The following is a 102,339-nucleotide window of genomic DNA, read 5'->3' on the forward strand; positions in this document are numbered from 1 at the left end:
GGAATACACCGGCTCGGAATACACCGGCTCGGAATACACCGGCTCGGAATACACCGGCTCGGAATACACCGGCTCGGAATACACCGGTTCGGGCCGGGAGGTCGACAACGCCGGCTGACCGGAGTCACCGTCGGACTTCGCCTTCCACACGTTCTTGCCGAGCCGGCCGACGAGGAACCCGACCGCGACAGCACCGGCGACGAACGCCAGCGGACGCCGCCGCGCGAAGTCGGTCACCTCCGACACCAGACCTTCCGGTCCGCGGTCGGCGAGGTAGTCGGCTACCCGATGGCCGCGCCGGCCGAGGTCGCTCACCATGGCCTTGCCCGGCGAGTCACCGTCCCCGCCCATGTCGGCGAACTCGTCGGCGAGGCCGCGAAGCCGGTCGACGGCCTGGTTGTGCTGGCTGCGGACCCGGTCGGTGGCCTGATCGCGGGCCTGCGACGCGAGCCTGCGGACCTGGCTTCCGGCCTCGTTCACGACGGATCCGGCCTCGCGCTTCGCGGTGCCGGCTACGGTGCGCGCCCCGTCCGTGACGGTCTCCTTCGCCGTTCCGGCGGCGACCGCGACCTTCGAACCCGTATCGGTCGCCTCGTGCGTGCCACTGTCGTAGGTGGGCGCGCGGGCGTACGTGTCCTGATCATGCATGGGGTATTCGCTCCCTGTTGTCGCACCCTCGCGGAGGCGAGGGGTTCGACAGCGGTAGCTACCCGGCCGCCGATGGGCTAAGCGGATCGTGGACGCCAATCTCAGGTCGCGTCGCGTCCGACGGTCCACGGAGTACCTCCGATCCACCAGCGCGTCACATCCTGGCAGTCCGATCGGAACCTCTCACGGGAACTGTGTCGCCGTCATGCCGAGGCACTGACACGGCTGGCGTCTCTCATTCTTGGTGACGACGACGCGGCGGACGAGGTGGTCAGCGACACCATCGCCGCCGTGTGCCGGTTCGGCGGTCGGCCCGAGCGTCGCGACGTCACAAGGGTGCATCTCGCGAGGTCTGCGTATCACCGTTGTCTGGGACTGCTGGCCACGTACGAACGGTTCGCGTTCGACTCCGGTCGCGGGGCTCCGCTCCCTCGCGGTCTGCGGATGTCGACGATGACCGACAGCCAGCGGGCGGTGGTGGCTCTCGTCCTGTTCGGCGATCACGACCTGACGCAGGCGGGTCACCGGTCCGGTAAGGGGTCGACGGGAAGGTGCTTGGTGACGCGGAGGCGAACATGTCCGGGGGCGGCCGGAAGGAACGCCACGGTGTCGGCGAGTGTCGCCATGAGCGGCAAGCCGCGGCCACCGATGCGCAGCGGATCGTCGGGTTGGCGGGTGATCTTCACGCCGACGGTGTCGCCCCGATTGCCGATCTCCAGGACGCACTGACGGTCTTCGACGATGACGCTGATGTCGACCTCGCTGTCGGGCGCGGAGTGCACGACGGCGTTGGTGCACGCCTCGGTCATTATCACGGCGAGTTCTTCGCAGCACTCGGCGGTGGTTCCGGCCACCGACAACAGGATGCCGATCACGGCACGTGAGCAGGTGACGGTGGACGTGTGGCGTGGCAACGACAGGGTCATACTCAGGTTCACCGTCCCTCCTCACCAGGGTCGACGTCCACGAGACGGAGAAACGGCCGCGACTGACCCGCGACCGCTTCCTCCGACCACGTCCTGTCGGCGATCGGGACTATGACTTGAAGATGTCCTTGATCTTTTCGCCGGCCTTCTTGATGCTCGCGCCGGCCTGGTCCTTCTTGCCTTCGGTTTCAAGCTGTTCGTCGTCGGTCGCCTTGCCGACGCCCTCTTTCACCTTGCCGGTGGTGTCCTGCGTGGCGTTCTCGACCTTGTCGTCCAAGCCCATGGCGGAACCTCCATGTCGTTGAGCCTGGACGCCTCCTACCCGTATGCGGTGTCCACAACCTCTTTTGTGGGATCCGGCATTCACCGCGGCCGGCTCAGCCGGCGGTGATCAGGCCGACGATCGTGTCGAACGCCTCGGACAGGTCCGTCGGGCGTACGACAGCCTCCGGCAGGGCGACAGCGGTCCATCCCGGACCGGCGGCGACCAGCGCCCGGCAGGGCCGATCGATCAGCAACGGCAGCAGGTGCGCCGGGTCGGCGGTGGCGGATGTCTGCGACCACACGACGGCGACGACGGGACGGACCCGGCGAACGGCGCTGTGCAACGCTCCCGGCGGCATCCCCGCTCCGAGGGAACAACTGGACAGGCCGAACTCCGCGACAGCGGCGGCGAGCGCCTGCAGGGCGAGTGTGTGCTGTTCGTCGTCGGCGCAGGCGAGGAGGACCCGGACCGGCACACCCGGTTCCGGCCGCGGGACGGCGGCGAACGCCTCGGACACGGCACGGCTCAGCATCCGTTCGACCGCGATCTGCTGCCCGGTGTCGGGCGGAAGCTGCTCCAGCGCCCGCAGCACGGGACTGGCCACCCGGTCCCAGGTCGCGATCACGCCCATGCCCCGGATCGACCCGGTCAGGGCACCCACCATGGCGGCCGAATCGAGCGTCGTCGCGGCGCGCGCGAGAATACGGGCGGCCGGTGCGGCCGACGCGTCGAGCCGCAGCTCGTCGACCTCGGCGACCCACGTCGACGCATCAGGAGCGGACATGGAGGGACCCCCGGCACGAGTGACGATCGACCGATGTCGCCGGGGGCTGGGGCAACAGCGGCCATCGTACCGTCGATCTACCGGTCTGTCCGCTGCTGGCATGCGAGGAACGCGTCGACGGCCGCCGCGAGTTCGGGGCCGGCGGTGGTGACCGCGTTGTGGGCGGCGCCCTCGATGACGAGGGTGCGGGCACCCGGAACGAGTGCGGCCGCCCGGTCGAGCCAGGATCCGGGCGCGATCCGATCGTGCGCGCCGCGGATCAGCAACGTCGGTACCCGGAGGCGGGGCAGTTTGGTGTCGATGCGGTCGCTGACCGCGTATCGGAGCGTGGCGACGATGCGTCGGATTCCGGCGTCGCGGATGTCGGCGTGGAGGATCGGTGCCTGGCGCCAGTCCTCGGCGGGCAGGATGCGGACCAGCCGTCGCAACTGGCCGGCGATGCTCGCGGCGCGCGGGTGGCCAGGGTCTCCGCGTGCCCGGCGACGTCGAGGACGGTGGCGGGCTTGTCCGACAGGCCGAACCCGAGCAGGTCCGGTACGTGAACACCACGCCGGTGGAGGCATCGGGCGGTCGGCATGAGGTAGCGGTGCGACACCGCGAGACCGTGCAGGAGGACGCACGGCATCGCGCCGGGTGCGGTGACCGGCCGTTCGCGGATGTGTAGCCGGTCGGCCCGGATCCGGTGCCAGCGACTGACAAACCGTCGGCGTCGGCGGGCGCCGCGAGAGCGGAACACCGTTCGGAACCGCTGAGCCGTCCGGGCCGGGACGGAGGTGGGGTCAGCCCGCTCACCACGGGCCGTCGGGAAGCGCGATCGCGGGATTGCCGGTGTCGTCGGTTCGGCCGGGTTGCCGATCTATCGCCTGCCAATGGCCCGGTCGCCTACGGGTGCCGCTGCCGACGGGCTGGCGGCTGACCCTCACGTACTCGTCCTGGCCGGTTATCGCGAGGATCACGAGAACAATCCGGGATGGGCGGTGGAGCACCAGGTCCGCCTCCGGATGAGCGCGATGAAGCTCAGCGAGGAAGTTGGCGAGGGTCGACGACGCGAAGGTGACGGCCGTCAGGTCGATCACGATGGAGCGCGTCGGCCGGCCGTTCAGCCGCTCGGCGGCCTTCGTCAACGCCGGCACCGCCGCCGAGTCGATGTCGCCGACCAGTCGGATCCAGGCCGAGGGGGAGTCCGGTCGCGCCACTGTGCTGACGATCGCCCGGGGTCGAGACAGGAAGGCCACGACGTCACCTCTGAAGACGTTTCAGGTGCGGCTGCCGTGGTCTGGGGCGAACGTCCAAATCGGACTGCCCCCGTCATCCTACGCGCCCCCGCCGGTGAAAACCGGCTTCGGGGGGTTGCTCTTCCGGTCAGGCCAGATCGGGCAGGCTCCCCGGGTCGGTGACGACCAGACGGGCGACATCGCCGAGCCGGCGGTTGGTGCGGCGGGCGTAGCCGCGGATCAGGTCGAAGGCCACGTCGACTGTGATGTTATGCGCCTGTGCGATGGCGCCCTTGGCCTGTTCGATGATGATCCGGCTGTTCAGAGCACCCTGAAGCTGCTCGGTCAGGACCTCGCCGCGGCTGATCGCCCGTTCCTGCAGGAGGCCGATCGCGGCGACGTCGGCCAGTGCCTGCACGATCTGCGTGTCGGTCTCGTCGAGCCCGCCGACGTCGTGGCCGAAGATGTTCATCGCGCCGATCACCTCGTCACGCAGCCGGAGCGGGAAGGCGTGCACGGACCGGAACCCGGCGGCGGTGGCATGGGGGGCGAACCTGGGCCAGCGGCCGCCGGCAGACCGCAGGTCGATGTTGACCACGGGCCGGGCGGTGTTGAACGCGTCGAGGCACGGGCCGTCGTGGCTCTGCACCTGGAACAGTTCCAGCAGTTTGGTGTTCTCGTCCGACGCCGCCATGAACTGCAGCCGGCCGTGCTGATCGGCCAGCAGCAGACCGACGGCGGAGGCGTCGACGAGTCCGGCGGCTCGGTTGGCCAGCATCTGCATGAACTCGATCACGTCGAACTCGGCAACGAGAGTATCGGCCACCTCGACAAAGACCTGTGCGAGACGCTCAGCGGATACGGTCATGACTGCCTCCCGGCGTTGCCGTGCCTACTCATGTGGGATCCCGGTCGAAGTGCAGCCGGCGGGCGACGATGTCTACGGCCACGTCGCTGAGGCGACGGTCCTGCGCGTAGGCGTATGCCCTGATGCGCGTCAACGCCTCGGCCAGACCGACCCCGAGCTGGACCATGACCATGCCCTGCGCCTGGAACAGGTCGATCCGGTTGTCGAGCGCGTCGTCCAGGCCGTCCGCGTCATCGGTGGCACGTTCCTGACCGTCCAGCAGGGTCGTCACGGCCCGGTCGGCGAAGGTGAACGCCTCACCCAGTTCGGTCCGCGACAGCGACCCGGAGCGGACGCGGAAAACGTCGAGTGCGCCGAGGCGGACGGCGCCGATCTGCAAAGGAAACGCGAAGACGGCCCGGACCCCGGCGTCGTGGATCGCGGGCGCGTAGATCGGCCACCGGCACATCGCGTCGGCCGCCAGGTCCGGCACCAGCACCGGCCGGCAGGAGGCGAACGCGTCGACACACGGGCCTTCGCCGTAGGTGAACTGCAACTCCTCGATCCGCTCCGTGGCCGGATCCGACGCCGTCGCCATGCCGTAGGTCCCGTCGGTCGCCATCACACTCAACCCGACCCCGGACGCCGACAGAACCCGTGCCGCGGTGCCGCAGATGGCCCGGAGCTGCCCCGTCACGTCCTCGACGGCCGGTCGCCCGGCCGGAAGCGGGTCATCCACGGGAGTGTCCAAACCTCGGTCAGCGGAATCGCGGGTACCAGAAGATTCCGCCACCGGGGGCCGGGGTGGCGTGCGTGAGGATACCCGGACGGTGCCGATCCGAACCAGGCCCCGTCGCACGTCCGCGCCGGAGGCGACCTTCGTTTAGCCGGTCCGCGAACGGGAAGAGGCGACGGTGACCATCGATCGTGGTACCGGCGACGATACGGCGCCCCTGATCCGTCCACCGCGACTGCGAACGGACGAGGAGCGCTCCGCTTCGCGTCTCGAACTGTTCTTCGACCTCGCCTACGTCCTGGTGGTGGCGGAACTGGCGCTCGCCTTCACCAAGGACCTCACCCTGCACGGCGGGCTGGTCTTCGCCGGGTTGGTGACCATCATCTGGTGGTCATGGGTGACCACGACCCTGTACGCCAACCGGTTCGACACCAACGACGTCATCTACCGGCTCGCCAACCTCGGTGGCACCGCCGCGGTCATGGTCATGGCCGCCAGTGCCCAGGAGGCCACCGGCGCCACGTCGACCACGTTCACGCTGGGCTACCTCACCACCCGCGTCCTTCTGGTCCTGCTGTACGCCCGGGCGTACAGCCACGTCCCGGAGGCCCGCGCCACGATCGGCATCTACATGGTCGGTGCCGGCGCCGCCGCCACCCTGTGGGCCGCCTCCCTCACCGTGCACGGCAACGCCCGCTACCTGCTGTGGGCGGCGGGAATCATCGTCGAGGCCACCGCTCCGATCCTGGCCACCCGGTACGGCGGAGGGGTTCCACTGCACCTCGACCACCTGCCGGAGCGGTTCGGGCTGTTCGTGATCCTCGTCATCGGAGAGTCGATCGCCTCCATCGTCCTCGGCGTCCACGACACCCACTGGACGACCCCGTCGGTGCTCGTCGCGGCCGTCGGCTTCGTCACCGTCGCCGCGCTGTGGTGGATCTACTTCGACCTGGGCGGCGCGGCCGGCAAGAAACAGTTGGTCGACGACGGGGACGACCAGGAGAGCGGAATCGCCGACGCCTACGTGTACGGCCACCTTCCGCTGGTCGGAGGCCTCGCCGCCGTCGCGGTCGGCGTCGAACAGTTCATCGTGCACCCCGGATCGGACCTGGCCCCCGCCGGGCGGTGGGCCCTGCACGGCGGCGCCGCCGTGTTCCTCACCGGTATCGCGATCGTCATGGCCGGCACGTCGGGCCGGTGGCGGGCGGCATGGCCGTGGCCCACTGTCGCGATCCCCGTCGTGGCACTGCCCGGTCTGATCAGCGCCCTGCCGGCCATCGCCGCGCTCGGAGCGGTCGCCGCCGTTCTGACCGCCACCGTCGTCGCGGGAATTCTGCAACAACGCCGTGGGGCGTTGCAGACCGCCGAGACCTGATGGGTGCGCCCTGCCGAACCACCCCGCGGATGCGGGTACGATGCGGGTGCCACCCGACAGGGTGGATGGTGCCCTGGACCTCGGCGACCATATCTGGTCCGTTGCCGCCAGGGGTGCACCGTGTATCAGGTCCGTTCCGGCCCGCTCGCAGTCACCATCGACGCACCGCCCGGCGCCGGGTCGGCGCGGGTGAGCCTGGTGGGCGACGTCGTCATGGGTGTCGAGCCCGCGTTGGCCGACGCGGTCGCCCGGCTGTCCCGGTCGCGGCCCGACGTCGTGGTTCTCGATCTCACCGCGGTCACGTTCGTGTGCTCGACGTTCGCCAATTTCGTTGCCGACGTGCGCACCGCGGTCCCCGATGCGTCGTTGGTGCTCCATCATCCGAGCCGGCTGGCTCGCCTCGTGCTCGAGATCACCGGCCTGGACCCGATCCCGACCGGGGGCGACGATGCCGGCCCCGCCCACGTCCGGATTCCGCGACCGTCGTGACCACGACGATCAGGCCGGGTGGTCGCCGGTGCCGCCGGTTGTGGGGGCGGCCGCCTGCTGGTGGCCGCCGGGCCGGACCGCGGCCGTGCTGTCGTGGATGCTGTCGCGCGCGGCGCCGGCAACGGCCTCGGACGTGATACCGAACTCGCGGTAGAGCCGCAGGTGGTCCGCGGAGGCCCCGAAGTGTTCCAGGCTGACGATCCGACCCGCGTCGCCGACCACGTCGCGCCAGGACTGCCCGATGCCGGCTTCGACGCTGACCCTGGCGCGGACCTCCGGGGGGAGAACCTCGTCGCGGTAGGCCGACGGCTGCGCGGCGAACCATTCCCGGCAGGGCATCGACACCACCCGGACGGCCATGCCGTCGGCGGTGAGCAGGTCGCGGGCGTCGAGCGCGATCTGGACCTCGGAACCGGTAGCGATCAGGATGACGTCCGGAGTTCGGTCGGTGTCGGCTTCGGCGACGATGTAGCCGCCGCGTGCCGCACCGTCGGCCGACGCGTACGCGTCGGGGCCGCGGTCGAGGATCGGTAGGTTCTGCCGGGTCAGCACGAGGCCGGCCGGGCGGTCGGTGTGTTCCAGGATCGTGCGCCAGCACACGGTGGTCTCGTTGGCGTCGCCGGGGCGGACCACGTCGAGGCCGGGGATCGCGCGCAGGGCGGCGAGGTGTTCCACCGGCTGGTGGGTGGGTCCGTCCTCGCCCAGGCCGATCGAGTCGTGGGTCCAGACGTAGGTGGCCGGCAGCTGCATGAGGGCGGCGAGCCGGACGGCGGGGCGCATGTAGTCGCTGAACACGAGGAACGTTCCGCCGTACGGGCGGGTCAGGCTCTGCAGCGCGATGCCGTTGAGGATCGCGCCCATGGCGTGCTCGCGGATGCCGAAGTGCAGGGTGCGTCCGTACGGGCCGCCCGTCCACTGCCGGGTCTGCCGGTCGGCCGGGACGAACGAGGGTTCGCCGGTCATGGTGGTGTTGTTGCTCTCGGCGAGGTCGGCCGAGCCGCCCCACAGTTCCGGCAGCACCGGTGCCAGCGCGGTCAGGATCTCTCCGGACGCCTTGCGGGTGGCCATGCCCTTCGGGTCGGCGGGGAAGACGGGCAGCGCGTCGGTCCAGCCGTCGGGGAGCCGGCGGGCCTGGAGCCGGTCGAGCAGGGCGGCGCGATCGGGGTTCGCGGTGCGCCAGGCGTCGTAGCCGGGTTGCCAATGCTCGTGGACGTCGCGGCCGCGATCCCGGGTCCGGCGGGTCCGTTCCAGCACGGCGTCCTCGACGGTGAAGCTGTGCCGCGGGTCGAAGCCGAGCAGCCGTTTGGTGGCGGCGATCTCGTCGTCGCCGAGTGCCGATCCGTGTGCCTTGCCGGTGTTCCGGGCCGTGGGGGCCGGCCAGCCGATGACGGTGCGCAGCACGATGATCGACGGTCGGGTCGTCTCCGCCTTCGCCGCGTCGGTGGCGGCCAGGAGCGCGTCGACGTCCTCGACGTAGGCACCGGACGCGGTCCAGTCGACGGTCTGCATGTGCCAGCCGTAGGCGGCGTACCGGGCGGCGACATCCTCGCTGAAGGAGATGTCGGTGTCGTCCTCGATGGAGATGTGGTTGGAGTCGTAGAACAGCACCAGGTTGCCGAGTTCCTGGTGACCGGCCAGGGAACTGGCCTCGGCGGTGACGCCTTCCATCAGGTCCCCGTCGGAGGCCAGCACGTACACGTGGTGGTCGAACGGGCTCTCGCCGGGTGCGGCGTCCGGGTCCAGCAGTCCCCGCTCGCGCCGGGCGGCCAGCGCCATTCCGACGGCGCTGGCCAGCCCCTGCCCGAGCGGCCCGGTGGTGATCTCCACCCCGCGGGTGTGCCGGAACTCCGGATGCCCCGGCGTGGCCGATCCCCAGGTGCGCAACGCCTTCAGGTCGTCGAGTTCCAGCCCGTAGCCGGCGAGGTACAGCTGGATGTACAAGGTGAGGCTGGAGTGACCGCAGGAGAGCACGAACCGGTCGCGGCCGAGCCACTGGTCGTCGTTCGGGTCGTGCCGCATCACCCGGTGGAACAACAGGTATGCCAGCGGTGCGAGGCTCATCGCGGTGCCCGGATGGCCGTTGCCGACCTTCTGCACGGCGTCGGCGGCGAGCAGCCGCACGGTGTCCACCGCCCGCACGTCGACGGAGTCCCAGCCGGCGCGTTCGGCGACCGGCCACCCCAGCGAGGAGTCGCGGCCGATCACGGTCTGTTCGCTCATTGCGCTGTGACTCCTACCTTGTGATCTGTGTGGTCCGGTCCGACCGGTCCGGTCGGGGCGTCGTCGGGCGGTGGCTCCTGCGGGTCGGCCCGTTCGGTCGCCAGCTCCTCGGCGCGCTCGGCGGTCCGGTCGTCGGGGTCGGTCGGCTCGGTGCCCGGCGGGGTGTGGTCGGGGGTGGGTTCGCCGGTCGGATGCGCGGCGAGGTAACGGATCGCGGTGTTCACGACGGCGAGCAGCGGGACGGCGACGAGGCCGCCGACGATGCCGGCGGTGACGACACCGGTGGCGATGGCGAGGATGACCGCCAGGGGATGCAGGGCGACCGCGCGGCCCATGATGAGCGGCTGCAGGACGTGGCCTTCCAACTGCTGCACGGCGATGACGACGGCCAGGAGAATCAGCGCCTTCACCGGTCCCACGGTGACCAGCGCCACCAGAACGGCGACGGCACCGGACACGGTGGCGCCGACGACCGGAATGAACGCGCCGAGGAAGACGAGGGCGGCCAACGGAAGCGCCAGCGGGACGCCGAGCACCGCAAGCCCGATGCCGATGCCGACCGCGTCGACGAACGCCACGAGAACGGTGGCACGGACATAGGACACGAGGGTGTGCCACGAGTAGTGCCCGGCCCGGGCGACCGGTACCTGCGCGGGGCCGGGCAGGAGCCGGCACAGGAACCGCCAGATCTGATCGCCGTCGCGGAGGAAGAAGAACAGGGTGAACAGGACGACGAAGAACCCGGCCAGTACCTCGCCGAGGGTGGCGGCGGTGCTCACCGCGCCGGAGGTCAACGCGCCCTGGTTGTCGGTGACCGACCTCTGCAACCGTTCGAGGCCGTCATCGAGTTGTTGCTGGGACAGGTGCAGCGGGCCCTGTGCGAGCCACGTCTGCACCTCGCCGACGCCGTCGCTCACCTGGGTGGACAGGTCGTCGAACTGGGAGACGAACGTCTGCACGATCAGTCCGAGACCGCCACCGACCACCAGCAGCCCACCGATGAGAACCGTCCCGGCGGCCAGGGACCGGTTGACCCCGCGCCGACGCAGCCATGCGGCGGCCGGTTCGAACAACGCGGCCAGCAGCAGCGCCACCACCACCGGAATGACCACGACGCGCAACACGCCGAGCAGCCGGAGCAGCAGGTAGCCGGCGGCGATGAACAGGATGATCCGCCACGCCCAGGCGCCACCGATCCGGATACCGCGCGGGAGACCGTCGTCCACAGTGGACGGTTGCTCGACGGCGATCACCGGAGGCGGGGTGAACGGCGGCGGCGAACCGCCCCGGCGGGCCAGTGCGACCCGCGCCTGCGTCATCCAGCTCATGGCGAACTCAGCGACCGACGAACCGGGCGACCCTCCTGTACGGGGACGCGTTTGGCGGCGATCCGGGCCGCGGTGGGCCACCGCACGTCGTGCACCCAGCCGGCCTTCTCGAAGAGCCGGATGAGACGGGCACCGGGGTCGAGCTGGCCGCGGAGAACCCCGTGCCGGGCGATGGTCGGATCGGCGTGGTGCGAGTTGTGCCAGCTTTCGCCGAAGGACAGGATGGCCAGTGGCCAGAAGTTCGTCGCCCTGTCCTTGCTGGCGAACGGCCGTTCGCCGACGACATGGCAGATCGAGTTCACCGACCAGGTCACGTGATGCAGCAACGCCATGCGCACCAGGCCGGCCCAGAAGAACGCGGTCAGCGCGCCGGTCCAGGAGCCGGTGACCAGCCCGCCGATGGCCGCCGGCACCAGCAGCGAGGCGACGATCAGGGGAACGAAGAGCCGGTCGACGACGCGGATGTCGCGGTCGGCGAGCAGGTCCGGCGCGAAGCGGGACTTGTTGGTGATCTCGCGGTTGAGCAGCCATCCGCAGTGCGCGTACAGGAGGCCCTTGGCCAGGGCGAGCACGCCGGTGCCGTAGCGCCAGGGTGAGTGCGGGTCGCCTTCGCGGTCGGTGAACGCGTGATGGCGACGGTGATCGGCCACCCACTTCGTCGGTGCGCCTTCCACCGCCAGGCATCCCGCGACGGCCAGCGCGATCCGCAGCGGGCGGCGGGCCTTGAACGAGCCGTGGGTGAGATGGCGGTGGAATCCCACGGTCACACCCGCGATGGCGATCAGGTATCCGGCACCGGCCATCACGATGTCCAATGTGGACACTCCCCAGCCCCATGCCAGGGGTATCGCGGCGAGGAGCGCCACGAACGGAGCGACCACGAAGATCCACAGAACGACCAGCTGTGCGGGCGACTGGGTCGCCTCGACCAACGGGTTCGGGCCGGTCGGTGCGGGTGCCGCCCGTTCGCTGACGGGCGTCGACATCACTGCATGCACGAAAGGGGACTCCTTGACAACGAGGTCGCGGAGTCCGGGCGACCGGGTGGTCGTCCGACTTTCGCATCCGTCGGACAGCCGACGAATACCCCGCTCCCGGCCGGGCAAACGGAGTCAGTCGGCGAACAGCAGGGCGATGACCAGTTGCGGGAAGAGTATGACCAGCACCAGAACGATCCACTCGACCCTGCCGGCGCGCCGATGCGCGCCGGCCTTCACCCGGTTCCAGCGTGCGGCGGTGCCGCGGCGCGGTGCCGCAAGCCCGGCAGCGGGGGCCAACGCGGTCACGGTTGTCGTCTCCCGTTCCGGTCGGCGCCGCCGTCGTTGTCCCACCTGGGGTGCTCGTCGGAGTTCTCCACCGCGGCCGGTGCGGTGAGGATGGCCTGCGCTCTGTCGCGGTTCGCCGGGTCGGCCGCCCGCGCCATCGCCGTCTCGGCGGTGCCGGCCGCGGTCGACGGCGGAACCACGAGCAGGTCGATCTGGTCGCCGTCGTAGGTGGTGGCGATCAGCGTGGCCGGGTCGACGCTGGCGTACCACCCCGCCCGAACCACACCGCCGCCGACCGCGAGCCGACGGAAGCGGCTGTCCCAGGTGACGCTGTTGAGCATGAGTTGGCGGATCGTCCCGTAGCGGGTCGACAGGGCCAGGACGAGTTCGGGGAGTTCGGCGTGGGGATCCCAGGACCGGGGCCACCAGCCGCCGTCCAGGACGGCCCGCCCGGCCCGCACGGGGGCGAGGACGAGCCGCGGTCCGGACGTCGCGGTCGTCGCGGGTTGCGTCGCGGTGGGTTGCGTCACGGTGGACATGGCTGCTACCTGCCCGCCGGATCGTCCGGTAGCGACATGGGTGCGGTCAGCGGACCGGCCGCGACCGGACGCCGCCGGCCGAGGATCCGTAGCTGGACGATGCGGGCCGTTCCGGGAAGTGCCACCAGCAGCACGCCGAAGACGGCGGCGAGGAGCAACGCCACACCCAGGGGGAGGTTTCCGTCGGCGCCGAGGAACGACACGTGGACCCGCTGACCGTTCTGCAGCACGAAGATCAGGAGCAGCAGGAGGACGAAGGCGAAGACCACGGCTGCGACCCAGAGGCCACCCGCCCGCGAACGCGGCACCGTCGGCCGGTCCGGCTCGACGAGGTGGTCGTGTCTGGTGTGCCCGTTGGTCGGCGGCGAGGATCGTGGATGTTTCTGTGCTGCGGTCATCGTGACCGCCGCCTTCCGGGTAGCGGAGCGTTCGCCGGCGACGAACCGTGGCCACCGGGGGCTCGGGCGACATCACCACCGTACGCCGGTTTACCACCGGCAGCGACGTCGCTGCCGGGGTGTCTCGCTTGCGCGCAGGGGGAATCGGTGCTGCACTGTGTTTAGCACTCGCCACGTGTGAGTGCCAACCGAATGGGATGGAGCCCCCGGAGGGGGGACCGTAGCAGCGGTCATCGCAGGTCGGCCCGACCACAGTGCTGCACCTGGGCACGACGATCGTCAGGATCGCGCAGATGGCCAAGTTGATCGTTTTCGGGGAAGAGGCCCGTCGTGGCCTCGAGCGGGGCCTGAACGCCCTTGCCGACACGGTGAAAGTGACCCTCGGCCCGAAGGGCCGCAACGTCGTTCTGGGCACCGGGTGGGGCACGCCCACGATCACCAACGACGGGGTGAGCATCGCAAGCGAGATCACGCTCGACGACCCGTACGAGCGGCTCGGCGCCGAACTCGTGAAGGAAGTCGCGAAGAAGACCGACGAGGTCGCCGGCGACGGCACGACGACAGCGACCGTGCTGGCGCAGGCGCTGGTCCACGAAGGGCTGCGCAACGTCGCCGCCGGCGCGAACCCGATCGAGCTCAAGCGCGGCATCGAAATGGCCGTCGCCGCGGTCGTCGAGGAGCTGGGTCACCAGGCCCGCGAGGTCGAGACCAGGGAGCAGATCGCGGCCACGGCATCCATCTCCGCCGCCGATCCGGCCGTCGGCGAGCTGATCGCCGAGGCGATGGACAAGGTCGGCAAGGACGGCGTCATCACCGTCGAGGAGAGCAGTACCTTCGGCCTCGAACTCGAGTTCACCGAGGGCATGCGCTTCGACAAGGGCTTCATCTCGCCCTACTTCGTCACCGACGCCGAACGCATGGAGACCGTCCTCGACGACCCGTACCTGCTCCTCGTCGGCAACCGGATCTCCAATCCGGAGGACCTGCTGTCGATCCTGGACAAGGTCATGCGGGTCGGTGGCTCGCTGGTGATCATCGCCGACGACGTCGAAGGCCAGGCGCTGGCGACCCTGGTCGTCAACAAGGTCCGTGGCACCTTCACGTCGGTGGCGATCAAGGCACCCGGCTTCGGCGACCGGCGGGTCGCGATGCTCGCCGACCTCGCCGTGCTCACCGGCGGCCAGGTCGTCAGCGAGACGCTCGGCACCACCGTGGACGGTGTGGAGCTGGAAGCGCTGGGCCGGGCCCGCCGGGTCGTCGTCACCCGTGACCAGACCACCGTCGTCGACGGCCGCGGCGACGCCGGCGAGATCGCCGGCCGGCTGGCGCAGATCCGCGCGGAGATCGACAACTCCGACTCCGACTACGACCGCGAGAAGCTGCGGGAGCGGCTGGCCGCGATGGCCGGCGGCATCGCCCTCATCTCGGTCGGTGCGGCCACCGAGGTCGAGCTCAAGGAGCGCAAGCACCGGATCGAGGACGCCGTCCGCAACGCCCGGGCAGCCGTCGAGGAGGGCCTGCTGCCGGGTGGCGGGGTGGCCCTGGCCAACGCCGCCGACACCGCGTTCGACAAGCTCGACCTGACCGGCGACGAGGCCACCGGTGCGGCCATCGTGCGCAGGGCGCTCACCGCTCCGCTGCGACAGATCGCGGTGAACGCGGGCCTCGAAGGCGGGGTCGTCGTCGAGGAGGTCAAGTCGCGTCCGGCGGGTCACGGCCTCGACGCCGCCACCGGGACGTACGGCGACATGATCGCGGCGGGCATCGTCGAACCGGCCAAGGTGACGCGGTCCGCATTGCAGAACGCCGCGTCGGTCGCCGCGCTGTTCCTCACCACCGAGGTACTCGTCGCGGACAAGAACTGAAGAGGGGCAGCATGACCACAGCAACGTGCGTCAAGAAAGCCGTGGTCGTGGCGACGCTGCGATCACGGGACCTGCACGGCCGGGCAGACTGGGTGGACAAGGAGTTCGCCCAGCTCATCGACACGACGAACAACGCCGGCCTGCTGCAGACCCTCGGCATCGACCTCGACACCCTGGCGGACGATGCCTGGGCCGGCCCGGCCGCGACGGATCCGGAGATCGACTGAACGACCGTGCGCCTCAGCGAGGCGTGATCATCGCGACGCCGTCAGGATCGGTGAAGATGGTCCGGGCAACCTCGCTGAGCCGGCGGTTGTTGCGGCGCGCGTAGTCACGCAGCAGGGTGAACGCCTCGTCGACGCTGACGTCGTTGGCCTGCGCGATGGCGCCCTTGGCCTGCTCGATCGCGATGCGGCTGTTGAGGGCGCCCTGCAGCTGTTCGGACAGGACCTCGCCGCGGCGGATGGTGCGTTCCTGCAGCAGCGCGATCGTGGCCACGTCGGCCAGTGCCTGCACCACCGGAACGTCGGTGGTGTCCAGGGCGCTGCTGCTGTCGGTGCCGAACACGTTCAACGCCCCGATGACCTCGTTGCGCAGCCGCAGCGGGAACGCGTGGACCGACCGGAACCCCGCCGCGGTGGCACGGGGGGCGAACTGCGGCCATCGGGCGGTCGCGGTGCTCAGGTCGGCGTTGACCACCGGCGCGGCGGTGCGGAACGCGTCGAGGCACGGACCCTCGCTGCTCTGCACCTGGAAAAGCTCCAACAGCCTCGTGTTCTCGTCGGAGGCGGCCATGAACTCCAGCCGGCCGCGCTGGTCGGCCAGCAGCAGGCCCGCGGCGGTGGCACCGACCAGGTCGACGGTGCGCACCGTGAGGGTGTGAAGGAAGTCGATGAGGTCGAACTCATCGACGAGAGTGTCGGACACCTCGACGAAGGTCTTCGCGAGCCGATCAGCGGATACAGTGGTCATGGCTGCCTCCCGGCCTTTCTCGCCGTCATCATGTCACTTCCGGTGGTGGTGGCGCGCCGGGCTCGTCGCGGTCGAGCCGCAGGCGGCGGCCGACGATGTCGCGGGCGACGTCGCGCAGCGGCCGGTTCTCGGCGAACGCGTGGGCGCGTATGCGGGCCAGGGCCTCGGCCAACGGGACGCGGAGTTGGACGGTGACCATGCCCTGGGCCTGGAACAGCTCGGCCCGGCCCTCGACGGCCTCCGCCACCCCGGCCGCGGCGGCGCCGGGTCGCGCGACGGCCTGACCGTCGAGCAGCACGGACACCGCGACGTCGGCGAACGTGAGCGCCTGACCCAACTCGTCCGCGGTCAACGGCCCGTGCCGGATCCGGAAGACATCGAGCACACCGAGGCGGGCGGCGCCGACCTGCAGGGGAAACGCGAAGACCGCGCGGACGCCGAGTTCGTGCATGCCGGGGGTGTAGGCCGGCCACCGGTGCACGACGCTGTCCATGATGTCGGGAACCAGCACGGGGCGGCGGGCCTCGAACGCGTCGATGCACGGCCCTTCCCCGAACACGAACTGCAACTCCTCCAAGCGTTCGGCGGCCGCGTCCGAGGCCGCCGTCACACCGCGGACACCGTCTTCGGCCATCACGCTCAGGCCCGCCCCGGAAGCGGACAGCGCCCCGACGGCCGCCCGGCACAGCCGACGCAACTCGGCCACCACACCGTCGCCGGCCTCGGCGCCGGCCTCGTCGCCGGGCTCCGCGCCGGACGGCTGCGCCGCCATCAGCGCCCGAACCCGGGCAACCGGATCGTCATGGTGATCACTGGCGTGCACGGCTGCACCTCCCACATGGGTGCCGCCTGGTCCAGGGCACGCATCGGGCCGCTTCAGGACCCGTCCGCTCACCGTACCCCTGCCGGCACGTCACCCTGGCGGCATGTCGCGGCCGACTCGCGCCACGCGGCTCCGACCGGGACGCCGTGTGACCCGTTCGTGGCCGCCGTCACGGCCGCCGACACCGATGCCCGCGTCGGGGTGCGCGGCGGAACCCTGGCGTACACCGACGTGGGCCGCGGTGAGCCCCTGCTTCTCGTGCACGGGACTATTCGCTCGGCGCGCACGCTGCCGCCCTGCGCGATCTACTCGTCCTCATCGGCAGCGGCGGCCTCGGCCGGGAACTCACGCCGGTGCTGCGCGCCGCGACCGTGCCCGGTGCCCGGACCGTCGTCGGTGCCCTGGCCGGTTGCCGGAGGGCCTCACCCGTCGGATCCTGCCGTTGGTCGCCGTGGTGCCGGGTCGCAGACCGTCAGCGCGACGCGGCAGCTGGGACTGCTGGGGACGCTGCCCGTGCTGATCGGCTGCTACCCGCCGTTCACCGGTTCCTGAACGCCAGCACACCGTTCCGGTACTCCGAGACCCGGTGGCGGAACCTCCTGACGACACCCACCCGGGCGCTGTCACCCGGTGTCGGCGGGAACGTGCAGGACGAGGATGGCGGTGTCGTCGCTGACGCGGCGTCCGCTGTAGTCCAGGACCGTGTTCTCGATGGTGGCGGCGATGTCGTCCGCATTGGTGGCGGGGGTGTCGGCGAGCAGGTCGCGTAGCCGTTGGCTGCCGAACAGTTCGCGGTCGTCGGCCTGGCGGGCTTCGGTGACGCCGTCGGTGGTGAGGACGAGGTAGTCGCCGGGACGGAGGAAGCCGCGCTCGTCGACGAGGCCGGCGTCGGGCAGGCAGCCGAGGATGAGCCCCGGCCGGCCGAGCGTCTCCACGCTGCCGTCGGCGCGGCGGACGAGGGCGGGGTCGTGGCCGCCGCAGCAGACCCGCACGGCGAGACCGTCGGAACGGGGCCGCACCGTGACGTAGACGGCGGTGAGGAACTGGGCGTCGTCGGTGAACCACTCCAGCAGAGCGGTGTTGAGCGCGCCGAGATTGGCACTGGGAACGGCCGAACGGGCGGCGGCGGCGCGCAGGGTGTACCGGGCCAGGGCGGTGGTCTTGGCCGCCTGTGGGCCCTTCCCCGCAACGTCGCCGACGACCACGCCCCAACTCTCCCGCGGGGAGTGGAAGACGTCGTAGAAGTCGCCGAGCACGTCGGCGCCGCGGCCGCCGCGCAGGTAGCGGGCGGCGATCTGGGCGCCGGGGATGGTGGGCAGGTGCGGCGGCAGCAGGCTCTCCTGCAGGGTCCGGGACAGCAGGGCCGCCTCCTCGGCGGCCTCCAGCGCCTGCAGCGTGGCCACATGCGCGTCGGAGGAGGCCTGTTCGGCACGGGCGGTGGCGGCCCTGGCCTCGTCGGCGGCGATCCGCAGCGCGATCTCCCCGGCCGCGGCGTGCGACAGCGTGTCGAGGATCTCGATGTCGTGCGGGGTCCAGCTCCTCGGCACGGTGTCGACGGCGCAGAAGGTGCCCAGGACCAGGCCTTCCGGGGAACGGATCGGGAATCCGGCCCACGCGGCCACGCCCATCGACCCGATCGTCGGGTTCGTGGCGGTTCGCGGGTCGGCGCGGGCGTCGGTGACGATCAGCTCCGCGTCGGCGCCGATGACGTACTGGCAGAACGACTCCTCGACCGTGTTCTGCCGCCCGGCCGGGCCGTCGGGGTCGATCCCGACGTAGCTCTTCCAGAACGAGCGCCTGTCGTCGACGACGGTGACGAACACGAACGGCGCTCCGAGGAGGCTGGCGGCGAGCCGGGTGAGCCGGTCGAAGGGCTCCTCCGGGCCGGTGTCGAGCAGCCCGGTGCGGCGCACCGCGTCCAACCGGGCCGGATCGGAAATCCGATCCGGATCCCACCGGTGCGCCGGCGGTGCAGGTTGCCGCGCCGCGCGGACCGCCGGGAGCGTGACCTTCGGATCGCCCATCATGCACGCACCGTTCCTGGTGCTGTCAGACGGCGGTCCAGCAACGTCCATACCCCGTTCGGTCGGGCCCGGGCCGCGACCGACGGTTCGGGGCGGCGTCGTTCACCAGGCCATTGTGACCGCATCGGCCGGTCGGGGCCAGCGACGGGGACGATAGGAGTAGTGTTGCCCGTGCCGCTCCGACATTCTGGCGTATTCCGCTTCAGCGTGAGGCCGGCACCGATGGGCCCGGATGATGCCGGCGCGCTTGTTGAGCCGCCTGGCACGGCCCTCAATCAGTGAGACTCAATTCAGTGAGGACTGTATGACGACGTCGATCAATCACGATCTTGTGAGCCCTTTTCTTTCCCCGCGGAGCGCGGAAGTGGCCGTGGAGGAGCCGGCCATCCCCTTCGACGACAGTGCGGAAGGCATGCGACGACTGCGCGATCCGTTCGCCGTGGTCCAGAACTCGTCCGGCAGCGCCTCGACGTGCGACGCGGCCCATTCGAAGTAGCCCGCGACGAACAGCAGCTGGATCGCGGACGGGTTGCCGCCGTCGGCCATCTGACGGATCGCCGCGGCCTGACTCCGGGCGCGTTCGACGATCACCGTGCCGAACTCCTGCCGATCCGCGTCGTATCCGTAGGCGTCGAGCAGGAGATGAAGGCGACGGGACCGGCCGTCGAAGTCGTGGAATCCCAGCCGCTCGACCTCGGCGGGTGGGCAGAACGGAACCCACCACAGCGCCGAGAGCGCCAGGTCGAACTCCGGCGACGACGGGCCGGCGGTGTCCCAGTCGCAGAAGCCGACCAGCCGGTCACCGTCCATCACCGCGTTGTACGGCGCCGCATCCTGGTGGCCGACGATCAGCCCCGGTCGCGTCACACCGCCGATGAACCACTGCTCGTCCGGCGGCGCCGGGAAGCCGGCCGTCGCATCATGAAGCCGACGCAGCCACCGACCAACCTGAACCAGTGTCGACTCCGTGAACACCCAATCGGGCCACGGCAGCCGGTTGCCCACCGTGTCGCCGGGCAGGTAGCTGAGCATTTCGCGGCCCTGGTCGTCGAAGCCGAGCGCCCGCGGAGCGCCGTCGAACCCGGCGCCCTCCAGATGCCGCAGCAGGGCGTGCACCGTCGACGTCCAGGCGGACGCCGGCTTGTGTACGACATCGCCGATCAGGACGGCGCCGGTGGTGTAGCCGCCCGAAAGCGTCACCTCGCTCATCCGTCGTGTGTACCCGGCCCCGGCCGGAACCGACACCGAGTTTCCGGCGTTGGCGTCAGTCGGGTCCCGCGGTGACGGTGCGGCCGTTGAGGTGGTCGAACCCGTCCTTGATCAAGGTGCGGAGCACGCCTGTGTCGATGTCGGAGAGCCGCTTGATGTACAGGCACGACTTGCCGGTGGTGTGCGGACCCAGCCGGGCCATCAGCTCCGCGTGCCGGTCGTAGTCATCGGAGATGTAGAGCGTCAACGCCTGCTTGCGGGGGGACAGGGCCACGGCCGGCCAGTCGGCCTCCTGGCCCGAGGCGTACCGGTAGCGGTACTCGCCGAAGCCGACGATGCTCGTGCCCCACATCGCCGGCTCCAGACCGGTCACCTCTCGCATCAACTCGCAGACCTCTTCGGCATCCGCTCCGCGCTGCGGGTCGGACACCGTGCCGAGAAACTCGGCCACGCTCGCGTCGGTGCGGGTCGTCTTCGGCTTGGTCGCCATGGCGGTCAGATTACCGGGCGGCGGGGATCGGCGGCCGTTCCGCGAGGTTCGATCTCGCGATCGCGCGCGACCGGATCTCGCGCCCGTGTCGTGTCGCCCCGCACCGGGCGGCGCCACGGCGACGGGAGGAGCACGGCATGCGGGTCACTTCGGCGGACGGCACGACGATCGAGTACACGGTGCGCGGCGACGGGTCACCCGTCGTCCTCGTCGGTGGCGGCCTCGACGACGGGCGGGAGAACGAGCCGCTGGCAACGTTTCTCGCCGACGCCTTCACCGTCTACAACTACGCCCGCCGGGGACGCGCCGGCAGCGGCGACACCGCGCCCTACGCCGTCGACCGCGAGATCGACGATCTCGCCGGCGCCGGCGCCGGCGACGACGACGTAGCGTCCGCCCGCGGATCGCCGGCATGGCCCGGACTGCTCACCCTCGCGCCCACCCTCGCCCACGACGCGGCGCTCTACGGCCCGCCCCCGGCGGACCGGCTCGCCGCGGTCCGGCAACCGACCCTGGTCATCACCGGCGAGACCACCGGATTCTTCGCGGACGCGGCGGCCGCGGTCGCCGACCTTCTGCCCGACGCGACCGTGCGGACCTTCGACGGTGCCGGACACGTACCGCCGCCGGACCTGATCGGCCCGGCGCTCCGCGACTTCCTGGGTCCTGCCGTTCTCAGGCCACCCGGGCCCATGCGCCGACCAGGGTCGGGAACTTGAAGATCACGTCGTGGTCCACGCAGTCCCGGGCGATGCGGTCCTCGAGCGTCTCGATGTCGACCTCGTCCGGTGTCGCCACGCCGGTCCGGTCGAGCACGGGCAGCAGGGTCCGGATGATTCCCGCCGCCATCCGGGGTCCGTCGCGGTCGTCGGCTTCGCAGTACTTCTGCAGGCCGAGCATCGTGGCGCCGTCGAGACCCGCGGCGCAGCACCGTTGTCAGGCGGGCGCCGAGGCTGGCGTCGAGGCCGCAGCGGCGGAACGATTCGGTGACCCAGGAGGTGACCTGCTCGCTGAACGCGGTCGGTGGCAGCGTTCCGGCGGCGGCCATCTCGTACTCCATGAACGCGACGATCCCGCCCTGGCGTACGTGGCCGGCGAACCGGCGCAGCACGTCGTCGGGGTGGGGCAGGTAGAGCAGGACCAGCCGGCCGACCACCGCGTCGAACTCCCCGTCGACGGCGACCGTGTGCAGGTCGTCGTGCACGAATGACACGTTGGTCAGGCCGCGTTGCGTGGCTCGGTGGGCGGCGAAGGCCAACGCCCGGTCCGACTGGTCGATCCCGACGACCGAGCCGGTCGGGCCGACCAGGTCGGCGACCTGGAAGGCGACGTCACCGGCGCCGGTGCCGAGGTCGAGCACCCGCATGCCCGCCGCGATGCCCGCGACCTGCAGGACGGTCCTCGTTGCGGGTGCGAGCATCCGGGCCTGGTGCTCCAGCCGCGCCAGCTCGGCCGGGTCGTGTCCGAGCAGATATGTCGTGTCTGTGGTCATGCCCGCAGGATGGGCCGCGCGGCGGTTCAGTTTCCACGCCAGTCGCTGGTCAATCGCTGGTCAATTCTGGTCAATTCTCATGGGTTCAGTCATGGGTAGTTTTCTTCCGGGACCGACCTTGATCCGGTAGGTTTCCTCCATCCGAGATGATCGATGGATAGGACGGAGTCCCTCATGGACCTACCCGCCAGGCACGCCGGCCGGTCGAGGCGTTGGCTGCTCGCGCGCGCCGCGGTCGTCGCGGTGCCGGTGTTCGCCGTCAACACGGTGTTCGGCACAAGCGCTTCGGCGCTGGCGCTGCCAGTCGTCGACATGGAACTGGTCCTGCTGGCCGCCCAGGTCGACCCGCCCAAGCCTGACACCGGCCTCACTCCCGGCGCGGCCGCACACGTGCTGGAGGTGGAACGCGCCCTGAACGCCAAGGGCCTGCTCTCGGCCGGCGCGGTCGACGGACACTTCGGGACCTCGACCGTCAGTGCCTACGCCGCGTGGCAGCGGTCGCTCGGATACTCGGGCATCGACGCGAACGGTCTTCCGGGCGTCACGTCGTTGACCAGACTCGGAGACGGCAGATTCACGGTCACCAGAACCGTCTCCACCGGCTCGCGGACGAACACCTACGGCGGCGCCCGGGTCAACACCCGCACGCGCGACATGCTCGCGGCCGCCGATGCCATGCTGTCGTGGAGCCTGACGCTCTCGCAGGGTTCGTACACCTCGACCAACCCCAGTTCGGCCGGCACGCACGACGGCGGTGGCGTGGTCGACATCTCGGTGACGAGTCTGACCACGACACAGCGCTGGGAGACGGTGCGGGCACTGCGCACGGTCGGGTTCGCGGCCTGGTTGCGCAATCCGTCCCAGGGGGACTGGCCCTACCACATCCACGCGGCCGCCGTCTCCGACCCCGACCTGGCCTCGGCCGCCGCCAACCAGATCCACGACTACTACTTCGGCCGGAACGGGCTCGCCAACCACGCCGCCGACGACACTCCGACGGCCTACCGGACGGCGTTCACGTGGTGGGAGAAGTACGGCAGAGGCTAGGGGACGTCGGTCGGCCAGTTCCAGTTGGTGATGGTGGTGTGCATCAGCCGGGCGGCCGTTGACAGGTGGCTGTCGGTGCCCCGGTAGAGGGTGACGGTGCGGGAGCAGTCGGGATCGTCGACGTCGATCCAGGTGATGGGGGCGCGGGTGGTGCTGCGCCGGGCGAGGCCGGGCACGAGGCCGATGCCGAGCCCGGCGCTGATCAGGTCGGCGATGGCGCTGTGTTCGTCGCTTTCGCAGACGATCTTCGGGGTGAGGTCCCGTGCGGCGAACAGCCGGTCGAGCAGTCTGCGGAGCCAGTGTCCCGTGCGGGCGGTGACGAACGGTTGGTCGGCGAGTTCGTCGATGCTCACCGACGTCCGGCCGGCCAGTGGATGGTCGAGTGGCACGCCGACGCCCACCGCCTCGCGGAACAGTTGCGTGGCTTCCAGGCCGTCGGCGTGGATCGGTTGCGAGGCGAGGCACAGGTCGACCTCTTGGGCGCGCAGGCGGCGGGCCATGTCGTCGGCGGGTGACCAGTGCAGTTCGACCTCGGCGGCGGGGTGGGCTCGCTTGAAGACGGCCAGCGGGCCGGTGAGGGTGAGGAAGGTTTCCGAGGCCAGTCTCACGGTGCCCAATCCGTGGCTGGTGGCGTCGGTGACGGCGCGACGGCCGGCATCGAGTTCGCCGAGAGCGCGTTCGACGTGATGCCGGAAGAGCTTGCCCGTGTCGTTGAGCCGGAGGCGGCCGCTGCGGTCGAACAGCGGGACGCCCAGTTCGCTCTCCAGCCGGGCGATGGTCCGGCTCAGCGACGGCTGGGCGATGCGCAGTTCCTCGGCTGCCCGGCTGAGGTGTTCCAGACGGGCCACCACCAGGAACTGCTTGAGCGAGTTCAGGTCCATCATGCCCCCCGGCACATAACCTCATAGCAATACTGATCTTAGACAAGATAGCTTCGTCGTCATAACTTCGAGGGCATGCAGACGCAGCACGACGTAGACGAAGCCGAGATCCGCCAGCAGATCGACACGATCGTCGACGGGCTCCGGACCAGGGACCTCGACGCACTGAAGCAGCCGTACTCGACGGGCGTCGTGTCGTTCGACGTCGAGCCTCCGCTGCAGCACGTCGGCATCGACGCGAAGCTCAGGAACTGGGCGAACGTGTTCGCCGTCTTCGACGATGTCAGCTACGAGGTCCGCGATCTGACGCTGACCGTCGGCGGTGAGGTGGCCTTCGGGCATGCCTTCGCCCGTCTCAGCGGCACGTCGAAGGACGGCACGGCGATCCCCGGCATGTGGGTCCGGGTCACGTATTGCCTCCGGAAGATCGACGGCAGGTGGCTGATCACGCACGACCAGGTCTCCGTGCCGCTCGACGTCCGCACCGGCAAAGGGGTCGTCGACCTCCAGCCCTGACGGTCGCAGGATCCGAAACCAACTGAGGAGGACGCGTGCGGACGATCATCAGCGTGCACCTGGTCGCGATCGCCGGCCAGCCCGTGTTCGCCGGCGTCTATCTGAGCGGGAACTTCGACGGCCTGCGCTGGCACGCGGTCGGTGCCGACGTCGTCACCTCGCTCGGCTATCTGCAGGTGATCGCGGCGGCACTGGTCTGGATCCGACTGCGGCACAGCGGGCTGTTCCTCGCCTCGCTCGCCGTGGTGGCGGCGGAGACGGTCCAGTACCTCGCCGGAATGGACGGCGCGCTGTGGCTGCACCTTCCGTTGGGAGTGCTGACGATCGTCGGGCTCACCGTGCAGTTCATCGTCGTGTGGCGTCGGCCGCTGCGGCCGGTCCCGGTCTCGCGTCCGGAGGTCGGCGATGCGTGAACACCGTGGCATGACCCGGCGCCGGGCGCTGGGCATCGGCGGGGCGCTCGGACTGATCGCCACCACCGGGCTGTCGGCGGCGGCCGCGCTTTCCCGGCACCCGTCGGCAACCGGCGCCCACCTGCGCAGCACCGTCGCGTTGCCACCGGCGTTCACGGCTCCGTTGCCGGCTCCGTCCGTACTGGGACCGGTCAGCACCTCGGACGGCGCCGACCGCTACGAGATCACCCAGCGCGAGGCGACCCTGGAGGTGCTACCCGGGATCAGCACGCCGATGTGGACGTACGGGGGCACGTTTCCGGGTCCCACGATCGAGTCGCGCCGCGGCCGCCCGGTGATCGTGACCCATCACAACGAGCTGCCGGTGCCGACCGTGGTGCATCTCCACGGCGGACGCACACCCCCCGCGCACGACGGGTACCCGACCGATCTCGTGCTCCCCGCCGCGTGGTCCGGCCACGGGCAACACGCCCGGAGCCACGGCATGGCCGATGCCCGGGCGGTGGTGACGGACACGCGGCGCGCGTACGAGTTCCCGCTTGACCAGCGCGCGACGATGCTGTGGTACCACGACCACCGGATGGACTTCACCGCACCGGCGATCTGGTGCGGCCTGGCCGGGCTGCACGTCGTGCGCGACGACGTGGAGGACGCCCTGGACCTGCCCCGGGGCGACCACGAGGTGCCGATGATGATCGCCGACCGCGCCTTCGACGCCGACGGGCGACTGGCGTACCCGGCGCTCGATCCGACCCTGACCGGCGAACCCGGCGTCACCGGGGCGTACCTGGCCGGCGTCCTCGGTGACGTGATCCTCGTCAACGGTGCGCCATGGCCGGTACACGAGGTCGACACCGGCGTCTACCGGCTGCGCGTCCTCAACGGCTCCAACGCCCGGCACTACGAACTCGAAGCCGTCGCCGAGAACGGCCGCCCGCTTCCGCTGATCCAGATCGGCGCCGACCAGGGGCTGCTCGCGGCCCCGGTGCGACACGAACGTCTCCCGGTCGCACCCGCCGAACGATACGACGTGCTGATCGACTTCGGCGGCGTGCCGGTCGGTTCGCGGGTTCGGCTCGCCAACCGCCTCGGCACCGGCCGCACCGCCGACGTCATGCAGTTCCACGTCGTGCGCCGCGGCGCGCGCGCCCGGATCCCGGACACGCTCGCCGACGACCTACCGGAATGGAGCAGATCGCGGGCAACCGTGACCCGGGACCTCGCGTTCCGGGCCGGCCGCATGAACGGACGCCACGGCTGGCTCATCGACGGCCGGCCCTTCGATCCGGGCCGCACCGACATCACCACACGCCTGGGCGACATCGAGATCTGGCGGCTCGTCGCCGACGTCCACCACCCGATCCATCTGCACCTCGTCGGGTTCCGCGTCCTTTCCCGCGGCGGCGCCGCCCCCCTCCCGCACGACGCGGGTCTCAAGGACACCATCTCGCTGCGCCCGGGTGAGTCTGCGGAAATCATCACCCGCTTCGACGGCTACCGGGGCCGGTACCTGTTCCACTGCCACAACGCCGAACACGAGGACATGGGCATGATGGCCAACCTCGAGATCGTCTGACGAGCGCCCGACGCCGAACCGAACACCTCATCCAGCGACCAGAAAAGGCTCAACGACACCATGACCATCTCACTCCCGCAGACACCGTTCGCCGAAGCGGCACCCGTGCAGCGCCTGGAGCGGGCGGCCGCCGCGCTGACCGCACACGGGTTCACCGTCGAGATTCTCGATGACGCCGCCGCGGCGCGTGCCCGCGTCAAGGAGCTGATCCCTGAAGGCGCCACCGTGTTCACCGGCGCCAGCGAAACCCTCCGCCTGTCCGGCATCGACGAGGACATCAACAGCAGCGGGCGGTACGAGTCCGTCAAGGCACGCACCAGAACCATGGACCGTGCCACCCAACTGCCCGAGATCTGGCGGCTGCTCGCCTGCCCCGACGTCATCGTCGGCAGCGTCGCCGCGGTCACCGAGACCGGATCCCTCGTCGCCGCCTCGGCCAGCGGAAGCCAACTGGCCGGCTACTCCGGCGCCGCCGCCCGCGCGATCTGGATCGTCGGGGCGCAGAAGGTCGTACCCGACCTGGACACCGCGCTGCGCCGCGTCGAAGACCACTGCCTGCCCCTGGAACACGAACGCGCCATGAACGCCTACGGGCAGCCCGGCGCCCTCAACCGCCTGCTCGTCCTCAACGCGGAACCCCACCCCGGGCGCGGCACCGTCCTGCTGCTCCGCGAAACCATCGGATTCTGAACCCACCGGCGCGCTATGCGGCGGCGGGCACCGGTTCCGGCGCGGGGGCCGGAGCCGGTGCGGCGTCGGCCGAACCGGACGCCGGCAGGTGCCGCAGCGTCACGATGGACACCACCGCGAGGGCGGCGAAGAGCACCGCCACGACCGCCAGCACCGTGTGCATGCCGCCGGTGAACGCCGCCTGCGCCGAGTCCAGTAGTTGCGTGCCGGCCGGACCCGGCACGCGGCCGGCGACCGTCAGGGCGCCGTGGACGCTGTCGCCGGCGGTCGTGGCCAGGTCGGCGGGCACACCGGCCGGCACCGCCACCCGGTCCCGGAACGCGGCGGTGGCGATCGAACCGAACACCGCCACGCCCAGCGCCAGCCCGAGTTCGCCGCTGGTCGACGTCAGCGACCCCGCCGAGCCGGCCTTCTCCGGCGGCGCCGAGCCCATGATGATGGTGTTCGTCATGACGCCGATCGGGCTGCTGCCGACGTACAGCACGAACAGCGCGGCCACCAGCCAGCCGACCCCGGCGGCCGGCCCGATCCGGGTGATCGCGACCGCGCCGACGGCGGCCAGGACGAGCCCGGCGGAGAAGATGTACGCCGGGCGGACCGTGCGGGCCAACGCCGGCCCGACGTTGCCGGCCACGATCATCGCCAGCGACGGCGGCAGCATCCACAGCCCGACGGCCAGCGGGCTCAAGCCCTTGACCACCTGGAGGTACTGGGTGACCAGCAGACCGACGCCGGCCATCGAGAACGCGAGCACGAACGCCAGCGACAGTCCGCCGCGGACCTCGCGGTTGGCGAACAGGCGCAGATCGAGCAGCGGGTTGTCCAGCCGGCGCTGCCGGGTCACGAACAGCGCCGCGAACACCAGTCCCGCGACCACCGCGGCGACCGCCGGCAGGTCCGGGCCGCCGCGGGCGATCTCCTTCAGGCCGTAGACGAACGGCAGGATGGCGGCGAGCGACAGCACGACGCTGAGCGGGTCGAGGCGACCGCCGCCACCGCCGGGCGACTCCGGCAGCAGGAACGGGCCGGCGACCAGCAGCAGACCCATCACCGGGACGCCGATCAGCAGCGCCGCGCCCCACCAGAAGGCGCCGAGCAGCAGGCCGCCGATCGACGGCCCGACGACGACACCCACCATGATCGACGTTCCCCAGATGCCGTACGCGGTACCGAGTTGGCGTGGATCGGTGAACAGGTTGCGGATCAACGCGAGCACCGACGGCATGACCGTCGCACCGGCCACGCCGAGGACCGCGCGGGCACCGATCAGCACCGCGACCGAGTCCGCGCACGCGCCGACAACCGACGCCACCACGAACACCGCCGCACCGGCCAGCAGCACCTTCCGGTACCCGATCCGGTCACCGAGACTGCCCATCGTGACCAGGAACCCGGCGATCATGAACCCGTAGACGTCCATGATCCAGAGCTGCGCCGATCCGCCCGCGTTCAGGTCGGCGCTCAGCCGCGGCAGGGCGAGGAACAGCACGTTGAGGTCCACCACCGCCAGCATCGTGGGAAGGCAGAGGACGGCGAGCGCCAGCCAGGTGCGCGGGCGCGCCCCGACCTGTGGGTCAACGGTCGACATGGGTGGTCTCCTCACGCTGTGGCGACGCCGTGTGCGCCCGCCTACGAACGCGTCGAACGGGCACCCGCCTGATCGACACCACCCGCGGAATTTCCGACCAACGGCAGGGGGACCCGGCGAAACATTGACGAAACGCGATGGTCATGCCTACAGTTCCGGACACCGAGAGAGCGCTCTCACGAGTGCGGTCGGGGGTCGACTTCACTGGAGGCGTGATGGGATCTGTCGTCCGACGTGCGAAATCAGGCGGCGTTCCCGGTCGCCGACCGTCGCGGGCCTTCGTCCTGACGGTCGCCGCGGCTGTCGCGGCCGGACTCGGAGCGGTGGTCTTCGGCGGCGCCACCGGCGCGGCTCCCGTCGGCGCGGGCAGCTACACCGAGACCCTGCCGGCCGGTGCGAGCCTGCCGGTCGGCTGCGGAGACCTGTCCACGAACCCCCGCCAGTTCATGACCGCCAACGCGCCGGCCGGCCCGGTGCCGACCAACGACTGGTGGTCGTCGCTGGTCTTCAAGAAGTTCGACTGCGCCTTCAGCGAGAACCTGCACGCGCACCCGACGAGCTACGACACCACCGCGGGCGGGCTGGGCTTCTCCTACAACACCACGCCGCAGATCAGTGGTTCGGCGACCGGCGTGGGCGAGTACCACTACATCTACCAGGAGGACTTCACCGCCGGCGTGGCCGGGCTGAACGCGCCCCGGACGCTGGTCGACGGCTGGACCGACTGGACCGTCACGCCGTACTGGAGCGACGGCACCCGCACCATGAAGGCGACCATCGGTCACGGCCTGCCGTTCGCGTACTTCCAGATCACCGGCGGCAACGCCCAGATCACGACGAAGAGCACCCCGACCGTCTGGTCCAACAGCGGGGCGCGGATCGGCTATTCGGTGGCGGGCCGGGACTACGTCGCGTACGCGCCGACCGGGGCCACCTGGTCGGTCAGCGGCACCGTCATCACCTCCACCCTGGCCGGGCGGGGATACTTCTCCATCGCCGTGCTGCCCACCACGCCGGCCACCAGCGTCGCGGACAAGACGGCGCTGGCCACGAGCTACGGCACGTACGCGCACAACCACGTCACCGGCACCCGCGTGTCGTACGCGTACAACCAGAACACCAGCCGGGTCGCCACCACGTACGCGTACACCACCACCGCGCGCGAGGGGTCCGGCACCGGGACCGTGATCGGCCTCTACCCGCACCAGTGGCGGGCATTGACCGGTGCGACGCCCATCGCGCCGACCTACGTCACCGCCCGGGGGACGATGAAGAATCTCGTCGGCGTGTCGTCGTTCGTCACCTCCGCGGCCTTCACCGGGGTGCTGCCCGAGGTGCCCGCGGTGGCCGACAGCACCGGAGCCGACCTGGCGACCCTCAACGGCTACCTCGACCAGGTCAGGAACAACCCGGTCAACGTGCTGGGCAACGACACCTACTGGACCGGCAAGGCGCTCGGCGTCGGCGCGCGGATCGCGGAGATCGCCGACCAGCTCGGCCGCACCGACGTCCGCGACACCGCCCTGGCCGCCATCCGGGCCAAGCTGACCGACTGGTTCACCGCGTCGCAGGGCAAGACGCAGCGGCTGTTCTACTACGACCGGAACTGGGGCACGCTGATCGGCTACCCCGCGTCGTACGGGTCCGACGCCGAGCTCAACGACCACCACTTCCACTACGGCTACTTCATCGCCGCCGCCGCGACGCTGGCCAAGTTCGATCCGTCCTGGGCGGCGAATTCCGCCTACGGCGGCCTGGTGGACCTGCTGATCCGCGACGCCAACAACTACGACCGCGGCGACAACCGGTTCCCGTACCTCCGGGACTTCGACATCTACGCCGGGCACGACTGGGCGGCCGGGCACGGCGCGTTCTTCGCCGGAAACAACCAGGAGTCCTCGTCGGAGGGGATGAACTTCGCCAACGCCCTGATCCAGTGGGGACAGGCGACCGGCAACACCGCGATCCGTGACGCCGGCATCTTCATCTGGACGACGCAGTCGGCCGCCATCAACGAGTACTGGTTCGACACCCGTAACGAGAACTTCCCGTCGGCGTTCGGCCACGGCACCGTCGGCATGGTCTGGGGTGACGGCGGCGCGTACGCCACCTGGTTCTCCGCCGCTCCGGAGCAGATCCAGGGCATCAACATGCTGCCGGTCACCGGCGGGCACTTCTACCTGGGCAACGACCCGGCCTACGTCCGGAGCAACTACGCCGAGCTGGTCCGCAACGCCGGGCGCGAACCCGCGCTGTGGCAGGACATCGCCTGGCAATACCTGGCGCTCGGCGACGGCGACGCGGCGCTGGCCAAGTTCCGGGCCAACAGCGGCTACACCCCCGAGGAGGGCGAGACCAAGGCGCACACGTTCCACTGGATCCGCAACCTCGCCGCCCTCGGCACGGTCGATCTCACCGTCACCGCCAACCACCCGCTGTACCGGGTGTTCATCAAGAACGGCGCCAGGACGTACGTCGCGTCCAACATCACCAACGCGGCGCTCACGGTGACGTTCTCGGACGGCAAGGTGCTGGCGGTGCCGGCCGGCCGGACGGTCGCCAGCGGCGCGGTCAACTGGTCCGGTGGCAACGCGACCGGCGGCGGGATCAACCCGAGTCCGTCCGGCAGTTCGTCGCCGTCGTCTCCGTCGCCGTCGGCTTCCCAGTCGTCCTCTGCTCCGCCGACCGGCGGGGGAGCGGTCCGGTACCTGCAGACCGGCGGCGTCCTGGCCGGTGCCGCGGGGAGCGCCGGTACCGCGACGGTGGTCAAGGCGTCCGGCGTCAACGACAACCAGCCGCACTCGCCGACCACCTTCACCGCGACCGGGTTGAACCTGACGTACCGGTCGGGCGTCGCGACCGCCTTCGGCATCTCCGTCGACGCGGGCACCTCGGTCGGCAACGCCACCCAGGTCCGCGTCTCGTACGACCTGACCGGCGACGGCAGCTTCGACCGGGTCGAGACGTTCCGCTACTTCGCCACCGACCCGGTCACCGGGTGGGAGCGGTACACCGACGGCGTCGGCCAGATCACCACGACGGGGTCGTTCGGCAACCTGGCGAACGGCACGGTCAAGGTGGAAATCTGGAGCGCCATCGGGTCCGCGGCGAGCACGGTGTCGCTGGGCGCACTGTCCACGGTGACCCTGCCGTATCAATGAGCTGACGACCCGTTGCTACCCGGGGCGGGTCGTTCGTTCATCATGCGGGTCCGGCCGAATCGGCAGAACGACGGCGTCTGCGGTCCCCCGAACCGGTGCAGTGAGCCGCAGCGAGGGATTCCGCCCGGCCACCGTGTGACGATCGGCGGGCCGCGGAAACCATTTCCAGCAGAGCACATCGGCAGCTGGACTCTCCACCGCGCAATCGGAGGAGATGACGGTGGTACCGGTGGCGACCGAGGCACCCGTCGTCGGGGCTCGCGTCGCGGTGACGGCGATGTTCACGGTTGCCGGAGTGCAGTGCGGCATCTTCACGGCGCGGTTCCCCGCGCTGGTCGACCGTTTCGGCGTCGCTCCGGTCCACCTCAGTGTCGTGTTGTTCGTCTGGGCGTTGTGCGCGGCGTCCGCGACGCTGGCCGTCCGCCGCGTCATTCCCCGATTCGGCAGTGCCGCGGTGCTGAGGTTCGCCGCGCCGACGTGCGCCCTGACCCTGGCCGTCGTTGCCGTGGCACCCGACTTCGGGGCACTGCTCGCCGCGATAGCGGTCTTCGGCGCGGCGTTCGGGATTCTCGAGGTGTCCGTGAACAGCCAGGGCGCCGTCCTGGAACGGGTCCACCGCCGGCCGCTGTTGGGTGGCATGCACGCCGCGTGGAGCATCGGTGCTGTCGCCGGTGGGGCGCTGGCGGCCGGGTTCGGTCATCTCGGCATCGGTTACGGCTGGAGCGTCGGCCCGGTGGCGCTGTGCACGTTACCCGCCACCGTGCTGCTCGGCCGTGGTCTGCTCCGGCTCGACCCGGTCGAGCGGGCCGCGGGCCCGACCGGTCGGCGTCGGCGGCCCACCGCGGCGGTCTGCCTGCTGTCCGTCGCCGCGTTCAGCGCCTTCGTGGTCGAGAGCAGCATCGCCGATTGGAGCGGACTGCTCCTGCGACACGACCTCGGTACGTCCCATGCGGTCGCCGCGCTCGGCTATCCGCTGTTCCAGCTCGGCCTGCTCAGCGGTCGGCTGCTCACCGACCGGGTCCGCGCGGCGTGCGGATCCCGGCGCGTCCTCGCCGGCGGCGGCCTTGCCACGGCCGTCACGTTCGCCGTCGCCGCGTCCGTGTCCAGCCCGACCCTCGCGCTGCTCGCCCTGTACGCGGTCGGCGTCGCGACGGGACCGGTGCTGCCGACCGCGTTCGCCGCCGCCGGCACCCTCGACCGGCGAGCCGACGGGCCGGCGATCGCCCTGATCGGCGCGGTCGGCTACACGGGTCTGCTCATGGGTCCGGTGGCGGTCGGCGCGATTGCGACCGTCAGCACCCTCCGCAGTGGTCTCTGCGCGGTGATCGTGGTGTTCGGTGCGGTGATCGTCGCGGTCGCCCACGGCGCACGCTAAAGGAATTACTCGAAAGAGTGACCAATCCGGACCAACCCGCGCTCCGAATGTTCTGCGACGTCTCCGGTGAGCCAACTGCCGGTGACCATGAACAGAGGAGCAGGACATGTCCCGTCGCACGATCGCCGCGCTCATCGCGGTCGGCGCGCTCGCGCTGTCGGCCTGTGGCAACGGCGATGACGGCAACACCAGCAGCAACAACGGCGCCGGTGAACCCACCGGTGCCATGCCGACCTCGGCGACGCCGGCCGCCGGGATGATGGCCGGGCAGTTCGGCGCCGGCTGTGCGGCCGTGCCGACCGATCCGTCGAACCCGGGAAGCTTCGACGCGATGGCGAAGGTGCCGGTGGCGACCGCGGCCTCCGGGAACCCGTTGCTCAGCGTGCTGGTGGGCGCCGTGAAGAAGGCGAACCTGGTCGACTCGCTGAACAGCGCGCAGGGCGTGACGGTGTTCGCGCCCACCAACGACGCGTTCGCGAAGATCCCGAAGGCCGATCTGGACAAGGTGGTCGCCGACAACGCCACGCTCACCAAGATCCTGACGTACCACGTGGTGCCGGGCAAGCTGTCGCCCGAGCAGCTCGCCGGACCGCACAAGACGCTGCAGGGCGGAACCGTCACGGTGGCCGGCAGCGGAACCGACTTCACCGTCGGCATGTCCGCGAAGGTGGTGTGCGGCAACGTGTCCACCGCCAACGCCACGGTGTACATCATCGACACCGTCCTGATGCCGTCCTGATGACCGTTGTCGAGCCCCGGCCGGTCGTGCACCGGCCGGGGCGGTTGGGCCGGTTCGCGACCGCGGCCGGCCGCGCCGCCGCGATCGGGCTGCCCACCGCCGGCGTGGCGCTGGGGGTGGCCCATGTCGTCGCGGCCGCGCTCGGCCGGCCGCAGACCGCCCCGGTACTCGCCGTCGGGTCGACGGTCATCGACGCGACGCCCCGCCCGCTCAAGGACTTCGCGATCCGCGAGTTCGGCACCCACGACAAGGTGGTGCTGCTGTCCGGCGTCTACCTGCTGCTGGTGCTGTTCGCGGTCGGGCTGGGCGCGGTGGCCGGGCGGCGGCGTGCCGTCGGCTACGCCGGTCTCGCGGTGTTCGTGGGCATCGGGGTCGTGGCCGTGGTCACCCGGCCGGCGTCGACCGGAATCGATGCCCTGCCCACCCTCGTGGGCGGGGTCGTGGCGGCGGTCGCGCTGATCGTCCAGTTGCGGTTTTCGCAAACAACGACCGCAGCGGACGCCGCGCGGCCGCGTCTGCTCAACCGCCGGCAGTTTCTGGTGACGACCGGAGCGGCCGCCGCCGTTGCCGCGTCCGCCGGAGCCGGTGGCGTTGCCCTCGGTCGGACGAACACCCCCGGCTCCCGTTCGCGCGCCGCGGTACGGCTGCCGGCGCCGGCGGATCCGGCGCCGGCACTGCCCGCCGGCGTCCTGACAACCATGCCCGGCGGGTCGGCGTTCGTGACCGCCAACCGCGACTTCTACCGGGTGGACACCGCGCTGACGGTGCCGCAGATCGACGCCAACGCCTGGCGGCTGACCGTGCACGGTGCGGTGGACCGGCCGGCCACGTTCACGTTCGACGACCTGCTGCGCCGACCGATGCGCGAGCGGGACATCACGTTGAACTGTGTGTCCAATGAGGTCGGTGGGCCGTACGTGGGCACGGCGCGCTGGCTCGGCGTCCCGTTGGCGCCGTTGCTGCGCGAGGCCGGCATGCGTGCCGGCGCCGACCAGTTGGTGAGCCGTTCGACCGACGGCATGACCATCGGGACACCACTCGACGCGGTCCTCGACGGCCGCGACGCGATGCTGGTGGTCGGCATGAACGGCGAACCGTTGCCGCTGGAACACGGCTTTCCGGTGCGGTTGCTGGTGCCGGGCCTCTACGGCTACGTCGGCGCCTGCAAGTGGCTCACCGACCTGGAGGTGACGACCTTCGACGCGTTCGACGCGTACTGGGTGCGTCGCGGCTGGGCCGCCCGCGCGCCCGTGAAGACGGCCTCGCGCATCGACACGCCCCGACCGTTGACGACGATCGCGCCCGGACAGGTCCGGATCGCCGGTGTCGCGTGGGCGCAACGCCGGGGGATCAGCGCGGTCGACGTCTCTGTCGACAATGGACAGTGGCAACCGGCGCAGTTGGCCGACGGCCCGTCCCCGGACACGTGGCGGCAATGGGTCCTCCGCTGGGACGCGACGCCGGGGCTGCACACGATCCGGGTCAGGGCAACCGACGGACGCGGCGACACCCAGCCCGAGGCGCGCGCCGGGACCTTCCCCGACGGCGCCACCGGCTGGCACACGATCTCGGTCACCGTGTCCGGCTGATCCGACACCGGTGCGGGAGAATCACAGCAGACCGAGTGCGGCGCCGATGATCCGGCCGATGGTCGGCGCCTGGCCGTCGGCTTTCGCGTCGGTGGCGTTCACCGAGTACACGATCCGTGAACCGCCGTCCCGGGTGGCCGCGATCGCCGCGTTGTATCCGTAGCGGGCACCCGACTTGCCCCAGACGGTACGGCCGTTCGGCAGGATGACCAGCCGGGTCAGTCCGGCGCTGTAGGTCGCCGGGTCGCCCGATTCGAAGTCCAGCACGTCCGGGACCGTGAACATGTCGTCCAGTTGTGCGGCCGGCAGCAGTCGTCCCTGGAACACGGCCTGCGTGAACACGTCCAGGTCCCGCAGGCTGGACACCATGTCGCCGGCGGCCGGGGTGGACGACTGGTTCCAGGCGGTGACGTCGACGAGCCGTCCATCGACAACCTGGTAGCCGTGCGCGTGCGGGCCGTGGATGTGCGGGTCGTTGCCCGGCACCCACGTGTCGCGCAGCCCGAGCGGGTGCACGATCCGCCGATGGATCTCCACGCCGTACGGGTGGCCGGTCACCCGCCGGATCAGGATGGCCGCGACGATGTAGCCCATGTTCGTGTAGTGCTGGGCATCGCCGGGGACGAACTCGCGGTCGTTGGTGAGCGCGAGCCGGACGAGCTGCTCCGGGGTGTACCGGTCGAAGCGGTGCGCGATCTGCCACTCCACGCCGTCGGGCCAGCTGGGGCTGGGAAGGCCGGTGCGGTGGTCGAGCAGATGGCGGACGGTGACTTTCCGGTAGGGCGCCGGCAGTAGCCCCGGCAGGTAGCGGCTCAGCGGCGCGTCGAGGTCCAGGCGTCCCTGCGCCGCGAGTTGGAGTACCACGGTTGCGGTGAATGCCTTGGTCACGCTCCCGATGCGGAACCGTGCGTCGGCTGGAACCTCGGCACCGGAACGGACGTCGGCGACGCCGGAGCATCCGGTCCACGATCGGGTGGGCTGCGCCAACCGGACCTGAGCCGCGGTCGCGGTGGGCAACCCGTTCGGCCCGCGATCCGGCAGCCCGGCGATGGCGTCCCGCAGCGGCGCGAACCATTCGCCTGATGCGGGCGCGGCCGCGACCGACGACGGCCGGACCACGCCGGCCGCCAGCGCCGCGCCGCCGACGACCGCAAGACTCAGGACACTGCGTCGACCCACGATTGTCATGGCCCGAGCCTCGCATCCGGTCGATGCCCGGACATCGGGTCGAACCCCGAATCGAACCCCTAATCGAGCCGGCCCGGGTCAATGCGAGCCGGCGCGCACCAGGCCGCACTCGTAGGCGAAGACGACCGCCTGGACGCGGTCACGCAGGCCCAGTTTGGCCAGGATCCGGCTGACGTAGGTCTTGACGGTGCCGTCGGAGAGGTACAGCCGGCCGGCGATCTCCAGGTTGGACAGTCCCCGGGCGACGAGGCCGAGCACCTCGCGCTCGCGTCCGGTGAGCGTGTCGAGCGCGGCGGTACCGTCCACTGTGGACCCGGAGTCGGCGTAGCGCTCCAGCAGCCGGCGGGTGACGCTCGGCGCCACCACCGCGTCACCGCGCGCCACCACCCGGATGGCCGACAGCAGGTCCGGCGCGAGGGTGTCCTTGAGGAGGAAACCGCTGGCTCCGGCCCGCACGGCGGCGAAGACGTACTCGTCGAGGTCGAACGTCGTCAGGATCAGCACCCGGGTGTGCCGGGCGGTGCCGTCCGAACAGATGCGTCGGGTCGCGTCGACGCCGTCGAGCTTCGGCATGCGCACGTCCATGAGGACGACGTCGGGGCGCAGGTCGAGGGCGATCTCCGCCGCCTGCGCACCGTCGCCGGCCTCCCCGACGACCCGCATGTCGTCGGAGTTCTCCAGGATCATCCGGAAGCCGGTGCGGACCAGGGCCTGGTCGTCGGCCAGCAGCACGTCGATCATGGCCGGTGACCTCGCAGCGGCAGGACCGCCCGGATCGCGAACCCGCTGGACGGTTGCTTTCCGGCCTCGAACGACCCGCCGAGGAGCCGGATCCGCTCCCGCATGCCGCGCAGCCCGTTGCCGCCGCCCTGGGCGCCGTTGAGCCGGATGGGGCCGGTTCCGTCGTCGGTGACCTCGATCCGGACGTTCGTTGCGGTGTAGCCGAGGACGACCTCTGCCCGGGCGTCGGAACCGGCATGCTTCATGGTGTTGGTCAGCGCCTCCTGAACGATCCGGTACACGGACAGGTCCACAGTGGACGGTAACGGTACCGGCTCGCCGACGATGTGCAGCCGCACCGGGGTTCCCGTCTCGCGAACCTGGTCGAGCAGCGCGGGCAGGGCGGCCAGCCCGGGTTGCGGGCGCCACGCGTCGTCGACCTCGTCCACCGTGGCCAGCACCCGGCGCATGTCGGTGAGGGAGTCCCGGCCGGTCTTGACGATGGCCGCCAACGCGGTGCGGGTGTCGGCGGGCCGCTTGTCCAGCGCGGCGGCGGCGCCCTGCGCCTGGATCACCATCACCGACAGGCCGTGCGCCACGACGTCGTGCAGCTCGCGGCTGAGCCGGCTGCGCTCGGCCGCCACCGCCAGCGCGGCCTGCTGGTCGCGCTGGCGCTCCAGGTCGGCGGCCCGGGCGTGCAGTTCGTCGAGGTGGGCCCGCCGGCTGCGGGCGGCCGATCCGATCGCCCACGACGCGATCAGCGTCACCATCAGCGCGGGCAGGTCGTCCCAGGCGATGCCCGAGATGCGCTTCACCTCCGGGCCGGGCTGCGCCGGACGGGGTGGGGGCGCGTCGGGGACCCGGGGGCGGTCCTGATGCTGCGACACCTCCGTCGGCGCGTCGATCCGGCTCACGGCGAACGTGCTGGAACCCGCGGCGACCGCGAGCATGGCGACGAGCGCCGCGGTGGAGACCGTCCACGGATGACGTATCGCCACGGTCGCGAGCAGGATCGGCGCGCTCAGGTCGACGACCGTCAGCGGTACCTGCAGCGCCAGGTGGACGACGACGGCGCCGGTACACAGCACGAGCATCGACAGCGGCCAGCGTCGGCGCATCGCGATGCCGGCGGCGGCGACCAGCGTCGCGGCCCACCACAGCGCCGGCCGGGCGTCCGTCGCGGTGCCGTCGGACGAACCGATCGGGGCGTTCACCAGCACGCAGAGCAGCAGCACCGCGGCCGCGAGCGCCGCGTCCTGGACGTCGGTACGGCGAGCCAGAACGCGGCCGGGACCAGCCTGGTGGTGTTCACTCATGTCGATGGCAGCGTACGGAACCATCGCCACGCGCGAATCCATCGCAAGTCACATCTTCCGTACCTCTCGAGGCAGACGCGGGTAACGCCGGCCCGCCCCCACGGTGATCCCCATGAATGCATCCGAGATCCGACGAATCGGTCGGCGCGCCGCCGTGACGGTGGTCGCGACCGGTCTCGCGGGTAGCCTGCTGGCCGTCGCCGCGCCGTCGGCGTCCGCCGGCCAGACCGTGCCGCTGGTCGCCTGGCGGAGCTGTCCCGCCTACTCCGAACAGACCCTGGAGCTGCTGGCGCCCCCGGACAAGCAGCCACAACTCAGAGAACTGCTGGGGCGGCTGGAGTGCGGCACCGTCAGCGTTCCGCTCGACTACCGCCACCCGCACGGCCGGCAGATCACCGTCGCCCTCACCCGGCTGAAGGCGCGTGACCAGGCGCACCGGCTGGGCAGTATGGCCCTGAATCCGGGTGGGCCCGGTGGCAGCGGCTACCTGATGCCGGTGGACGTCCTGGTCCGCGGCGACGCGACGGCCGGGCTGAACGAGCGGTACGACCTGATCGGCTTCGACCCGCGCGGCGTCGGCTACAGCACCAAGGTGAACTGCACGCCGGGCGACCAACCCGACCAGCCCCCGCCCGGACCGGTGACCGAGGACTACGCCCGCCGGATCTACGACGCGCAGGTCGCGGCCCTCGCCGCGTGCGGGCGGTCCGATCCGGCGTTCCTGGGCCAGCTCACCACCGCCAACGTCGCCCGGGACCTCGACCGGATCAGGGCCGGGCTCGGCGAGTCACGGCTCAACTTCCTCGGCATCTCCTGGGGCACCTGGCTCGGCGTCGTCTACCGCACCCTGTTCCCGCACCAGGTCGGCCGCATGTTCCTGGACAGCGTCGCCATTCCACGGTTCTCCATTCCAGCCTTCCAGCAGGGACGCATCGAAGCGGCCGAACGCAACGCCGGTCGCCTGACGGCCTGGCTGGCCGAGCACGACGACACCTACGGGCTGGGCGGCACCGCCGCCGACGTACGCGCCGCGATCATCGCGCTCCGCGCCGACTACGACGCGAACCCACGCCGGTTCACCGACCTGCCGATGCCCCTCGACGGGAGTCTCATCGCGACGGCCGCGGCGCAGAACGCGCCGGTGTGGCCGCTCGTCGGCCGGATACTGGCGGAGTTGCGGGACGCGACCGGCCCGACCGCGCCGCCGACGGTCAAGGAGGTTCTGGGCGGACCCGACGAGCCACCGTCGACGCCACCGGCGGACGCGCCCGAGCGGTCGAACCGGACCATGAACAAGGCCGCGTTCTGCAACGAGGACCCGAGCCGGTCCGACTTCGCCACCGCCTGGGCCGCGTACCAGCAGAACCTCGCGCGGAACCCGATGACGGGACGGACCCTCGACTTCTCCGCCGGATGCGCCGGCTGGCCACTGCCCGTGCAGGCGTTCCGGATCAGGCCCGGCGGCGGCTCGCTGGTGTTGTCCGGACACCCGTGGGAGACGCCGTCACCGTACGAGTGGACGCTGCAGACGCGGGCCATCGTGGGCGGCACGCTGTACACAGTGGACGATGACGTGCACGGCTCCGCGCTGATGGAATGCACCGCCGACGTCATCGGCTTCTTCGACACCGGTCGCATCGACGGTGGCTGCCCCGGTGTGCCCGTGCCAGCCAGCGTGCCAACCGGACCGGCCGCCACGGCACAGTTCAGCCGTATCTGAAAGGGAAACCGCCGGGGGTCGGGCTCGCCCGGCCCCCGGTTCGGTACTGCCCCCGTGCTGTATTCGTGCTGTCTCCGGTGCTGTATCCGCGCTGGCGGCACGCAACCGGGACGACAGTATGGTCCTGAATGCTGTCCGCGCTGCACACCCGTGGCGATCGCGGACCCGGAGGACCACATGGGCAAACTGCACCCTGCACGGATCGTTCTGGTCGTGGCTCTGGTGCTGGCGCCGCTCGCGCCCCCGTGGACGCCGGTACCGGATCGGGCGAAGGCCCTCCCCGCGATCGCCGAGGCCGCCGACAGCGGCACCGCGCTGGTGGCCGCGCGCCGGCAGGGTACGAACGTCACCGTCACCGGGATGACCGACGAAACCCGGCTGGTGCAGGCGATGCCGGACGGCAACCTGTCGGCCGAACTGACGATGCGACCGGTCCGCGCGAAGCGTGGTGACCGGTGGGTGCCGGTCGACACGACGCTGGTCCGCCGCGCCGACGGTTCCGTCGCACCACGGTCGGCGACGGTGGACGTCGCGTTCTCCGGTGGTGGCGACCGCCAGCCGTTGGTGGCGGTCGGGGTGCCGACGGGGGCGTTCGCGCTGACGTGGCCGGGGTCGTTGCCCGCGCCGCGGCTGTCGGGTTCGGCGGCGACGTACCCGGACGTGCTTCCCGGCGTCGATCTGGTGCTGCGGGCCGAGCCCGACGGCTACGTCAAGCAGTTCGTGGTCAAGGACGCGGCGGCCGCGAAGCAGCAGGCGTTGGCCGGTATCAGTCTCGGGCTGCGGACCGAGGGGATCGCGGTACAGGTCAATTCCGACGGCACGACCGAGATGCGCGACCGCGGCGGCAGGGTCGTGCTCACCGGGCCGCCGTCGACGATGTGGGACCGGGCCGACCCGGTCACCCACGCCGCGGGGGAGGGCTCGCGGCAGGCCCGCGTCGGGGTCCGGGTGGAGCGGGACACGGTGACGCTGGTGCCGGATCAGGCGCTGCTGCGGGACCCGGCGACCCGGTTCCCGGTGGTGGTGGATCCGAGCGCGCACACCCCGTACCGCCATGCCTGGGCGAAGGTGTTCTCCGGATACCCCAACGACACGTACTGGAACGGCGGACAGGACGGCAACCTGGGCAAGGTCGGCCAGTGCCCGCGCGACTTCCCCGACTCGGACTGCAGAGGCATCGCCGCGGCCCGCACGTACTACATGTTCGACACCAGTTTTCTCGTCAATCGCAACGTGATCAAGGCCGACTTCCTCATCACGGCCACCAACGGCACCATGTGCGACGACCGCTCGCAGACGCTGTTCCTCGTGCACAGCGACATCAACGGCGCAATGACCTGGAACAACCAGCCGGGAAGCACGGCACTCTCACACGCACCCGTCAGCGGGTGCGGCAACCGCGGTGCGGGCTGGCCCACCAACGGGAACATCAACCACGGCGGCATGACCAGCTACATGCTGGGCGGAGACGAGGGCACCTCCTACGAGTCGCAGAAGGCGTGGCGTCGCTACGACTCCAACTCCGCCCGCGTGTACATCGAGTTCAACGCCACTCCGAACATGGCCGACGCGGTGGCCATCTACCCGCCGCTGCCGGCGCCGTGCCGCTGGTGCGCCAACGTTCCGTTCGTCAGCAACCGGGTCGTCCAGCTCAAGGCACAGCACTCGGACGCCGACAACGACCAGTTGCGGGCCGACTGGGCGATCACCGACGGCCGCGGCCGGCGGGAGATCTTCTCGGAGAACTGGCTCAACAGCGGAAGCTGGCACGAGTACAGCCTCGATCTGGCCGACTTTCACGACCAGACCGTCTCCTGGGCGGCCCGTGCGACCGACCCGGCCGGCGCGGGCGCCGAGTGGCGGGCCGGCCCCGGGCCGTTCCGGGTCGACCGGGTCGGCGTGACGGTCGCACCGGGCGTCAGCGGTGTCACCTACCCCCAGGACAACCGCTGGCACGGCGGTGTCGACGTGCCCGGCTCGTTCACCTTCACCGCCAACGGCGTCGCGGACATCGACCACTACATCTTCAGCTGGACCGACCCGCCGGACGACACACCGACGACGAGCGTGGCGGCCGACCGGCTCGGCGGCAACGCCACCGTCACCCTGCTGCCGCCGGGTGACGGGCCCCGCACCCTGTACGTGCAGAGCGTCGACCGGGCCGGCCACCGCAGCCCCGTCACCTATCACCGTTTCTACGTCCGGGCCGGCAGCGGACCGCTGGCGCAGTGGTCGTTCGAGGGCAACACCACCGACACCGCGTTCCTCGGGTGGCGCAACGGCACGCTGGAGGGCTCCGCGAGCTACACCGACGGTGCGGTCGGCACCGGGCTGGCGCTCGACGGTGTGTCCGGCATGATGACGGCTCCGGGCGAGGTGCCCGCCGCCGGAAGCTACTCGGTCTCGGCGTGGGTGTACCTCGACCGGCTGGACAAGCCGACGGCCACGGTGGTGAGCCAGAGCGGCAACGAGATCTGCGCGTTCTGCCTGCAGTACCAGAACACGACGGCCTTCCAGGGTTGGGTGTTCACCGCGCCGCAGTCCGATTCGGCCACGCCCGCCGGCTACGACTTCGTCCGGTCGAGCCGGCCGCCGACGGAACGCGTGTGGACGCAGCTGACCGCCACCTACGACGCCGGGCTGCGCCGCATGCAGTTGTTCGTCGACGGTGAACTCGCCGGCTCCAAGGTCCGGCCGGGTGCGTGGTCCACGACCAACCCGCTGCGGATCGGTCACCACCGCATGAAGAACGCGCAGGGCGTCGCGCAGAACAGCGAGTTCTTCCCGGGCCGGATCGACGAGCTGAAACTGTACGACCGGGCGCTGAGCGAAAGCGAGGTCCGTGCCTCGATCACGAGGGACAACGTCCAGGTAGGACAGTGGAGCTTCGACGACCCGTCGACCAGCCGTACCGCGTCGAACTCGGTGCCCGGCGGGCAGGCGATGGTGCTCAACGGCAATGCGCGGATCGACGCCGCGGGCGAGGTGAAATCGGCGCTCAAGCTCTCCGGCGCCGACGACTACGCCGTCACGTCCGACCGCGTGGTGCGCACCGACCGGAGCTTCACCATCGCCGCCTGGCTGCGCATCGAGCAGGCGCCGGCGGCGGGTGCGGCGGCCACCGCCGTGTCCCAGGACGCCAGCGTCAACAGCGGCTTCATGTTGAACTTCCGCAACGTCGACGGCGGTCAGTGGGAACTGGTGATGCCGGCGCGGAACGTGGCCGGCGCGCCGGAACCAGCGTCCGTGGTGCGTAGCGGCGGGTCGACGGCTGCGGTCAACACGTCGGCGCACGTCGCGATCGTCTACGACGCACCGACGAAGAAGATACGGATCTACGTCGACGGCTGGCTCAAGGGCGAGACGGTCCGCACGGACGGCTTCGACGCCGTCGGGCCGCTGATCGTGGGCCGGGGCCGGCTGGAGGGCGCCGTGGTGAACCCGTGGCCCGGGAAGGTGGACGAGCTGCGGGCCTACAGCCGGGCGGTCACGCAGGAGGAGTTGCAGGGCATCGTCGGGCGCGACGGCGGCGCCGCCGGGCAGTGGGCGTTCGACGGCAACCTGCAGGCGACCCCGCCGGGCGCGAAGCACGGGACGGCCGGCGGCTCGGCCGTGGAGTACACCGGCGGTCAGTCGGTGGACCCGAGCGCGACCGACCTGGCGCTGCGGCTGAACGGAACCTCCAACTACGTCACCACGGATCGGGTCGTCAATCCCGGCCGGAACTTCTCCGTGGCGGCCTGGGTCCGGCTGGACAAGGTCGGCGGCACTCCGGCCGTGGTGTCGCAGGACCGCAGCAACGTCAGCGGTTTCCAGCTGCACGCGACGTCGGACGGCAAGTGGGCGTTCGCCGTGGGCGGTGACGAGGCGACCGGCGCGGTGTCCCGGGTGACCGGACCCGCCGTCCAGATAGGACAGTGGACGCACCTCGTCGGTGTCTACGACGCCGCGGGCCGGCAGGCGCACCTGTACGTCAACGGGGTCATCGCCGGCACGGTGGGCAACGTCACCGGTTATGACAAGGACGCGGCCCGGTTCGTCATCGGCGCGGCGCAGCGCAGCGGCCAGCGGGTCGACTACTTCCCCGGCGCGATCGACGACGTGGCGGCCTACGTGCGGCCGTTGTTCGCCGACGAGATCAAGGTGATGGCCGGTCGCGACGTCAACCTGGTGCACCACTGGAAGATGGACGAGCCGAGCGGGCGCAACCTCAGCGACGCGGTCGGCACCACCCGGACCGCCACGCTGGCCGGCGGCACCACGTTCACGGCGGGCCGGGTCGGCAACGGCGTGCAGTTCGACGGCCGGGACGGCCAGGCGGCGACGACCGGGATCGACGTTCGCACCGACCGGGCCTTCACGATCGCGACCTGGGTCAAGCTGCCGTCCACGCGGACCGGCAAGACGGTCGCGGTCAGCGTCGACGGCACCAGCGGCAGCAAGTTCCGCCTCGGTCACCTGATCGACAACGACATGTACCCGAACGGCGCCTGGTACTTCGAGATGCCCGAAAGCGACGCAGCCGACGCCGTGGTGACCAGGGCGGCGGTGGCGACCGAGGAACCCGACCTCGACGGGTGGGTGCACCTGACCGGCGTCTACGACCCGGCGGCCAAGATGCTGTGGCTGTACGTCAACGGAATGCGGTACGACGAAGGGGTCCTCAACAACCCCTGGCCGTCGTCGGGTGGCGTGGCGATCGGTCGTGGCAAGCTCGCCGGCCAGCCGGCGCAGTTCTGGAACAGCGCGATCGACGACGTCCGGCTCTACACCGGCGCGTTCGACAAGAACCGCATCAAGGCGCTGTACGACAGCTACCCGGCCGAGATCGGCTCACCGTCGCTGCCGACCGCGAACGTCGGGCGGTGGACGTTCAACGAGAACACCGGCACGACGGCGGCCGACACGAGCGGACGCGGTCTGACCGCGACGATGGCCGGTGGTGCCGAGTGGACCGGCGGTCGCTCCGGCCCGGCCGGCTGGTTCAACGGCACGTCCAGCTACGCCGAGACGGCGGGCCCGGTCATCGACACGACGCAGAGCTTCTCCGCGGCCGCGTGGGTCTACCTCGACCGCGAGGAGACGACCGACCGCACGATCCTCGGCCAGGACGGCAACCAGGTCAGCCTGGTGAAGCTGCAGTACCGGGCGCAGTGGAAGAAGTGGGCCGTGGTCGTCGCCGGCGGCGACGAGAACGCCAAGGCCGACTCGGTGGTGCTGCTGTCGACGGAGTCCGCGCCGGTCTGGGAGTGGACGCATCTCGCGATCGTGTACGACGCCACGCTGAGACAGGTCCGGCTCTACGTCAACGGCGTGCTCTCGGCCGCGCAGGTCGGTGTGGTCGTGCCCGACGCGAAGGGCAGGTTCGCCATCGGACGGGCCAGGTACAACGGCGCCAACACCGGGTTCTTCCCGCGGGGCATCGACGACGTGCGGGTGTTCGGCAAGCCGCTCAGTGGCGGTGAGGTGCGCCGCGTCCACGACGACGTCGGGCCGGCGGCGAACGTTTACTACCGGTTCGACGACAACAACACCAACGACTCGACGTGGCGCAAGAACCACGCCACCGTCACCGGTGGCGTCACGTACGGGCCCGGAGTCACGGGACCGGCGCTGCGGCTCGACGGGAGCGGATACGCCGAGTCGCCGTACCGCGGTGTGCTGATGCGGGACAGCTTCACCGTCTCGGCGTGGGCCTATCCGACCCGGTCGGACCGGGTCATGACGATTCTGAGCCAGGACGGCGACCGCAACAGCGGCATCGTGCTGCAGTACCGCCCGGGGGTGAACCGCTGGGTCTTCGGGCAGGCCGCGAGCGACGCCGACGGCGCGCCGATGGTGTACGTGGCGTCGCTGAAACAACCGGCGCTCGAACGGTGGACGCACGTCTCCGGCGTGTACGACTACCCGGCCCGGCAGTTGCGGCTCTACGTCGACGGCCAGCTCGTCGGCGTCCGCAACGACACGGTGCTGTGGCAGGCCACCGGCAAACTGGCACTGGGCCGGTCCCGGGAGAACGGCGCCGTCGCCGGCACGTTCCTCGGCGCCCTCGACGAGATCCAGGCCGACGCGGGCGTGGTCAGTGACGAGGGCCTCGCGGCGCGCGCCGGCTGGCCCGCACCGGTGGCCGGACAGCTCGGCGCGTACGTCAACATGGACGGCGACCGCTACACGGGATCGACCGGCACCGCGCCCCGCGACGGGTACCGCTTCTCCGCCACGTTCGGCCTTCCCGCGGCGGCGGGTCCGAACACCGCGATGCTGTACGGCTGCCGCGACGGCGGCGACGGGTTCGTCGCCCGCGACGCCGCGTGCGGCGGCAAGACGGCACTCGGGGCGATCGGCCTGGTCTACACCGTCCGACCCACCAACCTGCCGACCGTCCCGCTCTACACGTGCGCCACGGCGACAGACCGGTTCGAGTCCCTGACCGCCGGATGTGACGGTGCCGGGGTGACCGGTACGGTGCTCGGCTTCACGGTCGCCTACGGCCTGCTCGCGCGCTACCGGGTGCCGGGATACGACCACCACACCACGGTTCAGGGCACCCCGCCCGGCTACCTGCTGGACGGTCCCGCGCACGGGTACCTCGACCTGACGCAGTCGCCCGGCACGGTCCCGCTGTGGTCCTGCCGCGAGGCCACCGACCGGTTCCTGTCCACCGACGCGACGTGCGAGGGCAAGACGGCCGTCGGCGTGATCGGGTTCATCTCGTCGGCGCCGGTCGTCGGAGCCACGAGCGGGCCGCTGTACCGATGCAGCCAGAACGGACAGCGCCTCACGAGCATGCGGTCGGACTGTGACGGGCTCACGGTCGACCGTCAACTCGGCTACATCCGCCTCGACCCGCCCACCACCACCGCGGAGTTCAGCGCATGAAGATGCCCCGCCGCCGTCTCGCGGCCGTCCTGCCCCTGGTGTTGATCGCGTCCTCGATCGGGGCGTTGTCGCTGCCCCGTCGCGCGTCGGCGGTGGAGCCGTCGGTGCCGCTGGAAAGCGTGGCCTCGACGCCGGTGACGCAGCAGCCGATGCTGCCGCGGTCGGCGTCCGACCAGGCGACGACGAGCGCGTTGCGCGGGAACCAGCCGGCGGGAGGCGCGCCGTTACCGGGCGCCGGTACGGCGACGGCGAGTCCGTTGGCGCCGTCGGCGGGATGGCAGGTGTCCGGGCACACCGGGTCGTTCCAGTGGTCGTACCCGTTGCGGGTGCCGCCGGTGCCGGGCGGGCTGGCGCCGCAACTGGCGTTGAGCTACTCGTCGGCGAGCGTCGACGGCCGCACGAGCGCGACGAACAACCAGCCCTCGTGGGTCGGCGACGGATGGGACCTGTCGGTCGGGTTTATCGAGCGCAGCTACGGCGTCTGCGCGCAGGACACGACGGGCGGGGCGGCGCCCCGGACCGGAGATCTGTGCTGGCGCAGCGACAACGCGACGTTGGCGTTGCCCGGTGCCGGCGGCCAACTGGTCTTCGAGACGGGCAACCTGTGGCGGCTGCAGAACGACGACGGCAGCCGGATCGAACGGCTCGGCAACGGCGGCAACGGCGACGACAACGGTGAGTTCTGGAAGGTCACCACCGTCGACGGCATGCAGTACTTCTTCGGGTCGCGGCCGGACGCCGCCTCGACGTGGACCGTGCCGGTGTTCGGCGACGACGCGAACGAGCCGTGCAACCGGCCGGGCAACTTCGGCGGATCGTGGTGCCAGCAGGCGTGGCGGTGGAACCTGGACAGGGTCGTCGACGCTCGGGGCAACACGATCGTCTACGACTACACGGCCGAGTCGAACCGGTACGGGCTGAACCAGTTGCCGGCCGGGGTGGACTACATCCGCGGGGGTGTGCTGAAGACCGCCTCGTACGGGATGCAGTCGGGTGAGGCGGCCACGGCGCGGGTGGAGTTCGTGCCGGCCGACCGGTGCGTGCCGGGCAGCGACTGCCTGCAGAAGAAGGAGAACTGGCCGAACTGGCCGGACGTGCCGTGGGAGAACCACTGCGACGGCACCTGCGCCGACCGGCACTCGCCGACGTTCTGGTCGACGAAGCGGTTGGCCGCGGTGAAGACGCACGTGGCCACCGGCGGCGCCTTCAAACAGGTGGACTCGTGGGAGCTGACCCACCAGTTCCCGAACCCCGGCGACGGCGAGAAGGCCGCGCTGTGGCTGCAGAGCATCGTCCACAAGGGACACGTCGGCGGCGAGATCACCCTGCCGGCGGTGACGTTCGAGGGCGAGCGCCGGCCGAACCGGGTGTACGTGACGGACGGGTACGCGCCGTTGAACCGGTTCCGGGTCAGTGCGGTGGTGTCGGAGTCCGGCGGCGTGGTCGACGTCGAGTACAAGCGCGAGGACTGCACCGCGACCGACAAGCCGGCGCAGGAGCACGAGAACACGCGCCGCTGCTTCCCGGTGTGGTGGGCCAAGGACGACCAGACCGAGCGCAAGGACTGGTTCCACAAGCACGTCGTCGACGCGGTGACGCAGACCGACCGGATCGGGCCCGACCTGGAACAGGTCGACCAGTTCGTGCGGTACGAGTACTCGGATCCGGCCTGGCACTACGACACGTCGGAGTTCACGGCGGAGAACCGGCGGACGTGGAACGAGTTCCGCGGCTTCGCCAAGGTGGTGATCCGCAACGGCAAGACCGACGACGTCTACGGCAAGGTGACCAGCGTCGAGGAGCGCTACCACCAGGGCATGGACGGCGACGTGCTGCCCGGCAACGGCCGGCGGACCCGGACGGTCAACGACGGGGTGAACCCGGAGCGGGCCGACCACGACGCACTGGCCGGCTTCCCGTTCTTCACCGCGACCCGCTTCGGCGACACGGACCGGGTCGTCACCAAGGCGGTGTCGGTGCCGAAGCTCGGCGACGTGCGGGCCCGCCGGGAGGTGACTCGGCCCAACCTGCCGAGTTTCTGGTACGAGGCGCGGTTCGTGCGCACCGACACGGTACGGACGTTCACGGCGCTGGACGGCGGCCGGTGGCGGGAGACGAAGGTCGTCCACGACTACACCGACCGCGGAATCGTGGTCAAGACCGACGACCTCGGCGACATGAGCACGTCCGACGACGACCGGTGCACGGAACTGACGTTCCGCCCGAACACGGACGTGTGGCTGCTGAACGCGGCCGCCCGGACCCGGACGGTCGGGGTGAGCTGCGGCGGCCGGCCGACGCTGCCCGACGACCTGATCAGCGACACGCGGGTGCGGTTCGACGGCAACACCGGGTTCGACCAGCCGCCGACCCGGGGCGACGTGGTACAGACACAGGTCGCCCGGGACCACCAGCCGGGCAGGGAACCGGTGTACGTGACGGCGAGTTCGGCCGTCTACGACCGGTACGGCCGGGCGGAGTCGACCACCGACGGGCTCAACCGCACGTCGACCGTGGCGTTCACCCCGGCGACGGGTGGCCCGGTGACGCAGACCGTGGCCAGAAACGCCCTGGGCCACGCGATCACCACGACCCTGGAGCCGGCGTGGGGCCTGCCGCGGACGGTGACCGACGCCAACGAGCGGACGACCGAGACCGCCTACGACCCGCTCGGCCGCGTCTCCGCGACCTGGGCGCCCAACCGCACCCGCAGCAGCGGCGCGACGGCCAACTACACGTACGCGTACGCGATCAACAAGGACGCGCCGTCGGTGGTGACGACGACGGTGCTGGGCCCGAACGGCAATCCGGTGACGTCGAAGGTGTTGTACGACGGCCTGTTGCGGGCGCGGCAGACCCAGCAGCCGGCGGCCGGTGGCGGCCGGCTCATCGTCGACACCAGCTTCGACAGCCAGGGCCGCCAGTACCGGGTGACCGAGCCGTACTACCAGTCGAACCCGGTCGACGACAGGATCTGGGTCGCCGCCGACGCCGCGATCCCCGGCATCACGCTCACCACCTACGACGAGGTGGGCCGGGTCTCGAAGACCGAGTTCATGGTCGCCGACCAGCCGGTGCAGACCACGACGATCACGTACACCGGCGACCGTGTCCAGGTCGTCCCGCCGGCCGGCGCGCCACCGACGACCTCGGTCCTCGACGCCCACGGCCGGACCGTGGAACTGCTCCAGGGTGGCGAGAGCACCCGATACACCTACACGAAGGCCGGCGAGCTGGCGTCGGTCACCGACCCCGCGAACAACACCTGGCGGTACCACTACGACCTGCTGGGTCAGCTGATCCGTACCGAGGACGTCGACGCCGGCGTCACCACGATGCGGTACGACGCCGCGGGCCAGCTGACGGGCACGACCGACGGCCGCGGCGTCAGCCTGCTGTACGGCTACGACGCGCTGGGCCGGCGCACCAGCGTCACCAAGGACGCCACGCCGCTGGCCGCCTGGACCTACGACACGGCCGACAAGGGCATCGGGATGCCGGCCACCGCCACCCAGTACGTCGACGGCGCCGCGTGGGCCACCAAGGTCGGCAGCTACAACTCCCTGTACCTGCCGAACAGCGTGCACCTCGACGTCCCCGAGACGGTGCTCGCGCAGACCCTGGGCAACAAGCGCTACACGACGACCTACGAGTACAACGTCGACGGCAGCCTCAAGGCCGAGGTGATGCCCGCGGTCGGCGACGCGACGTCGGGCCTGAAGAGCGAACGGGTCACCCGCACCTACGACGACAGCGGCCGTCCCCTGACGCTGTACGGCGCGCTGAACGGCACCACGTACGACTACGTGACCGCGACCCAGTACACGCGGTACGGCGAGACCCATCGCGTGCAACTGGGCGAGGAGGGCCGGCGGGTCTGGCTGTCGAACTACCGCGAGCGCGGCACCCGACGGCTGATCCGGCAGGTGGTCGACGCGGAGGTGCCGGCGCCGCAACAGGCCGACGTCGCCTACACCTACGACCCGGCCGGCAACATCACCTCGATCAGGACCGCGACACCGAACGATGTCGACCTGCAGTGCTTCCGGTACGACCAGCACCGCAGGATCGCCGACGCCTGGACGCCGGCGGCCGACTGCGCGACCTCGCCGGCCGTGGCGTCCCTCGGCGGCCCGGCCCGGTACTGGAACAGCTACTCCTACGATCCGGCCGGAAACCGCACCGGCGACGTGCAGCACGGCCCGACCGCCGACACCACCCGCCGCTACACCTACCAGGGCACGACACACCGGCTCCAGTCGGTCACCACGACCGGCCCGACCAACCCGGGCCGCAGCGACTTCGCCTACGACGCGTCCGGCAACACCACGACCCGCCCGGGCCAGACCCTCGACTGGACGCCGCAGGGCCGCCTCGACACGGTCACCGAGGGCGCGCGGGCCACCCGGTACGTGTACAGCGCCGACCAGAACCGGTTGCTGCGCAACGACCCGACCGGCGTCACCCTGTATCTGGGCGCACAGGAGGTCCGCCTGGACAAGGGAACCGGCGCCATCAAGGCGACCCGGTACTACAGCCACGGCGGTGCCGCGGTGGCCGTCCGGACCGGTGGCGGCGGGTCCGACGGTTCGTGGACGTGGCTGGCGGGCGACCACCAGAACACGACCACCCTGACGATCGACGCGAACACGATGGCGGTGAACCGGCGCCGGTTCGACCCGTTCGGCGGACCCCGCGGCACGCAGGTGCCGTTCGCGACCGACAAGGGCTTCGTCGGCGGCACCACCGACCCCTCGACCGGGCTGACCCACCTCGGCGCCCGCGAGTACGACCCCGCCCTCGGCCGGTTCGTCTCCACCGACCCGATCCTGTTGCCGGGCGATCCGCAGCAGCTCAACGGTTACGGCTACGCCAACAACAGCCCGATCACCTTCTCCGACCCGAGCGGCCTGGTCCGCACCAACTGCCCCGACGGCGAATGCCGCGGCGGCGGCTGGGACAAGGGCAAGAGCCCGGCCTCGACCTACGGCGGCTCGACGGGCAGCGTCATCAACAACGGCAACGGCTCCCGCTGCCCGGACGGCGCGGCCACCTGCCGCTCGGTGGGGGCGACGCAGAGCGTCAGCAAGACCGGAATCAAGGTCAAGAAGACCACACACGGCAACTACCTGAACGGGTTGCGGCTCCCGGCGTCGGTCAGCGACGTCGACGCCCTCGTCGCCGGCATGGACGACTTCGCCGGCGCGGGCTACTTCTCGGACAAACCCGAGAACTACCACACCGACGACGAGCGGCGTGGCCGGTTCCGCGACACGCTGTGGGCGCTGATCGGTGCCTGCGAGCGCTCGGCGCAGTACGCCTGCAACCGGAAGACCTACGAATGGGCGCAGGCACAGCAGGACCGCCTCATGCGTACGGAGCTGGAGACCGCGGAGGAGGCCGCCGGCTACGTCCCCGGCGGGTTGGGCGGCGGCCGCCGCGGCGCCGGAAAGTCCACCGCCCGCAGCGGATGCAACGGCAGAAGCTTCGAGCCCGGCACGAAGGTTCTGCTCGCCAACGGGAAAACCAAACGGATCCGGGACCTCAAGCCCGGCGACACGGTGCTCGCCACCGATCCCGTCACCGGCCGGACGGCCGCCCGTCGCGTGGTGCAGGTGCACGTGAACGACGATGTCGATCTCGTTGATCTGCGGGTCCGCGAGGCGGACGGAAGCATCGAGACGATTCACACGACGGACAACCACCCGTTCTGGCTCGCCGCCCGCGGCGCCTGGGTGGACGGCGGGCACCTCCGTCCGGGTGACGTGCTGAGCGGCCCCGGCGGTGGAACGGCGGAGGTCGTCGACGTCTCGGCCTACCGCAGCGAGAAGCTCATGTTCGACCTCACGGTCGACGACATCCACACGTACTACGTGGTCGCCGGCGACACCCCGGTACTGGTGCACAACTGTGGATCCGATGATCTGGTGCACGTCTACCGGGCCCCACGAGCGGGCAATGGTCAAGATGAGCTTGCCAACGGGCTGAATCCGACACGGCACACAGGGGGCAACCGCAATGCCTACATCGGGACGGAAGACGTCGCGAAAAAGTGGGCTGACTATAGTGTGCGCGGGTACGAGGACGGATATATCAAGTTCACGTTCAGGCGCTCCGAGTTCGAAGAGCACTTCGGTCCGGGACTGAGATATGAGGGCGGTCCCGGGTTGGAGTGGGAGATTCCGTATGGAAAGATTGATCTCTTCAATCAGTTGACACGATCGCGAGAGTGGCATTGGGCTCCGTATTAGGAACCGAAGACATCCACGACATGCCGCCGTCGCAGTGGGGTGTTCTGGACCCGGAACTGGTCGGAACTGTCGTCGAGGTGCGGATCCTGTGTGTCCACCCGTTCGGGGTCGGTGTTCACCTGACTGCCCAAGGTGCCTACGGACACGTCAACGCACCTCGTGTGACGGATGACCGATTCACGGTCGACGAGGCCTCACGTCACATCGGTGAGGTCCGGAGAGGCCTTGTCCTTGCTGCGGAACCGGGCAGGCAGCCCACTCTCACGATCCGTCCCTCAGAGGTTCCGGACCGCAGCGATCCGCATGGTCAGATCATCTGAACCGACGAGGCGGTCCGACGGGAAGGTCGTCAGCCGGGTTTGACGGCACCGGCCAGGACGTCGGCCGTCCGGTCGATCATGTCCTTGGCCTCCGCGCTCGCCAGTGGGTTCGAGCGCAGCTTGCCGGTGTACGGGGGGAGGACGTCGTTGCCCTGCGCGGAGATGTCGACGATCACGTTGCCGCGGCGGATGACGACCGTACCGTTGCCGAGGGTCAGGCCGGCGATCTCGGCGCTGCCGTAGAAGTAGTACGCCTCGTCGTAGTTGCGGTCCTGTTGTTGCGTACCGATCTGGCGGACCTCACCGGTCTCGCCGATGGTGACGTTGACGCCCCGCCCACGCGCCGTGTCGCTGCGTTTCTTGGTGTCGAAACGGGTCTTCGCACCCGGGACGTCGTCCCATGCCTCGTACTCGACGCCGATCGAGCGGCTCTTGTACTTGTCGCCGGTGTCCAGCTCCCACGTGCAGCCGAGAAGGCTGCTGCCGGTCCGCCGGTTCTTGACGACCTTCAGCGTCGCGGCGACGTCGGCGGGCAGGACGGCGCAGGCGTCGGTCGGGGTGGCGAACCTGGAGATGGGGGAGTCCGGCGCGGACGCGGACGGTGTGCCTTCGGCCGGGTCGGCCGCCTTTCCGGCCGGCTCGGTCGACCCACCGCACGCGGTGACGACGACCGTGGACAGGACGACGACGGCCGGACGGATCCATCGGTGCATGGTTCTGACTCCTGAACGTGGTCAGCCGAGCAGGCTGAGGACTTCCCCGGCGATGCCGAGGACGGTCGGCTGAAGTTGGTCCTCGGCGACCGCGCTGGTCACCAGTTGCAGGCCGCGGGGTTTCGACGGATCCGAACGCAGATCGGCGCCGCTGAACGAGATGGACACGTAGGCGTTGCTCGACCGGATGATCAGGTCGACCGATCCGCCCTCGCCCAGGCTCGACGTCTCCACCGCGAAGAAGTAGGCCGCCTCGTCGCCAAGACCGGCCGGTGCGTCGCTGCGTTTGACCTGCCGCTCGGGGTCGGTCCGCAGCTTCTCCTTCTTGAGTTCGTAGATCCCCGTGGCGACCTGGACGGACTTCGGGAACGCCGGGTCTATCACCGAGTACGTGACCGACAGGGTGAACATGTTGGGCCGTCCGTTCGGGCCCTTCGCGGGATTGTCGACGCTCCAGGAACACCTCAGCACGGTGTAGTCGACGAGCGTGCCGGTCGCTGGGTCCGAATCCATGCCGGGCAGCGAGTTCTTCGACGGCTGCTGGAGTTTGAACTTCTGCGCGGTGGCCGGCGTGACGCCCGCGCACTGGTCGGCCGGTGGGGAGAATCTGCCCGCCGGCCCGACCAACTGGCTCGGTGACGATGCGGCGCCCGGTGTCGCGTCGTCTCCCGAGCGGGGAAGGGCACCGCATCCGGCCGCGCCGAGGAGGAGCCCGGCGAGCACGAGCCCACACACCGACGAACGGCGTTTCCGTGTCATGTGCCCGGTTCAGCCGACGAACGTGGTGATGCCGTCGATGGCCTGCTTCAGCGTCGGCAGGAGCGGCTTGGCGTCGGCCGACGTGGAGTTGACCATCACCAGGACGCTGTCGTTGCCGATCCGTTTCGCGGCCACCAGCGCCAGCTTGAAGTTGCTTCCCGGCGTCTCGTAGTAGTACGCGACGTCGCCGATGCCCTGTGCCTGGGTCACCTTCCGCTTCTTCGCGGTGGTGGCCGCGGCGTCCCGCTCCTGGCCGCCGGCACCGGGCATGAATGCCACCACCAGGCCCGCGACGGTGTCGGTCCGGACGTTGATGAGGGCGCTGTGGGTCGTTCGGACGCTGTCCTTCTTCGGCGGTGCCGGGTCGCACGACATCGTGGCGAGCTTGTTGGCCGGCACGGCGAGCGCCTCGCCGATCGCCTTCGGATCGACCAGCGCGCAGATGTCGAACGTGCCGTCGCCCTTCGCGGTGGGCGTGGTCGTCGGCGTGGCGGTCGCTCCGGTGTCCTGCTGGCCGACGTGCGTACCGGACGACGAGCGTTTGCTGCCACCACGTCGCTTGGATCCGCATCCGACGACGACGAGCGTCACGACCAGTGCCACGGCCATCCACAGCTTGGCGTTGTTTCGGGTATCCACAATCCTCTGCTTTCGCGTAGGTCGCCGGCAGCGTGTCCACGGCAGCGTGTCCGGTGCTCAACCTGAGGCACGCTACGGTGGCCCGCTTTCATATCGCTGACGTGCCGCTCGGCGCTCCCACCCGCGCATACGCCGGTCGGTGCATGCGGCACGACAGGGCGGCGCAAGGCGGATCGGTCACGCTGGACCGCGTTCTGCGACATTTCGGTACGCCGAATCCCCTACTCCGCAAAGGATGCCGATGAAGATTGCTCAATTGTTGTTCCGGGCGACGCTCGGGTTGGTGTCGATCGCCGGCGCCGTCGTCGTCCACTCCGGTGCCGCCGACGCACAGGAACCCTTCGCCGCACAGGTCAAGTCGGCCGGGCTGACCACGGCGCAGGCACGGACGCTGCAGGCGCGGATCGACGCGCTGCTGGCGGCAGAGGGCGGTACCCAGATCGGGGCCAACCGGGTGCGCTGGGCCGACGGCAGCGGAGACACGACCGTGCCGCTCCCCGGCGAGGCACGCGCCCGCACGCTGGGTGTGGGTGCGCAGGCGGAACTGTGTGACTACGGCTACCTGTGCCTGTTCCAGTACCAATGGTTCGGCGGCGACCGGCGGATGCTGTACTTCTGCGAAGACCACTCCACGCCGTACTCGTTCAACTCCTACATCAACAACCAGACGTACGGCACCCGCGCGGTCTTCAAGAGCGTCTTCAAGGCGCCGATACACATCACGGACGGTGCCCCCTCGTCCAAGGTGTGGTTCGACGGGTCGACAACGTACTACATCAAGGCCTGCTGACAGACGCGATCAGACGCGACAGGGGTCGGGACGGACGATCGGCGCCAACTGGCCGTTGATGGCACCGCCGGCCTCGGTCGCGGCGAAGAACCGGCGCTGGTCGGCGTTCTGGTCGGTGTCCCAGGTCCAGAACAGCCAGCCGGCGAAGCCCCGCCGGCAGGTGTCGACCTGGTGGTTGCGCATCGCGTACGCGGCCTGGGTGACGTTCCCGCCGAACGATTCGCGGTAGGCGCCGGTCTCACCCATCAGCACGATGCCTTTCACCGCGCTCCACTCGCTGGACTTCAGATCCTCGTCGAGCGAGTACGACGTGCCGTACGGCAGCCGCGGATACACGTGCAGATCGAGGAAGTCCAGATCCGAGTGGGCCGACAGCACGGCCGGGCGCACCGGGTACCGCCACGTGTCGGGGCTGCCGCAGTTCGCCTGGCAGTAGTGCCGCATGCCGTCCGGCCCGCTGCGGCCGACGATCCGGTGGGTGAACATGCCGATGGTCGTCAGCAGCAGGGGATCCACGGCGCGGGCCGCGGCGGTGAGTCGGTTGGCGTACTCGACGATGCTGGCGTCGGCCGCCTGCTGGCGGTCGGCGGGCTTGGACATGTCGTAGACGACGCCGTTGGCGGGCCGGACGGTACCGGTGAAGCGGGAGAACGGGCGGAGGTCGGTCCGCCACGTCGCCTCGTTGTCGAACTGCAGCCCGAGCAGGGTGCTCATCAGCGCGCCGCCCAGTCGACCGCGGATCGCGGTGAGGAACTCCCGGACGTAGGCCTCCTTCGCCCTGATGTGACCGTCGTGCATGTACATGAGGTTGGCGGACTCGATGTTCAGCTTGTCGCTGTCGACGGCGCCGACGAGACCGTAGTAGTACTCGTTCTGCGGGAAGATGCCGAGCACGGGCAGTACGTAGACGCGATGGGCCGCCGCCCGGCGCACGAAGTCGGCGACGTTGTCCAGGTAGGGTCCGGAACCGGTGCCCCGGTCGCCGACGCCGTGGCCCAGACCGTGCGGTCGCCCCGCCTGCGCGTCCGGGACGCTGCCGGAGTCGACGAAGACCCGGACCACGGTGTAGCCGTCGCGTTGGAACTGCCCGAGGGTCCGGTCGGCCCTGGCCGCGTCGTAGACTCCGGGCTCGAACGTGGCGTGGAACCATCCCGACGGTGATTCGTCCAGCCGGGTGTAGTTGAAACCGCGGGGCCGGAACGCCCTACCGGTGGAGCTGTCGACCAGGGTGCCCAGCCCCTGGGTCCGCGGCGCCGTGATGCGCGGCAACGGTCCGGCCACGGCCTGCGCCGTCGGCTCCGCTCCGGAGCCGGTCATGGTCTGTGCGGCGGCGACCCCGGTGGACAGCGCCATGAATCCCAGGGCGCTGACCCCCAACGCGATCCGACGACTTCTCCGCATGACGATCTCCACATCTCGGCTCCACCAACGGGATCGAACCGTAGGGGGATGTGCTGTCGTCGTGCTGTCGCGCCGATTTCCTCAGCGCGCGGCGTCGTACCGGTTTCCGGACAGTCGTTCCGCGGCCGCGCGAACAGCCTCGGCGGTCGTCACGCCGGGCACGTGTTCGAGGTGTCGTTGGAGTTCCACCGCCTGTGCCGCATGGCGCACCGCGTCCGCCGGATCTCCTTCGGCGAGGAGAAGCCGGGCGAGCGCGGTCGTGGCGTCGGCTTCGAGGAGGTGGTAGCCGTGTTGCCGGGACAGGACAAGAGCGGACCGCAGCTCGGCCCGCGCGGCGGGCAGTTGCTGCGACGACGTCAGCGCGTCACCGAGCCGGACGCCGGCCTCGACGACGGAGCGGCGTAGTCCCCGCGTGCGGGCGCCGTCGCGGGCCAGTTCGAGCACGGCGATCGCGGTCGGCAGTTGCGCGGCCTGGTGGCGGATCCGGCCGAGGGTGGTCAGCGTTTCGATCTCGAGCTGGCCGCCGAGATCGCTCGCGATCGCGACCGCGTGAGCGGCGTCGTCGAGCGCCTCGTCCAGTCGATCCCGGTTGCGGTACAGCTCGGCCCGCAGGCGCAGCGCGGCGGCCTCGTCGAACCGGTCACCGACGTGGCGGCTGAGCTCGTACGCGGTGTCGAGCGCCGCCTCCGCCTCGGCCCACCGACCGAGGTGCAGGTGGCATGCCCCCTGTACCCAGTGTTCGTAGGGGTTGCCCGGCCAGCCCTGGCCGCGCGGTGCCGGCCGGGCGGCGAGAGCGGATTCGAGCCGGGCCAGGGCCTCGGCGACCCGGCCCAGGTCGAAGGTCGCCGCCGCGTGACTGGCGTACGCCATGCCCAGACCGAGGACGTCGCCCTGCTCCAGGGCCAGGGCGATGGTCCGCTCGATGCACTCGGCGGCCTCGGTCATGCGACCGAGATCGGCGTACACGACGCCGAGGTTGTGGTAGGTCGCCTTGTTGTCGGCTTCCTCGCCGGTCTGGCGCCGGAGGTCGATCGCCTCCAGGTAGTACCGGACGGCGTCCTCGAACCGGTTGCCGTTGGAACACAACCCGGCCAGGCTGTGCAGCATCGCGGCCTGCCCGGACGCGTCCTCGACGGCCCGTGCCGCCCGGAGGCCGTTCTCGGTGATCGCCCGCCGGTCGTCGTCGAACCGGGCGGCCTGGAGGTAGCCGCGCACCGCATCGGCCAGGTGCCAGCCCAGATCGCCCGGCCCGTGCTCGGCGGCGAACCGCGTCGCGGCGACGATCGTCGGTCGCTCGGCGTCCAGCCATTTCTTCGCGGACCCGTCGTCGGCGAAGCCCACACCGACCGGCACCACGCCCGGCGGCCGGCTGGCCCGGGCGGAGTGGAGGTACAGCCGGCCGACGGCGGCGTCGGTGCGGCCCACCAGGTGCGCCAGCCACCGCGTCCACGCCGCGTGGTTCTCGGCGGCGTCGTTGTCGCGGGCCTGCTCGGTGGCGTAGAGCCGTAACAGGTCGTGGAACTTGTACCGGCCCGGGACGTGGTGCTGTACCAGGCTCGCCGCCGCGAGCACCTCCAGCCCGTCGGCCGCCGCGTCGGGCGTCGTGTCCAGCAGTACCGACACGGTTTCCGGGGTGAAGTCCGGCCCCGGCACGCCGCCGAGACGCCGGAACAGCAACCGGTGGGCCGGGTCGAGCGCCTGGTACGACTGGTCGAACGCGGCGCGGACGGCGATGCGGCGCCCGCCGGCGACCGTCAGCCGGCTCAACCGGTCGTGGCCACGCAACTCGGCGATGTGGTCGGCGATGGGACGACCCGGATGGCGCTCCAGATTGGCGGCGGCGATCCGCAGCGCGAGCGGCAACCGCGCGCAGAGCTCCGCCAGTTCCCCGACGGCCGCCGGCTCCCGGTCCACCCGCTCCCGCCCCAGCGCGGCCACCAGCAATTGGCGGGCCTCCGCGCCGGTCAACACGTCCAGAGCGATCGCCGACCCGCCGTGCGACACCGTCAGGCTCCGCAGGTCCGTACGGCTGGTCACCAGCACGGCGTTGCCGGCGGTACCCGGCAGCAGCGGCTCGACCTGCTCGGCGTCGGCGGCGTCGTCGAGCAGGAGCAGCACCCGCCGCCCGGCGAGGCGACTGCGCAACGCGGCCGCCCGGGCCGAGAGGCCCGACGGTATCGCGCTGCCGTCCATCCCCGAGGCGAACAGCAGTTCGGCGAGGACGTCGGTGGTGTCGCGCGCCCGGGGCCCGCCGCCGCCGAGACTGACGTACCACTGACCGTCGGGAAAGTCCGCCGCGATCCGGTGAGCGACCCGGATCGCCAACGCCGACTTGCCCACGCCCGCCCCGCCGCTGATCGCGCACACCGGCACGGTCCCGTCGTCGGCCGACAGGCGATCGACGATCTCGGCGACGACTCCCTCACGGCTGACGTAGAGAGAGACGTTCAGGGGAAGCTGGCGCTGCGGCTGCCAGGAGCTTTCGGCGACCTCGGCGACCCGCCAGGATCCACCGGCCACCGCCGGCGGAGACGGCGGAGAAGGCGGCGACGGCGGCGACGGCGGGGACAGCCTCGGATCGTTGGCGAGAATGTCGCGCTCCAACCGGCGCAGCTCCTCGCCGGGCTCGATGCCCATGCCCTCCACCAGCGAGGCGCGCACCGACCGGTACGCCTCCAGCGCCTCGACCTGACGACCGGTCCCGTACAGGGACATCATCAGTTGGGCCCACAGCCGCTCACGCAGCGGGTACTCCGCGACCAACGTGCGCAACTCGGGGACGAGCTCGGCATGGCGCCCCAGCCGTAGATCGGCCTCGATCCGTCGCTCCAGCGCACGGTACCGACGCTCGGTGAGCTCGACCAGCAGATCGCGGCGCAGCCAGTCGGCCTGGAGGTCGGCCAGCACCGGACCGCGCCACAGGGCGAGCGCCTCGGTGAGCAGCCGGGACTCCTTCTCCGGATCATGTCCCGACCCGACGACACCGGCCTCCTCGACCAGGGCGTTGAACCGGGCCACGTCGAGCTGCCAGTCGTCGACCTCGGCGCGATAGCCGGCCGGCCGGGTCTGGATGATCATCGTCCCCTGGGTGCCGAGCTGCCGGCGGACCCGGGCCACGATGGTCTGCAGCGCGGCCTGGCCGTGCACCGGCGGCGCCGCCTCCCACACCCAGTCGATCAGCTCGTCGACGGTCACCACCTGGCCCGCCCGCAGCAGCAGCGCGGCCAGGACCACCCGGTGCTGGCGCTGCGGCATCACGACGAGTTGCTGGCCGTCGACCACCTCCAGCGGCCCGAGCAGACGAAACCTCACGCCACAGCCTCCAATGCCGGCACCTGTGTGACGATACACAGTCGCGTCGACGTCACGACCCCTCGGAATGGCCGGGATCGATGTGGTGGAAGGCTTCGATGACCTCCTGCACCCGCAGGGCGGTGGCGAAGTCGGCGAGATTGCGGGTGGTTCCACCCCGGACGGCATCGGCGAACAGGGCGAGCCGGGTCGCCTCGGACCCCCGTGGCCGGGTCAGCCGTACCGGTTTCCAGCCACCCCCGTCGGACCCGAGCAGTTGGTCCCAGTCGCGGAGCAGGTACGAGCGTCGCGTTCCCCACAGGATCCACTCGTACCGTTCGGGCCCGGCGACGCCGGCGAAGGCCGACACATGCACGGGCACGCCGCCCGCGCGTAGAAACCCACGCGCGGCGACCTCGCTCGCGGCGACCGTGTTCGCGGACGGACCGGCCGGCGGGAGGTCGACACCGACCTCGACCGGGTCGAGCGGACCGAACAGGCGGTCGGTCAGGTACACGAAGTGCGACAGCACCTCGCGAACGAATCCACCCTGGTCCCGGCCGGCGAGCCAGCGGGCGTCGGCCTGGAAGTCCCGCGGCCAGCGGGGAAAGGACAGCCGAACCTCGACACCCCTGATCTCGCCGACCTCGCCCGCGGCCAGGGCGCGCTCGAGCTCCAGCACGGCATGGCGGTCCGACAGCGCGAAGTTCACCGCTTCGGCGACTCCCGCTCCGGCCGCCGCCGCCGCCATCCGCCGTCCGTCGGTCACGGTGACCGCCAGTGGTTTCTCGCAGAAGACGGCCTTGCCCGCCCGCATCGCGGCGATCGCCTGCTCCGCGTGGAACATCGGCGGGGTGGCGATGTAGACGGCGTCGACGTCAGGAGACTCCACGACCGCCCGTGCGTCGGCGGCCAACGAAACGTCCGGGTGTTTCGCCCGGACCCGATCGGCGGCGACGGGGCTGACGTCGTACCCGCTCACGACCGCGACGTCGGCGAGCGTGGCCGCCGAGGCCAGCATCTCGGTGCCCATCGCACCCAGTCCCAGGATGCCGAGGCGGATCGGGGATCGCCGGTCTGTCGAAGATCGCATCACGCCAGCCTTCGTGTCGCCATACGTAACGTCAAGATAAACTTTCAACATGGGACCGTTAAGGGTCGACTTCATGGACGAGCTACGCCGGCTCCGGGTGCTCCGCGAATTCCGGGAACGCGGAAGTATCGCCGCCACCGCCGAGGCACTGCACCTCACCCCGTCAGCGGTCTCCCAGCAGCTGGCCAGGATCGCCCGCGACGTCGGCTTCGACGTGCTCCGACCCGTCGGCCGGCGGGTGGTGCTGACGCCGCGGGGACAGGCGCTGCTCGCGCACGCGGACACCGTCTTCGCCGCGATCGAGCGCGCCCGCCACGAACTGGACTCGTGGGACGACAGCGTTCGCGGCACCATCACGATCGGCGCGTTCTCCACCGCGATCGCGGGGCTTCTCCCCGCCCTCCTCGACCGCGCCCGGCACGACCTTCCCGACGTCAGGATCATGGTGTGCGAGGCCGAGTCGCCGGCCCTGTTCGACGGGCTCGACGCGGGGCGCTTCGACGTCGCGCTCGCGCTCCACTTCACCGGCTCGCCGACCGCGGGCGACCCGCGCTACCACTGCGTCGACCTCGGTCCGGACGAACTCGACCTCGCGCTTCCCGCGAACCACCCCCTGTGCGGAGCGCAATCGCTGACGCTGAAAGACGTCGAAGGGGAGCCCTGGATCACCGGTAACGCCGCCGGCTGCCTCGGCGCCATCACCGCCATGGCCTGTACGGCGGCCGGGTTCACCCCGAACGTCGCGCACCGCACCGACGACTGGCAGGCACTCGCGCAGCTCGTCGCGCACGGGCACGGCGTGGCCCTGATCCCCAGGCTGGCCCAGCGCAACCTGCCGGCCGGGGTCACCATCCGGGAACTCACCGCGCCGAGGCCGCAACGACACATCTTCGCCGCCGTACTCGACGGCGCCCAGCACTCGCCCCTCGTCGTCACGATCCTCGGCCTTCTGACGGCCGGCCGGTCCCCCCGAGGTAGGCCAGCACCGCGGTGACCCGTCGGTGGCTGCCGTCGTCGAGGGGCAGGTCCAGCTTGGCGAAGATGTTGCTGACATGCTTGTGGACCGCGCGTTCGGTGACGTGCAGCCGGGCCGCGATCGTGCCGTTGGCGTGTCCCTCGGCCATGAGGGCCAACACCTCCCGCTCGCGGGGGCTCAGCCCGTCCAGCCGGCTCGACCGGCGGTCGGCGACCAGCCGCGAGATGACCAGCGGATCGACGGCGGTGCCGCCCGCGGCGACCCGCCGCATCGCGTCGAGGAAGTCGTCGACCCGCGACACCCGGTCCTTGAGCAGGTAGCCGACGCCGCCCCGACCGTCGGCGAGCAGTTCGGCCGCGTAGGCGCGCTCCACGTACTGGGAGAGCACGAGCACCGGCAGGTCCGGATGGGTGCGGCGGGCGGCCCGCACGGCGCGCAGACCCTCGTCGCCGAACGTAGGCGGCAGCCGGATGTCGACCAGCGCGATGTCCGGCCGGTGCTCGTCCACCGCGGCGAGGAACGCGTCGACCCGGTCGACGGCGGCGACCACCTCGAAGCCGGCGGTGGACAGCAGGAGCCCCAGCCCCTCCTGCAACAGCACGTTGTCTTCGGCGATCACGACGCGCACGGCAGCTCCACCCGCAACGTCGTCGGCCCCCCGGACGGACTCCGCAACGTCATCCTCCCGTCGAGGGCGGCGGCCCGGTCCGCCATGCCGCCCAGTCCCGTGCCGGCCGCCGGGTCGGCCCCGCCACGGCCGTTGTCGGTCACCTCCAGCACCAAGCGATCACCACCCTGATCGAGGGTCAGCGTGACCTCGGTGGCGCCGCTGTGCTTGACGACGTTGGTCAGCGCCTCGGCCGCCACGAAGTACGCGGCGCTCTCCACCGCGGCGGGCGGGCGCACCAGCGCGCCGATCGACGTCCGCACCGGCACGGGCGACTCGTCGGCCAGGGCCCGCACCGCTTCCGCCAGGCCGCGGTCGGCCAGGATCGGCGGGTAGATGCTGCGGACGACCTCGCGCAGCGCGGTCAGGGCATGCTCGACACCCGCATGGGCCCGCTCGACGAGTTCGTTGGCGGTGTCCGGGTCGGTGTCGCGCTGCCGCTGCGCGAGACCCAACTGGATCGCCACCGCGACCAGGCGGGCCTGCATGCCGTCGTGCAGATCCCGCTCGATCCGGCGCAGTTCCGCCGCGTGGGCGTCCAGGGCGGCCGCGCGCGTCGTCGACAGCAGTTCCACCCGCGCGGCCAGCCGGTCGCGGGCCGAGGGCGCCAGCAGCGCCCGGTACGCCGTGGCCTGCGCCGTCGCGACGACCGGCCCCGCCACGATCAGCAGTGCCGCCGACCCCGCGGCGACCGGCAGCGGCACGGCCAGCGCCCGCGCCCAGCTGTCGACCGGGACGAAGAAGACAATCGGTGGACCGTCGGGCACCCACCACAGCAGCATGACGAGCGGCCCGGTGATCGCGCACAGCAACACGGCCAGCCAGCACACGGCCAGCGGCGGGCCGGCCACGGCGTGCAGAACCAGCCACCGCAGGTCCCGCCAGGTCGCCGGGTCACCCACCAGGGTGCGCAGTCGCGCGAACGACGAGCCGGACGCCTCGGCGTACCGCTGCGGCACCACACCCCCCAGCAGCCGCCCCGCCCGACGTCGCTCCGCGGCGGCCAGCGCCCGGACGCCCCGCAGCACGTCGACCAGCAGCGGCACCCCGACCAGCGCGAGGCACAGGACCCCGGCCGCCACCAGGGCCAGTACCGTGCCGGCCGCCGCGACCCCGGTGACACCACCGCGCAGCAGGTACGCCGTCGCCCGCCTCACCCGTCGCGGGACCGGTTCGGTGACGACGCCGTCGGACGCGGTCACTCCCGGCTGCCGGCGAGGCTCACGGCGGGCTGCCGGGTGGCGGCCATGGTGGTCAGGACGCTGGTCACCCCGACGACCAGAGCGGATCCGGCGGACAGGGCGGCGAACAGCAGCCACGGCACGCTGACCACGGCGACGCCGACGATGTCGGAGACGGCGGCGCTGACACCGGTCACGGTGCCGGCGGCGGCCAGCCCGCCCAGCAGGAGCCCCACGACGACCACGGCCAGCGACTCCCACAGCGCGGCCCGGACCACCTGGCGGCGGGTCAGGCCGGTCAGGCGGGCCGTGGCGAACTCGGCGCTCCGGTCGGCGGCGGCGATCACGACAGCGTTGACCATCGCGATCAGGGTATAGAGGGCGGCCAGTCCCAGCAGCGCGACCATCACCTTGAGGCTGTTCCGCTGCTGCCGGTCGACGTCGTCCCGGACGAAGTCCGCCACCGTGGACACGGTGCCCAGTCCGGCCGTCCGCACGCGGGCGGCGACCACGGCCGGGTCGACGCCCTCGTCGACCTGCACCACGTACCGCCGTTCCACGTCGCCGACCGGCACCACCCCGTCGGGCAGCAGGAAGTCGGGTCCGGCGATACGGAGCGGCAGCACGGCGACGATCCGCAGGTCCCGCGGCGTGTCGTCGACAAATATGCGCAGGGTGCCGCCGACCCGCCACCGCTGTTCCGGCGCGTAGCCGCTGTTCACCGCGACCGTGTCGCCGCGCAGCGCGTCCAGGCTGCCGGCTTCCAGCGGCATGCGGTGGGTGAGCTGGTAGGTGGCCGGGTCGATGGCGGTGCCGTCGACCGCCTCGAACTCCGGCTGTTCGCCGGGCACCCCGACGTCGATGCGGAACGTCACGGGGACCTCGGCGGAGGCGGCACGCACCCCGTCGAGCGCGGTCAGGTCCCCGGTGATCGACCGGTCGGAGGTGACGATCAGATCGCCGTTCAGCGTCCGCAACGCCTCCTGCCGGCTGCCCGCGGTGACGGCGTCGAGGGTCCCACCGATGCCGACGACGAGACCGACGAGGACCAGGATCGGCGCGGCGGTCGCGGCGCTGCGGCGCACCCCGTCGCGCAGGTTCGCGTGCGCCAGGTCGGCCAGCAACGCCCGCCTCGCCGACAGCCGGGTCAGCCCGCCCAGCAACCGGCCGACCAGCGGGACGACCACCGGTGACAGGGCGCTGAACGCCATGACCAGCACGATGCAGACCAGTAGCGACAGGGCCAGCGCGGCGTCGCCACCCACGGCCGGCGCGAGCGTGATCAGCGCGATGCCCCCGGCCAGGCAGAACAGGCCCCATATCCACCGCGGCCAGGTCATCACCCGGGCCGCCCGGCCGGTCTCGCGGAGGGCGTCCAGCGCGCGGACCCGCGAGGCCCGGCGGGACGCACCGAGCACGCCCAGGACGGCGACACCCACGCCGGTGGCGACCGCGAACGGCAGCACCCAGAACCCCCACCCGACCGTGAAACCGGCCGGCACGAAGCCCAACCGGGTGAGCATCCACACCTCGAACCGCAGGAGCGGAAGGCCGACCAGGACGCCCGCGCCCGTACCCAGGAGGCCGAGCACCAGCGCCTCGCCGAGGAGCAGCCGGCGTACCTGCCGGCGGCTGGCACCGGTCAACCGGAGCAGCGCGAGATCGCGGCGGCGCTGGGCCACCGTGAAGGCGAAGGTGGAACCGACGATGAACACGGCGATGAAGACGGACAGGAACACGATCATGCCCAGCAGCCCGGTGACGGTGTCGTAGCCGTCACGCAACGCCTGCTCCTCGGCCGCGGAGAGCCCCGCGGGCACCGCCGGGTCGCCGGCGGCGACGAGGGCGAGCAGCGAGGACTGCACCAGCGCCACGCCGAAGCACACGGTGACCATCGCCCCGACGAACAACTGCCAGCGGTCGCGGAACGTGCTCCACGACATCCCGATCACGACGCCACCTCCCAATGGGCGAGCCGGTCGGCGACGGCGCGGGTGGTCGGGCCGTCGAGCCGGTCGACCACGCGTCCGTCGGACAGGAACAGCACGTGGTCGGCCGCCGCCGCGGTGGCCGGATCGTGGGTGACCATCACGATCGTCTGCCCGGCCGCGTCCACCATGGACCGCAGCAGCCCCAGCACGGTCCGCGCGGACCGGGTGTCCAGCGCACCGGTGGGCTCGTCGGCGAAGAGCACGGCGGGCCGCGTCACCATCGCCCGCGCGATGGCCACCCGTTGCTGCTGGCCACCGGAGAGTTCCCGGGGCCGGTGCCGCAGCCGGTCGGCCAGCCCCACCTCGGCCAGCACCGAGCGGACCTGGTCCCGGGAGGGCCGCTGCCCGGCCAGGCGCAGCGGCATAGCCACGTTCTGCTCGGCGGTCAGCGACCCGACCAGGTTGAAGCTCTGGAACACGAACCCGATGACGGTGCGGCGTAACCGGGTCAGCTCCTCGTCGTCCCCTTCGGTGATGTCCTGCCCGGCGACCAGCACCCGGCCCTCGGTGACCTGTTCCAGCCCGGCGGCGCAGTGCAGCAGCGTGGACTTGCCGGACCCGGACGGGCCCATCACCGCCGTCCAGGAGCCGGCCGGAAAGTCGATGGTGACCCCGTCGAGCGCGCGCACGGCGGTCTGCCGGGATCCGTAGACCCGGGAGACGGCGCGCAGTTCGACGGCCGATGCGATAGCCATGGCACCAAGTTCAGCGCGAACGGACCCCGAGCACAGTGATACCAGCCGGCGTCTTCAGGTGTAGCCAGCACCACCCCCCTTCGGGCTGACCGCGACACTGCGCCGGCACCGGTCCCGCTCCTACCGTCAGCCCGATGACCACCATGATCGATGCGCAAGCGGCGGACCTGTCAGACCGGCTGAGGAGACGAGGTCTGGCGGCGTTCCTGCTGATCTCGTTCGGGGTTGCCTGGGGCTGGGAGGCGGTGGCACACCTGGTGCTCGGCTGGTCGTTGGTGAACCCGTTGGTGCAACTGCCGGCCGGGTTCGCGCCGGCGATCGCGGCGCTGGTGGTGAGGCGTTGGGTCACCCGCGAGGGTTTCGCGGACGCCGGCCAACGCCTGCGGCTGCGCGCCGCCTGGCGGTACTACCTCGTGGCGTGGTTGGGCCCGCTCGGCGTCGCCGCCGCGGTGGTCGGCGTCGCCGCGGCGACCGCGCGGTGGAACCCGTCCGCCGGCCCGGTGGCGGACCTGGTTCCGGGCGTGCCCGTCTGGACGGTGCCGCTGCTGCTCTGCGTGCTCGCGCTCCTCGCCACCGTCGCCTTCTGGGGCGAGGAGTTCGGCTGGACCGGCTACCTGCTGCTGCGCGTCTGCCCCGGCCGTCCGCGCCGCGCCGCACTGGTCGCCGGCCTGATCGCGGCGGTGTGGCACTACCCGCTCGCGCTTCTCGGCTACGCCGAGTACCGGCATCTCGCCATCGGCCTGATCGGCTGGACGGTGTGGATCGTGTGCCAGGAGATCATCCTGGCCTGGCTGCGGGCCCGCAGCCGCAGCATCTGGCCGGCCTGCCTGGCCCACGCCGGCAACAACCTGGTGCTGGCACCGCTGACCACCGCGATGCTCCTCGGCCCGGGCGGCTTCGGCGCGGACGGCGTTCAGTGGCTGGTGGTGCTGGTGCTGGCCGCCGTCGCGATCGCGCTGTTCCGGCGGGCTTAGGCCGTCGGGCCCGCGGTACGCACCGCGGGCCCGACGCCGTCGATCAGTCCCCGTCGATCACTCCCCGTCGCGGTAGGCGCGAAGTTCACGACGCACCCGGTAGCGGTCCCGACGGTTGGCCTCCCGCCGCCAGACCTGCCGTTCCCGGCTGCAACTGCCGCCGTCGCAGCCGAGCACGTGATAGCCGCCGCCGGCCCAGTAACAGCGCCCGCGCGGCGCGCCGACGGTCACGGTGTCGGCGCTGATCCCGTGGGGCAGAGTGCACGGTCCGAACCGGTGATCGTGCACGGGAACGCTGGTGAGACCGGGCGTTTCGGCCATCCGGACCCACCGCGGCCGGGTCTTGTCGGTCCTGCTCATACGGGCACCTTTCGGCTCCGTGAAGCCCCGGGATGGGGCCGTCACAAGACCTGGTGCACCGTGATCACCTCCGACGTCGACACCTGCGACGGATCAAATCTACCTAATGCGGGTGAGCAGGCCCGGCCGGTAGGGCAGGCGACCGTAGTCGCCGCCGGAACTGGGGGAGCGGCCCTGGTAGAGCAGTTGGAGGTTGCAGGGGTCGACGGTCATGGTCTGGTCGGCGTTGGTGCGGATCAGTTCACCGTGGCTGATGTCGTTGGTCCACGTGGCGCCGCTGTTGGCCTTGCCGGCGAACGGATTGCTTTCGCTGGCGGCCTGCGGGGTCCAGGAACCGCCGAGGCTGCTGGCGGTGAACGACCGGAAGTAGCGTCCGTTCGCGCCGATCGCCTCGACGAGCATGAGGTACTGGTTCTGCCCCTGGACCTTGTAGACCTGGACCGCCTCGAACAGGTTGTTCGTCGAGTCGCTCATGATGATCGTCGACGAGGAGCCGAAGCTGCCGGGGAAGTTGCCGATGGGCATGCTGGCGCGGTAGATCTTTCCGTTGTCGCCGGCGAAGAACAGGTACATGTTCGTGCCGTCACCGATCACGGCCTGGTCGATGGGACCCGTGCCGGAGCCGGAGATGCTTCCGGAGAACAGCGTCTGCGGCGACGACCACCCGTTCACGTTGCTCGGATCGCTCGACGTCCGGTAGGAGAACGCGGGCCCGCCCCACTGGTAGGCCAGCACCCAGATGTTGCGCGGGGCGAAGTAGAACAGCGACGGCGCGACCGCGGCGAACGGCATCGCGTTCTGGCTGGCCGACCCCATGGCGGAGAAGCTCGAGAAGAGGCCGAAGTTCATCGAGCCCCAGGTGCTCCCGTTGTCGTGCGTGGTCGCGTAGACGAGATTCTGGCCGTTGTACGGGGCATGGGTGAAGTCCTTGAGGGAGGCCCACCCCGACCTCGGGTTCGCCAACTGGCCCGTCGAGTTCCAGCGGTACGTCGACGGAAGCGAGCACCCGGTTCCGGGGTCGGTGCCGCCGCCGACCCGGACCAGTTGCCACTGCTGGTTGGCGCCGCCCCAGTCGGTGTACTGGACGACGTTCCCACCGTCGGCGGTCGACGCGCCCTGCACCTCGACGGCCTTGTTGCTGTTGCGGTTGATGAGGCGCACGTAGCCGCTGTCGGAGTCGGCGAGGCGGAACTGCTGGTTGGTGCCGTTGCCGTCGGCCCATTGGACGATGGCACCGCCGTCGGCGGTGGAGAAGTTGTAGACGTCGAGCACCTTGCCGGACAGGCGGGACTTGACCCGGTAGTAGCCGCCGCCGGAGTCGACGAACTGCCACTGCTGCTGGTTGCCGTCGTTACGGGCCCACTGGGTGATGCGGGCGCCGTCGTTGGTGGCCAGGTTGTAGACGTCCAATGCCTTGCCGCTGTTGCGGTTCACGAGCACGTACCAGGCATTGGTGTCGACGGTGGCCGCCGCGGCCGGAGCGGCGTCGACCACGGCGACGGCACCCGTGGCCAGCACGGCCGCCATGAGCATCTTGAGACTTTTCACGGTATTCCCTTCTCCTGGGTGAAGGCCCGAACGGTGACCGCGCCACCGAGAGCCTGGGTGGCGTAGTTGAACATCGCGTAGCGGTAGCCCATGAAGAACTGCCAGGTGTTGTCGAGCGTGAGCGCGTTGCCGAGGGAGACGAACGTGATCCCGTCGGTGCTGTAGGAGAACCGGGCCTGGCGGCCCGACCCGGGACGGATGTCGGCGGTGGCCCGTAGCCAGATCCGGCCGCCGGACACGGCCGTCGAGGCGATCTCGGTTCCGGTTCCGGTGGTGCCCCAACTGCTGTTCATGGTCAGCCCGTTGGTCATCACCACGCGCGTGGCGCCGTTGTCACGTCTGACGCCGACCCACGCCGACGTCTGGCGCAGCATCGCCAGCCCGGCCCGGTCGCCGTCGCGCATCGTGGAGTAGTCCAGTTCGACGGTGGCGGTGGAGGTCGGCCCCTGGATGCGGTGGGTCAGTGTGTTGCGGGCCGCGTACAGGTCGTTGGTGACCGTCGCGGTCTGGAGACGCAGACCGCCGCCGGCCGACCAGCGGCTGTTGTCGGGGTTGTGGTTCCACTCCCATTGCGGACCGAGGGCGGCGGTGGTGAACGTGTCGGTGCCGATCATCGGTTTGACCGTGCGCCCGGAGGCGGGGATGTTCGGCTTCGGGTAACTCGCTCCCCAGCCACCGTTGACCGTCTGGACCGTGGGCCAGCCGTCCGAGCTCCAGCTGATCGGGGCCAGGGCCGGCACCCGGCCGCCGGGGTAGGCGTCGACGAAGGCCATGTAGTACCAGTCACCGTTCTGGGTCTGCACGAGACCGCCCTGATGCGGCACGCCGCCACCGGAGATCGGGCCCGCCATGTTCAGCAGCACCTGACGCGTCTCGTACGGCCCCCACGGGCTGCTCGACCGCAGGACGTACTGACCGTTGGCCGGGCGGGTGACCCAGATGTAGTAGTAGCCGTTGCGCTTGTAGAAGCGGGAACCCTCCAGCGTGCCGATGCTCGACGGCGTGGTGTAGACCTGTTGGGCCCGCACCTGGCTGAGCCCGTCGGCCGACAGCTGGGCGACGCTGAGGGTGGAGTTGCCGTAGGCGACGTACATCGTGTCGTTGTCGTCGACGAGCAGGCCGGCGTCGTAGTAGCAATTGTTGATCTGCGACCGCTTCGACCAGGTTCCGTCCACTGTGGACGCCGTGTAGACGTAGGTGCGGTTGAACTCGACGCAGCCGATCCAGTAGTAGGTGCTGTTGCTGCGGCGGTAGTTCAGCGTCGAGGCCCAGATGCCCTTCACGTACGCCCGGCCGCCGGTGAGGTCGTAGGCGCTGGAGCCGAAGTCGAGGCTCGGCACCGAATGGCCGGCGTACTCCCAGTTGACCAGGTCGTAGGAGCGCAGCACGGGCGCGCCGGGGGAGTAGTGCATCGTGGAGGCGGAGTAGTAGTACGCGTCACCGACCCGGATGATGTCGCCGTCGGCGAAGTCCTGCCACACCACCGGGTTCGCGTACGTCCCGGTGCCCGGGTTGCTGCCGCCGACCGGGACGAGTTGCCACTGCTGGTTGGCGCCGCCCCAGTCGGAGTACTGCACCACGTTCGCCCCGTCGGCGGTCGAGGCACTCTGCACCTCGACCGCCTTGCTGCTGTTGCGGTTGATCAGACGCACGTAGCCGCCGTCGGAGTCGGCCAGGCGGAACTGCTGGTTGGTTCCGTTGCCGTCGGCCCATTGGACGATCGAGCCGCCGTCGGCGGTGGAGAAGTTGTAGACGTCGAGCACTTTCCCGGACAGCCGGGACCTGAGCCGGTACCAGCCGCCGCCGGAGTCGACGAACTGCCATTGCTGGTTGGTGCCGTCGTTGCGGGTCCACTGGGTGATCCGGGCACCGTCGGTCGTGGCCTGGTTGTACACGTCGAGTGCCTTGCCGCTGTTGCGGTTGACGAGCACGTACCAGGCGCTGGTGTCGACGGTGGCCGCCGACGCCGGCGCCGGAGCCACCACGACGGCGGGCGCGACGACCGTGAGCAATGCGACTACCAGGATCGACCAGGACGTACGGAGTCTCATCTCGTCTCCTAGCGGGTGAGTCGCCAACGGGTGTCCGCGGCGCCGCTGTCGGGTTTCTGGACGGCCTGCGCACCCCATGCCGTGGAGCCGTTGAGGATGCCCAGAAGCTTGCCGCTGTTGACGTTGCGGATGCGGTACGTGCCGTCGCCGTTGTCGACCAGGGTCCAGCGGTGGTCGGCGGTGCCGTTGTCGGCCCATTGCAGGACGCGGGCATTGTCGGCGGTGGACATGTTCTCCACGCCGAGGACCTTGCCGCTGTTGGCGTTGCGGAACCGGACGGCGGAGCCGTCGGTGATCATTTCCCAGTTGTGGTCGGCGGTGCCGGAGTCGCCCCATTGCACCGCCAGGCCGCCGTCGGCGGTGGACATGTTCTGGACGCCGAGCACCAGACCGGTACCGGCGTTGACGAGCTTGTACGTCGCGCCGCCGGAGCCGCCGCCGCTGGTGCTCCAGTAGACGGTGTAGTTGTGCCCGTGCGCGTCGTGGAACGGTCCGAGCGCGACGGTGGCGCCGTTCGCGGTCGCGCTGAACGCGAGGCTGCTCGTGCTCGTGCGGGTGACGGAGCCGGTGGTGAGAGCGGGCAGGGCGGTGAGCGTCGTGTTGCCGTAGTTGCCCGACAGAACGACGGGACCGTAGGTGACCGCGGCGACGTTCGCGTTGTCGTTGGCGGCCTGCACGACGACCCGCATCGGCAGCCGCACGGTCACCGTGTCGCCGCTCGCCCAGGTCCGGGCGAGGCTGGCGTAGGTGCCCGGTGTCGTCGAGATGCTCTGGGCCGCGCCGTTGACACTGACGGTCGCCCCGCTGGTCCAGGCCGGGATCCGCACGCGCAGGGTGAAGGTTCCGCTGCCACCGATCGTCAGCGTCGTGGTGTCGCCGACCGGGTAGGTCGTGGTCTGGGTCACGGTGATACCCCGTTGGGACCAGGTGAGGACCGACGGGATGAACAGGTTGACGGTGAGGACGTCGCCGTTGTGGAAGTAGACGGAGTCCATCAGCGCCGTGTTGACCTCGATGCCGGTGCCCTGGCAGCACCAGAAGGAGGCGTAGTCGGTGCTCCAGGTGCCGCCGCCCCACGCCGGCCCGACGCCGCGGCGGCCACCGGGGCGCAGCGGGGTGAAGTAGGTGATGTGGCCGTGGCTGTCGGCCGGGTTCTGGGCGCCGACGAGGTGGTTGTAAAGCGCCCGTTCGTAGAAGTCGACGTACGCCACCCGGTTCGGGTCGAGCAGCCACAGTTCGCGGGTCAGCTTGAGCATGTTGTAGGTGTTGCAGTGCTCGCACGTGTCGTTGGTCAGGTAGCCGGCGATGGCGTTCGGCGGCCGGAAGTGTTCGGCCTGGCTGTTGCCGCCGATGACGTAGCTGTGCGCGTTGACCGTGAAGGCCCACGCGTTGGCGGCGATGTCGCGGTAGCGGGTGGTGCCGGTCGCCTTGTACTCGCGGGCCGCGCCGATCCACTTGGGTACCTGGGTGTTGGCGTGCAGCCCGTTGAGCTGGTCCTGGCCCGAGGCCAACGGGTTGAACACGGCCGCGTGGTCGAACCGCTGCGCGACGGTGAGCCACCGCCCGTCGCCGGTCTGCTGGTAGATGTCGGCCAGCACCGCGTTCATTCCGCCGAACTCGGTGCCCAGCATCGCCTGCAGCTGACTCGAGCTCAGCCGGGAGGTGCGCGTGTCGACCCACCCCGCCAGCGCCAGCAGCACCGTGCGGGCCTGGGTGTTGCCGGTGTGGCGCCAGACGTCGAGCAGCCCGGCGAGGGTCTTGTGGACGCAGTAGTAGGGCACGTTGCCGTTGGACAGCGTCCGCGCCTCCAGGGCGGTGAAGTCCGACTCGGGAAAGCCGGACAGGTAGCCGGTCGAGAACCCGGCCGACCCGTTGTTGGCCTGGCACTTGGCGAGCTCGGCGACCATGTAGTTCGCCCTGTCGCGGCAGGTGGTGTCGCCGAGCACCGCGTACGCCTGGGCCCAGGCGGTGAGGAAGTGGCCCTGCATGTGGGTCCGGAACGGGAACGACGGCGCGTCCCAGCCACCGTTGGCGGCGGCGCCGTTGGTCGACAGCCGGTGATTGGCACGGAAGTTGTACAGCAACCGGTCGACGTCGACGAAGCGGAGGTAGTTCACCGTCCGCGTCTGGTTGTCGAACAGGCGGCCCGCGGTCAACCGCACCTGTCCGAGATCGAACGGGTACGCCGACACGCCGATGTCGGCGCGGGCCGGCGGCACGACCGCCGCGGCGGCCGGGTGCACGGTGACAAGGGCGGACCCGCCGGCGGCGGCGACCGCGGTGGCGCCGGCGGCCCGGAACAGCCGGCGACGGCTGAACGGTGTGGATGACATGGCGGGATCCCTTACCGCATCGAGGCGTCGTCGACGAGCAGGGCGTCGGTGCCGGCCGCCGTCTCGACGTAGAGGGTGGCGCCGGTCAGCGTCCCGGACCAGGAGACGGACGCCGTACCGGTCAGTTGCGTCCAGCCGCCCGTGGAGAGGGTGGCGGCCGGGGTCAGTTGCACGTAGCCGGTGGTGCCGTTGGCCGTCAGCGCCAGCGTCACCTTCGCGCTCGGCGTGCCGCTCTGCGCCCGCGCCCACACGCTCGTCGTGTAGGACCGGCCGTTGGTCAGCTGAGACGTGACGTTCTGGCTCGGGCCGTTCCACGACGCGGTGCGTCCGCTGATGCCGAGCGACCGGCTGCCGCCGTGGACCGTGCCGGTCTCTGACGACAGTGTTCCGCTGCCGAACACACCCCAGCCGGTGGTTCCGCTCTCGGCGTCGCCGTTGGTGAGCAGGTTTCCGCCCCCGCCGCCGGCGAACTGCCACCAGTTGACATTGAAGAGGTTGCCGCTCCCGCCGGTGAAGCGCAGGTACAGGTCGTGCGTGCCGGTGGCGGCGCTGACCGGGCAGGTGACGGTGGTCCACGTCTGCCAGCCACCGGTGGCGGGCACGGTGCAGGTGCCGACGACGGTGCCGCTCACGCCGTCCAATCGCAGTTCGATCCGGCCGCCGGAGGTGGCCGAGGCGACCCGCGCGGTGAACGACGTGGCGCCGGCGCCGAACGCCGCGCCCTTCACCTTGATGTAGTCGCCGTTCTCGATGAAACCGACGTTCATGCCGCCCTCGCCGGCGGCCTCCGTCTCGACACCGGAGGACCAGGCGATCGTCTCCGCCTCCTGCCGGATGTACGGGTCGAGCGTGCCGACCTGCGGTGCCCCGGCGGTGGTCATGGTGATCGTCGGAATGGTGCCGTTGGCGTTGTAGGCGAACCGTTCCACGGCGACCGAGCGGGTGTATCCGCCGCCGCCGGGCAGGGCGCCGTTGTGGTAGAAGAAGTACGAGTTGCCGTTGAAGTCGATGACGCCCGCGTGGTTGGTGAAGCTGCTGCCCTGCCGCGGCATCACGGTGCCGCGATAGGTCCACGGTCCGGTCGGCCCGGGAGCGGTCGAGTAGCCGATGAACTCGGAGCAGCATTCGGCGGCGAACACGTTGTAGTAGGTCCCGTTGCGCTTGTAGACCCAGGGCCCTTCCTCGTACAGGGTCGGGCGGCTGGCATTGCCGCTGCGGGTGCCGAATCCCGCGGTGGTCAACGGGATCTGGGTCGCGCTGCCGGAGAACGAGGTCATGTCGGCGTTCAGCCGTACGTACCACAGGTTCGGGTTGCCCCAGTACAGGTACGCCTGCCCGTCGTCGTCGATGAACACCGTCGGGTCGATCTCGCCGTTCTCGACCAGGGGACGGCCGATCGCGTCGCGGAACGGGCCGGTCGGGCTGTCGGAGACGCCGACGCCGATCGCCATCCGCCCGGTCGACCGGTTCTTGATCGGGACGTAGTAGTAGAACCGGCCGTTGCGGGACACGACCTGGCCCGCCCACGCGTCGGCGCTGGCCCAGCTGAACGTGGCGAGGTTCATCGGCGAGCCGTGGTCGGTCCAGTTCACCATGTCGGCCGACGAGTACACCCGCCACTCGCGCATGGTGAAGTAGGTCGAGCCGTCCTCGTCGTGACCGGTGTAGAGGTAGACGCGTCCATTGTGGACAATGGGCGCCGGGTCGGCGGTGTAGACGGTCTGGACGATCGGGTTGTCGGCCCGGGCGGCGACGGGCGATATCGCTATCGCACACAGCACGGTGACCGCCGACGCCAGGATTCGTGTGATGGGCACTGAGGTCTCCCCGGTCATGCGGTGGCGCACGTGGCGCCGTTGAGCGTGAATGAGCCCGGCTCGGCGGTGTTGCCGGTGTGGGTGGCCTGGAAGCCGATCCCGATGGAGGCGCCGGGCGCGATCGTCGGGTTGTAGCCGAGGTTCGTGGCGGCGACAGTGCCGGCGGTCGGTGTGTAGGCGGCGTTCCAGCCGGAGGTGATGGTCTGACCACCGGGGAGGGTGAAGGTCAGGGTCCAGCCGGTCACGGTCGTCGTCGAGGTGTTGGTGATCGTGATGTCCTCGGTCAGGCCGGCGTTCCAGGCGTTGACGGTCGCGGCGACCCGGCAGGCGCCCGGCGACGACGGACCGCTGCTGCCCGGGCTGCTGGGTTCGGGCGTGGTGCTGTCGAACTGGGTGAAGAAGCGCCACGTCTCCGCCGGCAGCCACGTGCGGGTGCCGCTGTCGCCGGGTGCGCCGTCCTGCGGGGCCGCGATGTGGCCCTCGTCGAAGGCGGCCCAGACGACCGGGTACCCGGTCCGGCAGCCCGCGTAGGTGGTGGTGCGGTGGCTGAGGCTGCCCTGCGCCGGTTCGGGCGGGCTCTGCGCGGTGCAGCCGTTGGTGCGGACGAACCGGTCGCGCAACGACCGGCCACCGGAGATGCTCAGGACGCTGTCGCGCAGGCCGTGCGCGGCGAAGTAGGCGATCGGCTGGGTGCCGCCGGAGCAGCCGCTGAGCTGCCCGCCGGAGTAGACCGCGACGGCGCGGAACACGGTCGGCCGGGCGCACGCGAGGGCGTAGCTCATCGCCGCGCCGTAACTGAAGCCGAGCGCGAACCGCTGCGAGGTGTCGACGCACAGGCCGGCCTCGAGCCGGCGCAGCATGTCGTCGACGAACGTCAGGTCCTCGCCGCCGGCGTTGCCCCACCCGTTGTTGAGCCCCTGCGGCGCGACGAAGATGGTGCTGTTGTTCGCCAGGCGCAGCAGCCCGTAGTAGGCCCACGTGTCGCGTTGCACGGTCTGTCCGGTGGCGACGTCGGTGGCCGTGCCGTTGAGCCAATGGAACCCGAACACCAGCCGGTACGGCCGGTTGGCGTCGTAGTTGTCGGGCAGCAGGAGGATGAACGTGCGGTTCTTTCCGTTGCTCTGGATGGTGTGCGTCCCGTTGGCGAGCGCCGGTGCGGAGCCGCAGCCGACCGTCGCCGCCAGCGGGCCGACGTCGGCGGCAGGGGAGGTGTGGCCGGCGCCGCCGCGGTGGCCGTCCGCGACGACACCGGCCACGGCCAGCACCAGCAGCACGGTGATCGCAGCCGGGACGGGTAGGGACCTACGCGATCCGGTTTCCACCATGACAACCTCCGGGCTGTGTGCTGGCAGTTCGTGATCCGGGGACGGCAGAGCGACGCCCGTCCCCGGACGGTGCGATTGTGAGCGTTAACAGCATCTGGGTGGGCGACGGGTGTGGTCGCCTCTGTCGGCGGTCTCGGCGTGGGCGGGACGAGAAGCCGACTCTCATGGACTGTTATCGATAGCGACGGGACGCGTCAAGGGGTGTCGGCAATGTTTCGCGAAAGTGGCGTTGTTCAGCTGGAGGTCCGACGCGGACGGCAGGCCATAGCAGGGCTTGAATGTGTCGAGCACGTTACGTACCATCAGCGGCGAAATGTTATCGCTAACATTCGCGGAGGTCGTGATGCACCGCTCGCTCCGGAAGACGATGACGGCCGTCGCGGCGGCGATGCTGCTCGTCGGCTGCGCCGTCGCTCTCCGCGCGGAGCCCGCCATGGCGCTGAACAACGGCGTGGCCCGCGTTCCGCCGATGGGGTGGAACTCCTGGAACACGTTCGGCTGCAACATCAACGAGGCGCTCATCCGCCAGGAGGCCGACGCGCTGGTCAGCAGCGGCCTGCGCGACCTCGGCTACCGCTACGTCGTCGTCGACGACTGCTGGTTCAACCCGAACCGTGACTCGGCGGGCAACCTGCAGGGCGATCCGAGCCGGTTCCCGAGCGGCATGAAGGCGCTCGGCGACTACCTGCACGCCCGCGACCTCAAGTTCGGCATCTACCAGGTGCCGGTCGACCGGACCTGCGCGCAGTACTTCGGCGGCTATCCCGGCGCGACCGGCAGCCAGGGGCACGAGACGCAGGACGCCCGCCAGTTCGCCGCGTGGGGCGTCGACTTCCTCAAGTACGACTGGTGCTCACCCAACGGCAGCATCGACCAGCAGGTCGCCACGTTCGCGAAGATGCGCGACGCCCTGGCCGCCACCGGGCGTCCGATCGTCTACAGCATCAACCCCAACAGCATCCACGCCAAGACCGGCCCGCTGCGCAACTGGGGCGACGTCGCCAACATGTGGCGCACCACCGAAGACATCACCAACGCCTGGGACACCGGCCAGACCAACGGCTACCCGATGGGCATCCAGAACATCGTCAACGTGACCGTCCCGCTCGCGTCCTACGCCGGCCCGGGTCAGTTCAACGACCCCGACATGATGGAGGTCGGCCGCGGCGGGATGACCGACACGGAGATGCGTTCACACTTCGCGCTGTGGGCGGTGCTGGCCTCGCCGCTGATCGCCGGCAACGACCTGCGGTCGATGTCCACGCAGACGCTCGCGATTTTGGGCAACCGCAACCTCGTCGCCATCAACCAGGACACGCTGGCACTGCAGGCGACCCAGATCGCCAACGACGGAACCCGGCGGGTGCTCGCCAAACGCCTCGCCAACGGCGACGTCGCGGTCGCGCTGTTCAACCAGGGCTCGGCCACGACGACGGTGTCGACCACCGCCGCCGCGGTCGGCAAGTCGGGTACCTCGTTCACGCTCCTCGACGCCTGGACCAACACCACCGGCACCACCACCGGGTCGATCTCGGCGAGCGTCCCCGCGCACGGCACCGTCGTCTACCGGGTCTCCGGCGGCGGCACCGAGCCGCCGCCCGCGTCGTTCGCCCTGGCCAGCGCCGCCTCCGGCCGGTGCCTGGACGTCCCGAACAGCACCACCGCCAACGGCACCCAACCGGTGATCTGGGACTGCAACGGCGCCGCCAACCAGCGCTGGACGGCCAACGGCCAGACGCTCCAGGCCCTCGGCAAGTGCCTGGACGCCCCGCTGAACGCCACGGCCGGCGCGAAGACCCAACTGTGGGACTGCAACGGCGGCACGAACCAGCAGTGGACGTTCAACGCCGACGGCACCGTCAGCGGCCGGCAGTCCGGCCTGTGCCTCGACGTCAACAACGCCGCCACCGCGAACGGCACGACCGTCATTCTCTGGACGTGCAGCGCCGCGGCCAACCAACGCTGGACCCGGCGGTAGGCCCACGGCGGCGCCGCACCCCGTGCGTGGGGCGGCGCCGCCGTAGACTCCGTTCGTGATCGAGGGCGGAGTCTCGCGACGGCGTGGCAGTGCGCGCCGCGGTGACGTACCGATCACGACGATCGCCGAACTCGCCGGCGTCTCGCCCCCGACCGTGTCGAAGGTGCTCAACGGCCGGCGCGGGGTCGGCCCCGAGACCCGGCGGCGGGTGGAGGAACTGCTGCGCGACCACGGATACCGCCGGCCGCTCCCGACCACGGCCACGCCCTGCGTCGAGGTCGTGTTCGACAACATGCTCGGCTCGATCGCCGTCGACATCCTGCGCGGGGTGGCGGAGGAGGTCGGCGCGCGCGACTGCACCGTCGGGTTCACCGACGTGCGGCGGCAGAAGCCCGCCGATCTGCCCTGGGTCGAGGCGCTGCTGCGCCGGCGGCCCACGGCCGTCATCACGGTGTGCTCGATGGCCACCGCCGAGCACAGTGAGCGACTGGCCGCCGCCGGCATCGCGCTGGTGGCGATCGACCCGGTCGGTGAGTTGTTCACCCCGGTCGTCGGGTCGAACAACTGGAGCGGGGCGCTCACGGCCGTCCGTCACCTGCTCGACCTCGGACACCGCCGGATCGGCGTGTTGACCGGCCCGGTCCGCGACCTGTCGGCCCGGGCCCGGCTCGACGGCGTGCGGGCGGCGCTCGACCATGCCGGCATCGCGCCGGACGAGGACCTCGAACGGCGGGGCGTGTTCACCGTCGACGACGGGCTGCGTCTCGGCGCGGAACTGCTGGCGCGGCCGCAGCGGCCGACGGCGATCGTGTGCGGCGACGACCTGCAGGCCCTGGGCGTCTACGAAGCGGCCCGCCGGGCCGGCCTACGAATCCCCGACGACCTCAGCGTCGTCGGGTTCGACGACGTCGACCAGGCCGCGTGGGCCGCGCCGCCGTTGACCACCGTGCGGCAGCAGTTCGCACAGATGGGCGCGACCGCCGCCCGGCTCGCGTTGGCGCTCGCCGCCGGCCAGCAGCCGACCCGGCACCGGCACGAACTCGACACGATTCTCGTCGTGCGGGGGAGTACCGCCGCGCCGCGCCACTGAACCCGCTGAGCTCAGACGCGGGTGCGTCGGCGGGCTTCCCGCCGCTGGTCGGTCTGTCGGCGGGCCTTGTTGTGGCCGCCGCAGTCGTCCATGCTGCACCACCGGCGGCTGCGGTTCCTGGTGGCGTCGAGGAACAGCCACGAGCAGCCTCCGTCGGTGGGGCACTGCTTGATCCGGTCGAGGGGGCCGTGGGTGAGCAGTTCCATCGCCGAGGCGGCGACCGGCCACCAGGGTCGGTCCAGCAGGTCCGGTTCCGTGCCGGCCGCGGCGTCCCAGTTCCAGCCGAAACCACCGGCGTGGGGGAGCAGCCGGCCGTGCCGGGTGGCCGTCGCGAAGGCGTGCCGCAGCACCTCGAGGTCCGCGTCGGCCGGCGCGGTGTTGTCGACGATCGCGGCGAACAGCCGGTACAGCCCTTCGCGCAGGTCGATGGCGGTCCGGAAGGCGACCCGCGCCGCCGCGGGACGGGCGGCGGCCGCGCGTAGCAGGCCACTCGCCGCCGCGTCGTCGACGAGGTCGCCGTCGCGGGCCCACCGCACCAGGTCGGGATACGTGTTGAGCCATTCCAGGTCCACCGGGCCGGTCCGGGGCGCCACAGTGTTGATGTAGTCCAGGCACAGTGCTCCGCCGTTGCGGGCGAGGGTCGCGTCGTTCATCTCGTTCTGCCACCACCAAAACCTGTTTTGCCGGCAGCAAACCGGCTATGCTTCCACCAAAGAGAGTTTAGCTGGCAGCACGAGGAGGAGCGATGTTCATCAACGACGCCATCGGGCGCTTCGGCGTGCAGCGCACGAGCGACCTGTCGCGGTCGGCCCTGCCGCACGCGCCGGCGATCCCCGACCGTCGGCCCCGGCCGGGATCGGTGCGCGCGGGGACCGCCGGTGTGCTGCGTCGGCTGGCCGACCGGATCGGCCCGATCGACACCCGGGCGGGGGTGGAGGTCAGCCTTTGACGGCGCCCGCGGTGAGCCCTTCGGTCAGGAAGCGCTGCCCGAAGGCGTACATGACCACCACGGGGACGCTCACGAGCAGCGACGCCACGGCCAACTGCCCCTGCGGCACGACGTCTCCGACGATCATCGACTGCATCCCCACGGGGAGCGTCTTGTACTCGTCCTTCGTGATGAACACGAAGGCGAAGAGGAACTCGTTCCAGGCGTTGGTCAGGGTGAACATCGCCACGGCCAGCAGGCCCGGCCGGGCCAGCGGCAGCACCACCCGGCGCAACGCCTGGATGCGGGTGCAGCCGTCGACCAGCGCGGCCTCCTCCAACTCGACGGGGATCGAGGCGAAGTACCCCGTCAGCAGCCAGGTGGCGAAGGGGAGCGTGAAGGTCGGGTACGTCACCACCAGGGACCACAGCGAGTCGGTGAGCCGCACGCCGATGAGCAGCTGGTAGAGCGGGATGAACAGCAGCGCGCCCGGCATCACGTAGGTGAGCAGCACCGTGACGGTGAAACTCTGCGCCCCGCGGAACCGCAACCGGGCCAGCGCGTAGCCGGCCAGGGCCGCGCACACCAGCGCCACCACCGTGGACGCCACCGACACCAGCAGCGTGTTGAGGTACCAGCGGCCGAAGGGCTTGGTGGCGAACAGGTCGGTGAACTGCTGCAGGGTCCACGGCGTCGGCCAGAGGTCGTCGGTGCGCATGACGATCTGGCCCTCGGACTTGAACGCCGTGACGACGATCCAGTACAGCGGGGCCAGCACGAAGAAGAGCAACCCGGCCAGCGCGAGGGCGGATCCCAGCCGCGACACCACGGTCGACGCCCGGCGTCGGCCCCAGGTCTGCAGCGCCGAGACCGTCCGGCCGATCGCGGCCGCGATCAGCAGGATCACCCCGAGGATCACCGCCGCCTTCCAGAAGATGTGCGGTGACGCCCAGGCCAGCAGCCCGGTGACCACGGCGGTGACGACCCACGGCAGCGCCTTGCGCGCCGCCGTGGGCGGCCGGTGCGGCTCGGTGTCGGCGTCGCGGCGCAGCAACCGGACGAGGAAGAACACGAGCGCGGCGATGACCGGCAGCATGACGAGCGTGACCGCCGCCCCCGCCCCGTACTGCAGTTGCAGGATGGCCTTGGAGTAGGCGACCAGCACGTACGGCGCGGTCGCGTCGCCGGGGCCGCCCTGGGTCAGCAACCAGATGAGGTCGAAGTTGTTGAACGTCCAGATCGACGACAGGGTCACGGTCACGGTGATCACGTGACGCAGTCCGGGCAGCGTCACGTGGACGAACCGCTGCCACGCCGAGGCGCCGTCGACGGTGGCCGCTTCGTACCGGTCGGCCGGGATGGACTTCAGCCCCGCGAGGAACGCGATGGTGAAGAACGGCACCCCCTTCCACACGTTGACCATGATCACCGACGGCATGGCCAGCGACGGGTCGGACAGCCAGCCGGCCGGCCAGCTGTCGACCAGATGCAGGTCGGCCAGCAGCGGCCCGATGCCCGACTCGGTGAGCAGCAGGTTGACGCTGCCGAAGATCGGGTCGAGCAGCGAGCGCCAGCTGAACGCCGTCACCACGGTCGGCACCACCCACGGCAGCAGGAGCAGCCCGGCCAGCACGGCCCGGCCCCGGCGCCGGTGGTGCAGCAGCAGGGCCGCCGACAGGCCCAGCACGACCTTGAAGATCTCGGCGTAGGCGGTGAAGACGAACGAGTTCATCACGCCGGTGCGGAACTGCTCGTCGCCGACGAGAGAGGTGTAGTTGTCGAGCCCGACGAAGACGCTGTCCGGCCCGTGCCGTTCGGTGGTGCTGGTGATGATCGACCGGGCGATCGGTACGAGGACGAGCGCACCGACCAGCACGGCCGTGGGCGTCAGGAACAGCGCCGCCAGCCGCCAGTCGCGGCCCAGCCGCCGCTGGGTCGGGGTGAGGGAGCCGGACCCGGACGGCGCGGGCGCCTTCGCCACCGGGGCCGGCGCCGAACGGACCGATGTCACTGCGGCAGCCCCTGCTGGGTGAAGATCCCCACCATCTTCTGGTGGGCGGCCTGCACGGCCTTCGCGGGCGCTGTTCCCTGGATGACCTGCTGCATCATGTCGGTGAGCACGTAGGCGCCGACGGCGGCCTGTTGGCCGGCGCTGGCCTTCTGCGGAAAGTCCAGGCCGTTCTTCGTCGAGAGCGGCAACGACTGCTCGGTGATCTTGCGCATGATGGGGAACGCCGGGTCGCCGCTGGTGAAGAACGGGTCGGCGTCCCAGACCTTCTCCCAGGCCGGCAGCGCCAGGCCGGGCGCCTCCTTCGCGACGCCGAGCAGTGCGGGCGCGGTGATCAGGTACTGCGCCAGGAGTTTGGCGAGCGGGGCGTTCTTGGCGCCCTTGAAGATGACGAAACCCTGCGACTGACCGAGCAGCAGCGGCTTGTCGGTCGCCGGTCCGATGCAGTCGGAGAAGACGTAGGTGTTCTCGTAGACGGGGTTCTTCTTGGTCTTCGAATCCGCGTACACGCTGAACTGGTTGCGCGTGTATCCGAGAATCCCGGCCAGCCAGTTCTCGTTGTTGCTGGAGTCGGTCCAGGCGGCCACCCCCGGCGGCAGCATCGGCTTGAACTTCGGGTTGGTGTAGATGTCACCCAGGAACGACACGGCCTGCACGGTCTCGGGGGAATCGAACGTGACCTTCTTGCCGTCGTTGGAGGCGATCGATCCGCCGTAGGCGTTGATCAGCGCCTCGATCATGCCGTTGGCGTCGCCGGACCGGTTCACGGTCATGCCCCAGCCGAAGCGGCGCTTGGACGGGTCGGAGATCGCCAGGCACAGGTCCCGCAACTCCTCCCAGGTGTAGATCTCCTTGGGGGTGATGCCCTTGTCCTGCATCCAGTCCTTGCGCAGGAACGAGCCGATCCCGATGAAGTGGTAGGGGATGGCGAACCATTTGCCGTTGAAGACGCAGAAGTTCTTGGACTCCGCGGTGGGCTCGCCGTACTTCTTCGTCAACGCCTGTACGACGTCGGACACGTCCTCCAGGTCGCCCAGCGCCTGGAACTGCGCGACGAACCGCGAGTCGGTCATGAAGGCGAGGTCACGGGCCACGCCACCCTTCACCTCGGCGTCTATCTTGGCCACCACGTCACCGGCGTCGGCCTGGACGAGACTGTTGTCGATCTTCGTCCCGGTGACGTCGGCGAACTTCTTGACCGACGCGTCGAGGGCCGCGTTCGCCGCCTCCGAATACAGCTTCTGCGACAGCAGTCCCATCGACGAGCCCTTCATCGACGACGCGGCGTCGAGCAGCTCCTGCGGAACCTCGGCCTGCACCTTGGGGGTCGAGGGTGAGCCGTCCCCGCACGCGGCCAGGCCGGCGGCGCCGAGCACCCCCGCCCCCATGCCGAGAAAGCCGCGCCGGGTCCACAACGGGTTGCCTTCCATGGCCGTTCGCCTCCTTTTTCTCGTTCGACCCGATGCATGCTGCAAGGGCCGGGAAGCGTGGCGCTCCCGGTTGAGAACTGCGGGTCAGCCCGACCGCCGCGGCGCCGGCCAAGGCATTGAATACGTCAGGAAATGAATGACGGATCAGCGGTCTGCGTGAATCTCATGGGCTCGGAAATGCGAAACTTTCGAACGGCTCAGAACGATAGATTTCGCGTGTGCCGCACGCTACGACGAGCGAACTGCGTGGGTCAATACTTCGAACGTGACCACATTCGACGGGCGAGGATCAAAGAATTACCGGCGGTCGGAAAACAAACAACAAACATTGACGCGCGTGCATGCGTGCACGGCGTCATGCGCGGGTGTCCCGACCCTGTTCGATATTTCGAACAGCGTTCGAGATCTCGGTCCAAGTGGTCGCGACGGTAGAGGACCGAGTGAGAGGTGTCAATGCCGGTGACGGGGTGCCGGGGCGGCACCGCGGGAGGGCGGGGGTCAGGCCGGCGTCCGGTACCCCAGCCGGGTCGAGAGCGTGGCGGCACCCTCGCGGACCAGCCGCGTCCACTCCGCGTGTGACGCGGGCGCCCACCGGATGATCGGCGCGGAGACGCTCATCGCGGCGACGGTCGCACCGGTGTGGTCCCGGACCGGCGCCCCGACGCAGCGGACCGCGCTGTCGGACTCGCCGTCGTCGACCGCGACGCCGGCCGCGCGGACGCGGTCGAGTTCGGCGCGCAGGCGGCCGACGTCGGTGATGCTGTCGGGCGTCATCCCGGGCAGGTCGCCGTCCGGCAGCCGGGTGTCGAGGTCGGTGGGGTCGAGGCTGGACAGCAATATCTTGCCGACGGCCGTGCAGTGCGCGGGCAGCCGCCGCCCGACCGCCGACACCATCCGCACGGGGTGCGTGCTGTCCACCTTCACCAGGTAGATCACGTCGGTGCCGTTCAGCACGGCGACGTGCACGGCCTCGTCGCACGCGGCGGCGACGTCCTGAGCCACGTCCTGCGCCTCGCGCACCAGGTCGAGCTGCCCGGCGAACGCGGCACCGAGCTGGAGAACCGGCATGCCGAGCCGGAACCGGGCCGGCTGGCCCGGCACGGAGATCAGGTACGAGCGGGCGACGAGCGTCACGAGCAATTCGTGGACGGTGGTGCGGGGCAGTCCGAGCCGCTCGGTGATCTCGCGCGCGGAGAGCGGGGGGTGATCGAGGAACAGTTCGAGGATGTCGAGGGCGCGGGTGACGGCGGGTACCACGCGGGGCATAGTCCGGGAGGATAGCCCCGGCATCGCGAGCGCTGCCCCGGGCGGGGACCGATCGGCCCCACCGCTTCTGCGAAATTTCTCTGCCGGAACGACCGACGTTTCGCGAGCACATCGCCCGCGCGACGCCGTTGTCAGGCGCGAACGGATGGAACGTCTCAGGTCGAAACTTTCGGTCTTACATTGACCGAAGACGTGATCCCGCACCCGAAACTTCTCCGAAACGTATTGACGCCCATCGAGGCCGATGCGACGCTTCGTGCACTCCCAGTGCGCGTCCACGACCGCCCGCCACCCGGTCGTGGATGTTCCCCCCGCGTTGAGAAAGGCTCTACATGTCCGTTCGCAGAACGCGCGTCGTGCTCGCTGTGGGCGCCGTCGCTGTTGCCGCCGCCGCCATCGCCGTGGCGTTCACCGGCACCGCGTCGGCGGCCAGCACGCTCGGCGCCTCGGCCGCCGAACACGGCCGGTACTTCGGAACCGCGATCGCCGCCGGCAGGCTCAGCAACAGCCAGTACAGCACCATCGCCGGCCGCGAATTCAATATGATCACCCCCGAGAACGAAATGAAGTGGGACACGACCGAACCGTCGCAGAACAACTTCCAGTACGGCAATGCCGAGCAGATCGTCAGCTTCGCGTCCTCGCGCGGTATCCGGGTGCGCGGACATGCCCTGGCCTGGCACGCGCAGCAGCCCGGCTGGACCAACGGCATGAGCGGATCGACGCTGCGCAACGCCATGCTCAACCACGTCACCCAGGTCGCCACCCACTTCCGCGGCAGGATCTACTCCTGGGACGTGGTCAACGAGGCGTTCGCCGACGACGGGCGCGGCTCGCGACGCGATTCGAACCTGCAGCGCACCGGAAACGACTGGATCGAGGCCGCGTTCCGGGCCGCGCGGTCGGCCGACCCGAACGCGAAGCTCTGCTACAACGACTACAACACCGACAACTGGAACGACGCCAAGACGCAGGCCGTGTACAACATGGTGCGCGACTTCAAGTCGCGCGGCGTCCCGATCGACTGTGTCGGACTGCAGTCGCACTTCACCGGTGGCTCGTCCTATCCGAGCAACTACCGCACCACGTTGTCGAGTTTCGCGGCGCTCGGCGTCGACGTGCAGATCACCGAACTCGACATCACCAACGCCAACGCGACCGCCTACGCGAACACCGTCCGCGACTGCTACGCGGTCGCGCGCTGCAACGGCATCACGGTGTGGGGCGTGCGGGACAGCGATTCGTGGCGCAGCAACGAGTCCCCGTTGCTGTTCGACGGCAACGGCAACAAGAAGTCCGCGTACAACTCGGTGCTCAGTGCGCTGAACGAGGGCACGCCGACCGACCCGTCGAGCCCGCCCCCGTCGAGCGCCTCGCCGTCGAGTTCGGGCCCCGGCAACGGCGGCAGTTGCACCGCGACCGTTGTTCCCGGCCAGGTCTGGGGCGACCGTTACAACACGACGGTGAACGTCACCGGAACCAACAACTGGATCGTGACGGTGACCCTCACGTCGCCGCAACGGGTCTCCACGACGTGGAGCGGCAGCTTCTCGTGGGACAGCACCGGGTTCGTGATGACGGCACGACCCAACGGGTCCGGGAACAGCTTCGGTTTCACCACGATGATGAACGGCAACAGCGGTGCCCGACCCGCCGTCAGCTGCCGGACCGCCTGAGCCCGGACCCCAGGACGCACGGTTGCCGGGTGCCGTTTCGACCGCCCGGCAACCGATGCATCTCCGCCCGTCTCTCCACCCCCAGGAGGCAGGACCATGTTCACCCGTGTACCCCGCCGTGTGGCGCCGATACTCGCCGCCGGTGTCGTGGCGGTCGCCGCGGCCGGCGTCTGGCTCGGCAGCGGGTCGGCGTCGGCCGGCTCGCTGTCCGGCACGCTCTACCGCGACCCCGACTCCAACGTGGTTCGGTGGGTCGCCGCCAACGGCGGTGACTCGCGCGCCGCGGTGATCCGCACCAACATCGCCAGCCAGCCCCAGGCACGCTGGTTCGCCAACTTCAACCTGTCGACGGCGCAGCAGGAGGCGGCGTCGTTCGTGGGCGCGGCCAACGCGGCGAATCAGGTACCGGTGATGTCGATCTACCAGATCACCAACCGGGACTGTGGTGGCGCGAGTGCCGGTGGCGCGCCGGATCTCAACCAGTACCAGACGTGGGTGGGTAACTTCTCCCGTGGCCTGGGCAACCGCGTGGTCGTGGTCATTCTGGAGACCGACTCGATCGCGTTGCAGACGTGTCTGGACCAGCAGGCGTTGGCCGCCCGTAACGCCGCGCTGAGCCAGGCCGTGCGCACGATCAAGGCGGCGAACGCGAACGCGAAGGTGTATCTCGACGGCGGCCACTCCACCTGGAACTCCGCCTCGGAGCAGGCCAACCGGCTGCGGGCGGCCGGCATCCAGTACGCCGACGGCTTCTACACCAACGTGTCGAACTACAACCCGACAAACAACGAGGCCAACTACGGCCGGCAGATCATCTCCGCCCTCAACGGCGCCGGGGTCTCCGGTAAGCGGCAGATCATCGACACCAGCCGCAACGGCGGCGCCGCCGGCGACTGGTGCGGCGACGACAACACCGACCGGCGCATCGGCCGCTACCCGACACTGAACACCGGCGACTCCAACATCGACGGATACCTGTGGGTGAAACCACCGGGTGAGGCCGACGGATGCGCGTACCAGGCCGGCAGTTTCCAGCCGCAGCTGGCCTACAGCCTCGCCAACGGCGTCACACCACCGGATCCGACGCAGTCGAGCAGCTCGTCGCCGAACACCCAGCCGGGCGCCTGCTCGGCGACGTACCGGATCGACAGCCAGTGGAACACCGGCTTCGGCGCCACGGTCACCGTGCAGGCCGGCAGTTCGGCGATCACCGGCTGGACCGTGCGGTGGACGTTCGCCAACGGCCAGACCATCGGCCAGATCTGGAACGGAGCCGACTCGCCGAGCGGCGCCTCGCACGCCGTGCGCAACGTGTCCCACAACGGCTCGCTGGGCGGCGGCGCCTCGACCACGTTCGGCTTCAACGGGACGTGGAGCGGCGCCAACTCGATCCCGACGCTCACCTGCACCAGCCCGTGAACCCCGGTCGCTCAAGGAGGTCGCCATGAAACGATTCCGAGCGGCCCTCACGGCCCTCACTCTCACCGTGTCCGTCGCGGTCGGCTGGGTGGCGCTGTCGCCACCGGCCGCCGCCGCGTCGCTCGTCGAGGTGACGAACTTCGGCACCAACCCGGGCGGCATGCGCATGCACGTCTACGTGCCGGACACCCGCCCGGGCAACCCCGCGATCGTGGTCGCGATGCACGGCTGCGGCGGTTCGGGCCCGGGCTTCTACTCGGGTAGCGAGTTCGCCTCGCTGGCCGACCGGTACGGCTTCGTCGTCATCTACCCGACGGCGACGCAGCAGGCCGGCTTCGGCAACTGCTTCGACGTGTGGTCCGACGCGTCCAAGCGACGCGGCGGCGGCAGCGACCCGATGTCGATCATGTCGATGATCACGTACGCGCAACGGCAGTACGGCGGCGATCCGCAGCGGGTGTTCGCCACCGGCAGCTCGTCCGGCGGCATGATGACCAACGCGCTGCTCGCGCTGTATCCGGACGTGTTCAAGGCCGGAGCGGCGTTCATGGGCGTCCCGTTCACGTGTTTCGCCAACGCGGCGGACTTCCCGCCCTCGTCCAGCCGGTGCACCGGCGGCAGCATGAACCGCACACCCCAGGAATGGGGCGACGCGGTGCGCCAGGCGTACCCGGGCTACGCCGGTGCCCGTCCCCGCGTGCAGTTGTGGCACGGAACCAACGACACCCTCGTCCCCTATTCGCTTCTGCAGGAGGCGATCGAGCAGTGGACGAACGTGTTCGGCCTCAGCCAGACGCCGACCGCGACGGACACGCCGCAGGCCAACTGGAACCGGCGCCGCTACGCCGACACCTCGGGAACGGTGCAGGTGGAGGCGTACAGCATCCAGGGCGCCGGGCACAGCCTGCCGATGGGTGGCATGGCGGCGGCGGCGATCCAGTTCTTCGGGCTCGACCGGTCCACGCCCGGGTCGCCGTCACCGTCGTCACCGTCGGCCTCGTCCGGCTCGCCGGGGACCGCCGCCTGCCGTGTCGGGTACCAGGCGGACTCGTGGTCCAACGGCTTCACCGCGACGGTCACCGTCACCAATACCGCCGGCGCGGCCATCAACGGATGGACCCTGCAATGGACCTGGCCCGGCAACCAGCGGGTGACCAACGGCTGGAACGCCACCGTCAGCCAGAGCGGCGCCGACGTGACCGCCCGCAACGCCGCGTGGAACGCCACCATCGCCGCGGGCCAGAACGTCAGCTTCGGCTTCCAGGCCACCTACAGTGGAAGCAACACCGCACCGACCCGGTTCCTGCTCAACGGCGCGGTGTGCAACTGATCCACACCCCGGGTGGCAGGAGGCCATGGTGATGTCCCGGTTCCAGGTGCTTTCGGAAGGTGACGTCGATCAGTTCCTGACCACGGGCTTCGTCGCGGTGCGGGGGTGCTTCTCCCGCCGGGCGGCGGAGGAGTTCACCCGACCGGTCTGGGACCGGCTGGGGTATGCCGCCGACGACCCGTCGACCTGGGCCGAGCCGGTGGTCCACCTGGCCGGTCGGCGCAGGCTCGACGTCCGCGACTTCGCGCCGAAGGCGTGGGGCGCGGTGTGCGACCTGGTCGGCGGCGAGGAGCGGATCAGCACCGACCGGCCGTACGTGTGGAACGACGGGTTCATCGTCAACCTGTGGCAGGGCGCCGACGAGCCGTGGGCGCCCGCCACGCCGGCCTCGCCCGGCTGGCACAAGGACGGCGACTTCTTCCGGCACTTCCTCGACTCGCCGGAGCAGGGCCTGCTGACCCTCGTGCTGTGGTCGGACGTCCGGCCCCGGGGCGGCGCGACGTTCGTCGCGGCCGACTCGGTCGGCCCGGTCGCCCGGTTCCTCGCCGCCCATCCGGAAGGGGCGTATCCCTTCCCGCAGCCGCCGGGCGTCGACGACGCACCGGTGTTGTCCTTCGCCGACCTGGCCGCCCCGTGCCGGGAGTTCGTCGAAGCCACCGGCGAAGCCGGCGACGTCTACCTCCTGCACCCCTACATCCTGCACGCCAAGTCACAGAACGTGCTCCGCCTGCCCCGGATCATCACCAATCCACCGCTGACCCTGGCCGAGCCGATGCGGTTCGACCGGCCCGATCCGGGCGAGTTCTCCCTCGTCGAACGGGCCGTGCTGCGCGCGCTCGACCGGCCGCGCTTCGAGTTCGCCCCGGCTGCCGAGCGCCAGGGGCTGGTGCCGCCGCGGGTGGCGATCCAACGGCAGCGACTGGCGGAGGAGGAGCGCCGGCTCGCCGGCAAGGCGCACTGACTAGTGCGGCAACGCCCGGTCCAGTTGGCGTCGCGAGGTGACGCCGAGCTTGCGGAACACCTTGCGCAGGTGGTAGTCGACGGTGGCGGCGCTGATGAACAGATGTTGGGCGATCTCGGCGTTCGTGGCGCCGTCGCGGGCCAGTTGGGCGACCGCCCGTTCCTGCGCGGTCAGCTCGCCGGTCGGCGGAACCGTGCGGCTGCGGGCGGTCTCGCCGGTGGCCCGCAGCTCCCGCCGGGCCCGTTCGGCGAAACCGGCGGCGCCCATCCGCTCGAACATCTCCAGCGCCGTCAGCAACGCGACCCGGGCGTCGCGGCGGCGCTTGCGGCGACGCAACCACTCGCCCAGAAGGAGATGGGCCCGGGCCAGATCGGACCGTGACCGGGTCAGCGCGAGGTCGTGGATGGCGTCGCGGTACAGCGGCTCGGCCTTGTCATCGGACGCGAGCAGCGCGCGGGACCGGCTGTACAGGCCGGTCACGTACGGCGAGGCGCCGTCGTCGGTCCGTTCGGCGAGCCGGGCCAGGGCCCGTTCGGCGAGCAGCCGGTCACCGGAGCGCATCGCCGCCTCGACGAGTTCGGGCAGCAGCCGGCTGTGCACATGCGTGCGGTCCTGGTCGACGAGCCGCCGCAGGATCCCGACCGCCTCGGCGTAGTCGCCCCGCGAGATGGCCAGGACGGCGAGACCGATCCACGCGGTCGACTCGCTGGCGCCGAGACCGAGCTGGCCGGACGCCTCGAGGATGAGCTGGATGTGCTCGCGGGCGCCCGGTTCACCCCGCCAGGCCACCAGCTCGGGGGAGCGGAGCACCTCCCAGTGCGCGGGGGTGGCGCCGATACCGGAACGGGCCTCGGTCAGCTCCATCAGGAACGTCTCGGCGTCGGCCAGTTCGCCGTAGATGGCCTCGGTCAACGAGCGGCTGTAGCAGATGACGTCGAGGACTCCGAGCGCGCCGGTGCGACGGGCGACGTCCGACGCGCGTTCGAGAATGCGGTCGCGGACCCGGTCCTCCATGATGGTCGTGCAGGAGTACACCGCCGGCAGCCAGTTGCGCAGGAATTCGTCGTCCGGCGTCGATGGGTCGGCCACGGCGGCGACCGCCTGCCGGATCCGGGGCAGTGCGGCCCGGTGTCCCTCGGTCACCATCGTGCCGAGCCCGCGCAGCAGCAGGTCCACTGTGGACCGTCCGGGCTCCGGAACCAGCGCGTCGACCTGCGCGGCCAGGTCGTCGAGCGTGACGTCCCGCATGCGTTGCTCGGCGTTCAGCGCCTGTTCGAAGGCCCGCAGCAGCGCGTCCCGGGCGCGGGCCGGGTCGTGGTCGCGGAACGCGAGTGCGGCGGTCAGCCATACTGCCGCCAGTCGCGGCTGGGTGTCCGGCTCGCCGAGGTAGGTCAGCACGCCGGCCCGCACGGCGATGGCCCGGCCCCGGTCGGCCGCGTCGATGTGGTCGGGGTGCAGGCCGTCCAGCAGCGACCGCGCCTGCACCGCCGCGCCGCTCAGCAGGGCGGACTCGGCGGCGTCGATGACCCGTCCGGTACGCACCGTCCCGGGCGGGCTGAGCTCGGCCGCCCGCAGCAGGAACGCGGTGCGTGTGGCATGTCCGCCGCGGTCGCCGGCCCGCCGGGCGGTGGCGAGCAGTCCGGCGGCGACGTCCTCGTCCGGGCCGGTGGCGCCGGCGGCGAGGTGCCAGGCGCGCAGGTCGCGGTCGGCGGGCTGGATCGTCGCGTCCGCCAGTGCCCGGTGCGCGGCCCGCCGTTCCGTCCCACCGGCTCCCGCGTACACGGCGGACCGGACGAGGGGATGCCGGAACCGGACGTCCTGCCGGACCACCACCAGTCCGGCCCGCTCGGCCGGGTCGGCGGCGTCCGTCCCGATTCCGAGCGCGGCGGCCGCGGCACTGACGACGGAGAGGTCTCCGCCGGGTTCGGCGGCGGCCAGCAGCAGCCAGGTGCGGGTGGCCGCCGGCAGGCGCTCGACCCGGCGCAGGTAATGCGCCTCCAGGCGGCCGCCCAGCGGCGGCGGATCCGGCAGGAGGCGGTGTCCGGCCAGTTCCGCGCCGGACAGCTCGGCCGCCAGATCGGTGAGCGCGAGGGGATTGCCGCCGGTCGCCGCGACGATCCGGTCGGCCACCCCCGGATCGAGCGGCCCGTCGACGGCCGAGCGCAGCAGAGCGAGGGCGGGCTCGCGGGTCAGGCCCGCCAGCGCCAGCACCGGCAGGGCGTCCAGCACGGGCGGTTGCTCGGCGCCGGTGCGTACGGCGAACACCATGCCGACCCGGTCGGCGTGGATGCGTCGGGCCACGAACGCCAGCGCCGACACCGACTCCGCGTCCAGCCGATGCGCGTCGTCGACGCAGCACAGCAGCGGCGTCCGCGCGGCGACCGTCGACAGCAGCGACAGCGTGGCGAAGCCGACGAGGTACGGGTCGGGTGCCGGGCCGTCGGCCAGTCCGCACGCGATCGACAGCGCGGTCGACTGCGTGGCGGGCAGTTCATGCGGCTCGCGCAACACGGGCCGCAGCAGCCGATGCAGCCCGGCGAACGGCAGCCCCGACTCCGCACCGACACCGGCGACCCGCAGCACGCGCAGGCCGTCGGCAGCGGCCGCCACGTGCTCCAGCAGGACCGTCTTGCCGATGCCGGCATCGCCGCGCACCACCAGGACTCCGCTCAACCCGTCGCGGGCCGCCTGCACCACCGACGTGAGCGCCGTGATCTCCGCATTCCGCCCCACGAGCACGCGGGTCAGCGTAAACGACCTGGTGCGGCGCGCGACGCGAGCGCCACGCGGTCCCGGGACGACTACGCGATACGGGATTCGAGGCGGGCCGGGCGCGCCCGAGAATCGGGCGACGTTCGTAGACGGGAAGTGACGCCATGTCGTTCGTGTCCGCCGCCGACGGCACCCGGATCTTCTACAAGGACTGGGGTGAGGGGCGGCCGGTCGTGCTCAGCCACGGCTGGCCGCTCAACTCCGACAGCTGGGAATCGCAGCAGCTCTTCCTGGCCGAGAACGGCTACCGCGCGATCGCCCACGACCGGCGTGGCCACGGTCGTTCCACACAGACGTGGGGCGGCAACGAGATGAACACGTACGCCGACGACCTGGCCGCCGTCATCGAGTCCCTCGACCTTCGCGACGTCACGCTGGTCGGGTTCTCCACCGGTGGCGGCGAGATAGCCCGCTACATCGGCCGGCGCGGCACGGCCCGCGTCGCCCAGGCGGTGCTTGTCTCCGCTGTACCGCCGCTGCTGCTCCAGACCGAGGACAACCCCGGCGGCCTGCCGGTGGCGGTCTTCGACGCGATCCGGGCCGGCTCGGTGGCCGACCGCTCGCAGCTCTATCGGGACCTCGCCGACGGGCCGTTCTTCGGTCTCAACCGCCCCGGTGCGAACGTGTCCCAGGGCGTGCGGGACGCGTTCTGGCGGCAGGGCCTGCAGGCCGGGCACCGGAACGCGTACGAGTCGATCGCCGCGTTCTCGGCCACCGACTTCCGTCCGGATCTGCGGGCCTTCGACGTTCCCACCCTCGTCATCCACGGCGACGACGACCAGATCGTTCCGTTCGAGGTGGGCGGGAAGGCATCGGCCGCCCGCATTCAGGATGCGACGTTGACCGTCTACGCGGGCGCGCCGCACGGCATCACCGACACACACAAGCAGCAGTTGTCCGACGACCTGCTCACGTTTCTGAGGAGTTGGCCATGACCACGCCCGACACGATCGTTCTCGTCCACGGCTTCTGGGTGACGCCCCGCAGCTGGGAGAACTGGATCACGCACTACGAGGCGAAGGGTTTCCGGGTGCTCGCTCCCGGCTACCCGGGCTTCGAGGTCGAGGTGGAGGCGCTCCGGGACAACCCGGAGATCATCGTCGACGTCACCGTGCCCGCGATCATCGCGAAGATCGAGGGGATCATCCGCGAGCTCGACAAGCAGCCGATCATCATGGGGCACTCGGCGGGTGGCGCGTTCACCCAGATCCTGCTCGACCACGGGTTCGGCGCGGCCGGTGTCGCGCTGAACTCGGCTCCGACCGAAGGCGTGCGGGTGGTGCCGCTGTCGCAGGTGAAGTCCACGTTCCCGGTGTTGAAGAGCCCGGCCAACAGGCACAAGGCGGTCGGGCTGTCGTTGGCGGAGTGGACGTACGCGTTCACGAACACGTTCACCGAGGACGAGTCGCTGGCGCTGTACGAGCGGTACCACATTCCGGCGAACGGCGGCATCCTCTGGGGTAGCGTGCTGGCCAACTTCCAGCCCGGCCACCAGGACACGTGGGTTGACTACCACAACGACGACCGGGCGCCGCTGTTGTTCGTCTCCGGAAGCGAGGACCACATCATGCCGCCGGCGATCCAGAAGTCGAACGCCAAGCACTACAAGTCGAACACCGTCACCGAGGTCAAGGAGTACGAGGGGTACGCCCACCTGCTGCCGGCCCAGAGCGGCTGGGAGAAGATCGCCGACGAGGTCCTCGACTGGGCCCTGACCCATGCCCGCTGAGGGGCCCGCCGATGTGCGCGTGACCCACATCGGTGGGCCGACCGCGCTCATCGAGGTGGCCGGCTGGCGGCTGCTGACCGATCCGACGTTCGACCCGGCCGGGCGCACCTACGCGTTCGGCTGGGGCACCTCGTCGCGCAAGCTCACCGACCCGGCGCTCGCCGTGGACGCGCTCGGACCGATCGACGCGGTCCTGCTGACCCACGACCACCACGGCGACAATCTCGACGACGCCGGCCGCGGGTTGCTCCCGTCGGCCGGGGTCGTGGTCACCACCGAGTCGGGTGCGGTCCGGCTCGGCGGCGGCGCCCGCGGTCTCGCGCCGTGGGCGACCACCACACTGGACGGTCCGGGCCGGCCGGCGATCACGGTCACCGCCACCCCGTGCCGGCACGGCCCGCCGTTGAGCCGGCCCATCGTCGGCGACGTCGTCGGGTTCGCCCTGAGCTGGGACGGACAACGGCACGGCGCCCTGTGGATCTCCGGCGACACCGTCCTGTACGGCGGCGTACGGCAGGTCGCCGACCGTGTTCCGATCGGGCTGGCCCTGCTGCACCTCGGCGGCGTCCGGTTCCCCGTCACCGGTCCGATCCGCTACACCATGACCGCCCGTGACGCGGTCACCCTGATCGGCCGGGTCCGCCCGCACACCGTCGTGCCCGTGCACTACGAAGGCTGGAAACACTTCCGGCAACGCCGCGCCGCCATCGAGCGCGAGTTCGCCACCGCGCCACCCGACATCCGCGACCGGATCCGCTGGCTACCGATCGGCACCCCGACCGACCTGCGGACCTGAGACAAGAAACGGCTCGTCACGCGGCGGGGGACTGCCGGTACGTCGCGATCAGTTGGTCCATCACCGCGTCGAGACGCTCGTCGACGACCTGCCGCGCGGGATCCTCGTCGTGCCAGGCGACGATCTCCCGGGCGCCCTGGTGGAACGGGATCGTCGCGGTGTAACCGGGCACGACCGAGCGGAGCTTCGCGTTGTCGAAGATCATGGAGTGGGCCTTGTCGCCGAGGAGTCCCGCGCCCCACTCGGGGTCGGCGGCGGCGATGGCGTCGGACGGTACGTGCACGATGCGGGGCGTGACGCCGGCCGCCGCGGCGAGGGCTTCGACGATCTGGTTCCAGGTCGGTGCGTCGTCGGAGGTGATGTGGAACGCTTCGCCGAGCGTGCGGGGGTGACCGAGCAGCGGCACGAAGCCCTTGGCGAAGTCCTCGTGGTGGGTCAGCGTCCACAACGACGTCCCGTCGCCGTGCACCACGACCTCCTTGTTCTGACGCATCCGGGCCATCGCCGTCCAGCCGCCGTCGAGCGGCACCAGCGTCCGGTCGTACGTGTGGGAGGGCCGGACGATCGTCGCGGGGAAGCCCTCCGCCCGGTACGCGGCGACGAGGAGGTCCTCGCAGGCGATCTTGTCGCGGGAGTACCGCCAGTGCGGGTTCCTCAGCGGTGTGGACTCCACGACCGGGACCCGCGCCGGCGGGGTCTGGTAGGCCGATGCCGAGCTGATGAAGACGTACTGCCCCGTACGGGCGCGAAAGAGGTCGATGTCGGTCTGGACGTGCTCCGGGGTGAACGCCACCCAGTCGACGACCGCGTCGAACTCGAGTCCCCCGAGCGCGTCCTTGACCGAGGCCGGGTCACGGATGTCGCCGCGCAGCACGGTGGCGCCGGCGGGCACCGGGCGCGGTCCACCGTTGCTCCGCTTGAGCAGGTGGAGATCGATACCGTGTGCGACGGCGAGCCGGGAACAGGCCGAGCTGATGATGCCGCTGCCGCCGACGAACAGAACCTTCAGAGCAGTCATGCCCCCACGTTAGTGTCGGTCGCATGACTGACGGGGACGAAGTTCGGCTGCGGCCGGTCATCGAGTCGGATCTGGAGATGTTCCGGCGGTTCCTGACGGAGCCGTTCCTCATCGGGCCGGACTGGTCCGGGTTCAAGGACGCGCAACAGCCGGGCCGTCGGTTCGCCCAGGACGGATACCTCGGCGAGGACGACGGCCGGCTCGTCGTCGACGTGCGGGAGCAGGCGTGCGGGTTCGTGGGCTACCACCAGGGGGTCTACAGCGGCATGGCCAGGTACTGGGAGATCGGCATCGTGCTGCTACCGGAGTGGCGCGGCAAGGGCGTCGGCTGGCGGGCCCAGGCGTTGCTGACCGACTACCTGTTCAGCCACAGCCCGGCGCAGCGGATCCAGGCCGGTACCCACGCCGAGAACGTCGCCGAGCAGAAGTCCCTGGTGAAAGCCGGCTTCCAGCTCGAGGGCGTGGTGCGGGCGTGTGAGTTCCGGGCCGGGGCGTGGCGCGACGGATACCTGTACAGCCGGCTGCGCGACGACCCCGCACCCGCCGTCACCCCGTTGCCCGCTCACCCGGCGACCTGACCCCACCCGAGCCGGTCTTCAGGCGAGTGGGCGGGTGGTCTGCACCCCGGTACGTTCGTCGTGGAGTCGGATGATCTGTTCGTCCACTGTGGACGGTGCGGGACCGTGAACCGCGAGCAGCCGGCACACCGCGTATCCCGCGGCGGCGGCTTCGTACCGGGCCAACCAATGCTGGAAACGTCGCTCGGCGTTGCCGTCGGCGTACGGCCAGCGTTCGTTCGGCGCCTTGGTGCCGGGTAGGCGCCATGGCTTGGGTGTGAGGCGGGCGCGGAACGTGCCGTGTGCACGGCACAGTTCACGGTAGACCGGGTCGGCGCCGAGTTCGGCGAGAATCTGCCCACCACGGGCCGACGCCGTGGGCTCCTCGACACCGGTGACGAACACCCGCAGCCCGGACGCGGTGCGGTAGACGACAACGCCGAGCCCGGGGTTGGCGCGCGCCCAGCCGCCGATCGTGACGAGGCGTTCGACCACCAACGGCGGCTCCGCCGCGGGACCGGTTTCGGCCGCACGCCGCTGGAACAACCGTCGCAGCAGGCCGCCGGCCGTCGGCTCACGCATCTCCGGCAGGTCGACGTCGGCGATCAGGACGCGGTCGGTGTTGAGAACCTCGGCGCCGTACCGGTTGCGGGTGACCGCGAGAACCTGCTCCCCGTCGAGGACGAGTTCGTCCAGGATCGGCTCCCGAAGCGGCGTTCGTGGGTAGTAGCCGCCCACGCGGGTGCCGACCCCGACCCGGGTCAGGGCGGATCGCAGTTGCTCGTGTGCCATGTCGAGTGCCTCGGTGGCGGACGACATGGACCATCCCCACACCCGCCGGAACAACTGTTGCCCCTGCTGACCGGTGCCCGTGCCTTCGGCCACCGCCCAGAACCTGGGAATCCGCACCGCTTCTCCCGCGCCTTCCCGAACCGGGGTCCGCCACCCGAACGTGGACGCCGCCAAGGTACCCGACGTCACGGCCCTTCCGGCGCGGTGACCGGAAGGGCCGCCGTTCAGGCGATCGTCAGAGCCAGCCGGCCTCGACGGCGTTGCGTACCGCTTCCAGCCGGCTGCGGGCACCCACCTTCCGCTCGATGTTCGACAGGTAGTTCCGGATCGTGCCCGCCGTGAGGAACAACGCCGCGGCGATCTCGGTGGTCGACATGCCGTCGGCCACCATGCGCAGGACGTCGGCCTCCCGTGGGGTGAACGGGTTGCCCGGCGCACCGAGCGCGGCGATCGCGATACCGGGTTCGATGAAGCGTTCCCCGGCCGCCACCCGCCTGATCGCGTCGATCAGTTCCCGTATGTTGCAGTCCGGGCTCAGGAACCCGTGAACCTGGGAACCGAGAGCGCGCTGCAGCGTGGCGGACGCGGTGGCATCGATCAATGCGATGACGCAGCAGTCCGCGCCGTGCTCGCTGATCGTGCGGACGGCGGTGAGCCCGCAACCGCCACGGGTGTCCATTTCGACGACCGCGATGTCCGGGCGGACCTTGCGTACCAGCGCGGCGGTCACGGCGGAGCAGGTGGCATCCGCCACCACCTCCAGGTCGTCCTCGAACGAGACCACAGTGGCGATGGCACTTCGTAACAGACGGATTTCGGCAATCAACAGAATGCGTGTCAAGGGTCAGTCCTCCGAAAATTCACACGGTTCGACACAGCTCGGCGTGCGGCGAACCGCCGGACGCGAACCGCGAATCGACAAACGTGGTGCCGTGCGGCCGTCGGACATGGTCGCCGACAGCCAAAATGAGGACTAACCGGAAGGGGCCGGCCCATCAGGGTTCCGGCCCGAGCCGAATCCGGGACAATGGACGCCAAGGCCCGAGACGAGTTCATCCGCACCCCGCCCGGGCGGGGTGACGGCCCAGGCGGACGCCGAACGGTCCCCGCCACTCGAGGTCCCCGCCAGTGCGTCCGCATGCGGAAGCCGCCCGGGCAGCCGGGTCGGGGCGGCGGGTGCCGGCACGGATCCGCCGACGCTCGTTCCGCCGCTGTGGCCCGTGGCCGCGACCGGCGCAGCATCCGGCCCGCAAACCGACATGACGATCAGCCAGCGGCCGGCGGGCGGAGTCTCCGCCGGAATCTCCGTCCCGGCAGCGGAGACTCCGGCACGATTCTGGTCGGGAGAAACCGGCGTCGCGGACGGTTCACTTCCCGACGGGACGACCGGAGCCGCACCCCCATCCGTGCCCGACCCACCCGGCACCGTGACCCCCGGCTGCACGCCGGTACCCGAACCACCTGCCGGCGGAACCGCCAACCCGGGCCGTCGAACGCCAGGCAGTTCGGTCGCCGGCAGCTGGACGCCGGGCAGTTGGACGCCGGGCAGTTGGACGCCGGGCAGTTGGACGCCGGGCAGTTGAACACCGGGTAGTTCGAGGCCGGGCAGTTGAACGCCGGGCAGTTCGGTCGCCGGCAGTTGGACGCCAGGTAGTTCGACGGCGGGTAGTTCGACGGCGGGCAGTTCGACGGCGGGCAGTTCGACACCAGGTAGCTCGACGCTGGGCAGTTGAACGCCAGGGAGCTGAACGCCGGGCAGCCCGGCCGCTGGCAGTTGAACACCGGGCAGTTGAAGGCTGGGCAGTCCAACGCTTGGGAGCTTGACACCGGGTAGCCCAACACCGGGTAGGTCAACGCCAGGTAGTTCAACGCTCGGCAGTTCAACGCTGGGCAGTTCGGTCGCCGGCAGTTCGACGCTAGGCAATTGAAGGCGGGGCAGTTCAACACCGGGTGGTTCGACGCTTGGCAGTTCGACGCTGGGCTGTTGAACGCTGGGCAGCTTGACGGTGGGCAGCTCGGTCGCCGGCAGTTGAATGTCGGGGGCGTTGACGGTGGGGTCGTCGAGGGTGGGGACATCGACGGCGGGGATGTTGACGGCGGGGACATC

General features: G+C 70.6%; 83 protein-coding genes and 2 pseudogenes. 34 read left to right on the forward strand and 51 right to left on the reverse strand.

What is annotated here, in order from left to right; translation table 11 throughout:
• From Vau01_RS22600 to Vau01_RS22620, 5 genes and pseudogenes are all read right to left on the reverse strand, one after another.
• Positions 1-648: pseudogene (locus Vau01_RS22600) on the reverse strand (hypothetical protein); the annotation flags it as partial.
• Between the two features lie 521 nt (positions 649-1,169).
• Positions 1,170-1,586 (reverse strand): ATP-binding protein, encoded by a 417-nt coding sequence (locus Vau01_RS22605; RefSeq protein ID WP_203996077.1) that lies wholly within the window; start codon positions 1,584-1,586, stop codon positions 1,170-1,172.
• Between the two features lie 97 nt (positions 1,587-1,683).
• Positions 1,684-1,857 carry a CsbD family protein gene (locus Vau01_RS22610; RefSeq protein ID WP_203996078.1) on the reverse strand — a complete coding sequence of 58 codons (174 nt, stop codon included), beginning with the start codon at positions 1,855-1,857 and terminating at the stop codon, positions 1,684-1,686.
• A 94-nt stretch (positions 1,858-1,951) separates the two neighbouring features.
• Positions 1,952-2,623, reverse strand: a complete 672-nt coding sequence (locus tag Vau01_RS22615) for a hypothetical protein (protein WP_203996079.1) — start codon at positions 2,621-2,623, stop codon at positions 1,952-1,954.
• Between the two features lie 77 nt (positions 2,624-2,700).
• Positions 2,701-3,051 (reverse strand): alpha/beta fold hydrolase, encoded by a 351-nt coding sequence (locus Vau01_RS22620; protein ID WP_203996080.1) that lies wholly within the window; start codon positions 3,049-3,051, stop codon positions 2,701-2,703.
• 44 nt (positions 3,052-3,095) lie between these two features.
• On the opposite strand from Vau01_RS22620, the gene Vau01_RS22625 reads away from it, so the two are divergent.
• Complete coding sequence (locus Vau01_RS22625) at positions 3,096-3,287, forward strand: hypothetical protein (protein WP_203996081.1); 192 nt, start codon at positions 3,096-3,098, stop codon at positions 3,285-3,287.
• A 124-nt stretch (positions 3,288-3,411) separates the two neighbouring features.
• On the opposite strand, the gene Vau01_RS22630 is transcribed toward Vau01_RS22625, so the two are convergent.
• The 3 genes from Vau01_RS22630 to Vau01_RS22640 form a co-directional block, all read right to left on the reverse strand.
• Complete coding sequence (locus Vau01_RS22630) at positions 3,412-3,858, reverse strand: STAS domain-containing protein (RefSeq protein WP_203996082.1); 447 nt, start codon at positions 3,856-3,858, stop codon at positions 3,412-3,414.
• Between the two features lie 127 nt (positions 3,859-3,985).
• Positions 3,986-4,705 (reverse strand): GAF and ANTAR domain-containing protein, encoded by a 720-nt coding sequence (locus tag Vau01_RS22635; protein WP_203996084.1) that lies wholly within the window; start codon positions 4,703-4,705, stop codon positions 3,986-3,988.
• 28 nt (positions 4,706-4,733) lie between these two features.
• Positions 4,734-5,423 (reverse strand): GAF and ANTAR domain-containing protein, encoded by a 690-nt coding sequence (locus Vau01_RS22640; protein WP_239151782.1) that lies wholly within the window; start codon positions 5,421-5,423, stop codon positions 4,734-4,736.
• 175 nt (positions 5,424-5,598) lie between these two features.
• Here Vau01_RS22640 and Vau01_RS22645 point away from each other — a divergent pair, with 175 nt between their 5' ends.
• Positions 5,599-6,795, forward strand: a complete 1,197-nt coding sequence (locus Vau01_RS22645; protein WP_203996086.1) for a low temperature requirement protein A — start codon at positions 5,599-5,601, stop codon at positions 6,793-6,795.
• Positions 6,796-6,915: 120 nt separating this feature from the next.
• Positions 6,916-7,284, forward strand: a complete 369-nt coding sequence (locus Vau01_RS22650) for an STAS domain-containing protein (RefSeq protein WP_203996088.1) — start codon at positions 6,916-6,918, stop codon at positions 7,282-7,284.
• A 9-nt stretch (positions 7,285-7,293) separates the two neighbouring features.
• Here the strand turns inward: Vau01_RS22650 and tkt are convergent, their stop codons facing one another.
• The 6 genes from tkt to Vau01_RS22680 form a co-directional block, all read right to left on the reverse strand.
• A complete protein-coding gene (gene tkt / locus Vau01_RS22655; protein WP_203996089.1) occupies positions 7,294-9,504 on the reverse strand; it encodes a transketolase in 2,211 nt (736 codons plus the stop codon).
• Entirely contained in the window at positions 9,501-10,832 is a 1,332-nt protein-coding gene (locus tag Vau01_RS22660) for an AI-2E family transporter (protein WP_239151783.1), read from the reverse strand. Before Vau01_RS22660 ends, tkt begins: the two co-directional genes overlap by 4 nt.
• Entirely contained in the window at positions 10,829-11,818 is a 990-nt protein-coding gene (locus Vau01_RS22665) for an acyl-CoA desaturase (RefSeq protein ID WP_203996202.1), read from the reverse strand. Before Vau01_RS22665 ends, Vau01_RS22660 begins: the two co-directional genes overlap by 4 nt.
• A 126-nt stretch (positions 11,819-11,944) precedes the next feature.
• A complete protein-coding gene (locus Vau01_RS22670; protein WP_203996090.1) occupies positions 11,945-12,118 on the reverse strand; it encodes a hypothetical protein in 174 nt (57 codons plus the stop codon).
• Positions 12,115-12,636 carry a DUF5994 family protein gene (locus Vau01_RS22675; protein ID WP_203996091.1) on the reverse strand — a complete coding sequence of 174 codons (522 nt, stop codon included), beginning with the start codon at positions 12,634-12,636 and terminating at the stop codon, positions 12,115-12,117. The genes Vau01_RS22670 and Vau01_RS22675 overlap by 4 nt, the downstream gene beginning before the upstream one ends.
• A 5-nt stretch (positions 12,637-12,641) precedes the next feature.
• Positions 12,642-13,034, reverse strand: a complete 393-nt coding sequence (locus Vau01_RS22680) for a LapA family protein (RefSeq protein ID WP_203996095.1) — start codon at positions 13,032-13,034, stop codon at positions 12,642-12,644.
• A 293-nt stretch (positions 13,035-13,327) separates the two neighbouring features.
• Here Vau01_RS22680 and groL point away from each other — a divergent pair, with 293 nt between their 5' ends.
• Positions 13,328-14,899 (forward strand): chaperonin GroEL, encoded by a 1,572-nt coding sequence (groL, locus tag Vau01_RS22685; RefSeq protein ID WP_203996096.1) that lies wholly within the window; start codon positions 13,328-13,330, stop codon positions 14,897-14,899.
• An 11-nt stretch (positions 14,900-14,910) separates the two neighbouring features.
• Entirely contained in the window at positions 14,911-15,126 is a 216-nt protein-coding gene (locus tag Vau01_RS22690) for a hypothetical protein (RefSeq protein ID WP_203996097.1), read from the forward strand.
• Positions 15,127-15,139: 13 nt separating this feature from the next.
• On the opposite strand, the gene Vau01_RS22695 is transcribed toward Vau01_RS22690, so the two are convergent.
• The 5 genes from Vau01_RS22695 to Vau01_RS22715 form a co-directional block, all read right to left on the reverse strand.
• Complete coding sequence (locus Vau01_RS22695; protein WP_203996098.1) at positions 15,140-15,871, reverse strand: GAF and ANTAR domain-containing protein; 732 nt, start codon at positions 15,869-15,871, stop codon at positions 15,140-15,142.
• A 28-nt stretch (positions 15,872-15,899) separates the two neighbouring features.
• Positions 15,900-16,694, reverse strand: coding sequence for a GAF and ANTAR domain-containing protein (locus Vau01_RS22700; protein ID WP_239151785.1), 795 nt, complete (start codon positions 16,692-16,694; stop codon positions 15,900-15,902).
• 623 nt (positions 16,695-17,317) lie between these two features.
• On the reverse strand, positions 17,318-18,721 hold the full coding sequence (locus Vau01_RS22705) for a PP2C family protein-serine/threonine phosphatase (protein WP_203996101.1): 1,404 nt from the start codon (positions 18,719-18,721) through the stop codon (positions 17,318-17,320).
• Between the two features lie 318 nt (positions 18,722-19,039).
• Positions 19,040-19,927 carry a phosphotransferase gene (locus Vau01_RS22710; RefSeq protein ID WP_203996105.1) on the reverse strand — a complete coding sequence of 296 codons (888 nt, stop codon included), beginning with the start codon at positions 19,925-19,927 and terminating at the stop codon, positions 19,040-19,042.
• Between the two features lie 55 nt (positions 19,928-19,982).
• Complete coding sequence (locus tag Vau01_RS22715; protein ID WP_203996107.1) at positions 19,983-20,417, reverse strand: DUF1801 domain-containing protein; 435 nt, start codon at positions 20,415-20,417, stop codon at positions 19,983-19,985.
• Positions 20,418-20,554: 137 nt separating this feature from the next.
• On the opposite strand from Vau01_RS22715, the gene Vau01_RS22720 reads away from it, so the two are divergent.
• Positions 20,555-21,136 (forward strand): alpha/beta fold hydrolase, encoded by a 582-nt coding sequence (locus tag Vau01_RS22720; RefSeq protein ID WP_203996108.1) that lies wholly within the window; start codon positions 20,555-20,557, stop codon positions 21,134-21,136.
• Here the strand turns inward: Vau01_RS22720 and Vau01_RS22725 are convergent.
• Positions 21,093-21,317, reverse strand: a complete 225-nt coding sequence (locus Vau01_RS22725; RefSeq protein ID WP_203996212.1) for a hypothetical protein — start codon at positions 21,315-21,317, stop codon at positions 21,093-21,095. The two genes, Vau01_RS22720 and Vau01_RS22725, sit on opposite strands and share 44 nt — an antisense overlap.
• Before the next feature lie 184 nt (positions 21,318-21,501).
• Positions 21,502-21,777: pseudogene (locus Vau01_RS65290) on the reverse strand (class I SAM-dependent methyltransferase); the annotation flags it as partial.
• On the opposite strand from Vau01_RS65290, the gene Vau01_RS22735 reads away from it, so the two are divergent.
• Positions 21,658-22,008, forward strand: coding sequence for a hypothetical protein (locus Vau01_RS22735; RefSeq protein WP_203996214.1), 351 nt, complete (start codon positions 21,658-21,660; stop codon positions 22,006-22,008). The pseudogene Vau01_RS65290 and the gene Vau01_RS22735 overlap by 120 nt on opposite strands.
• Before the next feature lie 75 nt (positions 22,009-22,083).
• On the forward strand, positions 22,084-22,956 hold the full coding sequence (locus Vau01_RS22740; RefSeq protein ID WP_203996110.1) for a peptidoglycan-binding protein: 873 nt from the start codon (positions 22,084-22,086) through the stop codon (positions 22,954-22,956).
• Here the strand turns inward: Vau01_RS22740 and Vau01_RS22745 are convergent.
• The gene (locus Vau01_RS22745) at positions 22,953-23,840 is read right to left on the reverse strand and encodes a LysR family transcriptional regulator (protein WP_203996112.1); all 888 of its coding nucleotides are present in this window, start codon (positions 23,838-23,840) and stop codon (positions 22,953-22,955) included. The two genes, Vau01_RS22740 and Vau01_RS22745, sit on opposite strands and share 4 nt — an antisense overlap.
• A gap of 72 nt (positions 23,841-23,912) precedes the next feature.
• Here Vau01_RS22745 and Vau01_RS22750 point away from each other — a divergent pair, with 72 nt between their 5' ends.
• The 4 genes from Vau01_RS22750 to Vau01_RS22765 are packed head-to-tail and all read left to right on the forward strand — an operon-like array spanning position 23,913 to position 27,032.
• The gene (locus Vau01_RS22750) at positions 23,913-24,353 is read left to right on the forward strand and encodes a YybH family protein (RefSeq protein ID WP_203996114.1); all 441 of its coding nucleotides are present in this window, start codon (positions 23,913-23,915) and stop codon (positions 24,351-24,353) included.
• Between the two features lie 35 nt (positions 24,354-24,388).
• Complete coding sequence (locus tag Vau01_RS22755; RefSeq protein ID WP_203996116.1) at positions 24,389-24,766, forward strand: hypothetical protein; 378 nt, start codon at positions 24,389-24,391, stop codon at positions 24,764-24,766.
• Positions 24,759-26,342 carry a multicopper oxidase family protein gene (locus tag Vau01_RS22760; RefSeq protein WP_203996118.1) on the forward strand — a complete coding sequence of 528 codons (1,584 nt, stop codon included), beginning with the start codon at positions 24,759-24,761 and terminating at the stop codon, positions 26,340-26,342. The genes Vau01_RS22755 and Vau01_RS22760 overlap by 8 nt, the downstream gene beginning before the upstream one ends.
• 60 nt (positions 26,343-26,402) lie before the next feature.
• On the forward strand, positions 26,403-27,032 hold the full coding sequence (locus Vau01_RS22765) for an LUD domain-containing protein (protein WP_203996120.1): 630 nt from the start codon (positions 26,403-26,405) through the stop codon (positions 27,030-27,032).
• A gap of 13 nt (positions 27,033-27,045) precedes the next feature.
• Here the strand turns inward: Vau01_RS22765 and Vau01_RS22770 are convergent, their stop codons facing one another.
• The gene (locus Vau01_RS22770; RefSeq protein ID WP_203996121.1) at positions 27,046-28,620 is read right to left on the reverse strand and encodes an MFS transporter; all 1,575 of its coding nucleotides are present in this window, start codon (positions 28,618-28,620) and stop codon (positions 27,046-27,048) included.
• Between the two features lie 215 nt (positions 28,621-28,835).
• On the opposite strand from Vau01_RS22770, the gene Vau01_RS22775 reads away from it, so the two are divergent.
• From Vau01_RS22775 to Vau01_RS22790, 4 genes are all read left to right on the forward strand, one after another.
• Positions 28,836-31,781: a glycosyl hydrolase gene (locus Vau01_RS22775; RefSeq protein ID WP_203996122.1), complete on the forward strand. Its 2,946-nt coding sequence runs from the start codon at positions 28,836-28,838 to the stop codon at positions 31,779-31,781.
• A 214-nt stretch (positions 31,782-31,995) separates the two neighbouring features.
• The gene (locus tag Vau01_RS22780; RefSeq protein ID WP_203996123.1) at positions 31,996-33,156 is read left to right on the forward strand and encodes an MFS transporter; all 1,161 of its coding nucleotides are present in this window, start codon (positions 31,996-31,998) and stop codon (positions 33,154-33,156) included.
• Positions 33,157-33,262: 106 nt separating this feature from the next.
• The gene (locus tag Vau01_RS22785) at positions 33,263-33,895 is read left to right on the forward strand and encodes a fasciclin domain-containing protein (RefSeq protein ID WP_203996124.1); all 633 of its coding nucleotides are present in this window, start codon (positions 33,263-33,265) and stop codon (positions 33,893-33,895) included.
• The gene (locus Vau01_RS22790) at positions 33,895-35,484 is read left to right on the forward strand and encodes a sulfite oxidase (RefSeq protein WP_203996125.1); all 1,590 of its coding nucleotides are present in this window, start codon (positions 33,895-33,897) and stop codon (positions 35,482-35,484) included. Before Vau01_RS22785 ends, Vau01_RS22790 begins: the two co-directional genes overlap by 1 nt.
• A gap of 21 nt (positions 35,485-35,505) precedes the next feature.
• On the opposite strand, the gene Vau01_RS22795 is transcribed toward Vau01_RS22790, so the two are convergent.
• From Vau01_RS22795 to Vau01_RS22805, 3 genes are all read right to left on the reverse strand, one after another.
• Positions 35,506-36,672, reverse strand: a complete 1,167-nt coding sequence (locus Vau01_RS22795) for a serine hydrolase domain-containing protein (RefSeq protein WP_203996126.1) — start codon at positions 36,670-36,672, stop codon at positions 35,506-35,508.
• A 78-nt stretch (positions 36,673-36,750) separates the two neighbouring features.
• Positions 36,751-37,413, reverse strand: coding sequence for a response regulator (locus tag Vau01_RS22800; RefSeq protein WP_203996127.1), 663 nt, complete (start codon positions 37,411-37,413; stop codon positions 36,751-36,753).
• Positions 37,410-38,708, reverse strand: coding sequence for a sensor histidine kinase (locus Vau01_RS22805; protein WP_203996128.1), 1,299 nt, complete (start codon positions 38,706-38,708; stop codon positions 37,410-37,412). The genes Vau01_RS22800 and Vau01_RS22805 overlap by 4 nt, the downstream gene beginning before the upstream one ends.
• A gap of 112 nt (positions 38,709-38,820) precedes the next feature.
• On the opposite strand from Vau01_RS22805, the gene Vau01_RS22810 reads away from it, so the two are divergent.
• From Vau01_RS22810 to Vau01_RS22820, 3 genes are all read left to right on the forward strand, one after another.
• Positions 38,821-40,428 (forward strand): alpha/beta fold hydrolase, encoded by a 1,608-nt coding sequence (locus tag Vau01_RS22810; RefSeq protein WP_203996130.1) that lies wholly within the window; start codon positions 38,821-38,823, stop codon positions 40,426-40,428.
• A 213-nt stretch (positions 40,429-40,641) separates the two neighbouring features.
• Complete coding sequence (locus Vau01_RS22815; protein ID WP_203996132.1) at positions 40,642-47,307, forward strand: LamG domain-containing protein; 6,666 nt, start codon at positions 40,642-40,644, stop codon at positions 47,305-47,307.
• Entirely contained in the window at positions 47,304-53,558 is a 6,255-nt protein-coding gene (locus tag Vau01_RS22820; RefSeq protein WP_203996134.1) for an RHS repeat-associated core domain-containing protein, read from the forward strand. The genes Vau01_RS22815 and Vau01_RS22820 overlap by 4 nt, the downstream gene beginning before the upstream one ends.
• On the opposite strand, the gene Vau01_RS22825 is transcribed toward Vau01_RS22820, so the two are convergent.
• The 4 genes from Vau01_RS22825 to Vau01_RS22840 form a co-directional block, all read right to left on the reverse strand.
• The gene (locus tag Vau01_RS22825) at positions 53,555-53,704 is read right to left on the reverse strand and encodes a hypothetical protein (protein WP_203996136.1); all 150 of its coding nucleotides are present in this window, start codon (positions 53,702-53,704) and stop codon (positions 53,555-53,557) included. The genes Vau01_RS22820 and Vau01_RS22825 overlap by 4 nt on opposite strands.
• 203 nt (positions 53,705-53,907) lie before the next feature.
• Positions 53,908-54,591, reverse strand: a complete 684-nt coding sequence (locus tag Vau01_RS22830; protein ID WP_203996141.1) for a DUF3558 family protein — start codon at positions 54,589-54,591, stop codon at positions 53,908-53,910.
• A 21-nt stretch (positions 54,592-54,612) separates the two neighbouring features.
• Positions 54,613-55,350 (reverse strand): hypothetical protein, encoded by a 738-nt coding sequence (locus Vau01_RS22835; protein WP_203996143.1) that lies wholly within the window; start codon positions 55,348-55,350, stop codon positions 54,613-54,615.
• Between the two features lie 9 nt (positions 55,351-55,359).
• Positions 55,360-55,989: a hypothetical protein gene (locus tag Vau01_RS22840; protein ID WP_203996144.1), complete on the reverse strand. Its 630-nt coding sequence runs from the start codon at positions 55,987-55,989 to the stop codon at positions 55,360-55,362.
• A gap of 241 nt (positions 55,990-56,230) precedes the next feature.
• On the opposite strand from Vau01_RS22840, the gene Vau01_RS22845 reads away from it, so the two are divergent.
• Entirely contained in the window at positions 56,231-56,779 is a 549-nt protein-coding gene (locus Vau01_RS22845; RefSeq protein WP_203996145.1) for a hypothetical protein, read from the forward strand.
• A 9-nt stretch (positions 56,780-56,788) separates the two neighbouring features.
• On the opposite strand, the gene Vau01_RS22850 is transcribed toward Vau01_RS22845, so the two are convergent.
• From Vau01_RS22850 to Vau01_RS22860, 3 genes are all read right to left on the reverse strand, one after another.
• Positions 56,789-58,180: a hypothetical protein gene (locus Vau01_RS22850; protein WP_203996146.1), complete on the reverse strand. Its 1,392-nt coding sequence runs from the start codon at positions 58,178-58,180 to the stop codon at positions 56,789-56,791.
• Between the two features lie 81 nt (positions 58,181-58,261).
• A complete protein-coding gene (locus Vau01_RS22855) occupies positions 58,262-61,492 on the reverse strand; it encodes an AfsR/SARP family transcriptional regulator (RefSeq protein ID WP_203996147.1) in 3,231 nt (1,076 codons plus the stop codon).
• 52 nt (positions 61,493-61,544) lie between these two features.
• Entirely contained in the window at positions 61,545-62,564 is a 1,020-nt protein-coding gene (locus Vau01_RS22860) for a Gfo/Idh/MocA family protein (protein ID WP_203996148.1), read from the reverse strand.
• A gap of 49 nt (positions 62,565-62,613) precedes the next feature.
• Here Vau01_RS22860 and Vau01_RS22865 point away from each other — a divergent pair, with 49 nt between their 5' ends.
• Positions 62,614-63,558, forward strand: coding sequence for a LysR family transcriptional regulator (locus tag Vau01_RS22865; protein WP_203996149.1), 945 nt, complete (start codon positions 62,614-62,616; stop codon positions 63,556-63,558).
• On the opposite strand, the gene Vau01_RS22870 is transcribed toward Vau01_RS22865, so the two are convergent.
• From Vau01_RS22870 to Vau01_RS22885, 4 genes are read right to left on the reverse strand one after another with little or no spacing between them, the layout of a single operon-like run.
• The gene (locus Vau01_RS22870; RefSeq protein WP_203996151.1) at positions 63,497-64,168 is read right to left on the reverse strand and encodes a response regulator; all 672 of its coding nucleotides are present in this window, start codon (positions 64,166-64,168) and stop codon (positions 63,497-63,499) included. The genes Vau01_RS22865 and Vau01_RS22870 overlap by 62 nt on opposite strands.
• On the reverse strand, positions 64,156-65,409 hold the full coding sequence (locus Vau01_RS22875; protein ID WP_203996153.1) for a sensor histidine kinase: 1,254 nt from the start codon (positions 65,407-65,409) through the stop codon (positions 64,156-64,158). The genes Vau01_RS22870 and Vau01_RS22875 overlap by 13 nt, the downstream gene beginning before the upstream one ends.
• A complete protein-coding gene (locus Vau01_RS22880; protein ID WP_308440478.1) occupies positions 65,406-67,331 on the reverse strand; it encodes an FtsX-like permease family protein in 1,926 nt (641 codons plus the stop codon). The genes Vau01_RS22875 and Vau01_RS22880 overlap by 4 nt, the downstream gene beginning before the upstream one ends.
• A 5-nt stretch (positions 67,332-67,336) precedes the next feature.
• Complete coding sequence (locus Vau01_RS22885; RefSeq protein WP_203996156.1) at positions 67,337-68,074, reverse strand: ABC transporter ATP-binding protein; 738 nt, start codon at positions 68,072-68,074, stop codon at positions 67,337-67,339.
• Between the two features lie 134 nt (positions 68,075-68,208).
• Between Vau01_RS22885 and Vau01_RS22890 the strand changes: the two genes are divergently transcribed.
• Positions 68,209-69,048, forward strand: coding sequence for a CPBP family intramembrane glutamic endopeptidase (locus Vau01_RS22890; protein WP_203996157.1), 840 nt, complete (start codon positions 68,209-68,211; stop codon positions 69,046-69,048).
• 57 nt (positions 69,049-69,105) lie between these two features.
• Here the strand turns inward: Vau01_RS22890 and Vau01_RS22895 are convergent, their stop codons facing one another.
• From Vau01_RS22895 to Vau01_RS22920, 6 genes are all read right to left on the reverse strand, one after another.
• Positions 69,106-69,408, reverse strand: coding sequence for a hypothetical protein (locus tag Vau01_RS22895; RefSeq protein ID WP_203996158.1), 303 nt, complete (start codon positions 69,406-69,408; stop codon positions 69,106-69,108).
• Positions 69,409-69,507: 99 nt separating this feature from the next.
• Positions 69,508-70,941 carry a non-reducing end alpha-L-arabinofuranosidase family hydrolase gene (locus tag Vau01_RS22900; RefSeq protein WP_203996211.1) on the reverse strand — a complete coding sequence of 478 codons (1,434 nt, stop codon included), beginning with the start codon at positions 70,939-70,941 and terminating at the stop codon, positions 69,508-69,510.
• A gap of 11 nt (positions 70,942-70,952) precedes the next feature.
• Positions 70,953-73,007, reverse strand: a complete 2,055-nt coding sequence (locus Vau01_RS22905) for a family 43 glycosylhydrolase (RefSeq protein WP_203996160.1) — start codon at positions 73,005-73,007, stop codon at positions 70,953-70,955.
• Positions 73,008-73,015: 8 nt separating this feature from the next.
• Positions 73,016-75,340: a beta-L-arabinofuranosidase domain-containing protein gene (locus Vau01_RS22910; RefSeq protein ID WP_203996161.1), complete on the reverse strand. Its 2,325-nt coding sequence runs from the start codon at positions 75,338-75,340 to the stop codon at positions 73,016-73,018.
• A gap of 11 nt (positions 75,341-75,351) precedes the next feature.
• Complete coding sequence (locus Vau01_RS22915) at positions 75,352-77,157, reverse strand: family 43 glycosylhydrolase (RefSeq protein ID WP_373320297.1); 1,806 nt, start codon at positions 77,155-77,157, stop codon at positions 75,352-75,354.
• Positions 77,158-77,171: 14 nt separating this feature from the next.
• A complete protein-coding gene (locus tag Vau01_RS22920; RefSeq protein WP_203996163.1) occupies positions 77,172-78,482 on the reverse strand; it encodes a CE1 family esterase in 1,311 nt (436 codons plus the stop codon).
• A 388-nt stretch (positions 78,483-78,870) separates the two neighbouring features.
• Between Vau01_RS22920 and Vau01_RS22925 the strand changes: the two genes are divergently transcribed.
• Both Vau01_RS22925 and Vau01_RS22930 read left to right on the forward strand, forming a co-directional pair.
• Positions 78,871-80,460: a glycoside hydrolase family 27 protein gene (locus Vau01_RS22925; protein ID WP_239151790.1), complete on the forward strand. Its 1,590-nt coding sequence runs from the start codon at positions 78,871-78,873 to the stop codon at positions 80,458-80,460.
• A gap of 55 nt (positions 80,461-80,515) precedes the next feature.
• A complete protein-coding gene (locus Vau01_RS22930) occupies positions 80,516-81,550 on the forward strand; it encodes a LacI family DNA-binding transcriptional regulator (RefSeq protein WP_203996165.1) in 1,035 nt (344 codons plus the stop codon).
• 11 nt (positions 81,551-81,561) lie between these two features.
• Here Vau01_RS22930 and Vau01_RS22935 read toward each other — a convergent pair whose 3' ends face one another.
• Positions 81,562-82,203: a CGNR zinc finger domain-containing protein gene (locus tag Vau01_RS22935; protein WP_203996168.1), complete on the reverse strand. Its 642-nt coding sequence runs from the start codon at positions 82,201-82,203 to the stop codon at positions 81,562-81,564.
• A gap of 92 nt (positions 82,204-82,295) precedes the next feature.
• Here Vau01_RS22935 and Vau01_RS22940 point away from each other — a divergent pair, with 92 nt between their 5' ends.
• Positions 82,296-82,499 carry a hypothetical protein gene (locus Vau01_RS22940; protein WP_203996169.1) on the forward strand — a complete coding sequence of 68 codons (204 nt, stop codon included), beginning with the start codon at positions 82,296-82,298 and terminating at the stop codon, positions 82,497-82,499.
• On the opposite strand, the gene Vau01_RS22945 is transcribed toward Vau01_RS22940, so the two are convergent.
• From Vau01_RS22945 to Vau01_RS22955, 3 genes are all read right to left on the reverse strand, one after another.
• Positions 82,489-84,489, reverse strand: coding sequence for an ABC transporter permease (locus Vau01_RS22945; RefSeq protein ID WP_203996171.1), 2,001 nt, complete (start codon positions 84,487-84,489; stop codon positions 82,489-82,491). The two genes, Vau01_RS22940 and Vau01_RS22945, sit on opposite strands and share 11 nt — an antisense overlap.
• Entirely contained in the window at positions 84,486-85,916 is a 1,431-nt protein-coding gene (locus Vau01_RS22950; RefSeq protein WP_203996178.1) for an extracellular solute-binding protein, read from the reverse strand. Before Vau01_RS22950 ends, Vau01_RS22945 begins: the two co-directional genes overlap by 4 nt.
• Positions 85,917-86,414: 498 nt before the next feature.
• Positions 86,415-87,182: an IclR family transcriptional regulator gene (locus Vau01_RS22955; protein ID WP_203996179.1), complete on the reverse strand. Its 768-nt coding sequence runs from the start codon at positions 87,180-87,182 to the stop codon at positions 86,415-86,417.
• A gap of 332 nt (positions 87,183-87,514) precedes the next feature.
• Between Vau01_RS22955 and Vau01_RS22960 the strand changes: the two genes are divergently transcribed.
• From Vau01_RS22960 to Vau01_RS22975, 4 genes are all read left to right on the forward strand, one after another.
• Entirely contained in the window at positions 87,515-88,858 is a 1,344-nt protein-coding gene (locus Vau01_RS22960) for a glycoside hydrolase family 10 protein (RefSeq protein ID WP_203996180.1), read from the forward strand.
• 96 nt (positions 88,859-88,954) lie between these two features.
• Positions 88,955-90,277 carry a glycoside hydrolase family 6 protein gene (locus Vau01_RS22965; RefSeq protein ID WP_203996181.1) on the forward strand — a complete coding sequence of 441 codons (1,323 nt, stop codon included), beginning with the start codon at positions 88,955-88,957 and terminating at the stop codon, positions 90,275-90,277.
• Between the two features lie 25 nt (positions 90,278-90,302).
• Positions 90,303-91,607 carry an extracellular catalytic domain type 1 short-chain-length polyhydroxyalkanoate depolymerase gene (locus Vau01_RS22970; RefSeq protein ID WP_203996182.1) on the forward strand — a complete coding sequence of 435 codons (1,305 nt, stop codon included), beginning with the start codon at positions 90,303-90,305 and terminating at the stop codon, positions 91,605-91,607.
• 31 nt (positions 91,608-91,638) lie between these two features.
• The gene (locus Vau01_RS22975; RefSeq protein WP_203996183.1) at positions 91,639-92,568 is read left to right on the forward strand and encodes a 2OG-Fe(II) oxygenase family protein; all 930 of its coding nucleotides are present in this window, start codon (positions 91,639-91,641) and stop codon (positions 92,566-92,568) included.
• Here the strand turns inward: Vau01_RS22975 and Vau01_RS22980 are convergent, their stop codons facing one another.
• Complete coding sequence (locus tag Vau01_RS22980; protein ID WP_203996184.1) at positions 92,569-95,307, reverse strand: ATP-binding protein; 2,739 nt, start codon at positions 95,305-95,307, stop codon at positions 92,569-92,571. It abuts the gene before it with no gap.
• Positions 95,308-95,444: 137 nt separating this feature from the next.
• On the opposite strand from Vau01_RS22980, the gene Vau01_RS22985 reads away from it, so the two are divergent.
• The 3 genes from Vau01_RS22985 to Vau01_RS22995 are packed head-to-tail and all read left to right on the forward strand — an operon-like array spanning position 95,445 to position 97,865.
• Positions 95,445-96,275 carry an alpha/beta fold hydrolase gene (locus Vau01_RS22985; protein WP_203996186.1) on the forward strand — a complete coding sequence of 277 codons (831 nt, stop codon included), beginning with the start codon at positions 95,445-95,447 and terminating at the stop codon, positions 96,273-96,275.
• Positions 96,272-97,069, forward strand: a complete 798-nt coding sequence (locus Vau01_RS22990; RefSeq protein ID WP_203996188.1) for an alpha/beta hydrolase — start codon at positions 96,272-96,274, stop codon at positions 97,067-97,069. Before Vau01_RS22985 ends, Vau01_RS22990 begins: the two co-directional genes overlap by 4 nt.
• Before the next feature lie 19 nt (positions 97,070-97,088).
• On the forward strand, positions 97,089-97,865 hold the full coding sequence (locus Vau01_RS22995) for an MBL fold metallo-hydrolase (protein WP_239151786.1): 777 nt from the start codon (positions 97,089-97,091) through the stop codon (positions 97,863-97,865).
• A 16-nt stretch (positions 97,866-97,881) separates the two neighbouring features.
• Here the strand turns inward: Vau01_RS22995 and Vau01_RS23000 are convergent, their stop codons facing one another.
• Positions 97,882-98,883: an NAD-dependent epimerase/dehydratase family protein gene (locus tag Vau01_RS23000; protein ID WP_203996197.1), complete on the reverse strand. Its 1,002-nt coding sequence runs from the start codon at positions 98,881-98,883 to the stop codon at positions 97,882-97,884.
• A 23-nt stretch (positions 98,884-98,906) separates the two neighbouring features.
• Here Vau01_RS23000 and Vau01_RS23005 point away from each other — a divergent pair, with 23 nt between their 5' ends.
• Positions 98,907-99,461, forward strand: coding sequence for a GNAT family N-acetyltransferase (locus Vau01_RS23005; RefSeq protein WP_203996198.1), 555 nt, complete (start codon positions 98,907-98,909; stop codon positions 99,459-99,461).
• Positions 99,462-99,479: 18 nt separating this feature from the next.
• On the opposite strand, the gene Vau01_RS23010 is transcribed toward Vau01_RS23005, so the two are convergent.
• Both Vau01_RS23010 and Vau01_RS23015 read right to left on the reverse strand, forming a co-directional pair.
• Entirely contained in the window at positions 99,480-100,349 is an 870-nt protein-coding gene (locus Vau01_RS23010) for a hypothetical protein (protein WP_203996199.1), read from the reverse strand.
• Positions 100,350-100,467: 118 nt separating this feature from the next.
• Positions 100,468-101,073, reverse strand: a complete 606-nt coding sequence (locus tag Vau01_RS23015; protein ID WP_203996200.1) for a LuxR C-terminal-related transcriptional regulator — start codon at positions 101,071-101,073, stop codon at positions 100,468-100,470.
• Between the two features lie 1,083 nt (positions 101,074-102,156).
• Here Vau01_RS23015 and Vau01_RS23020 point away from each other — a divergent pair.
• A partial coding sequence (locus tag Vau01_RS23020) for a hypothetical protein (RefSeq protein ID WP_203996201.1) occupies positions 102,157-102,339 on the forward strand: 183 nt, incomplete at its 3' end.

Source organism: Virgisporangium aurantiacum (assembly GCF_016863635.1).
GTDB classification, from domain to species: Bacteria; Actinomycetota; Actinomycetes; order Mycobacteriales; family Micromonosporaceae; genus Virgisporangium; species Virgisporangium aurantiacum.

What these genes read in the sequence shown, in the direction of transcription:
- Vau01_RS22610 (WP_203996078.1), bottom strand. Translation starts at nt 1,857, where the DNA reads ATGGGCTTGGACGACAAGGTCGAGAACGCCACGCAGGACACCACCGGC.
- Vau01_RS22615 (WP_203996079.1), bottom strand. Translation starts at nt 2,623, where the DNA reads ATGTCCGCTCCTGATGCGTCGACGTGGGTCGCCGAGGTCGACGAGCTG.
- Vau01_RS22635 (WP_203996084.1), bottom strand. Translation starts at nt 4,705, where the DNA reads ATGACCGTATCCGCTGAGCGTCTCGCACAGGTCTTTGTCGAGGTGGCC.
- tkt (WP_203996089.1), bottom strand. Translation starts at nt 9,504, where the DNA reads ATGAGCGAACAGACCGTGATCGGCCGCGACTCCTCGCTGGGGTGGCCG.
- Vau01_RS22660 (WP_239151783.1), bottom strand. Translation starts at nt 10,832, where the DNA reads ATGAGCTGGATGACGCAGGCGCGGGTCGCACTGGCCCGCCGGGGCGGT.
- Vau01_RS22665 (WP_203996202.1), bottom strand. Translation starts at nt 11,818, where the DNA reads ATGTCGACGCCCGTCAGCGAACGGGCGGCACCCGCACCGACCGGCCCG.
- Vau01_RS22675 (WP_203996091.1), bottom strand. Translation starts at nt 12,636, where the DNA reads ATGTCCACCGTGACGCAACCCACCGCGACGCAACCCGCGACGACCGCG.
- Vau01_RS22680 (WP_203996095.1), bottom strand. Translation starts at nt 13,034, where the DNA reads ATGACCGCAGCACAGAAACATCCACGATCCTCGCCGCCGACCAACGGG.
- groL (WP_203996096.1), top strand. Translation starts at nt 13,328, where the DNA reads ATGGCCAAGTTGATCGTTTTCGGGGAAGAGGCCCGTCGTGGCCTCGAG.
- Vau01_RS22690 (WP_203996097.1), top strand. Translation starts at nt 14,911, where the DNA reads ATGACCACAGCAACGTGCGTCAAGAAAGCCGTGGTCGTGGCGACGCTG.
- Vau01_RS22695 (WP_203996098.1), bottom strand. Translation starts at nt 15,871, where the DNA reads ATGACCACTGTATCCGCTGATCGGCTCGCGAAGACCTTCGTCGAGGTG.
- Vau01_RS22705 (WP_203996101.1), bottom strand. Translation starts at nt 18,721, where the DNA reads ATGATGGGCGATCCGAAGGTCACGCTCCCGGCGGTCCGCGCGGCGCGG.
- Vau01_RS22710 (WP_203996105.1), bottom strand. Translation starts at nt 19,927, where the DNA reads ATGAGCGAGGTGACGCTTTCGGGCGGCTACACCACCGGCGCCGTCCTG.
- Vau01_RS22715 (WP_203996107.1), bottom strand. Translation starts at nt 20,417, where the DNA reads ATGGCGACCAAGCCGAAGACGACCCGCACCGACGCGAGCGTGGCCGAG.
- Vau01_RS22720 (WP_203996108.1), top strand. Translation starts at nt 20,555, where the DNA reads ATGCGGGTCACTTCGGCGGACGGCACGACGATCGAGTACACGGTGCGC.
- Vau01_RS22725 (WP_203996212.1), bottom strand. Translation starts at nt 21,317, where the DNA reads ATGCTCGGCCTGCAGAAGTACTGCGAAGCCGACGACCGCGACGGACCC.
- Vau01_RS22740 (WP_203996110.1), top strand. Translation starts at nt 22,084, where the DNA reads ATGGACCTACCCGCCAGGCACGCCGGCCGGTCGAGGCGTTGGCTGCTC.
- Vau01_RS22745 (WP_203996112.1), bottom strand. Translation starts at nt 23,840, where the DNA reads ATGATGGACCTGAACTCGCTCAAGCAGTTCCTGGTGGTGGCCCGTCTG.
- Vau01_RS22750 (WP_203996114.1), top strand. Translation starts at nt 23,913, where the DNA reads ATGCAGACGCAGCACGACGTAGACGAAGCCGAGATCCGCCAGCAGATC.
- Vau01_RS22760 (WP_203996118.1), top strand. Translation starts at nt 24,759, where the DNA reads ATGCGTGAACACCGTGGCATGACCCGGCGCCGGGCGCTGGGCATCGGC.
- Vau01_RS22765 (WP_203996120.1), top strand. Translation starts at nt 26,403, where the DNA reads ATGACCATCTCACTCCCGCAGACACCGTTCGCCGAAGCGGCACCCGTG.
- Vau01_RS22770 (WP_203996121.1), bottom strand. Translation starts at nt 28,620, where the DNA reads ATGTCGACCGTTGACCCACAGGTCGGGGCGCGCCCGCGCACCTGGCTG.
- Vau01_RS22775 (WP_203996122.1), top strand. Translation starts at nt 28,836, where the DNA reads ATGGGATCTGTCGTCCGACGTGCGAAATCAGGCGGCGTTCCCGGTCGC.
- Vau01_RS22780 (WP_203996123.1), top strand. Translation starts at nt 31,996, where the DNA reads ATGACGGTGGTACCGGTGGCGACCGAGGCACCCGTCGTCGGGGCTCGC.
- Vau01_RS22785 (WP_203996124.1), top strand. Translation starts at nt 33,263, where the DNA reads ATGTCCCGTCGCACGATCGCCGCGCTCATCGCGGTCGGCGCGCTCGCG.
- Vau01_RS22790 (WP_203996125.1), top strand. Translation starts at nt 33,895, where the DNA reads ATGACCGTTGTCGAGCCCCGGCCGGTCGTGCACCGGCCGGGGCGGTTG.
- Vau01_RS22795 (WP_203996126.1), bottom strand. Translation starts at nt 36,672, where the DNA reads ATGACAATCGTGGGTCGACGCAGTGTCCTGAGTCTTGCGGTCGTCGGC.
- Vau01_RS22800 (WP_203996127.1), bottom strand. Translation starts at nt 37,413, where the DNA reads ATGATCGACGTGCTGCTGGCCGACGACCAGGCCCTGGTCCGCACCGGC.
- Vau01_RS22805 (WP_203996128.1), bottom strand. Translation starts at nt 38,708, where the DNA reads ATGAGTGAACACCACCAGGCTGGTCCCGGCCGCGTTCTGGCTCGCCGT.
- Vau01_RS22810 (WP_203996130.1), top strand. Translation starts at nt 38,821, where the DNA reads ATGAATGCATCCGAGATCCGACGAATCGGTCGGCGCGCCGCCGTGACG.
- Vau01_RS22820 (WP_203996134.1), top strand. Translation starts at nt 47,304, where the DNA reads ATGAAGATGCCCCGCCGCCGTCTCGCGGCCGTCCTGCCCCTGGTGTTG.
- Vau01_RS22830 (WP_203996141.1), bottom strand. Translation starts at nt 54,591, where the DNA reads ATGCACCGATGGATCCGTCCGGCCGTCGTCGTCCTGTCCACGGTCGTC.
- Vau01_RS22835 (WP_203996143.1), bottom strand. Translation starts at nt 55,350, where the DNA reads ATGACACGGAAACGCCGTTCGTCGGTGTGTGGGCTCGTGCTCGCCGGG.
- Vau01_RS22845 (WP_203996145.1), top strand. Translation starts at nt 56,231, where the DNA reads ATGAAGATTGCTCAATTGTTGTTCCGGGCGACGCTCGGGTTGGTGTCG.
- Vau01_RS22850 (WP_203996146.1), bottom strand. Translation starts at nt 58,180, where the DNA reads ATGCGGAGAAGTCGTCGGATCGCGTTGGGGGTCAGCGCCCTGGGATTC.
- Vau01_RS22860 (WP_203996148.1), bottom strand. Translation starts at nt 62,564, where the DNA reads ATGCGATCTTCGACAGACCGGCGATCCCCGATCCGCCTCGGCATCCTG.
- Vau01_RS22865 (WP_203996149.1), top strand. Translation starts at nt 62,614, where the DNA reads ATGGGACCGTTAAGGGTCGACTTCATGGACGAGCTACGCCGGCTCCGG.
- Vau01_RS22880 (WP_308440478.1), bottom strand. Translation starts at nt 67,331, where the DNA reads ATGTCGTGGAGCACGTTCCGCGACCGCTGGCAGTTGTTCGTCGGGGCG.
- Vau01_RS22885 (WP_203996156.1), bottom strand. Translation starts at nt 68,074, where the DNA reads ATGGCTATCGCATCGGCCGTCGAACTGCGCGCCGTCTCCCGGGTCTAC.
- Vau01_RS22890 (WP_203996157.1), top strand. Translation starts at nt 68,209, where the DNA reads ATGACCACCATGATCGATGCGCAAGCGGCGGACCTGTCAGACCGGCTG.
- Vau01_RS22895 (WP_203996158.1), bottom strand. Translation starts at nt 69,408, where the DNA reads ATGAGCAGGACCGACAAGACCCGGCCGCGGTGGGTCCGGATGGCCGAA.
- Vau01_RS22900 (WP_203996211.1), bottom strand. Translation starts at nt 70,941, where the DNA reads ATGCTCATGGCGGCCGTGCTGGCCACGGGTGCCGTCGCCGTGGTCGAC.
- Vau01_RS22905 (WP_203996160.1), bottom strand. Translation starts at nt 73,007, where the DNA reads ATGAGACTCCGTACGTCCTGGTCGATCCTGGTAGTCGCATTGCTCACG.
- Vau01_RS22910 (WP_203996161.1), bottom strand. Translation starts at nt 75,340, where the DNA reads ATGTCATCCACACCGTTCAGCCGTCGCCGGCTGTTCCGGGCCGCCGGC.
- Vau01_RS22920 (WP_203996163.1), bottom strand. Translation starts at nt 78,482, where the DNA reads ATGGTGGAAACCGGATCGCGTAGGTCCCTACCCGTCCCGGCTGCGATC.
- Vau01_RS22925 (WP_239151790.1), top strand. Translation starts at nt 78,871, where the DNA reads ATGCTGCTCGTCGGCTGCGCCGTCGCTCTCCGCGCGGAGCCCGCCATG.
- Vau01_RS22935 (WP_203996168.1), bottom strand. Translation starts at nt 82,203, where the DNA reads ATGAACGACGCGACCCTCGCCCGCAACGGCGGAGCACTGTGCCTGGAC.
- Vau01_RS22940 (WP_203996169.1), top strand. Translation starts at nt 82,296, where the DNA reads ATGTTCATCAACGACGCCATCGGGCGCTTCGGCGTGCAGCGCACGAGC.
- Vau01_RS22950 (WP_203996178.1), bottom strand. Translation starts at nt 85,916, where the DNA reads ATGGAAGGCAACCCGTTGTGGACCCGGCGCGGCTTTCTCGGCATGGGG.
- Vau01_RS22955 (WP_203996179.1), bottom strand. Translation starts at nt 87,182, where the DNA reads ATGCCCCGCGTGGTACCCGCCGTCACCCGCGCCCTCGACATCCTCGAA.
- Vau01_RS22960 (WP_203996180.1), top strand. Translation starts at nt 87,515, where the DNA reads ATGTCCGTTCGCAGAACGCGCGTCGTGCTCGCTGTGGGCGCCGTCGCT.
- Vau01_RS22965 (WP_203996181.1), top strand. Translation starts at nt 88,955, where the DNA reads ATGTTCACCCGTGTACCCCGCCGTGTGGCGCCGATACTCGCCGCCGGT.
- Vau01_RS22970 (WP_203996182.1), top strand. Translation starts at nt 90,303, where the DNA reads ATGAAACGATTCCGAGCGGCCCTCACGGCCCTCACTCTCACCGTGTCC.
- Vau01_RS22975 (WP_203996183.1), top strand. Translation starts at nt 91,639, where the DNA reads ATGTCCCGGTTCCAGGTGCTTTCGGAAGGTGACGTCGATCAGTTCCTG.
- Vau01_RS22985 (WP_203996186.1), top strand. Translation starts at nt 95,445, where the DNA reads ATGTCGTTCGTGTCCGCCGCCGACGGCACCCGGATCTTCTACAAGGAC.
- Vau01_RS22990 (WP_203996188.1), top strand. Translation starts at nt 96,272, where the DNA reads ATGACCACGCCCGACACGATCGTTCTCGTCCACGGCTTCTGGGTGACG.
- Vau01_RS23000 (WP_203996197.1), bottom strand. Translation starts at nt 98,883, where the DNA reads ATGACTGCTCTGAAGGTTCTGTTCGTCGGCGGCAGCGGCATCATCAGC.
- Vau01_RS23005 (WP_203996198.1), top strand. Translation starts at nt 98,907, where the DNA reads ATGACTGACGGGGACGAAGTTCGGCTGCGGCCGGTCATCGAGTCGGAT.